Consider the following 113,081-nt stretch of genomic DNA (forward strand, 5'->3'; position numbering starts at 1 on the left):
TGCTGGTTGACCACACTTTGGGCACATGTTAGAATGTGTAATACTGATTCTGAAAGGCAGGAAATGCGGGTAGCCGCTGCCGCAATCGTTTCGGCGATTGGCGGTAGAGGAAAGTCCAGGCTCGCCCAAGCTGAGATGCTTGGAGTGTTCGTACCTGGCGCAAGCCAGGGCAGTGAGGCTTTAAGCCTCGCTGACGGCGTGGAAAGGGCTCTCCCTGAGGCCCGAGTACGCTGAAAGTGCCACAGAAACGTAGCTTTTCTGGCGACAGAAAAGATGGAACGCGGTAAACCCTGCGAGCGAGAAACCCAAATTTGGTAGGGGAACCGTCCTGAAGGAATCAAACGGAAGGGACGGATGGTATCTTCGGATGCCATAGATAGATGGCTACCGCTCTTGGTGCGAGGGATGCGTCCCGCTTGCAGCACGGGAGAGACAGAACCTGGCTTATAGCATTTCCTGCTGGATCGAATACACGAAAGACAAACATCCCGTCCTGCTTTTGACAGCGGAACGGGATGTTTTTTCGTAAATTTGCGGGATTCAGTTATTTGGGGTTTCCCCGTTCATGCTACAATACATAGAAAAAGAAGGTTATTCGATCTGGTTACGTGGAATTGCAGCGTGTGCCAGCCAGCAGCATACACCGAAAAAAGCAAAGACGAAAGAGGGACCTACCGTGACTTTTACACAAGAGGAAAATGGCGTATTTCCTGCCGTCTGCTCCCTGGATTGCCCGGATCAGTGCGGACTGCTGCTTCACAAGCAGGATGGCAAGCTGGTGAAAATCGAGGGCGATCCGAACCACCCGGTGACGAAGGGAAACATTTGCAACAAAGTGCGCAACATGGCGGCGCGTCTGTACGATCCAAAGCGGCTGACCCATCCGCTCAGGCGAGTCGGGAAAAAGGGCAGCGGCGAATTTGTCCGCATCACCTGGGAGGAAGCAATCGAGACGATAGCTTCGCGCTGGCGCACCCTGATTGACACGGACGGCCCCGAGTCCATCCTGCCGTACAGCTTTTACGGAAACATGGGCCGCATCAACGTGGAAGGGATGGATCGGCGCTTTTTCCACCGCATGGGCGCGAGCATTCTTGACCGCACGATCTGCAACAGCGCAGGAGCGGTTGGCTACAACTATACGATGGGCGGCGCTTTCGGCACGGACCCGGAGGACACCGTGCACGCCAAGCTGTTCATCATGTGGGGGATCAACGCGGTCAGCACGAACATGCACCAGGTCGTGCTTGCCGAGCAGGCGCGGAAAAACGGCGCGAAAATCGTCGTCATCGACGTCCATAAAAACCAGACGGGACGCTGGGCCGACTGGTTCATCCCGATTTTGCCCGGAACCGATACCGCTTTGGCACTCGGACTTATGCACGTCCTGTTCGCAGAAAACTTGGTCGATTCCGCCTTTTTGCAAACGTACACGGTCGGACACGAAGAACTGAGAGAGCACGTAAAAGCGTACGACCCGGCTACCGTGTCTGCGATCACCGGCGTCCCGGTTGACGATATTTACAAGCTGGCGCGTTTGTACGGCCAGACCTCGCCTTCCTTCATTCGCATTGGCAACGGCATTCAGCATCACGACAACGGCGGCATGTGCGTGCGGACGATCGCCTGTCTGCCCGCGCTCACCGGACAGTGGCTCGTGCGGGGCGGTGGCGCGATCAAGGGCAACAAAGGATTTTTGGAGCACAACAAACACGCGTTGCAGCGGCCGGACCTGCTCAAAAACAAAAACACCCGCGTCATCAACATGAACGAGCTGGGCAAGGCGCTCCTGGAAGCGAATCCGCCTGTGAAGTCGCTGTTTGTGTACACGTCTAATCCGGCCATTGTCGCCCCGGATGGCAACAAGGTCAGACAAGGGCTTGCGCGGGAAGACTTGTTCACTGTCGTCCACGATCTGTTTTTGACCGAGACGGCGCGCTATGCCGACATCGTGCTCCCCGCGACGTCCTCATATGAAAACATGGACTTTTACACAAGCTACTGGCACCACTACATTCAACTGCAAAAGCCAGTCCTTGCCCCGTATGGCGAGAGCAAGTCCAACACGGAAGTATTTCGCTTGCTCGCCCTTGCCATGGGCTACGATGAGCCTGCTTTCCGCGATTCCGACGAGCAGATGATTCGCCAGGCGCTTGCGGGTCACGGCAATCCGCATCTGGAAGGAATCGACTTCGACGCGCTCGCCAAACACAACTACATGAAAGCCAAGGTCGATTCGTACTTTGCAGGCCGCCTGGCAACCCCGAGCGGAAAAATCGAGCTGTATTCGCAGGCGATGGCAGACAGAGGCTATCCGGCCTTGCCGACGTATACTCCGCTGGTGGAGGACGGCGACTATCCGTATCAATTTGTTCCCGGCCCCAACCATAACTTTTTGAACTCGACGTTTTCCAATAACGACAGGCACGTCCAAATGGAAAAAGCTCCCCGCCTGCATATGAACAGCGCAGATGCCCGTGCCGCAGGGATTGCGGATGGGGATACGGTGCGCGTCTGGAATGATCGGGGAGAATGCGAACTGGTTGTCTCGGTCGGGGAAAATGTCCTGCCCGGTGTGGTCGCAAGCCAGGGCTTGTGGGCAGACGCCCCGCATGCCAAGCATTACGTGAACGCACTGACCCCTGATCGCCTTGCTGATATGGGCGGCGGCGCGACTTTTTTCTCCGGGCGGGTGGCCGTTGCCAAAATCGCCAGGTAAAAAGGGCGTACTAGCATAAGCCCTTCTCCATACGGTTTATGGAGGAGGTGAAATGATTGGATGAATCGCGCTTGTTCAAGCAGTTTATCAGCTCGGCCGAGCAAGTCTGGACACAGATCGCCGCGTCGCCGCGCGGAAAAGTCGTCTACACGGTAAATGGCGTCGATTACACGCCTTTGCCTGACAAGTACAATACGAAGCGGAAAATCTCCCGCATTTTTCGCAGGTATTGGGGAAAGCAGTTGACAGAGACAATGATTCGCAACCTCGGTCTGCGGGTGCTAAAAGGGAAGCTGTGTATTCCGTATAGGCCGATTCCGCCGCTTCCTTGCATCGTACAGTCCATTCAGGTTAAAGGCAACCGCCCCAACCAGCGATTGGTGGCAGCCATTCTCGTCGGTGGAGAAAAGAAGACGAGAGTGGATTACCGCTTGATCCGCGCGGGAGATACCGATTCGTTTACAATCATGAAGCGGTCCGGTCGTGAGGGTGACATCCGATACCGTCCGTCTGTGGAAGCTCCGAAGGCAGTGTCCATGCTGGCAACGAATTCCGCCGGGAAGCCCGTGCCGAAGCCGATGCTGCATCCTGCGGCGAAACCAGGGCCAAAGCAGGCCAGAAAACCCAAAAGAAAAGGAAAGAAACGGCTCCTCAAAACCCCATGAGACCATGGGGTTGAGGAGCTTTCGTTTTGGCAAGCAAGCAATCACCCTACGCCCTGATCGAGACGCGATAGGCGCGCAGCCAGTAGTCCATCTGGCCGAGATAGGCGAACAACTGCGGTGTGCTCATCAGTTGACCGAAAAACGGAATGCTCGACGCCTGGGCGTCCGACTCGGCAATTTTGCGGATGACGGGGACATCGACAAGCTGCAACAGCGGCGAGCCGGGGTCGTTCAAAATATCCAGCAGCCAGGTGCGGACGGCTTCGGTGTAGGACGGGTTATGCGTTTTCGGATACGGGCTTTTTTTGCGGTACAGCACTTCGTCCGGGAGAATGCCTTCCATCGCTTTGCGCAAAATTCCTTTTTCGCGGCCGCCGTAAGTTTTCATTTCCCAGGGGATATTCCAGACGTATTCGACAATCCGGTGATCGCAAAAAGGCACGCGGGCTTCCAGACTGGCCGCCATGCTCATCCGGTCCTTGCGATCAAGCAAGGTGTTCATGAACCACGTCATGTTGAGATAAAACATTTCCCGGCGGCGTGCTTCCAGCGGGTCCTCACCGGGCAAGTGCGGCACTTCGTCGAGTGATTCCGCATAGCGCATCGCGACGTATTCCTCCGGTTTGACCCAGGCACGCAGCTCGGGCGACAGCCACGAGGCCCGTTCCTTGACTGCCCGCGACCAAGGGAAGGTGCCCGCGTGCAGCAGTTCTTCCCGGTGAAACCACGGGTAGCCGCCAAACACTTCATCTGCGCATTCTCCCGAGAGGACAACGGTCATCTCTTTTTTGATTTCGCGGCAAAACAGGTAGAGCGAGGCGTCCACGTCCGCCATTCCCGGCAGGTCGCGGGCGAGTGTGGCGGTTTTCAAGGCGTCGACCAGGTCAGCCGTATCGAATTTGATCGTGTGGTGCTGCGTGCCAAGGTAGCTGGACACGAGCTGCACGTATGGCGCATCATCGTTTGGCTGGAAGGCGCTCGCTTTGAAATGTTTGTCATTGTCTACATAGTCGATGGAGTAGCTGTGGAGCGTCCCGCGTCCTTCTTTTTTGAAGTGCGCAGCAGCCACAGCGGTAATGATGCTTGAATCCAGTCCCCCGGACAGGAGGGTGGCGACAGGGACGTCTGCTACCAGCTGACGCTCGATGGCATCGACGACCAGTTCCCTGACGCGCGCTGTCGTCGTGTCCAGGTCGTCCGTATGCGGACGGCTTTCCAACTGCCAGTATCGTTCCTGTTTGACCCGGTCGCGCGTGACGGTGAGAAAGCAGCCCGGCCGCAGCTCGTGCACGTTATGGAACACGCCATGTCCCGGCGTGCGCGCCGGACTGATGCCAAACACCTCTGCGAGTCCTTCCCGCGACAGCTCCGGCCGCACCTCGGGGTGGGCGAGCAGCGCTTTTAATTCGGAGGCGAGCAAAAAGGAACTGCCTCTCTGCGCGTAAAAAAGCGGCTTGACACCCAGGCGGTCGCGTGCGACAAACAAATGCTGCGCCCGTTCGTCCCAGATCGCAAAAGCGAAAATACCGTTCAGCCTGGAGAGGCAGTCAGTGCCCCACTCCAGGTACGTATGCAGCAGAACCTCTGTATCGGAATGGGACTGAAAAGCATGACCGCAGGCGATAAGCTCCTGCCGCAAGTCCTCTGTGTTGTACAGTTCCCCGTTGTAAACAATCGTGCAGGCATGTTCGCTTTTGAGAGCCGTCATCGGCTGCTGCCCGCCAGCCGGGTCGACCACGACGAGCCGACGATGGCCGAGAGCAGCCCGCGGAGTGAGCCAAAAGCCTTCGGCGTCCGGCCCGCGATTGGTGAGGCACTGGGTCATTTTTTGCAGGATCGGACGCTCCTTGGAAACGTCTTTTTCCCAATCAATCCAACCTACGATTCCACACATCTTTTCCCTCCCCCTTCCGATGAGTTTTGCACACTCAGCGTATGCAAAACGCCCAGCCAGATTGTCTGTCCGGCAGGGAAATGAGGGTAAAATGCGGAATTTATAGAAGATTTCAACACAAGCAGGAGGAAGCCGTGGACAATCTCACGCTGCTGCTCATCGAACGGATGGGCATTCTCTTGACACTTGCGTTTATTCTGACGCGGATACCGCTGTTCCGGCAGCTTTTGGACAGGGAGCTGCACCTTGGAACTTCCATCGCCTTTTCCATGATGTTTGGCCTGTTTGGCATCGCGGGCACGTATGCGGGCGTGACGGTGCGCGAAGACGGATACATCCCGAGCTTTTGGATTTTTCCGCTTGCAGGAGAGGAGATCGTGGCGAATTCCACGCTGGTCGGCGTCGTGATCGGGGGGCTGTTGGGCGGTCCGATGGTCGGGCTCGGAGCGGGGATTATTGCCGGTTTGCACTTGTATCATCTGGGCGGCTTTGCTGCCGTTCCCATGGGCTTGTCTGTTCCGCTCACAGGGCTTCTGGCTGGCTATGTGGCGCGTTTTTTTTCGCAGGAGCGGGTAATTTCCCCCTCCAAGGCACTGTTTATCGGCATGTTCGCTCCTGTGATCCAGATGTCGTTTGTGCTGATTATGTCAGGACCGCCGGAGCTGGTTCGCACGATGGTCAATGTGATCGGCATCCCGATGGTGCTGACCAACAGCATCTCGATTGCCATTTTTACAACGATGATTCGCGTCGCCCTGCAGGAAGAGGAACGCTCTGCTGCGCTGGAGTCGGAGCGTGCGTTTACGATTGCCGAGCGCATCTTGCCGCAGCTGAAGATGGGGCTGACGCCGCAGACGGCGCAGGCGGCGGCACTCGTGTTGCAGCGCGAGGCAAAAGCGATTGCGGTCGCTGTGACGGACCGGGAGCGTTTGCTCGCCCACGTCGGAGCAGGAGCCGACCACCACTTCCCCGGAGAAAGGATTCAGAGCGACCTGGAGCAGCGTGTGCTGGCCAGCGGCTCCATCGACAAGGGCGTGGGCAGGGAGGTGCTCGGCTGCAAGCGCAAGCAATGCCAGCTGCAAGCCGCCATTCTCGTCCCGATCAAGGAAGGAGACAGCGTCGTCGGCTTAATCAAGCTATATTTTCGCCGTCCCCAGCAAATCGGGAAAGTCCAGGAGGCACTGGCAAAAGGGCTGGGCAACCTCATCTCCAACCAGTTGACGCTCTCGCTCGCCGAACAGATGAAAGGGCTGATGAAGGACGCGGAATTGCGGATGCTGCAAGCGCAAATTCACCCGCATTTTTTGTTCAATACGCTCAATTCAATCGTGACCTTGATCCGGATCGACCCGCAACTCGCCCGCCACATGACGATCCAGCTGGGGGTGTTTATGCGCTTCAACCTGAAGCTTACGTCGAGTACGCTGGTCACGGTTGGCCAGGAGCTGGAGCACCTGCACGCCTATTTGGAGATTATCCGCATCCGGTTTGCCGAGCAGTTTGCCGTCCATATGTCTGTCGATCCCGGGGTGGAAGACGCGCTCATGCCCCCCGGTACTTTGCAGCCGCTAATTGAAAACTGTATTCACCACGGCCTGCGCGACATGGGAGCAGGCGGGGAAATCCGTCTGCACATAAAGCGGCAAGGCGCTTCCATCGTTTTTACGATTGAGGACAACGGCCGAGGGTTTCCGGAAGAGCTGCTTCCGCTTTTGGGGAAAGTCCCGATGGAGCGCAAGGACGGAAACGGGATCGGCGTTCACAACGTCAACCAGCGGCTCATCAGCCTGCAAGGCCCGGATGCCCAACTGCATTTTGCCAACAGACCGGAAGGCGGCAGTTCGATTACATTTGCCATTCCCATCAAAAAAGAGGTGAGTGCCTGATGCCGATTCGCATCATGATTGCAGAAGACGAACGACTTGCACGGGAAGAGCTGAGCTATTTGCTGCAGCAGGAGGGGGATGTCGAGCTGCTTCCCTACGCGACCAACGGCCGGGAACTGCTGGAAATGGTCGACGAGCATGAGCCGGACGTCGTTTTTCTCGATATGAAAATGCCGGAAATGGAAGGAGCGCAGGCTGCGAGAATGCTGGCCGCCCGCAAGCCGCAGCCGCTCATCGTTTTTTGTACGGCGTATGAGACGTTCGCCGTAGATGCCTTCAAGCTGAACGCTGTCGATTATTTGCTGAAGCCGACGGAGCCAAAGCGGCTGGTGGAGACGATGCAGCGCATCCGCGAGCGGCTGGGCAAGCCGAAGCCGGAGCCTGCTGTCACCAGGCGCTCCAAGCTGATTGTGGAGGACAACAGCAGGCTGGTGGTGATCGACCCGGCTACGATTGTCTACGCGGTGCGCGAAGAACGGCTCGTTCGCATCATTACCCAGACCGATGCGTATTCCACGCGGATGACGCTGACACAGCTGATGGACAAGCTCGCCGGCTACGATTTTTTTCGCACGCACAAAAGCTACCTGGTCAATCTGCACTATGTAAGCGAACTGGAACCGTGGTTCAACGGCGCCTACAACCTGTTGCTGAAAGGCGAAGCGAAGACGCGCATTCCAGTGTCCCGTACATCCGCCAAAGATTTGCTGAGACGCCTCGAAGAATGAGCCTGTTGCAGATCGCGATGCAAAATCAGCCGTTGACGCACGCCCCCAGACATCTTGCGCGAAAAGCCACACGAACAAAAACGGATTCCTTACAATATAGGAAGCGCTTACATTTTTGTTTGAAGAGGGGGAGATTCCGATGAGCAAGCCGCTTTCGGTGCGAAAAGCACAGGGTCAGAAGCAGGATAGCAGTGATTACACAGCGATCATCCAGTCAGACACCTTCAAGGAATTGTTGCGCAGCAAACGGGCATTCATCCTGCCATCTTCCATTTTTTTCTTTGTGTTCTACTTTACTTTGCCGATCTTGACCTCCTATTTCACCGTGCTCAATCAGCCGGCGATTGGCGCGATTTCGTGGGCGTGGGTGTTCGCCTTTGCCCAATTCATCATGACCTGGGGCCTCTGTATTTTGTACACGAAGAAGGCCGCGCGCTTTGACGAGCTGGTGGAAAAAATCAAGCAAGAGACAGGGGGCAGAGGCGAATGAATGTAACGGCATTTCTCCTTTTTCTGGGAATCGTCCTGCTTACGCTGGTGATAACGTATTACGCTTCCAAGCGGACGAATACGACAAGCGAGTTTTACACGGCGGGCGGCGGGCTGACCGGGTGGCAAAACGGGCTTGCGATTGCCGGCGACTACATGTCTGCGGCTTCGTTCCTTGGGATCGCCGGAATGATTGCGTTGAGCGGGTTTGACGGCTTTTTTTACAGCATTGGCTTTCTCGTCGCCTATCTTGTCGTGCTGTATCTGGTAGCGGAGCCGTTGCGCAACCTCGGCAAGTACACGATGGCGGACATGATCGCTGCGCGTTTTGACAATAAGCAGGTACGTGGTGTGGCCGCGCTGAACTCCATCGCCATTTCGATTTTTTACATGATCGCCCAGCTCGTCGGGGCGGGGGCGTTGATTAAGCTGCTGCTCGGGCTGGAGTACACGACCTCTGTTTTGATTGTAGGGGCGCTGATGACGGTCTACGTCGTGTTTGGCGGCATGACGGCAACCTCGTGGGTGCAAATTGTCAAAGCCGTGCTGCTCATGGTCGGCACGTTCGTCATCTCGCTGATGGTCTTTGCCAAGTTTGACTTCAATCTGCTGACGATGTTTGAAAAGATGAAAACGGCGACACCGCTCGGGGAGCAGTTCCTCAATCCGGGCAACAAGTTCAAGGTCGGGCTGGACACGATCTCGCTCAACCTGGCACTGGTGCTGGGCACTGCCGGACTGCCGCACATTCTGATTCGCTTCTTTACGGTAAAAGACGCGACGACGGCCCGCAAGTCTGTCGTCTACGCCACCTGGATTATCGGTCTCTTCTACATCATGACGATCTTCCTTGGCTTTGGCGCAGCGGCGTTTGTGGGAGCGGAAAACATGGATGCGGCCGGAAACATGGGCGCTCCGCTGCTCGCACAGTCACTCGGCGGCAACTTCCTCTTTGCATTCGTGTCCGCCGTTGCCTTCGCGACGATTCTCGCCGTCGTGGCCGGACTGGTGCTGACCGCAGCCTCGGCGTTTGCGCACGACTTTTACGGACATGTCATCCGCCAGGGCAAAGCGACGGAAAAAGAGCAAATGAAGATGGCAAAATGGGCTTCCATCGGCGTTTCGGTTGTGTCCATCGTGCTCGCGCTGTTTGCGCAGAAGCTGAACGTGGCGTTTCTCGTCTCGCTTGCCTTCGCTGTTGCGGCCAGTGCCAACCTGCCCGTTATTTTGTTCACCATTTTCTGGAGAAGGTTTAACACGACAGGGGCAATCAGCGGCATGCTGGTTGGACTGTTCAGCTCGCTGATTCTCGTGGCTTTAAGCCCGAATGTCTGGAATCCGGTCGCCGGAAAAGCGATTCTGGTCGGAGAGGCGCTGTTCCCGCTGCCGAATCCGGGAATCGTCTCCATCCCGCTCGGGTTTTTGGCCGCCTGGATTGGTACGCTTCTGTCCAGTTCGCGCAATGATGCGAAGTACGATGAAATTTTGGTGCGGGCGAACACAGGAATAAAGGAGTCGGCGTAGAAGCAAATACGCAAGGAAGCTCCTGCCAGGCAAAAGCTCAGGGTGATTCCCTGGGCTTTTTCTTATGGCGCGGGGAAAGGAGAGCAGGTCCGTGACGACAATCATTTTCTTTCTGGCTGTCATAATCGGAACGATGGCGATTACGTATTCGGCTGCCAAACAGACGGGAACGACCAGAGATTTTTACGCGGCCGGCAACCGCCTGACAGGCTTGCAAAACGGCATCGCGATTGCCGGCGACTACATGAGCGCAGCTTCGTTTCTCGGCATCGCCGGGACCATTGCCATGTACGGCTTTGACGGCTTCGTGTACTCCATCGGTTTTTTTGTCTCCTATCTCATTATTTTGTTTCTGATCGCGGAGCCCTTGCACAATCTGGGGCGCTACACGCTCGCCGATGCGATTGCCGTACGCTTTGACTGTTTGTGGCTGCGCGGAGTGGTCGCCTGTACGACGCTGCTGATTACGATTTTTTACATGATCGCGCAGCTCGTCGGGGCGGGGGCGCTCATTCACTACTTGCTCGGCGTCCACTACGATACGGCGGTGATGATTGTCGGCAGCCTGATGACGTTTTACGTCGTCTTCGGCGGGATGGTTGCGACCTCGTGGGTGCAGATCGTGAAGGCGATTTTGCTGTTGACAGGGACGCTGATCCTCAGTCTGATCGTCTTTTCCCGATTTGGCTGGAGTCTGTCGGAGATGTTTTCCCGCGTCAGCACGATTACGCCGTTGCAGGAGCAATTTTTGCATCCGGGCAACCAGCTGAATGATCCGCTGGAGACGATCTCGCTGCATCTCGCCCTGATTCTTGGAACCGCCGGGCTGCCGCATATTATCTCCCGCCTGTTTACGGTCAAGGATGCGGTAACGACCCGTTCCTCGATCTACACGGCGACGTGGGTGATTGGCGCGTTTTATTTGCTGACGATTTTTCTCGGCTTTGGCGCGAGCGCGTTTGTCGGGTATGAGGCGCTGAAAAATGTCGGCTTCGGCGGCAATCTGACGGTGACGCTGCTCGCGGATGCGCTCGGCGGTGAATTTTTGATGGCTTACATCGCCGCTGTTGCCTTTGCCACGATTTTGGCCGTTGTGACCGGGCTGGTGCTGTCCGCCTCGTCCGCTTTTGCCCACGACGTCTACAGCCATCTGATCCGGCGCGGGCTGGCTTCGGAAAAAGAGCAGGTGGCGATGGCCAAATGCTCGTCGGTTGCCGTCGGCTTCGCTTCGATCTGGCTGGCAATCGGCGCGGAAAAAATGAACGTCGCCATACTCGTCGGACTGACCTTTGCCATCGCCGCCTCGGCCAATTTGCCGCTCTTGTTGTTCACGCTTTACTGGCGCCGCTTTACGGTGCGCGGGGCAATTTGCGGCGTATTGACAGGGCTGATCGCCTCTGTCGTGCTCGTCGTGGCCGGACCGACCGTGATGAATCCACAGACCGGATTCATTTTGGCTGAACCGATTTTTCCGTTGACCAATCCCGGCTTGATCTCGATTCCGCTGGGATTTCTTGGCGCTGTGCTCGGTACGCTGCTGGATCGCCGCAAGCCTGACGCAGAAGCGCATTACGATCGCGTGCTGCTCCAGGCGTTGACGGGCATTCGGGCTTCGCAGACGCGGGCAGCCCGTCATCCGGATTCTGCATAAAAATTTGTTCCTGCTCCACCCTATAGGGGAAGGGGGAGAGACAAATTGGGCCAGAAAAAGGAAGCAGATGCTGTTTCAACCGATCAGCCTGACGTTTACGAGCGAGCGCGGATCGCCTTGAACGATTTGATCGCAGAATTGTGCGATGCCTTGGACGAGGACGACACCGAATCTTTCAAGCGAAAAGGATACGAGATGATCGGGCACTATTTTCGCCAGCCCGTCAATACGGGCGATCTGACCTTGATCGTCGCCTCGGTGCTTTCCGACATTTTGTACAAGCTGGAGCTGACCCAGCAAGGCGATGACGTCTCCATGGTGCGCGACGAGTACAGCATCATGAAAAAAGAAGAGGAATAACGATGGATGCCTGGTCATTCGCCCACCATCAAACAATTTGTGCATGCAAATGCCCGGATTGTTTGATGGTGGGCTTTTCTTGCTGGATCGAAAAGGCAAGCAAACCGATGGCTCCCGTGGAACAGCGGCGGGGGATGGCAAGGGTGATCCGCAGGGAATTTTGGCTGCAAAAGTCCTTTTTTTGCCGGATCGTTCATCATAACCACTGCAAAACATGTTTTTCTCATGCGAAGATAGGGAAAAGCATCAGGGGGAGAAGGAATCAGGAGGATTGGCCTCATGAGATACGTTAGCGTAGAGCAAGTTGAGCCTGGGGATGTGCTGGCTCGCAGCATTTATACGAGCGAGGGCTTGACGCTTTTGCAGAGAGGCGTGCAGCTGACCGTCGGCATGATAAACAAACTGCGGCGCTTTGGGGTGACGATGCTCAGTATCAAAGACCCTTTTTTCGACGAAGTGAAGGAACAGGAGGTCGTGACGGAGACGACACGAAAAGATGCCATTCGCAATCTGTCAGGCGCCATTTCGTGCGTCCAGTCCGGCAAGGAGTTCGATGTTCGCGGCATTCAAAAGTCTGTGGGAAGCATCGTCGAAGAAACGTTGCGCAATCGCAAGGTGCTGCTCAATCTGGGGGAAATTCGCACCGCGGACAATGCCCTGTACATCCATTCGCTCAACGTCTGCATGATGGCGACGGTCATGGGCGTCGGGCTTGGCTATAGCACCACACAGCTGAAAGAGCTGGCAATCGGAGCGCTTTTGCACGACATCGGCAAGCTGTCGGCGGACAAGGAAGCGCCGGAGTACAAGAAAAACAGCATGAAGAATCATCACACTTGGAAAGGGTTTGACATCCTGCGCAAAAAGCACGAGATGAGCATCGTGTCAGCACACGTGCCGCTCCAGCACCACGAATGGGTCAACGGAACCGGAATCCCACGCGGACTGGGCGGCGACGAGATTCATGAGTTCGCCAAAATCGTGGCGATCTGCAATTTTTACGACAATCTGATCTCGCCGTTTTCCGAGGAAGAGGAGACGCTGCCTCCCTACGAGGCATGCGAGCGGATTATGGGCTTTGCGGAAAAACGCTTCGACCATAAAATGGTCATCCACTTCCTGCGCTCGATTGCGCTGTACCCGATCGGCACGTCGCTCAGGCTGAGCACAGGCGAGGTCGGAGTCGTCATCGATCAAAACCGCGGCCTGCCAGCCCGCCCGGTCGTGCGAATCATCCGGCGGGAGCAGCAGTCGAAGCGGCGGATCGCAGACGACCACGAGATTTGCGATATTGATCTGGGCGCGGAACCTACCATTTTTATTACAGGAGTAATGGAATAAAGAAGCTTAAGGGTTTTTTCGATGCCAAGATCAGGGAATTCCCCTACATACATCACCAGCGTGCCAAGTCTACAATAAAATTAGGCAAAAAGTTTCAGAAATCGACTTTTTGCGACGATGAAAGAAGGAAGGACGTGTTCTTATGTCCCGTATTCTGGTACCAGTAGATTTTTCTGCACAGTCTGTTCAGGCGGTTCGCTTTGCACTAGCGTACGCCAAAGATAAGCATGAGCTGACACTGCTTCATGCCATTCCTCCTTTTCCATCCCGCAACGTCGTCCGCAAGCTCGGACAAAAAAGCGTGGAAGATTTCCAATTGGATGAAGCGCGAGAAGACTTGAAAAAGTTTCTCACGATTGTCGAAGAGGCGGAAGTTCCTTACGAACTGGAAATCGAGTTCGGAGAGCCGCATGAAGTGATTGCGAAGCACGCGACAAAAGGGGAGTATGCCGCGATTGTCATGGGGACACACGGATACGGCCGGATCACCGGATTTCTTTTGCAAAGCGTCAGCTACCCGACGATTCACGATGCACAGCTCCCGGTGTTCCTCATTTCCGAAGAGACCGATGCCAGCCGCTTCCCATGGCAAAAAGTGCTGATTGCCGTGGACGGCTCCGAGCAGGCAAAAAACGCTGCACAAAAGGCGATTGCTTTGAGCGAGGGCATTCCGGGTGTTTCCTACCTGCTTCTAAGCGTCGTGACACCACCTGCCGCTTATGCCGGCGTGTACGGCGTAGGCTGGGAAAATACAGCGACACTGGAGAACTGGGGAAAAGAAACCATCCGCACTTGCGAAGAAGTGCTGGAAGCGGCGCAAATCCCATATGAAAGCAAGGTTGTAATCGGCGATCCGGCGACCGTGATTCGCCAGACCGCCCAGGAGGAACAAACTGGCCTGATCGTGCTCGGACACCACGGGCTCGGCGGCATCGCAGGCACGCTGCTCGGCAGTGTTACCTTCAAAATGATCCACCGCACCAAAACACCGCTTTTGATCGTCAAATCGTAAGTTCACTTGTGAACAGACAAGCTGTCCGTACACCGGGCAGCTTTTTTGCGCCCGCCAGCACAGACAGAGCCGGACTTCCGAATGATGCGGGAGCTTCCCCCGTGGACACCGACTATGACAGCGCGTCTTCCAGCCTCAGCGTCAGCCCCTCTGCATCGGTTAGCGGTAAAGTTTTCGCACGACGATTGAGGATGAGCGGTCAGGGGCAAAATGGGAAAAGCGAGCGAGGGGGCGAGGAACGCATGAAAATCGGGTGTCACGTCAGCATCCGCCACGGCTATGCGGAGGCGGCGCGAACCGCCCTGCGGCAAGGAGCAGCGTCGTACCAGTTTTTCCCGAAAAACCCGCGCAGCCTGGGGGTCAAGCAGTTTGATCCGGCTGATGCGGCGGCTTGCCGCGCTTTTTGCCAGGAACATGACTTGCTGTCGATTGCCCATACGGCCTATCCGGTCAATCTGTGCGCAGAGGACGACGAGCTGGCAGAGGTGACTGTGCAGTCGGTTCGCAACGATCTGGAAATTGCCGAGGCGTGTGGAGCGCTAGGCGTAGTCGTCCACTTCGGGCAGTACAAAGGAACGGATGTGCTTGCCGGCTACAGGCGGATGATTCAACTGGCGAATCAAATCCTGGACGGCTGGAGTGGACAGGCCAAGCTGCTGATCGAAAACAACGCGGGGCAGGGCAGCCGGATGGGTACGACGCTGGAGGAGCTGGCGCAGGTCCGGCAGCTGCTTGCCGAGCCGCAGAAGGTCGGTTTTTGTTTCGATACGTGCCACGCGTTTGCCAGCGGGCTGTGGGACGGAAAAAACTGGAGCGCGGTCATACAGCGCATGGAGGAACTGGACTATTTGCCATATTTGTCCGCTGTGCATCTGAATGATTCGGTTTACCCGACTGGATCGTTTCGGGACCGGCATGCGCGCATCGGACAAGGGATGATCGGGAACGAGGCTTTTTATGAGCTGTTGCACACGCCGCAGCTTCAAGGCTTGCCGATTGTGCTGGAAACAGCGCGAGAGTCAGGCGGAGGGCATCGCGACGAAATCAGGCACGTTCGTCATCTGGCGACCAATTGGCAGGCTTGACCAGATTGTGGTACAGTGTGTAAGGATGTTGTCAACAAGGGAGGGGTACCGATGGCAAAACGGGTCAAAGTGACGATTCACGATTTTGCTTCGCTGAAAGAGAATTTGAACAACCCGGAAGAGCTGGCTCTCTACGAAGCAGCCAACGGGAACATATACGATGCCACAATCGAGCACGACGGCTACGCTGTCATTGATGTGACAGAGGACGACTACATTGAGCTTGCACCGGGCGAGTACCAGCTTATGATCGAGGAATGGACCAATGCCGGGCAAATCGGTGAGTTGACCTTGCAAACGAAGTCAGATCCGGCAGACGACACAGCGCTGTTGTATCGCAGCGTCGACGCGTCAGGGCAAGAAGTGCAGCCGCCGCAATCGCTGCCGAAGCAAGTGGTGGAGCTGGTGGCGAAGACCTGGTTTGGCAAGGCGCCAAAAAAGGTCGAGGAGTAAGGCAATCATACAAGTACGGAGAAGGAGCGCTAGAGTGACAGCGCTCCTTTTTTCTCGCCGATTTCTCTTTTCCCGCAACAGACGGTTATGGAAGCACCGTTGATGTCGAAAAAAGCAGACAGATAAAAATCGAAGCAGGAAGAGTCGCAGTCGTTGCAGAAGGTATTTTTGTCAGAAAAAACAGACGTCTATCCGCAGGAAGTGTGGACGCGCGAATTTTAACCGGGTCCTGTAACGCGGCAAATGAAAAGGGAGTGTAACGATGAGAGAAGTAGTCATTGTCGCCGGCGTGCGCAGTGCAGTCGGCGCATTCGGCAAAAGCTTGCGAGACGTGCCGGCAACAGAGCTGGGACGGCAGGTGCTGTTGGGCTTGATGGAAAAGGCCGCTTTTCCGAAGCAGGAAGTGGGAGAAGTGATTTTTGGAAACGGTTACGTGCACGGAGGGGGGCTGAATGCAGCACGCATCAGTTCGCAGTTGGCCGGATTTCCCCGCCATGTGTACGGACACATCATCATCAAGGCGTGCGGCTCAGGCCTGAAAGCGATTAGCAGCGGTGCTTTGGCGATTATGGCCGGGCAGGAGGACGTGGTGATCGCAGGCGGCGTGGAGAGCATGAGCAACGTGCCGTACCTGGTGAAAAATCGCTGGGGCAGCAAATTCGGCAACCTGACGATGGAAGATGCGCTTCTGTCTGACGGCTTGATCTGTTCGTTGGAAGGCGAGCATATGGGCAATACGGCTGAGCGGCTCGCCGTACAGTACGGCATCTCCCGCGAGGAACAGGACCGCTTCGCCTACGAGAGCCACAAAAAGGCAGCCGCCGCCATTGCCGCAGGCAAGTTCGCTGGCGAGATCGTGCCGATTACCATTCAGGAGCGCAAAGGAACGCGTGTCTTTGACCAGGACGAGTCTGTCCGGCACGACATTAACCTTGAAGACCTGGCGAAGCTGAAAAGCGTCTTCCAACAGGACGGGACAATCACGGCAGGCAACGCCTGTCCGATGAATGACGGTGCAGCCGCTGTACTGATGATGTCCCGCGAAAAAGCTGAGGAAGCGGGCCTGACCCCGTTGGTCAAAATCAAGGCGTTTGCCAGCGCGGGAGTCGAGCCGGGGATCATGGGGATTGGCCCCGTACCTGCCACACAAAAAGCGTTGCAGAAGGCTGGGCTTACGCTCGACGACATCGGGCTGATCGAGTTGAACGAAGCGTTTGCCGCACAAGCCTTGGCTGTCATAAAAGGACTGGAGCTGGACCCGGCGAAGGTGAATGTCAACGGCGGCGCAATCGCGCTTGGACATCCGGTAGGGGCCACAGGTGCGAAGCTGACCGTCACCCTGATGAACGAAATGATACGAAGCCGCGTCAAGTACGGCATGGTAACGCTCTGCATGGCAGGCGGAATGGGTCTGTCCGTCATTTATGAAAACATGACGCTGCCATCGTAAGTTTTTTGGTAAAAAAAGGGAAAGTCCCGGCGAAGGGCCATTCCGAACTTGGGAAAGCAAAAAAGCCGGAGCCGCCTTTGACAAGGCAGGCTTTCCGGCTTTTGAGTTTTTACATTTCCTCTGGCGCAGCCAGTCCGAGCAGGCGCAGGCCTTCTTTCAGCACGGCCACCACAGCTGCCACGAGCTGGAGGCGGGACGCTTTCACGTCTTCTTCTTCGGCGAGAATGCGGACGTTGGCGTAGAACTTGTTGAACGACTGCGCGAGGTCGATGACGTACTTGCCGATTTGCGAAGGGTCGAAGTTGTCGCTGGCCCGTTCGATGACCTCAGGGAAGGCGTTCAGCAAGGTAATGACCGCCCATGCTTCCTTGCTGTCCAAGGCGCCTGGTACGAGGCTCGCTACCGTTTGCGGCTGGTAGCCTCCCTTGCGCAGAAGCGAGCAGGCGCGGGCGTGGGTGTACTGCACGTACGGTCCGGTTTCGCCCTCGAAGGTGAGCATTTCTTCCCAGGAAAAGTTGATGTCGTTCAGGCGGTAGTTTTTCAGGTCGTGGAAAATGACAGCGCCGACCCCAACCTGGCGGGCAACTTCTTCCTTGTTCGCGAGCGTCGGGTTCTTTTCCTCGATCACTTTTTGCACGTCGGCAATCGCCTGTGCCAATACTTCCTCCAGCAAAACGACTTTTCCTTTGCGGGTGGACATTTTCTTGCCGTCCTTGAGCATCATGCCGAACGGAATGTGGTGCATGTCAGCGGACCAAGGATAGCCCATTTTTTCCAGAACTTTATACAGTTGCTGGAAGTGCAGGCGCTGCTCGTTTCCGACGACGTAGAGCGCTTTGGCGAAGTCGTACGTCTCGTGGCGGTACAGGGCGGCAGCCAGATCGCGCGTCGCGTACAGCGTCGCACCGTCCGATTTTTTAATCAGGCACGGCGGCATGTTGTACTCGTCGAGGTTGACGACCAGCGCGCCGTCCGATTCGGTCAGCAGTCCTTTTTCTTCCAGCAGGGTGACGACGCGATCCATCTTGTCGTTGTAGAAAGCTTCGCCGTGTGTGGAGTCGAAGGAGACGTTCATCAGCTCGTAAATTTTCATGAACTCCTTGAGCGATTCGTCACGGAACCATTTCCACAGATGCTGTGCTTCTGCGTCGCCGTCCTCCAGCTTTTTGAACCATTCGCGGCCTTGTTCTTCCAGCGACGGGTCTTTTTCCGCCTCTTCGTGGAAGCGCACGTACAGGTTGAGCAGCTCCTTGATCGGCTCGGCTTTTACTTTTTCCTCGTCTCCCCACAAGCGGTAGGCGACGATCAGTTTGCCGAACTGCGTGCCCCAGTCGCCCAGATGATTGATGCGCACAGGCTGGTAGCCGCGTTTTTCCATGATGTTCGCAATCGCGTTGCCGATTACGGTAGAGCGCAGATGGCCCATGGAAAACGGCTTGGCGATGTTCGGCGAGGACAGGTCAATCGGCACTTTGCGGCCTTGTCCAACCTGGCTGCTGCCGTAGGCGCTGCCTTGTTCAAGGATCGTTCCGATTACTTGTGCCGCCACCTTTTCCTGGTCGAGAAACAGGTTGACGTAAGGGCCGACTGCTTGCACAGAGCGCAGAGGCGCTCCCGCGATTTTTTCGGCAAGCTCTGTGGCGATCATCGGCGGCGCTTTGCGGAGCGCTTTCGCCAGTTGGAAGCAAGGGAAGGCGATGTCTCCCATTGCAGGGTTTGGCGGCGTTTCCAGCATGCCGTAAACCGTTTCTGCTGGAAAGGTGTCCACACCGAGAGAGGTGAGGGCAGCGGCGATTTTTTCCGCCACTTGGTGCTTGTAGCTCATTGTCATTCTCCTTTCAAAATGAAAAAAAAGCATAAGGGACGCAAAAGAAAATAAAAAAACCTCCACGTCTCCTGGATAGAAGAGACGAGAGGTTGTGCTCCCGCGGTGCCACTCTTGTTGTTTTCGCCTGCATGCGTACGTCAGGCAAAAACCGCTTTGTGCTGCTGTAACGGGCAGACCCGGCAAAACCCTACGCAATCCGGGCATCAATTGCTTCGCCGGATGTTCAGGCCGCATCTCCGAGGGGCGCTTCCTCGCATGGTTTGGCATCGGGCTTCCACCGTCCCCGACTCGCTAAAGCCTCATTCCAGGAGTACTTTCCTCATCAACGATTTGCTTGTTTCTCTAGCATTATAGCCGTTTTGGGTGGCAGGATGCAACTTACTCTTCGGCTTTTTTCAAAATCTTGTCGAGCTCGGCGAAATATTGTCTCGTCAGCTCTTCCTTTTCTTCCGCACTCAAGTTTTCGGCGTTCATCCACTGCTGCTTGTAAAGCTCCAGCCGTTCCACCATCGCCAGCTCGGCAGCCGCTTCCTTCTCCAGATCGTAGTTTTCCGATGGATCAAACGGGATGAGCCGGTTGTCGTTGCCGCTGCGCAGATAGGGAGAGCGCCAGTTGTCCGGGAAATGGTACGGCTGCTCGCCGAACATCAGCGCCAGAACGTCATCGGAGTCAAGCGGCAGGAAATGATCGTAGTCGTCCCTGCGGCCCCCTTCTGACAGGTTGATGTGAGACAAAAAGTAGCGCAAATAATGTTCCCCTGTTTCCGTATGCTTAACGATGGAGTAGGTTTCAAAGTCGGAGCTTTCCAGCTCTTTTACCGTCTCTATACAGGACAGAAATTCGTCCTTTTCACGCGCGAACAGAGCGTCCATTGTCAATCGTTCCTTTCATCGGTGTGGGTAAGCCTCATGATAGCAAAAGCGTTTCGCCCTGACAATGAACGCTGGAAGAACACATGAAAAAGAGGCCATCCCTGCAAGCCGCAAGCAAGGCAGGGGATAGCCTCTTTCTGTCCTCTCATTCGAATGATTAGCAGTCGTCACACGAGCACCCGACAATGACCAGCAGGATAAACAGTACGAGCACCAGTGCGAAACTGTCTCCAAAAATGCTATTTCCGCAGTAAGATGTACTCACGTTTGTTCCCCCTCCTTTCCGTTATGCTACAGTCTATACACGAACGCACAGAATGGCGTGGGCGAATGCCCGGTAGGAGCAAAAATGGGCGCGTGAAGAGTGGGAAGTGCGAAAAGAATAGACAAATTCTCAATTGACGAAGAGTTTTTGCGGTGTTAAGATACTTTCAAACCTCAAAGCTGAGTGGCAAAAATGAATAGCATGGTACAACTCTTATCAAGAGAGGCGGAGGGACTGGCCTGATGAAGCCTCGGCAACCGGTTAAAATCCGGTGCCAATTCCAGCAAAGCTGCGGCTTTGAAAGATGAGAGGATGGTTCAGGCGCAAGTGTATTCGCGGACAAATCCTCTTCTTTCAAGGAAGAGGATTTTTTGTTGCAAAAAAAAAACGGCTGAGAATAAACCGATGCAAGGGAGAAAAGGAGCACGTCAATGAAACCCACTTTTCGTGAACAGCTTTCCCGGAAAATTCTGATACTGGACGGTGCGATGGGCACCATGCTGCAGCAGGCGAACCTGACCGCTGATGATTTTGGCGGCGAAGCCTACGATGGCTGCAACGAGCTGCTGAACTTGACCAGACCCGATCTGATTCGCTCTATCCATGAAAAATATTTGGAGGCCGGGGCGGACATCGTGGAGACGAACACGTTCGGGGCGACCACGGTCGTGCTGGCCGAGTACGACGTGGCGGAAAAAGACATGGAAGTGAATATCGCTGCTGCCCGCTTGGCGAGGGAAGCAGTCGATGCATACACCACAGCAGAATGGCCGCGCTACGTGGCGGGGTCGATGGGGCCGACGACGAAAACGCTCGCGCTGACAGGCGGCGTCACCTTCGAGGAACTGGTCGAGGCTTACTACCGCCAGGCAAAAGGGCTGATTATCGGCGGAGTGGACGTCCTTTTGCTGGAGACATCGCAGGATACGCTGAACGTCAAGGCAGGCGGCATCGGCATTCGCAAGGCGTTTGATGAGCTTGAGGTCGAGCTGCCGGTGATGCTGTCCGGAACCATCGAGCCGATGGGCACGACCTTGGCGGGGCAAAACATCGAAGCGTTCTACGTCTCGCTTGCGCACCTTAAGCCTGTGACAATCGGTTTGAACTGTGCGACGGGGCCGGAATTCATGCGCGACCATCTGCGCACCTTGTCCGGCTTGGCACAATGCGGCGTAAGCTGTTATCCCAACGCCGGGCTTCCGGATGAAAACGGACATTACCACGAGACGCCGCAGGGGCTTGCTGCGAAAATGCGCGCGTTTGCAGAGCAGGGCTGGCTGAACGTGGCGGGCGGCTGCTGCGGAACGACACCCGAACATATCCGGGCCATGGCCGAAGCGCTCAAAGACTGCAAGCCGCGGCAGGCTACCGTGCAGCCTGTCAGTGCCATCTCCGGGATTGATGTGGTCTACGTCGAGGACGACAATCGCCCGCTTCTGGTCGGAGAGCGCACAAACGTCATCGGCTCGAAAAAATTCCGCGACCTGATCGCGGCAGGGCAATACGAAGAAGCCTCCGATATTGCGCGCGCGCAGGTGAAGCGCGGGGCGCAGATCATCGACATCTGCCTGGCCGACCCGGATCGCGACGAATACGCGGACATGGAAAAGTTTTTGCAATTCGTCGTGAAAAAAGTCAAGGCGCCGCTCATGATCGACTCGACAGATGCGAAAGTGATGGAGCTGGGCCTGCGTTATTCCCAGGGAAAAGCGATTTTGAACTCGATCAACCTGGAGGACGGACTGGCGCGTTTTGAGGAAGTGGCCCCGCTGATCCGCAAGTACGGCGCGGCTGTCGTCGTCGGGACGATCGAGGAAGCCGGGATGGCGCTGACCCGCGAGAAAAAGCTGGAAGTTGCGAAGCGCTCGTACGACATTTTGGTCAACCAGTACGGCATCCCGCCGCAGGATATTATTTTTGACCCGCTCGTCTTCCCGGTAGGGACCGGAGATGAACAATATATCGGCTCCGCGCGGGAGACGGTGGAAGGGATTCGCCTTATTAAAGAAGCAATGCCGGAGTGCAAGACGATCCTTGGCATCAGCAACGTTTCTTTCGGCTTGCCGCCAGCGGGACGGGAAGTGCTGAACGCGGTGTTTTTGTACCATACGACGCTCGCCGGGCTTGATTTTGCCATCGTCAATACGGAGAAGCTGGAGCGTTACGCTTCCATTCCGGAGGAGGAGCGAAAGCTGGCGGAAGCGCTGCTGTTTGAAACCAATGACGAGACGCTTGCAGCCTTCACCGAGTTTTACCGCCAGAAGAAAAAAGAAGTGCGCGTGGAAGCTTCCACGCTGACGCTGGAAGAGCGGCTGGCCCGCTATGTGGTGGAAGGCTCGAAGGACGGCCTGGTGGACGATTTGAAGCTGGCTCTGGAAAAGTACACGCCGCTTGAGATCATCAACGGACCGCTGATGGCCGGGATGGAAGAGGTTGGCCGCCTGTTCAACGGAAACCAGTTGATCGTTGCGGAAGTGCTGCAAAGTGCGGAAGTCATGAAAGCGTCCGTCTCGTTTTTGGAGCCGTTCATGGAAAAAAGCGATTCGGCATCCAAAGGCAAAGTGTTGCTGGCGACCGTCAAAGGCGACGTGCACGACATCGGAAAAAATCTCGTGGAGATCATTTTGGCCAACAACGGCTACGAAGTCGTGAACCTGGGCATCAAGGTGCCGCCCGAGCAGTTGATTGCTGCCTGCCGGGAAGAGAAGCCGGATGCAATCGGCCTGTCCGGGCTGCTGGTGAAGTCGGCCCAGCAGATGGTCATTACCGCACAGGACTTGCGGGCTGCGGGCATTGACGTGCCGCTGATGGTCGGGGGAGCAGCGTTGACCCGCAAGTTTACCTCCAACCGGATCGCCCCGGAATACCGCGGAATTGTGCTGTACGCCAAAGACGCGATGGACGGCCTCGATCTCGTCAACCGTCTGCAAAACCCGGAGGAGCGTGCGCGGCTGATTGCAGAACAGCAGGATTTGGCGGAAGCGGCTTCGGCCGCACAGCCTGTCGTGCAGGAGAAAAAAGCGCCGCTCCCGGCGCGCTCTGCCATCAGCAGAACCGTTCCGATCCACCTGCCGCCGGATTGCGACCGCCATGTGCTGCGCCAATATCCGATCAGCCACTTGCAGCCGTACTTGAACCTGCGCATGCTGCTCGGCAAGCATCTGGGCGTGCGCGGCAATGTCGAAAAGCTGCTCGAAGCGGGCGACGAAAAAGTGCTGGAGCTGTACGGTATCGTCGAGGAGCTGTTAAATGAAGCAAAGCAGCACGGGACGATTACCGCACACGGTATGTACCAGTTTTTTCCGGCACAAGCGGACGGCAACGACATTCTCGTCTACGATCCAGCCGATCACAGCAAGGTGCTGGAACGATTCTCGTTCCCGCGTCAGCCGGAAGATCCGCATTTGTGTCTGTCCGATTTCTTGCGTCCGGTCGAGAGCAAGGAAATGGATTACGTCGGCTTTTTGACCGTGACGACAGGGGGCGGCATCCGAGAGCGGTCGACGGAACTGAAAGATCGCGGCGACTACTTGCGCTCGCACGTCCTGCAGGCGCTGGCTCTGGAGCTGGCTGAGGCGTTCGCAGAGCGGATTCACCACATGATGCGCGACGCTTGGGGGATTCCGGACCCGGCGGAAATGACCATGCTGGAGCGCTTCGGTGCCCGCTACCAAGGCATTCGCGTGTCGTTCGGCTATCCGGCTTGCCCGAACCTGGAGGATCAGGCGCAGCTGTTCCGCCTGCTGCGGCCGGAAGACATCGGTGTTCAGCTGACAGAAGGCTTCATGATGGAGCCGGAAGCTTCTGTATCCGCAATGGTGTTTGCCCACCCGGAAGCGCGTTACTTCAACGCGGGTCCGTCGGTGTTTGAAGCATAGAACGTCTAATGAAAATGAGAGAGAAGGGATTGAGTTGACGACGAGCAAGAAAGACCTACGGGAATACTTGCAAGATCATCTGCTGGTCGGAGACGGAGCCATGGCCACCCAGCTTCATGCGCTGGGTGCCCCGGTTGGCGTCAGCTTTGAAGAATTGTGTTTATCGAACCCGCGCGTGGTGCATGAAGTCCATGCGTCGTACTATCAGGCGGGGGCGCGTCTGTTGGAGACAAATACGTTTGCGGCAAACCGCGACGCGCTCAGCCGCTACGGCCTGGAGCACAAGGTGGCGCGGATCAACCGTCTCGCCGTGGCAATCGCCCGCGAGGCGGCACAGAATGATGCGTATGTAGCGGGCAGCATCGGCTCGATTTTGGCTGGACGGGTCAAGAAAAAGGTGCTGGATGAATACCGCGACCAGTACGAGGAACAGGCAATCGCGCTGTTGCACGCAGGCGTAGACGCGCTCATTTTGGAGACGTTCCTCGATCTGGAGGAGCTGCTGCTTGCGATTGAGGTCATTCGCCCGTTGACGGAAGTGCCGATCATCGCCCAGCTTGCGACGTTGGAAGTCGGACGGACGCGCGACGGCTACGCGCTGACGGACGCTTTTCCGCAGTTGAAAAAAGCAGGGGCGGACATTATCGGGTTGAACTGTCGTTTGGGCCCGGCTGAAATTTTGCGCTCTTTTGAAAGTACGATTTTCCCGGACGATTCGCTGCTGTCCGCGTTTCCAAACGCAGGGCGGCTGGGCATGACGGACGGGGAGTACGCCTTCAAGTCGTCTCCCGAATATTTTGCCGAAAGCGCCTTGCGCCTGAGGGACCAAGGGGTTCGCCTGATCGGGGGGTGCTGCGGCACGACTCCTGCGCACGTAAAGGCGATGGCGGACGCACTCGCCGCGCAAAAGCCGAAAGCCCGCGTGAATCCGCCCGTTCCCCAGGGAGAGCGCCCGCACATTTCCGTGCAAAGCTTGCGTGAGCGGGAAAAGCCGAGCATTGTGGACCGCGTCAAAACAGGCACGACGATCATCGTCGAATTTGACCCGCCGCGCGATCTCGACGCCGAACAGTTTTTGGAAGGATGCTGTGAGCTGCACAAGGCGGGGGCAGATGCGATCACGCTGGCAGACAATTCGCTCGCGACTGTGCGGATGAGCAACATGGCACTTGGTGCGCTGATGAAAAACAGACACGGAATTGATCCGCTGCTGCACCTCGCCTGCCGCGACCGCAATCTGATCGGACAGCAATCCCACCTGATGGGACTGCACGCGCTCGGCATTGACCAGATTCTCGTCATTACGGGCGATCCGTCGCGCTTCGGCGACTTGCCGGGGGCAAGCTCGGTGTTTGACGTCACCTCGTTTGATCTGATTCGCATGGTGAAGCAATTGAATGAAGGCATTTCGTTCTCGGGACGTCCGCTGAAGCAAAAAGCCCAGTTTATCGTCGGCGCAGCCTTCAACCCGAACGTCCGCAATCTGGCGGCAGCCGTCGCCCGGCTGGAAAAGAAAGTCGAAGCCGGGGCCGATTACATCATGACGCAGCCCGTGTACGACGTCGAATCGATCCGACAGGTGTACGAGGCGACCAAGCATATCGGGATTCCTGTCTTTATCGGCATCATGCCGTTGACCAGTTCCCGCAACGCCGAGTTTTTGCACAACGAGGTGCCGGGCATCAAGCTGTCGGCGGAAGCGCTGGAGCGGATGAAACGGGTGCAGGGACCAGCGGCCAGACAGGAAGGGATTGCCATTGCAAAAGAGCTGCTCGATGAGGCCATTCGCTATTTCAACGGGATTTACCTGATTACACCATTCAACTACTACGAAATGACAGTGGAGCTGATCGCCTACGTGCGCCAGCAGAGCGCCCTGGTCAAAATGGCGCAGCCGTAGCGGTTTTGCGGTCACGAAGCCCACTTTCCATCCATATGCCAACAAGCCCTCGCTACAGACAGGCAAAAGCCTCTGTCTTTTACGCGAGGGCTTGTAGTTCGTCGAGCATGTATGCCGTCTTTAATGCTTCGCGTCTGCAAAATTGCTGGATGTTCGCCAAATCCATTTGCTCGTATTGCTTCATGCGCAAAAAGCGTTCGAAAATATGCGGGAAGGCGAGATCGACAAACAGCAGATGGAGCTGGTCGGCTGACAGCGGGTTTTCTTGCAAATAGCTTCGAAGCAGGTAGACAAACAACTGCTCGTTCCAGCTTCCGTGCTTGCGCATGGCAAGCGAAAGCACGCGGCTGATGTCTTTGGAAGGGAAGTCGTAGCGGACATCTTCCCAGTCGATGATCGCGATCTGTTTGTTGCGCGTAAGCAAATTGCCGTTGTTGAAGTCGCCGTGGCAGAGGAAGTGGCGTTTGAGCGGCGCTTTTTTCCATTTGGCAAAATAGGCGGACGACTTGAGATGCTCGTGCGCTGTCTGTGCTGCCTGGCGAAAATAGGGCAGGTACTCGAAGATGGCGGAGAAATTCGGCTGCTTTTTGTCGCGGTTCCGCAGCTCCCATTTTTCCAGGCTGGTCAGGTCTGCCTTGTATTCCTCCGTCCATTTTTTGGCGCCGTTGTAAAGTTCGCCGTGCCGGGAGGTAAAGCCGAGCGAGCGTTTGTGGAACTGTCCGAGCAAAGCGCCGATCTGCGCCAGCCGCACTGGCGAGCTGTAGGCGACTTTCCGCCAGGACAGCCACTGATGCAGGACGAACGGATTGTCCTTCCACATGATGTATCGCTTGCTGCTTTTCGTCCGTTGAATGTTGGGGATGAGGATGCCTTTTTTGCGCAGATACGCTTCTGCGTTCAGGATGAAATGATGGCGCTCTTTTGGCAAATACGATACTTTGCCGATGAACCTGCCGATGGAGGTTTCGAAAAAAACGACAAGCGACTTGGGCGTTTCGCGAAGCTTTTCGTGCCGGATGACAGTCAAGCCATAACTTTTCTCGATCTTGCGGATGAGGTCGTCCATCCGGGTTGCGCCTCCCTTGCGTGTTGAGCGTACCATTATCGTACGCCTGGCGAAGAGCGGAGGTGACACAAATTCACGTTAGCCGGGAGGCAAAGACAGCGGGTGCCAGTTTTTTTCCCGCAAAAAAGCGCTGAGCTCGGCGAATTTGGCGATTCTTTCCGCGCGCGTGTACGACGCGTTGGCCCCGCTGGTGGACGGGATCACGAACAGGTAACTGCCAGGCCAATCAGCGGTGCCAAACGCTTTTTCCGGCTGCAAGCCGAGAGAGACAGCCGCTTTTTTCTGGCCGATGGCATGGCGAAAGGCGGTAATGCCGTTGAAGCAGATGACGCGCGGGCGATAAGTTTGGACCATCTGGACGAACTGTTCGGCCCCTGTTGCGAAGTCGTCGCGAGTCAGGTCCTGTGACGAGCGGGTCGGGCGAGAGACGAGATCGGTAATGCCGTAATTGTATTCCAGCAGCAGAGCCGTTTCCTCAGGCCGCAGCTGTCGGGGTGTAAGCCCGCCTTCGAACAGACCGCGCCAAAACAGATTCGCCGGGTTCGCGTAGTGGAAGCCTGCCGTTGCCGAGACGCGCCCAGGATTGATGCCGCAAAACAAAACCGCCAGATCGCGGCGGATATAGGTAGAAAGCCATTTTTCCATAAAATCGACCAATGCGTTTTCCCTCCGCTACAGTTGTTTTCCACATTGTAGCACATGCGAGAACGCTTACAGAAACACGCAAAAAAAGCCGCCAAATGGCTGGCAGCGTATCGGTAAAAGAAGTTCGGATTCGCCGTGAAAATTACAGTTGAGCGTACGGCAGCAGTTGCTCCGGCTCGTTGATGATGAATTGTTCCATTTCATTGCGGACGTATTTTTTCGTCTCGAACGGAACGACTTCGTATTCTTCCTTGCCCCACAACCAGCGTGACAATGATTGAATCATAAGATTATCCCTCACTTGGTGGAAATGTTTTACATCTCCATCATACTCCTGTTTTCGCGGTTTATTGCTGGGAAACTGTGACGAAGGCGTGAAGAAATGGTGGCCGGAACGTGAACAAAAAGGAAGCGATTTCAAGTGAGAAAGGAAAAAAGCGCTCCCGGACGGGGAACGCTGTGGGTACAACCTGTTACAGTTTGTAGATGTCGGTATACTTTTTCTCCAGATAATCCATCAGGTACGTGGCGTTGGTGCCTTCTCCGGTGATCGCTTGCACGAGTTCGCCAGGGCTTTTCATTTTGCCGTACTGATGAATCTTCTCTTTCAGCCAGGCGCGGATTGGCGCGAAATCGCCGTTTGCCACGAGCTCCTCGAAGCCGCCGAGCTCTTTTTTCATTACATGGGCGAACTGGGCAGCGTACACGTTTCCGAGCGAGTAGGTAGGGAAGTAGCCGAAGCTGCCGCCGGACCAGTGAACATCCTGGAGAACGCCCAACGCATCGGTAGGCGGCTCGATGCCGAGATATTCCTTCATTTTTTCGTTCCAGATTTGCGGCAGATCGGCCACCTGGATCGTCTGGTTGATGAGCCCTTTTTCGATCTCGTAGCGAATCATGACGTGCAGGTTGTACGTCAGCTCGTCAGCTTCGGTGCGGATGAAGGACGGGGTCACGGAGTTGACGGCACGGTACAGGTCTTCGGCAGTCACGCCCGCAAACTGCGCCGGGAACGCCTTTTGCAAATCCGCGAAAAAGTGGTTCCAGAACGGCAGGCTGCGTCCGATCATGTTTTCCCAGAAGCGGGACTGCGACTCGTGAATGCCCATCGAGGTGCCGTCGCACAGCGGGGTGAACAGCAACTCCGGATTGATGTTTTGCTCGTACATCGCGTGGCCCGCCTCGTGAATGCAACTGAACAAGGCGGAGTTGAAATCATTTTCATCGTAGCGGGTTGTGATGCGGACATCTCCTGGATTGAAGGTCGTGCAGAACGGATGCGCGCTCTTGTCCATACGGCCTGCTTTGAAGTCGTAGCCGATCTTCTCCAGGATGTAGCGGCTGAACGCTTCCTGCTCGGCAATCGGGAAGTTTTTGTGCAAAAACGACGTGTCCGGCTTGTTCGGGGAATCGGCAATCGCTTTGACCAGCTTGACGGTTTTTTCGCGCAAGGTGGCAAAAATCGGGTCGAGCTGATCGACGGTCATGCCAGGCTCGTACAGGTCGAGCAAGGTGTTGTACTTGTGTTTGCCGTCGTGTCCCCAATATTCAATAAACTCAAGCTGGAAGTTGACGATTTTCTCCAGGTACGGCTGGAACATGGAAAAGTCGTTGTTCGCCCGCGCTTCTTCCCATACGGTTTCTGCCTGGGAGGTGAGAATGACGTATTCCTGGTACCTGTCAGCCGGAATTTTCTTGTTTCGTTCAAACTCTTTTTTGCATTCGAGAACGCTGTGACGAGTGATTTCATCGAGTGCTTCCACGGCGGACGGTTCGCCCAGCTCGGCGAGAAACGCTTCCATTTCCTTGGACGTTGCGAGTTTGAACTGCTCGCCGGCCAGCACACCGATGATCTCGGAACGGGCGTCCATGCCTTCGCGTGGAGCTTTTGTCGCTTTGTCCCAGTGCAGGACGGCGAGTGCCTGGTTGTAGCTGGTCATTTTTTTCACATAGGCCCGAAAATCGGCCGCGCGTGTTTCGAGATTGGTTGTCATGAAGTCCCTCCTGTGCGTTTGTGCTTCATTATGCCTTAGATGATGTATGTCATGCAGTCAAAAAATTTTTACTACTTGCTATTATACTGGTTTCAAGAAAAATTACTAGGTGGATGCAGGACGCATTTGTCGGTATAATCGAATAGGAAAACAATCTGGCACCTTATTTGCGATGACAGGAGAATGAAGATGAGTCAAACCAATCCCCAATGGGAAAATGAGATAGCAAAACGCCGCACCTTTGCCATCATCTCCCACCCGGATGCGGGTAAAACCACGATGACGGAAAAGCTGCTTTACTACGGCGGAGCCATTCGTGAGGCAGGGATGGTCAAAGGCCGGAAAAACTCCAAGCATGCCACATCCGACTGGATGGAGATCGAGAAAAAGCGCGGAATCTCCGTGACGTCCAGTGCGATGGACTTTGAATACAAAGGGCACCATATCAATATTTTGGACACTCCTGGTCACCAGGACTTCAGTGAAGACACGTACCGCACGCTGACCGCCGCCGATGCCGCCGTCATGATTATCGACGTGGCAAAAGGGGTGGAGGCGCAGACGATCAAGCTGTTCAAAGTCTGTCGGATGCGGGGCATTCCGATTTTTACCTTCATCAACAAGCTCGACCGCCACGGGAAGGACCCGTTTGAGCTGTTGGAAGAAATCGAGCGCGTGCTGGGCATCCGCTCGTACCCGATGAACTGGCCGATCGGCATGGGCAGCTACTTCAGCGGTGTCTACGATCGGATGAAATCCCGCGTCGAGCTGTACCAGAGCGACACGCAGCACGAGGAAATCTCGTTTTTCCCGGTCGAGGGAGCAGATGATCCGATGATCGGCGAACGCGTCGGTCAGGAGCTGTGGCAGCAGTTGCAGGAGGAAATCGCCCTGCTCGACGTCGCCGGGGACGAATACGATCCCGAGCTGATCGCAAAAGGGCAGCTCACGCCTGTCTTTTTCGGCAGTGCCATCAACAACTTCGGCGTGCAGACCTTCCTGGACAACTTCCTGCAAATGGCGCCAGCGCCTTCTGCGAAAAAGAGCAACATCGGCCTGATCGATCCGTACACGAATCCGTTTTCCGGCTTCATTTTCAAAATCCAGGCCAACATGAACCCGGCCCACCGGGACCGTATCGCCTTTTTGCGCATTTGCTCCGGCAAGTTCGAGCGGGGCATGACCGTGAAGCACGTGCGTCTCGGCAAAGACATCAAGCTGGCCCAGCCTGTGCAGTTCATGGCGCAGGACCGCGAAATCGTCGAGGAATCGTATGCTGGTGACGTCATCGGCTTGTTCGATCCGGGCATTTTCCAGATTGGCGACACACTCTGTGTCGGCCGGCAGTTCGAATACGAGGAAATGCCGCACTTCTCGCCGGAGTTTTTCTCCAAGGTGATGGTGAAAGACGCGTTGAAGCACAAGCAGTTCCAAAAAGGCATCATGCAGCTGACAGAGGAAGGAACAGTGCAGTTGTTCCGCACCTATCCGATGGAAGAGTTGATTTTGGGCGTGGTCGGCGTCCTGCAGTTCGAGGTGCTGGAATACCGCCTGAAGGCCGAGTACGGAGTCGAGATCATGCTGACGAGAATGCCGTACCAGATTGCGCGTTGGCTGGAAGGCGACAAGGCCGCGCTCGACGCCGTGAAAAACAAGACGGTTACGGACCGTTATGGCCGTCCGGTGATGCTGTTTGAAAGCGAGTATCAACTGCGGGTTGCCATGGAAAAGTATTCGTCGATCAAGTTCCACGAAAGCTCGCTCGGCTTGAAGGCGACGCAGTCATAACCGATAAAAAGAACAAGAACAGGACCTCATCGCTGTGGCGGGGTCCTGTTTTGCTTTTCCTATCCTACCTGGACGACTCCCTTCATATACTGGGACAAAGACAGGCGGGATGAGAGGAAGGGAATGCGTTGCGGATATTGCTGTTGGTCGTGCTGTTTCTCGTTGCCTTTGACATGCACGCGCAGACGCCGCTTCTGGCGCCGTATTTGAATCTGTTAGGTGTGTCGGCTGCCTTGATCGGCTTTGTGCTGGGCGGCTATGCGGTGAGCAATCTGGCCGGGAACCTCATCGCGGGACCTTTTCTCGATCGGTTTCCGAAAAAGTGGTTTATCGCCGGAGGCTTGATTTTCGCCGGGTTCATGCTGATTGGGCAAGGTGTCGTGACGCATACGGGCAGTTTTTTTGCATTTCGACTGATGCTCGGCTTTGTCATGGCTTTCGTTTCTCCGGCTTGTTCGGCGATGCTGGGCGAAACAGGCAGGACAGCGCTCGAACAAGGCGAGATCATGGGCAAAAAAGGACTGGTGCTCACGACAGCGGGGATTGTGTCGCCTGCGGTCGGCAGCTTTTTTGCTGTTCAGTTCGGCTACGGGCAGTCGTTTGTCATTCTCGGCTACATCATGATCGTGGCAGGCGTTTTTTCCTGGCTCGCGCTTCCTTCCAAAGTGGCTGGCGGCATGCCATCCGAGCCAATTCCAAAGGCGGAAGGGCGGAGGAGCCTCCTGACGATTATGGAGAATCGCATGCTGTATCCGGCTTTTTTGGGCGGGTTTGCGATCATGTACGCGCAAGGGACGATCATCTACGAAGTGCCATTGCTCGTGCAAAAGCAAGGAATGTCGCCAGCCGTGACCGGAATTTTGTTCAGTTTGAAAGGCTTGGGGGCGCTCGCGATTCTCTTCCAGTTTTGGCTGCACAAGGTTCCGGTAGAGACGCGAAGTTTCGCAGGACTCGGCGTGCTCAGCGTGCTTTTGTACATTCTGGCGCTCGGTGCGGCGATCCCGATGCAGCTCATGATGTTTTTGTTCGGCGCCTGCTTCGGCCTGCTGTTCCCGACGTTTGCCACCATCCTGACGGTGCACTCGCCGCGCGAGCTGTACGGCAGCGTGTTCAGTATCTACTCGGCGGTGCTGTCCGTCGGGGCGGTGCTGAGCCCGGTCATCGCGGGCTTGTTGGGGAATTGGCATCACTCGTACTTTATTTCGTTTTTTGTGACGGCAGGGGCGTGTTTGATCGGCGGATTGCATCGGTTGTTGCTGAGCGGGGTTACGCGGTAGGGAGGGAGAGTTTTTTGCAGTTCCCATGGTGTGATAGATGAGAAACTGGATGTCGTTTTTTATGAATATAGGAAAAAAAGAGGAAATTCGAAAAGGAAAGGACAGCCGAATTGTAAAGACTTGCTGTTAAAGAATGGGTTTTTCTCGTTGTTGTAAAGAAAATCAAAAAAATGTGATTAAAATTATTATTTATGAAAAGGAAGGAATAATAAAAGAGAGAATTAGTTTATAAGTGAAATATCACTTTGGCTGTATAGTGGAAAAAATTGTTTTTTTACAACAATCCGGGGAGGAGTTGAAATTGGAAAAAGGACTAGAAATGAGCTTGAAAAGATAGTTAGGAGGGAAAGTGTGTCAGATCAACGACATAAATGGGAGCATCTGATGGAGCGGTTCATACTCGCTCGGGACAGTGCTTCTTATCAATTGAAAGAAATGCTATCCCGACTGGAATCTGGCGAGATGCTGTCAGAGGAAGCGTATGAATCCATAAAGAATTCGTTAATTTCTGTGCTTCAAATCCAGAACGAGACATTCAATGCCATCCCATCAACTTATGACAGACCGTCTAGCGTAGATGAATTAAAAGAAATCGTGGACGATCTGGAACGCTCATCCCTTCTTTTGGCGAGGGTAGAGCGGGCGCAGCGATCTATCGAGGCGTTCGTTCGACTCCAATGCCTGGATGATGCAGTTGCCCAAGAATTCGTGCAACAACAAGCCAAAGCAGAAAGCTTGCTGCAACAGTTGTCTGAAGAGGAACTGGCAAAAGCCGGAGAAGTCTATGCCAAGGTTGTACAGTTTATCCGTAATCCTGCGGAGTCTGACGACCATGCAGACATGTACAAGCAGATTACAAAATCAATCGGGGTAGCCACCAGGTACGCACTGGAGCAGAACTGGCTTTTTTGGCCGGATGATGATTTTTCAGACGACAGAAAAGAGGCCGCAGGTATTGTTATAGCAGGGCATACTGCTGAAGCAGAGGAAGAGTCAAAAGGTTTCGAAGACCGTTCAGCCGTCTCAAACGCCTTCGCCGAGACAACGATAGCTGATGAAACCAAAGAGATTCTCCCTGGTATTTCCACCGATCGCGTGGATTGTCCCACGCCAGATACTTCAAAAGTATTTGACGGAGCTTCTTCTATTCCTGAAAGGGAGCCATTGGCGTCCTGCCTCATGAGTTCGCTTGAACAAGCGACAACTGCCCCACCGTTCAATGACGCATTTGCCAAAGCCCAAGAAAGTTTGTTTGACTTCACGACAGTCAAGTATGACTGCATTTACAAAAAGAAAAATATCAACAATTTTTCGTCTAATAAATTTGAGGGAGACTTGAAGCAGGCATCGGTCATACCGCGTTTGCCAGCTTTGATTATGTGCTGTTTGTACAACGATAGGGTTGTTGCCGATAGTCAGCTTGAAACCATATGGGCAAACCCCATGCGTGAAAGTGGCCGTACATCTGGTAATCCAGATGAAATCGTGCGGAACACGATCAAAAAGCTTGTGCAAAAAGGGTATGTGACTGAGCATGTCGTAGAGCTGGCGGAAAAATCCGAAGTTTTTTACACGCTTAGCATGTATGGAGCAGTGGCATTTCAAAAAGACTCCAGCAGACGGCTGTTGCAAACTCTCTCCCAAAAGAAACTTTTTGCCGAAACGGAAGAAGCCCGACAGATGTTTGGCAGCGACAGAGGCGTTGCGGTCGCAGATTTCTTTCGCGTGCAACATATCAATGTAGCGCTGCAAGCGCTGAGTAAACATGTACCAGAGCAATTGACGGCGACGCAGGTAATCATGCAGCCTTTTCCACATCGGGAAGTGGCCGATAAGAAAACAAGGAGCCGTTATCTGCTCATTCCCGGTATTCTGGATGCTAAAGATCCACAAACAGATCTTGCACTCGTCATCGAGATGGCAAATAACAAAAATAACTGCATTCCTCTCGTCGTAGTTGATTCGATGAGGGGGGGCACTTACTGGGTTGAATGGCTGTCTTCCACTGAGCGGCAAGCCTATTATTTGTGTATCGAAAATTTGCTTCCTATCATCGGAGGCAAGGAAGGCTCGGATCAGTTGTCCGTATTGTTCCAACTGTCCGAAACGAATACCGGCAGCAGTTGTGCCAAACAGCCACTGACAGAGCCGGCTGCGACTCAAGAGGTCTCGGCCCCGCAGGATCAATTGGAAATTCGGACAATTGATCCTGTTTTTCAAGATGAAGTAGTTGAAACTGGGCCAACTCAACGAAGCGATCAGCAGAAGTCTGAATCATCTGCCCTGGTAAGCGCCGATGACCTGAATGAGGTTGTCGAAAGCGCGCTGAGTAGACTCGCGGAAGGAAACTGGGCAGAAGGCATGTTGTTGTTGCATACGGTAGCCGGGTTTTCAAAAGACGTTGAGGTGTTGCGTGACAAAATATCATTCATTCTCAATGATCCACTTTGTCGTGAAGAGGACTGGCATACGCTTGCCGACATGCCGATTACCCTTCCGTACGGAGAGTTCGAGATGCTGGATGACTCCGTCAAAGCCGCCATGTGGCTGAAAATCTTTTTTGATCCCAAAGATCCAAATGATTATCGTTTGAAAAATCGCTGGAAGCAAATTAGCAACGACATATCGAGCGACGTACTCGAAACTTTCCCTAGCATAAAGAAGCTGATTGGTCATTTCTGGACGTTTATTGACCGGAATAATATTGGCATCAAGTATTGCGTTTCATCTGATGTTCGCGACCAGCTCGACGTTCAATTGGCAATAAAACAGGTAGAGAAGCACATCGAAGAGACAATCGAAACGGTTTTCCCTCGCAATACGATGTCTAAAATCAACCATCCGAAGATCAAGGAGATGGTTGTTGAACTGTATGGTAATAGCGGCCTCATGACTCGCTATCTGCAAAATGCACCCGGAATGCGGTTAGCCGAATTGCGCGAAGTATGCCAACTGTTCACAGAGACCGATTTGTCCGTCGATTCAGTCGGTCCTGATCTTCAGCCAACCGATGCAAAACTGGAGCAATTCCTTGATAAGTATTGGGTCGGGATGAGCAACTGGGTGAGCAATGACAAAAGCACAATGCTTACCGGGGCTTTTCGTAACCGGATGAGAAATTGGTTGCGTGAAGCGACAGATCCGCTATTGCGGTACTATGCATGTCGATGCGCTGAAACTTCCATGAGTGGGTCAACATATATTTCGCCTGAGATGGCTAGCAAAGCGCGTCAAGAATCACAACAGCTCGTTTTTGAAGCGATGAAGCAACTGGAGGAGCAATCAATTTTACTGGACAAGGTAAGCCATGGTCTGCTTCATTCCACAATTCGCGATTTGCAAGCTGCCTTTGAAGAATCAGACGATGAACGCGAGCAGCACTTTTATGAGTCATTGCTGCTTTCTGGAGAAATCGAACTGGATTCTGACTATTTGCCGATCATGGATGAAGAGTGGCTCCCATCCATTCAACCTGTTGCCGGCTATACTCTTAGGGAACGCTTGTTGCGTCATCACAGCAAGAAGTTTCAAACGTGGGAAGAGGCTGCTGACCACGCGTTACGTAACTACGACATGGGCATGTACGATTTGATTGCCAAGCGTTCTGGTGAGCGGCTGTCTGACACGACAGTGAGTGAGACACGGCGCAAGGCACCACAGCAACTCATGAAATATAATGATGATTTCAGGGCAGAAGTGGAGCTCGCACAAAATTATGGCCAAATGGCGAGCAATGACGAAATGTATGGCTATATCAAGCTCGCGGAAGCTGCTAAAAAGCATGCGGAGAAAACGCTCAATGTCGGGTTTTTCAAGCGCTTGCTTGTACACTGCCGCGCACAAATTGTGAGAGGCTCTGACACGCGAATGGAAGCGACTCGCAGCCGTTTGGATGCGTTGAAAGAGGACACCCTGCTCAGTGCGGATCGCGACGATCTGGCAAGCGATGAAGAAGTGCTGCGACAGTGGCCGATTCTCGATAAAATTGAACGCGCGCTTGAGAGACGCAATATGACAGTTGCTGAGGATTACATACAGCTTGCTGCCAGTGGCCGAAAAGACACTCCGTCGCTTCAAATGTTTGACAGTGATTTGTACAAAGTGTTTCTTGAGCGATACCAAGGACTTTTCCAAGCGTGCAACGCGCATAAACGCGATGATCTTTACCGTGTATACAACCAATCTGTCCGTAGCCAGTTGTTTCCGAATCAGAACAACCGGAACACGGCTAGTGCGGAAAAGTTGATCCGGCAATGGTACAAGTTGCAGCCTCAGCAAATAAGCGAGTTCATGGAACAACTGTTGTTTCACAAGGTAGAGAAAGTGGTGAAAGAACGAGAAAATGAATTTTATGTTTTCCCGGCGGCACGTGATGCCCAATTAGGTCAGTATCCTCATCCATTCAAGGAGTTTGGGACTGAGGCTGTGCGAAAAGGAGTTCGTGTGCTGGCTATGGCTGGCGTACGGACTGCCGATAACTTGCTGGATGAAGTAACACAGCGTGGTTCGGGAAATGGGGCAGCGACAATCGTTGTACTTGATTATGCGCTCCCGCTGGCTGACAGAAAACTGCTGGCCAAGTCCATCAAGTTGCGATCCATTCCGGAAATAATCGTTGTCATTGACCGAGTTATGGCTCTGTTTCTGGCCGGATACAGTCAAACGGATCGGGCCGATGCCTTCCTTAGAATTGCCTTGCCATCAAGCAAAATTCAACCATATATCCCTGTCGGCGGGATTCCGCCAGAAATGTTCATTGGTCGAACCGATGAACTGGAGAAAATCAGGAGCATGAACGGCCCGGTATTTGTATACGGTGGACGGCAGCTTGGTAAAACGGCATTGCTGCGGGAAGCAAAGAACAGGGAACATGATCCCGAAAAAGGTCGATATGCAGTCTTTGTTGATTTGCGGGAGAAAAATACGGATACAACGCTTCGGATTATGAGCGAAGAACTGGTTATTGAGAAGGTATTAACGCAGCCTTGCAACACGTGGGACGAGCTGCGAATTGCACTGCGTACAAGACTTTTGGACAAGGATCGTCCCATCCACAAACTAATGCTGTTGCTTGACGAAGCCGATGCGTTTCTCGCAAGCTGCGAGAGTTGCCAAAACAAGCCGCTTGAAATCCTGAAAGAACTGAAAGATACGTTCAATGGACAATTCAAATTTGTTCTTGCGGGACTTCGCGACGTTGTCCGATTCAACAAGCGACTGCTTGGTGGCAACAGCGTACTTGCCCATCTGGGTCATATCACCATTCGGCCATTGGAATACTTGGATGCTCGCGACTTGCTGCTTCGCCCATTGCATTATCTCGGATTTCGGATTGAAGAAAATGGAGAGGATATCATCAGTCTTATTCTTGCGAAGACGAACTATTATCCTGGCCTGATTCATTTTTATTGCCAAAAGTTGATCGAAGCGATCACGGACAGTTATCGCAACGGCAATTATAATGAAAACGCCAATCCGCCCTATTTGCTTGACGAGAAGCATATCAAGACTTTGCTTGGACAAAGGGAACTTCTTACCGAAATTGAGAACAAGTTCCGCATTACATTGCAACTTGATACTGATAATTTGTATGATATTTTGGCCAAAGCGATCGCGTACCGCTATTACGTGGTCGGAATTGGTCAAAGCTCTTCCGCACAGGACATAATCGAGGTTTGCAAAGAGTTCAACATCAACAAGATAGTGAACTTGTCGGAAGATAGCGTCAAGGCCTTGCTGGAGGAAATGGATGAGCTTAACATCATCCGGCGGGAGACCCGTGGTTCGGATCACTATGTATTTAATCGATACAGTTTCTTCCAAATGCTCGGCAGCAGCGAAGACGAGCTGTTTTATCAGCTTTACGAACTGGGAGAGAATTAGCATGGAAAAACCTTCGCTCTGGTGGAACTATATGTCTGGTGCTGCACGGTATCTCCAGGATACCGTGGCAGCCACCAGTGACTATCGGGTCCTGTTGATTGAGGAGCCGCCTTACAAGGAGGACTTTTTTCATCTGCTCAAAGAAAGACTGCTGCAAAGAGACAGTAGCCAGCAAATCGAACAAATGCAGGCGGATGAATGGGCGCGTGATCTGGATGTAGGTGAGGCGTTAATGAATGATTACGCCCATCAAGTTGAGTATCATCCTATGGATGGCACCCGGCCTGAATATATGGCAAAAAACAATCTGCTTTCAGGTCGGGTACTTATTGTACGAGAAACGAATCGCCGAACAGAATGGATTGATTGCGCAATTGAGTATGCCAAGTTCAGTTCGCAGCAAAATGGTCTGCTTATTCTGACGTACAGTGCCGCTCGTCCGCTGGCTACCGCCCGTAAAGGGATGAAGCTGTTGCAGTGGGGCGAATATGTAGCACATTATGATATGCAACTGTTTGCCTCGTATTGCATTGCGGAAAAACCTGGGCTTACCTTAGGGATACGTAACTATATCACGCAGCTTGCCTCAAGAATGGCTGACACCGATCCGGAACTTTGCAGCATGTTGGCGGTTGAGGAGACGGTGGATGATGCCTTTGGTTTACTGCGGAAACTCGCCGACCGTTATGGGACAGCGAGAAATCTTGTGGAGAATCCGCAAAAAGTGACTTCTATTATTTGGGAGGCGCAGATTCATCTTGTGTTTCCAATCATAGAAGAAATGCGGCGCCGCTTCATTGAACGCTACCGTAGCGCGTTGCAGGGCGTGTTGCCGCAACGGGACAATTTTGAAAAGTTACTCCAGTCACCGGAAGACATGGAGCTGCGCCACATGTGGTATTTTTACTTTAAAGCGAATGGCTTTTTGAGTTCAGATGATGAGCGTTGCTTTCACATGCTATATGAGGCTCGTAACCAATTAGCGCATTTGGATACGTTAGACAGAGAGATGATCGGGGAGATCGTCTCCTTGCAAGTATGACGAAGGTAAAATAATTCCACCCCCCCTTTTTTTACCGAAAACTAATGCTGGGCATGCAATTCGAAGAAAAGGGGGGCTTTTCTCGTGTTTTTACGTAGACATGAGAACTTCAGCTATGAGCAGTATCTACCAGATGGCAATGTCCATAGAGAGCTTTGAGAAAATACATACCGGATTTAAGGCTGATCTTTAACACGCTCCCCCCAAACAGGAGTTTTCCGCAGGTTGATCTGTTCCCCAAATTCTCTTATAATACCGATATATTTTTGCTGAAAATCATTCTCAAATAACGAAAACCAATTAACGCTTCTCAGGCAAAAACAGGCAGGTGTGCTCGGGTGAAGGAAAAAGAAAAAAAGAACATCGATGACTTGTTGGCACAGTGGACGAACGCGGCTGTACAGGTGATCGACGTTCGGCACTTTGTGTTGCAGTCGCAAGCGTCGTGGAACAGCTACCGGCTTCCGGCCTCCAGCTTTTTTTACGCGTGCAAAGGACGGGCCACGGTGCGGCTGAATGGGCGCGAATATGCGGCAGACCGCTTCTTGCTCCTTCACGGTGGCAAAGGCATGGTGCTCGACGTGAAGCTGACCGATGAGCGATTTGTGTTTTATTTGATCTTGTACAAGGCAAAAACAATGCTGCCGAGCCCCGCGGACCGCACCTTGCAAAACGGGGGGAGCCAGGCGTTGTTTCAGCTTCCTTATGCGCTTGTGCCGCTTGAGCCGACCGGATTGTACGATCTGGTCGTAGCAATGGCCCGCGAATGGGAGGCACAGGAACGGTTGCGGGCAAAGGGCACGTTTTTGCAATTTGTCCACGAAGTCATGCAGCAGCTCATGCGGCACGGGTTCCAGCAGGAACAGGAGCCGCTCGCCAGGCGGGTCGTCCGGTTCCTTGAGGAGCATTACCGAACGAGGATTTCTCTGGAGAGCCTCGCCGAGCATTTTTGCTACAGTGCCCGCTACTTGACCCGACTGGTCAAGGAAGAAACCGGCCACAGCCCGATTGATTACGTCATCTCGCTGCGAATGGAAAAAGCGAAAGAACTGCTTGCCGGGACAGATGCGACGATGCAGGAAATAGCGGCCTTTGTCGGGTACCAGGATGTGCTTTACTTCAGTCGGCTGTTCAAAAAGCATACGGGCATGACGCCGAGCGCCTTTTCCGGGCAGGCCCTGACGACTCCTGCAGTTCCGGATCGTCCATATGGAAAGCCTGGATTGTCTATTGTGGACGAGAAACGTGGAAGCTATAGTGTTAACGATAATCGTTATCAACGAAGCTTTGGGGGGATCGTTCGCATGAACAAAAAATCAACGCGCCACATGGCAACTCTCTTCATGGTCAGTCTCGCATTGCTCGTGAGCGCGTGTTCTGGCACGGCAAGTCCGACACCACAAGCCGGAGAGAGCGTACAGGAGCAGACCGGAACTGCCCAGCGCGAACTGACAGACGGGTTGGGCAACAAAGTCACGGTACCCGCTCAGCCACAGCGCATTATCGCTTCCTATCTGGAAGACCATCTGGTGGCGTTGGGCGTGAAGCCGGTCGCACAGTGGTCGATCGGAGATGGCGACGTCCAGGACTATCTGCAAAAAGATCTGGCAGGAATCCCGGCGATTCCGTACGACTTGCCGCCCGAAGTCGTAATGAGCTACAATCCCGACTTGATTATCATGGACAATGCGGAAATGGTAGCGGGGGACAAATACAGCCAGTACGCCAAAATATCGCCGACGTATACGATTGGCAAAGAAAAGAACAGCGACTGGCGCAAAGAGCTTCTGATCGTGGGGGAAGTCCTGAACAAGAGCGAGGAAGCGAAAAAGGTACTGGCTGATTACGATGCGTACGTGGCCGAGAGCAAAGAAAAGCTGAAACAGGGCATTGGCGAAAAATCGGCAGCGGCCCTGTGGGTAACAGCGAAAGCCGTCTACATGGCGCGGAAGGATTTGTCCAGCGGAGACGTTCTGTACAAAGACCTTGGGTTCAAGGTGCCTGGCGTCGTTGAAGAAATTTCCAAGTCGGGCGAAGCCAACTGGAACGCCGTGTCTCTGGAAAAGCTGGCGGAGCTCGACGCCGACTACCTGTTTGTCGTCAACAGCAAAGGCGTGTCCAAGGACGAGCTGTTAAAAGAGCCAGTCTGGGCGAATATTCCTGCGGTGAAAAACGGACAAGTCTTCGATTTTACGACCGATTCCAGTTGGCTGTACACAGGCGTGATCGCCAACCGCCAGATGATCGAGGATGTGCTGGACAATGTGTTGAAATAATGCAGCATGCGGGCGACGGTTTTTTACGGTCTGGAAGCAGCAAAAAGGCAACGAAGCTATCGTTGCCTTTTTGACTTGTATATACCTGTACACGCGTTTAATTTGGTTCAACCGGCTTGCCGCCTGTCCGTCTTGCTTTCACATGCTTCAACTCCGCAACGATGATGAAGCTGACGATGACGAGCAAAAACCACGAGCTGATTTTGCCGAAGTGCACCAGTTCCCACCCGGAGCGCTGGTTCGGATAGGCCCAGGCCCCGAAAAAGGTGGCGATATTTTCCGCAATCCAGATAAAAAAGCCGATCAAAAAGTAACAAAGCGGGATCGGCATGGAAAAGCGCTCGTGGGTGACGCGAAAGTACACTTTTGAGCGCCAGAACACAACGAACATGAGCACCATCAGCACCCAGCGCAGGTCCCAGATGAAGTGATGGGTGAAAAAATTGAGATAGATCGCCGCACCGAGGGAAGTCACCCAGATTGGCTTCGGCCAGCCAGCCAGACTGACATCCAGACGGCGCCACGCCTGGCACAAATAGCTGGCGACACTCGCGTACATAAAGCCGCTGTAGAGCGGGACGCCAAACACCTTGCTGTACCCGTCCTCGGGGTAGCCCCAGGAGCCCATGTGCACCTTGAATATTTCCAGACACAGCCCGATCAGGTGAAAGACGGTGATTACCTTCAACTCGTCCCGCGACTCCAGTCCGCTTTTCACCATGAACACCTGAAAAGCCAAACAGAGCAATAGCAACAGGTCGTATCTGGGCAGGCCAGGGATCGCGACGAATTTGGATACGGCGAGCGAAGCGAAAATGAAAACGGGAAACAGGCAAGACATGGCCTCTTGATACCCGAAGTGCAGCAAGAGACGAATGAAGCGGATCATTGTTCGATTTTGTCGGAAGGATTCGGGCCTTTGGCAACAGGCAGATCGTAGGAGCACCAGTCGCTCCAGCTTCCTGCGTACAGCTTGGCGTCAGCCCGTCCAGCCTGGTGCAAGGCGATCAAGTTGGTGCAGGCCGTGACTCCCGAGCCGCAATAGACGATAATTTCCCGGTCCGCGAAGTCGGCGATGCGGGCTTTGAGCTGCTCTGGCGGAAGCATGGTCATGTCCGCAGCCAGGTTGTCTTTATAAAAGAAGTGACGGGCCCCAGGAATGTGTCCGGCTTTCGGATCGAGCGGCTCCTGCTCGCCGCGATAGCGCTCGCCTGCCCGCGAATCGAGCAGCACGGTATCGGGCTTGCGTTTTTGCACGTCCTCGATGCTGACCAGCATCTCCGGGCGCGGGCGTGGGACAAACGTGCGCGCCTGCGGTGTCGGCACGTCAGCAGTCACCTCGTAGCCCGCCTTTTTCCAGGCGGCGTATCCGCCATCCAGTACGGCTACGCGGTCGTGTCCAAGGTAGCGCAATAGCCACCAGAGACGTCCAGCCATGGACATTTCCTGGTCGTCGTAGGCGATTACCGTCGTGTGCTCGTCGATTCCCGCCCGTGAAAAAAGCGCTGCGAGCGTGTCAACATCCGGGAGGGGATGGCGTCCGCCATGCTCGCCCTTCGGACCGGACAGGTCGCGATTCAGATGAAAGTAGAGCGCACCCGGAATATGATCGGCTTCGTATTCTTGCGCTCCTTGTTCAGAAGCGGACAGTGCAAAGCGGCAATCGGCGATGACGATCCGCTCGTCGTGCAAATGATCGTGGAGCCATTGTGGTGTGACAAGTGCTTGCATCGTTCCCCCTGCTTTCTGATTTTTCTTCATCATAGCAGATGATGAACGGATGAGGTACACTATTTCTAAAAAGTGGCGAAAGAGAGGAGCAACAGGATGAAGCGCGTAATTCGATACTTTTTGGAAGGCTTGCTGTACGTGATTCCATTGGCGGTGACGATTTATATCCTATATACGATTTTTACGACGGTGGACAACTGGTTTTACAATCTGGCCAGCAACCGGTTCCATCTCCATTTTCCCGGGGTTGGCGTGCTGATTACGATTGTGGGGATTACCGTTGTCGGGTTTTTGGCCTCCAACGTGCTGACGCGCGGTTTGCTGGCGATTGTGGACAGCATTTTTGAAAAAGTGCCGTTCATCAAGCTGATCTATACTTCGATCAAAGACTTGATCGGGGCGTTTGTCGGGGACAAAAAAAGCTTCGACAAGCCTGTTCTGGTGACGCTGTCCAAGGACTCAGGCGCCAAAGTCATCGGCTTCATTACAAAAGAAAGCATGGATACATACGGGCTAGCCGACCACGTCGCTGTTTACTTGCCGCAGTCGTACAACTTTGCAGGTAATCTGCTGCTTTTTCCAAGCGAGCAGGTGCAGCCGCTCGACATGGACAGTGCCGAGGTGATGACGTTTCTCGTTTCGGGCGGGGTATCGGGCAAAAAAGCGGCCGCCAAAGCGGAAACCGAATCGGGCATCCAGGCATGAGACAGCTTTTTCTCCAATCTTGTGTCCAAGAGACAAAAAGCAGGGCAGCTTCCGGCTGTACAACCGGGAAGCTGCCCTGCTGCTTTTTGACAGGTTAACTGCTGAAAAAACCGCTGTGGCTGGAATGCTTGTGACGATAGTAGTGATGGCCATGTGTTTTGTGACCATGACTCCACAGCGAGCCGCGATGGCGATAATCGCTGCTGCTGTACTTGCGGTAGCCGTGCCCGCCCATTTTCCGGAAAAAACGCGCACCTTTTTTCAGTAAAGCGACGACAAGGATGACTGCGAGAATAAACAGCACAAACCCGATCCCCAAAATCGTCAGAATGACGGACATCTGCATCTACTCCTTTTGTCCAGCTTGTTTGTCGTGAAAGCGAGTTTTGTCCGGCAACGCGCTTTTTGTGCATGTGCAGGCCGGCGATCCGGACAAGTATTGTTACGGACAGCCAGACGGGAAGTTTCAGGCAGAAAAGCCGTTGGGCGAGAGTGCAGTGCTCTGCATTTTTACGCGTTCAAATATTTTTCGTAAGGGGTATAGTCAATTTGCTTGGACTGCAAATGGGCGATGAGCCATTTGTGGTCGCGCTTGGGAGTGGCGACGATGTATCCTTTGACAATCAGTTCGGTCGTAATCGAATCCGCTTTCTCTTCGAGGGCAAGCTGGCCGATTTTCGCTGCAATCGAGCGTCTTGCCACATCGCGAAACAGCTGCGGCACAGGCTCCACCAGCTCGTTGAGCAAGGTCAGACCTTCTTCTGTCCACAGTGCCCGTGTCTGCTCGATGTAGTAGTCCTGCCAGTCGAGTTCGGACTTCCCGTCCTGTTTCGGCATGGACTTGAGGAATTTGCGAAACATGAAGTATCCGCCGATTCCCATCACCCCGACAAGCACAAACGACCATCCGACGATAAACAGGGAAAACCCTGTAGACATTTCATTCATGTGCGTACACCTCATAACCGTAATCCATAAAAATGCCCATACAGGTAAAGTGTACCTTATTTTCAGCCGGGCAACAAACTTTTTGTGCTTTTGCCTATCCTGTTGGTTTTCTCTTCCCAAGTACATATACAATTTAGTATGATTAGAATTAATCTTGATTGGGAGTGGACGCTCATGTTCAAACTTGGACAACGCGTCGTCATTGTTGCCGACTCCTTCGAGCAAGGCTTGCCGATAGGCGAATACGGGTATTTGATCGCACGCGACCGCAACCCGGACAGTGCGTTTGCATGGGTCATTCGCATACCCAAAATAGATAAGCACATTCCAGTGGTAGAAGCAGACATCGCCTTGGAAGAAAAACTGCTGGAGGAGGAAGCACAGCGTGTCTCGCAGGAAGCGATGCTTGATTACGCCTTGGCGACGCGCAACGAGGCTCTCTTCAGGCAACTGATGGGCATGTCAGATGCAGAAGAGGCAAATGACGAACCAGCGAAGGAATCAGTGGAAGAATTTATCCGTAAAGTAAATTTGAAAGCCTGGATATAACCATCTGCGGTTTTCCTGTCGGGAAAATCGTTCTTCTTTGCAGGAGGGGCTTGTCCCTTGATACTATTGTGAAGGAAATGAAAGCGAGGCTATTTCATGTCTGAATTTGTGACATTTACCAATGAATTTGGTCAAACCATCGAGATGCCCCGGGAGGATTACCAGAAAAAAGTGATTCCGCACACGCTGGATCTGTATTGGGACCAAAAAGAAAAGCTTCGTGACTTTGCGATGGGATTGGTGAAGGATCAATTTCATGAGCAGGCGGCCATTGCGGCGGACAGGCTGCTTGAGCTGTACGGGCCCATTGAGTCTGCCCTTATTTTTCGCGCGGTCGTACACATGCAGGCGAGAGAATTTGAGCAGGCGAAAAAGATCCTGACCGATTGTCTGGAGCGCTTCCCTTCATCGGGGACGGCCTGCACGAATCTGGCCAAGATTTACGCGTACGAAGGTGAACAGGACAAAGCGTTCGAAATCTTGACGACCGGCCTGCACAAAGACCCGAATCAGGAAAACGGCCTGAACATGTTCGTCGAGACCTTTTTGCAAAGCGGCAAGCGCGAAGAGCTGCGGTCCCGTCTGGAAGCGCTCAGTGTCAAGGAAGGAGCCTGGAGACCGCAGCTTCATCTGGCCCGCCTCGCCTTGACCGAGAACGATCTTTTGAACGCCATGAAATGGTACACGGTTGCCATCGAGGGAGCCAAAGACCGTTTTGAAGTGGTTATGACGGTAACGGGCGAACTGGGACAGGCAGGCTATGTGTATCAGCTGATTCAGATTTGTGAGAAGTATTGGACGCCGGAGTTCCAATACCCGTATGCCGGCTTCAACTACGCCAATGCGTTGCTTGCTACCGACCAGAAGGAAAAGGCGATTGCCATCCTGCGCACCATGCAGGAGCATCTGCCGGACAACTACAAGCCGATGGTCGATCACTTCCTTGCCCGGGTGCCCGGTGCGCAGGAAGTGGAAGCTGCGGCGCAGCAAAAAGTGGAAACGGAAAACCAGCCTGGCGATCAGGCGGCGAAAAAGAGCTGGTGGAAGTTTTGGAAGTAGCCGAAAATGCGTCAATAGCGTCCGACACGTGGCTGTCGGGCGCTTTTCTATTTCCGTTGGGAAAACGGCAGGCGGCAGTTGCGCGGGCTTGGCGGGACATGTGCCGCAGCCAAACAGCGCGACCATCCCCGGATGATGATCGCGCTGTTTGGTACAACCATCTATTTAAACTGGCTGGTGAGCCGCCGCTCCAATAATGCGACGCCCTGGTACATCAGCGTGGCGACGACCGCGATGATGGCGAGGCTCATCATGACCATGGTAAAATTAAACACTTGGAATCCGTAAATAATCAGGTAGCCCAACCCTTGCTGGGAAACGAGAAACTCGCCGACGATAACGCCTACCCAGGAAAGGCCGACATTTACCTTCAACGTGGCAAGCAAGGTCGGAATTGTCGCCGGGAGAATGACGAGGCGGAAAATTTGCCGTTTGTTGCCGCCGAGCGTCTGGACGACCTTGACGTAGTTTTGGTTGACCTCGCGAAAGCCGGAGTAGACGTTGATCGTGGTGATGATAACCGAGATCGCGCAGCCCATGGCGATGACGGACATCAGCCCTGGCCCGAAGCCGACGATGAAGACCGGGCCAAGCGCGACCTTGGGCATGCTGTTGGCAATGACGAGATAAGGTTCCAGCACGCGGGAGAGAAACGGCGACCACCAGATCACGGTCGCGATGACTGCTCCGAGCAGCGTGCCCAACAGAAAGCCGACAATCGTTTCCCACACCGTCATGCCTACGTGGGGAAGCAGGCTGCCGTCCACGAGTTGCGACCAGAATTGCGCCCAGATTTTGGAGGGGTAGCTGAAAATGAGCGCATTGATCGTGTTCGTGCGGGCAAGCAGCTCCCACAAGCCAAGGAAGACGAGAAACAACAGGCATTGTGTGGAAAACACCCAGCAGCGGCTTTTCGCCTCCTGCTTCAAGTAGTCGCGGTGAATGGCTTCAATTTCCTTTGGCTGCACCAGATACCACCTCCATCTCTTTCCAGACACGGTGGAACAAATCCTGGAAGCCCTCCTGGTTGCGGGCGTGAAATGGCAGGGATTCGCGAATGGCGGCAGGAACGGCCAGTTCGCAGCTGACACGTCCCGGATTGCGGGAAAAGATGTAAATGCGATCGCCCATGGCAATCGATTCGGACAGGTCGTGTGTGACCAGGATGGCGGTTTTTTTGTGCTTGCGCAGCGTGGAAAAGACGAGGTCTTCCAGCTTCAGCTTCGTCTGATAGTCCAGGGCGGAAAACGGTTCATCGAGCAGCAGCACTTCCGGTTGACAGGCAAGGGTGCGGACGAGGGCGACCCGCTGTCTCATGCCGCCGGACAACTGCTGCGGAGAAGCTTTGCGCACGTCGGCCAGCTCCATTTCATCGAGCAGATGCAAGGCGTATTGCTCCGTCTCCCTGGTGCGGATTCCCTGGATGTCGAGGCCGAGAAAAACGTTGTCTTCAATCGAGCGCCAGTTGAACAAATAGTCCTGCTGGAGCATGTAGCCAACCTGCCGGGACGTTCCGCGGACAGGTTTTCCGTCAATGAGCACTTTTCCCGCGGTGGGCGTCTCCAGTCCTGCGATGAGGGAGAGCAGTGTCGTCTTGCCACAACCACTAGGGCCGACCAGACAGATGAACTCGCCTTCCTCCACGCGCAGGTTGATGTCCCGGACCGCCATGAACGCCCTGGTCGTGGATAAGTAGAGATGGGTTACGTGGGAAAGTTCAATCTTGGCCTGCGTAGAAGGAATCTGGTTCATGGCGATTATTTCCCTTCCTTGGCTTGTTTGGCAAAGGTGGTATTGACCAGCCTGGTGTAATCCGCCCGTTGCTTCAACTCACCTGCCGCATCCATGATTTCCTGCAGCCGGTTCCATTCCTCTTCATCCAACACCGGATCGGTGGCGTAGGAGCCTTGCTCCAGATAGCGCTGGATCGCGTTCTCCAAAATTTGCGGGTCGATCTGCTCGAAGTATTTGCCGATGACTTCAGCCGTTTCCCTGGCGCTGTGGCTGGCAACCCACTGTTGCCCTTTGTAGACCGCATTGGTAAACTTTTGGATAGTCGAAGCATTGCTGTCGATATAGCTTTGCTTCGTCATGTAGACCGTGTAAGGGACGGTGCCGCTTTCCTTGCCGAAGGAGGCGACGACATGGCCGATCCCTTCCTGTTCAAAGCGGGACGCTTCCGGCTCGAACAGCTGTACATATTCTCCGGTTCCGGAAGCAAAGGAAGAGGCAATGTTTTTAAACTCGATATTCTGGATCAGTTCCAGATCGCTTTGCGGATTGATATGGTGCTTTTTCAGCACGTATTCGCCGACCATTTGCGGCATGCCGCCCTTGCGCTGGCCAAGGAAGACACTGCCTTTTAGCTGGTCAAAAGAAAAATGGTCTGTTTGGTTGCGCGCGACGAGGAAAGTACCGTCTGTCTGCGTCAGCTGCGCGAAGTTGACGACGACGTCTGCCGCCCCTTGCTGGGAGACGTAAATGCTCGTTTCCGAACCGACCAGAGCGACTTCGATCCCGCCGGACAAGAGAGCGGACATCACCTTGTCACCGCCTGGAATGGTGGACAGTTCCACGTCCAGGCCTTCTTCCTTGAAAAATCCCTTTTCCAGCGCAACGTATTGGGGAGCGTAAAAAAGGGAGCGGGTTACTTCGCCAATTCTTATTTTTTCAGAAGTGCTGGAGCAGCCGGTCAGAGCGGCGAACAGAACGAGACACGCAGCCAGCCCCAGCGCTACATATCGTTTCATTATCGGGTGTCCCTCCTTGCTAGGCTGTTGTTTGTTGTAAGTTATGCGCCCGGACAAAAAAGGGTGAATGCCTACAGACCTTGACAGGCACGCTTGCGGGATACTCCGTCAAAGGAGAGGTGCAATCGTCGTGATCGTGACATTTTTAGGTACGGGTTCAGGAGCGCCCACTACCCGCCGCAATGTGAGCGGAATTGGGCTTCGTTTTTTGCAGGCAGGAAAATGGTGGCTGTTTGACTGCGGGGAAGGCACACAGCATCAGCTGCTGCGCTCTCCGATGAAAATCAGCCAGCTGGAAAAAATTTTCATTACACATTTGCACGGCGATCACCTGTACGGTCTGATCGGCTTGCTTGCCTCCCGATCGCTGCGCAACGGGGAAGCATCTCCGCTTGCCTTGTACGGTCCGCCGGGGCTGGATCGGTATTTTCGCGCGATCATGGATGTCAGCCCGGTGCATTTGCAATACCCGCTGGAGTTGCACATTGTCAGCGAAGGCGTTGTGTACGAAGACGAGGAAGTGATCGTCACATGTCGCAAGGCGAAGCATCGGGTGCCATCGTTCGCCTACAGCGTCGTGGAAAAAGACAAGCCGGGAGCGTTTCTGGTCGAGCGGGCGAAAGAAGCGGGGGTGCCGGCGGGGCCGCTGTTTGGCGCGTTGAAACGGGGAGAGCAAGTCACGCTGCCTGACGGTCGCGTGCTGGATGGCAAACAGTTTGTCGGCGCGCCGCAGCCAGGCCGCAAAATCGTTTTCAGCGGGGATACGGAGCCGTGCCACAGTGTCGAGGAACTTGCGGCAGGAGCCGATCTTTTGGTGCATGAGGCGACATACGCCGATCACGACAAGGAGCTTGCTGCGCGCAGCGGGCATTCTACGGCGAAAGAGGCTGCCGAACTGGCCAGGCGGGCAGGGGTGAAAGCACTTTGTCTGACGCACTTCAGCCCGCGCTATGAAGATGAGGATGGCGATTTTTCCATGGCCGATCTGCTGGCCGAAGCGCAGGCAATATTTCCGGCGACGCAGCTCGCGGAGGATTTGGGGAGTGTCGAGGTAAAACGAGTGCGAAAAACGGTGGGAGAAACCGGGTAATCCTGTTATCATGTAAAAATGATGACTTCCGGCTCGTGCAGCCATCGGATGCGTTCGGGCCGGAACGACATATTCATCGGGAAAAAGAGAGCGCAACGGGAGAGGAAAGGTGAAAGGCAGTGTCCGGTAGTCGGATCAGCAGGTCGATTGTCATTCGCTACGCCATGTTTGTCCTGGGGCTGTTTATCGGGGCGTTGGGCTGTGTGCTCGCCATCAAGGCAAACCTTGGCGTGGCGCCGTGGGATACGTTCCACATCGGCTTGCAAAAAACGTTTGGATTAACCATTGGTATTTGGTCGCAGATCGTCGGTTTGGCTGTCATTTTCTCCTCCTACCTGATCGCCAAAATCAAGCCGACTTTTGGCATGTTTTTGAACATGGTCTGTTTTGGGAGCTTTCTCGATTTCATTCTGTGGCTCGATGTCGTGCCGGAACTGACATCCCTCTGGTCGCAACTGGCGATGTTTTTGCTGGGCCTTGTGGTAATGAACATCGGAATCGGGATGTATTTGTCGCCACGCCTGGGGGCCGGACCGCGCGACAGCTTCATGCTGGCGATGAATGAGCGGCTCGGCTGGAGCATTCAGAAGGTTCGGCTGATTATTGAAGTGACGGTCTTGATTGCAGGTGCAGCTTTGGGCGGACCCGTCTCCATCGGGACAGTGCTGATCGCCTTGCTGACTGGGCCGATGATCCAGAGGACAATTCCATTTTGGCAATCTGTTATGAAAAAGCAGTACGGCTTGCTGGAGCCAATCGAGCGTCGGGCGAGTTGAAGCGGATGCCGCTTTTCCTCACAGCAACTACACGTGCAGCAAGAAATGGGCACGGTATGGGCGGACGTCCAATCACGTTTGGCTATTCGCACATACATTATGATTAGTTGCTGACAAAGGAGGGAAAGCGTATGAGTCTGTTCAACGGAGGATTCGACGATTTTGCTTTGATTTTGGTGTTGTTCGTATTGCTGACAATCGTTGGTTGCGCTTGCGACTAATAGGGTAACAAGTCGCCTGTACAGGTTGGCAATAGCAAGAGGGAGAGCGTAGCGGCTCTCCCTTTTTGCTGTAGATGATGGATCGGCTGTGTCAGCCGAGCTTTTCATGAACCTGCTTTTTGACGCTTGAAATCTGCTTGTCGGACAGTTTGACCCCTACAGCCTTGCTGATCTTTTTAATCAGGTCGCCAAGCTTTTTGTCATCCTTCAAATCTTTTTTCGTAATCCCCTTAGCCAGTGACTTAATATCGTCCATTTTCCACTTTTTCTTGCTCTTTTTGTTGATTTTTTTCAGAAGGTCGCTTGGCTTCTTGCCTTTTGCTGCCATACAGCATTCACTCCTCTAACGAATATCATTTGCGTCTGCCCTTTGCAAATATATGGGAGAAGCCTCCTGTTCGGTTGGACAGATCGACCGGGCCACTCGCCTATTTTGCCGGACACTGTACAAATGCCCACGCAGACACAGGCGGATGTGACATAGGATGTGGCAACGCCATGCATGACAGGAGGCTAATGGGTTGAAAATCATCAGCTTTCAACGGGGGATGCCGATTCGTGAAATCCTGAGCGATTTGCAGAAAAAAGTGACGACCAAAACGGAAAGACTGCCTTGGCGATGCTACGATGAATGGTCATGCCTGTGCATCAAGGACAACATATATGAGCAGTTCTGCGAGCATTTTCGCAGGTATCAGGCGATGGTCGAGGAGAATGTGACGGTAAGCGTACACGCAAAGACAGAGGCAATGCCAGAGGGCGAAGAGGAAATCCCGTGGGGCGTTCGTTATGTCGGAGCCGAGCGGCTGTGGCGAAAAGGCAAGGGAGAGGGTGTGAAGGTCGCTGTCATTGACACGGGAATCTCCCGCGATCATTTTGACTTGAAGGGCCGCATCAAAGGGGGCGTCCATTTTGTGCGCGGCAAGCAAAACGGGCACGGCACGCATGTGGCCGGGATCATTGTGGCGGAGATGAACCAGCGCGGGATTGTCGGTGTGTCTCCTGAGGCCGATTTGTATGACGTTCGCGCCTTTGACCACGAAGGCAAAGCATCGCTGTCAACGATCTTGCAGGCTTTGCAATGGTCAATCGCCAATCAAATGGATGTTATCAACATGAGCTTTGGCATGCCAGCGTACAGCGAGGCGTTGGCGCGCGCGGTGGAAAAGGCGCACGAGCGCGGCATCGTCATGGTCGCTTCGGCAGGAAACAGCGGGGGAGCGGTCGAGTATCCGGCCAGGTATAAAAACGTCATGGGGGTAAGCGCCATCGATCAGTCTGGCAGACTGGCGTCTTTTAGCGCACGCGGCAAAGGGGCAGACATGAAGGCGCCTGGCGTGGAAATTTTATCGACCTGGCCCGGGAATCAGTTTAAAAAGCTGAACGGCACCTCTATGGCTGCTCCGCACGTCTCCGGTCTGATGGCGCTGGAAATCGGGCGCAAGCGGAACAAAAAGAAATAGTCAGCGCGTACGAAGAAAGCTCCGTGGCAGCCGCGGAGCTTTCTTCGTACGCGCTTCATCGCAACGATTATTGGTGTGCTTTGGTGTCATGGTCTTGCTGGACGCGAAACCATATATTAAGATCATTAATGATGCTCGCCAGTTCATGAATCTCGCTGTTCAGTTCACAAGAACGCGCGAAATTTTCCTCTTCGGCCATCTGTTTTGTCTTTTCGATGATGACGGCTTCCACCCGTTGGATCTGATCGGGGATGGTCGCGCGAATTTCTTCCCATTCCATCAAAATGTCGGCTCGTTCCGTATGTGAATATGCCTCCCACGGCATATCCAATGCAGGAAGGCGAATGCCTAATCGTTCATCGTAAACAAAGTAATTGCGCAAAGGTGAACTCACTCCTCTCCTGTTCCATCATACCAAAAATGGAGCAGTGCGGGGAGAGAAAAGCGCATGAAAGGAAGTGGCAAATGCAAAAAGGACGTGTCCTCATTGATGCCGATGCCTGCCCGCGCCAGGCGCTGGCCATCGCGCAGGAGCTGTGCAAGGAATACGGGTGGCTCTGCCAGACCTTTGCCAGCTACAATCATCAGATCGGCTCTGAACATCACGTAACGGTAGATGCCGGGCCGCAGGCGGTCGATATGAAGCTCGCCAACGAAACCCGTCCGGGCGATGTGGTCGTAACGCAGGATATTGGGCTGGCCGCGCTCATATTAGGCAAAAAGGCACAGCCGCTGACGCCGCACGGTTTCGTCTTTGAGCCGGAGCGGATTGCCTTTCATCTGGAAGAGCGAAACGAAAAAGCCCGCTATCGCCGCGGCGGAGGAAGAACGCGCGGACCTGCGGCGCGTACGCGCGAAGATGACCAACGCTTTGCGGCTGCGCTGCGCTCGCTGTTGGAGAGAGGAGAAACGCATGAGGGATAAAAACAGGGGGTTGCTTGTTTTCAGCATCGTCTTTGCGGTGCTTGGCGCCTGGATGATGCGCCGGTACATAGCAGGTCAGGCAGCGGGGATGGATCAGGCGGCATTTGCGCTGGTCGCAGAACTCCGTTCGGATGCCGCTACGGGCTTTTTTTCGCTACTCACGACTTTGGGCAACGCAACGTTTCTCGCACCGCTTGGTATCGTTGTAATCGCAGCCTTGTTCATCAAAGGGCACAAACTGGAAGCGGTCGTCATCCTGCTGGCATTGGGCGTGAGCGAGGTCGCGAACGAGCTGTTGAAGCTAATGTTTGCCCGTCCGCGGCCTGCTGGCATCAATCTGGTGGAGCTGCCGGGGTCGTTTTCGTTCCCAAGCGGCCACGCCATGATCGCTCCGTGCTTTTACCTCATGCTCGCCCTCGTGATCGCTCGCTGGTATCAGGAGAGAAGCTGGGCGGCGTATGTGCAGCCTGTTGCGCTCATCGTCTGCCTATTGCTTGCAGCAAGCCGCGTCTATCTAGGGGTGCATTTTTTGAGCGACGTGCTCACGGGATTTTGCCTGTCGATGTGCTGGTATTTTCTCGTTCGCTGGGGCTATGAAAGAAGGCTGGGGAGACGAGAGACAATCGTCGACCCCATACCGCAAACGCGCCAGATTTCCTAGCTGGTCGAATAACCGAGTTCACTCATCAGACTCAGCCATTTTTCCACGCTGGGTTTATTTTTTTTGTCTTTCGGCAGGACGATATAGGCCGATCGTTTGGGAGGCTTGTTGCCTGTAATCGGCAGTTCCTTGAGCGTTCCGGCTGCCAGCTCCGCCTTGACTGTGGAGCGGGTCAGCAGGCTGACGCCCAGCCCCTCCTTAATCAGATCGATCGCCAGTTCCGCTTTGTCGACGGTCAGCTTGGGCACGTAGTTGCGCGGCAGCGTCTGTCTGATCCATTCGTTGAAGGGCGATCCCCAGTTCATGTAGATCAGCGGCAGGTTGCGAAGCTCGCGCGAGTCTACGTGAGTCGCCTGGGCGATGCTGCTCTGTGGACAGCAGACCAGGACGATTTCATCATCCCAGGTGGGAATGACTTCGAAGTTCGGCAAAGAAGGCGGTACATACACAATCCCGATCTGAATGACGTTGTCGAGCAAATATTGGATAACGGCAGAGGAATGCCCGGTTTTGGTGCTGATGGCAATTTGCGGGTAACGGTAATGATACTCTTTCAAGATCGGTTCGAGGGTTGAGGTCCAGATGGCGTTCAGACTGCCGATGGACAGGTAATCTTCATATGGCTGCAAAGAAGCGACTTCGTTGAGTGCCTCCTGGGACAGCTTGAGGATTCTTTCGGCATACGGCAGAAGCGTCAAACCCGCCTGGGTAATTTCCACACTTCGCTTGTCACGGATGAAAAGCGGCTTTCCTACTTTTTCTTCCAGTTGCTTAATTCGCATCGTCACCGTAGACTGGACAAGATGGAGCATTTCCGCAGCCTTGGTGAAGTTTTTTGTCTGTGCCAACGTGTAGAAGGCGCGCAGTTGTTCAAAGTCCATAGCGTGTGTTTCCCTCTTATCTAAATATTTGATAACTATATACAAAAACGTTCGTTTCCCAAATTATACCTTGCTCTTTAAGCTGGGGGTATCCCCAAAATTGTGAGAGATAGCGGGAGAGCGAGGGGAATTAAATGAAGAGGGAAATGTGGAAAGAGACACCGTTTTCCGTCAAGCTGCTCTTGGCGACATCATTTATGATGAACCTTGGTTTTTATGCCCTGATTCCGTATCTGACCCTGTACTTGACGGGCAGTATTGGCTGGACGCTGGCGATGGCGGGACTCGTGCTCAGCGTGCGGCAGTTTTCCCAGCAAGGCTTTGCGTTTCTGGGCGGAGTCATGGCCGATGCCTTTGGCTACAAGGGGGCGATGGTTCTCGGCATGGCCGTACGGGCTGTCGGGTTCGCGATGTTCGCCTTCTGTACAGAGACGTGGCATTTTTTCATCGCAGCGATTTTGTCCGGCCTGGGCGGGGCATTGTTTGACCCGGCTGGCTCGGCAGCGTTTGCGATTTTGACGCCGGATTCGATCCGGAAAGAAGTGTTTGCCTTTCGCAATGTGCTCGGCAATATTGCGGTAGTCGGCTCGCAAATCGTCGGCACCGCACTTTCGGCCGTTGATTTTACCTACTTGTCGCTGTTTGCCGGAGCGATCTTTGGCTTGAACGCGCTCGTCTCCTTCTTTTTTCTGTCCCCGATTCGTGCCACGAATACCAGGCACAATATTTGGGAGAGCATGTTCACTGTGATGCGGGACAGGCGCTTTGTCCGCTTTACGATCATCCTGATGGGCTATTACTACTTGAATATGCAAGTATTTTTGACCATACCATTGCTCGTGGAGCATGTGACACACAGCAAAGCTTCTGTGGGGATTGTCCTGTCGGCGATGTCCTTGTTCGTCATTTTGTTCCAGATGAAGGTGACGCAATGGCTGGAAGGATACCCGCATCGCCTGACCTTGATCGGCATTGGCACGCTGGTCATGGGCGTGGGGCTGTTTTTGTTTACCTTTGCCGGTTCGCTGTGGATGCTGCTCATCGACGTCTTCCTGTTTGCGCTGGGCACGATGATCGCGGTGCCGAACCTGGTAGATGTCGTTCCGCGTTTTGCGCCAAAAGATTTGGTAGGAGCGTATTACGGCTTCAATGGATACTCGATTGCCATCGGCGGTTCGCTCGGCCAGATCGCAGGCGGCTGGGTGTACGACATCGGATTGCAGCTGCAGGCGGCATGGTTGCCGTGGACGATCTGCCTGGCTGTAGGCGTGCTGGTGGCCTGGATGCTCCATCTGATGGAGCAAGATACGTTCAAGCTCGGCAACGATTTGACAAAAATCGCACAGTCGTGAGCTTTTTGACGAGAAAAGGCGAAATGTTATTGGGCGCAAATTGAAACATTTTCCATGGGTGGTGCGTATATAACGGTAGAAACGATAATCATGGGCGCTATGAAAGTGAGGGAATCTGAAATGGAAGATATGAAGAAGCTGAAACGGATGTTGCTGGTGACGAGTTCCCTTGGATTTGCCGTCTTTGCCATGGTAGTCATTACGGAAATTGTACAAATCTCCTTGTAGCATTCTCGAAAAATCACGATCATAAGGAGAAAAGCTTGCCTTCCTTCATCAGGAGAGCAAGCTTTTCTTTTTTTCTTACATGTTGTTTGCTTTCGGGTACGTGCCCAAATTGTTTTCCGCCTGCGGCTCCCGATTGTTTTTGAAGCGCAGATGGTAGATCAGGATTGCACCCAGCATGAACGGAATGCCGCAGTACAGAGCGATTCGCTGCTCCGGATCAAAAGCGAGACTCACAAGCACAGTCAGGTTCAAAATCAGGGAAACCAGCGGAAGCACCGGATAAAGCGGCGTACGGAACTTCAAGTCTTCCAGCTTGCCGCCATTTTTCAGATAGTGACGACGGAAAGCGAGCTGGGAAGCGGAGATGGAGATCCAGCCAATTTGCGCGCCCAGGCCGGCGATGGACAGAAGCACCATGAACACGGTATCTTCGGCGAAAATGCCGGACAAAAGCGACAGCAGAGAGATGGCAAACGTAATAATCAGCGCATTCATCGGAATTCCTTTGCGATTGACGACTGCAAGCTTGCGGGATGCCATGTTCTCGTTAGACAGGGAATAGAGCATCCGTGTTGCGGCGTACAAGCCGGAGTTTGCCACAGACAAAAGCGCAGTCAATACGACGAAGTTCATGATGTCTGCTGCAAAAGGGATACCGATGCTGTCAAATACGACGACAAACGGACTTTCGATCACGCCAGCCTGTTGGTAAGGGATCATCCCTGCGACGACGGTAATGGCCAAAATGAAGAAGACAAGTGTGCGCCAAACGGTAGTGCGAATGGACTTCGGAATCGTTTTTTCCGGTTCCTTGCTCTCACCGGCAGCGATCCCGATCAGCTCCGTACCCTGGAAGGAGAAGTTCACTGTAATCATTGTCATCAACAGGCCGGTAATCCCAAATGGGAGCAGCGGACTGTTGGTGAAGTTGGAAAACATCGGAGCAGGTTGTCCATCTTTCATTTCAATCAGGCCAAACATAGCTGCTCCACCCAAAATGATAAACAGGATGATGGCGCTTACCTTGATGCTGGAGAACCAAAATTCGGATTCACCGAACGCACGGGCAGAAAGCGCATTCAACAGGAACAGAAGAACACCGAAGACGGCGCACCACATCCAGACCGGAGAGTCCGGGAACCAGCGCTGCATCAACAGACCGGAAGACAAAAGCTCCAGGGCAACAGTTACTGCCCAGCCCAGCCAATACAGCCAGCCGACTCCAAAGCCAAGGGCAGGACTAACGAAACGGGTCATGTAGGTTTGGAACGAACCGGCCACAGGCATCGCTACTGTCAGCTCACCCAGGCAAAGCATCGTCAGGTACATGATAAAGCCGCCGACCAGAAAGGAAAGAATCGTACCGACTGGGCCAGCCTGGCTTAACGTATACCCGGAGCCGAGAAACAGTCCGGTCCCGATCACGCCTCCAAGAGAAATCATGAAGAGGTGCCTACTGCTCATACTGCGTTTTAGTTGATTGTTCTGTTCATTGCTGCTAGGTGTCATAAATCCCTCTCCTTCACGCGAGAAATATTGATTTGATGAATGCGTTTTCAGGCGTGCAATATGCTTTGCAAGAATGATACCAATATTGTCAGCGCCAGCAAAACTTCTATGACAGGTAGTAGATAGGGAAGGAGTGCAAAGAAATTGGGCGTAAGTGTGCAAAAATTTTTAAAAAATGCCAAGAATTTTGGCGTTGGCTAAAAAGAACAAGCTGCTCAGCCCCTGATTCCCAATTTGCGCAGGCGATACTGCAAGCTTTGCCGACTGATTTGCAGCTCCTTGGCGGCGCGCGAGATATTGCCGTTGTAGCGGTCTACGACGTGATGAATGTAAGCCGTCTCAAACTCCTGCATCGTTTCCTTCAACGATTTGCCTTCCTCAATAAACGGGAGAGAGCGGGAAGGTGCTTGCTCGATCCTTTCGACGTTGGCAGGGGAGCGGCGCAAAAAGTGCAGCGGCAAGTGCTCGTAGCGGATCGTTGTCTCGTCCACCATCAAATTCATCGCCCCTTCGATCAGATGCTGCAACTCCCTGACGTTGCCCGGCCAGTCGTGCTCCTGGAAAAATTGCATGACGTCGCTCGCGACACCTGTCACTTCCATTTGAAACAGCTCATTGTATTTTTCAATAAAATGTGAGACGAGCAGCGGGATGTCTTCCTTGCGCTCGCGTAGCGGAGGCAGGAAAAGGGTGACGACGCCAAGGCGGTAGTACAAGTCTTTTCTCAGGTGAGAATTGGCGATGGCTTCGACTGGGTCTTCGTTGATGGCCGCGATGATACGCACATCAATCGCCCGATCCTTCGTATCCCCGATGCGCCTGATCGACTTCTCCTGCAGGGCACGCAACAATTTTGCCTGGAGAGGCATACTAAGCGAGTTGATTTCATCGAGAAAAAGCGTACCGCCCTCTGCCTGCTCAAACAAGCCCGGTCTTTCCACCGCTCCGGTAAAAGCGCCGCGCGCTGTGCCAAACAGCAAGCCTTCAATCAGGCTGTCAGGAAGCGCCGCGCAGTTTTGCGAGATGAGCGGACCGGATGAGCGCAGACTGGCATTGTGAATGCTTTGCACGAACAGTTCCTTGCCAGCCCCCGTCTCGCCGACGACAAGGACAGAGGACGAGGTGCGCGCCGCCCGTTTGGCGTTTTCGATCACATCGAGGATCGGTGCGCTTTTTCCGATGATCTGGTCAAAGGTATAGCGGGACCCGTTTTTTGTCAGCAGATTTTCCCGGATGAGTCGCTCCATTTTGGTCACGTCGTTGGCAATCTCCATTGCGCCGATGATCTGGCCGTTCTCGATGATCGGGTACGTATTGTTGATGGTCGTGATTTCTTTTTGCTTGTCGTTGAAATACGTTTGTCGCGTATTCCGTATGCTGTTTCCTGTCCTGAGGCAGGTGAGCAGCGTGCTCTCCTGTCCGCTGTGGAACTGGAACACCTCTGACAGCGGCTTGTGCAGGACGTCCTGTCTTGCCATCGACTCCAGCTCGGTCATCTTCTGGTTGTACACGATCGTCGTTCCGGTAGCGTCAATCACGTGGACGCCCTCGTTCATTCTGTCCAGGATATGCTCGTAGATGCGAAGCAGCGTGTCGAGCGGGTATTTTTGCCTTGAAGACGACATCTATAGAGTCACCAGCCTTTCTTCGTGAAGTATCATATCATACAATGAATGGTGTGCAAAATACTTATGCACCTGCAAAATATTTTTGGAAGCATCTGCAAAATATTTTTGCTCAAGATCGACCGTTCCCTGACATTTCCCTTGTTTTTTACATTGGCATCATTCTTGCTAGGTATAATTGGCAAGTGAACTCGAAGGAGGCTATCAGCATGACGAAAACAAAAGTTGTCATTGAACAAACCGAAAAATACGGCGCACACAACTACCATCCACTACCAATCGTCATCTCCAAGGCAGAAGGCGTATGGGTAGAAGACCCGGAAGGCAACAAATATTTGGATATGCTGAGCGCGTACTCCGCTCTGAACCAGGGACACCGCCATCCGCGTATTATTCAGGCGCTGAAAGATCAGGCAGACAAAGTAACGCTGACCTCCCGCGCTTTTTACAACGATCAGCTTGGTGAATTTTACGAAAAGTTGTCCGCACTTACAGGCAAAGAGATGATCTTGCCGATGAATACGGGCGCGGAAGCAGTGGAAACCGCTATCAAAGCTGTTCGCCGCTGGGCTTACGACGTGAAAAAAGTACCGGAAAACCAGGCGGAAATCATCGTATGTGAAGGCAACTTCCACGGCCGCACCGTAACCGTTACTTCCTTCTCTTCCGCAGAGGAGTACAGACGCGGATTCGGACCGTTCACGCCTGGCTTCAAAATCATTCCTTACGGCGACATCGAGGCGCTGAAGCAAGCGATCACGCCAAATACTGCAGCGTTCATGCTCGAACCGATTCAGGGCGAAGCGGGCATCATTATTCCGCAAGAGGGCTTCCTGAAGCAAGCACAGGAAGTATGTAAAGCAAACAACGTTCTGCTCGTGTGCGACGAAATCCAGACCGGATTCGGACGTACAGGCAAACTGTTCGCCAGCGACTGGGAAGATGTCAAGCCAGACATGTACATCATGGGGAAAGCGCTCGGCGGCGGGGTGTTCCCGATCTCCGCAGTAGCTGCGGACAGAGAAATCCTTGGCGTGTTTGAACCAGGCTCCCACGGCTCTACCTTCGGCGGAAACCCGCTCGGCTGCGCAGTAGCCGTAGCGGCGATGGACGTTCTCATCGACGAAGGTCTTGTACAGCGCTCCCAGGAACTGGGCACGTATTTTATCAATAAACTGAAAGAAATCAAAAACCCGATCATCAAGGAAATTCGCGGCCGCGGCCTGTTCATCGGGCTGGAGCTGACGACTGCTGCACGTCCTTACTGCGAGAAACTGAAAGAGCTGGGGCTTCTGTGCAAGGAAACGCATGAAACGACCATCCGTTTTGCACCTCCGCTCGTCATCAGCAAAGAGGATCTCGATTGGGCGATTGAGCGCGTCAAGCAAGTGCTGCACGTTACCGAAACAGCAAACGCCTAATGAAGACAAAGCAGCCTTCCATCCCGGAGGGCTGTTTTTGCATGTCTGCGAAGCGGTGAAAAGGGTGTGACAATCGTTCGACAAAATTCGACCAGTTGTGGATAAAAGTGGAAGAAATATCCACATACGTACAGCAGTGTTTTTCTTTGTTACGCACAAACTACACACAGGTTACTCACAGCATTTCCACAGCGTTTGTGGATAATCAGAACGGTTGTTCGGCATTCTCTCATCTGCTACAATGAACGCATACAAGAGGATGGGGGTGACCAAGGGTGAAATACTTGAGTGACCAGATGCTGATAGAAGTATATCATCGTGCTGTCGACCTTCAACTAGATCCCGCTTTTATTGAATTGCTTCGCGCAGAGATACAGACGCGCAACATCGGCATCACACTGGTCAGTGCCTAAGAACATAAGAACAACACACAAAAGAACCAAATGATAAAAAGCCATCCTTTGGCAATGAACAGCATCCGCGATTGTCTGATTCTCCTGACAAGGCGAAGGGGCTGTTCTGTTGGAGGATGGCTTTTTCTGTCGCAATCAGGCCGTGAAAAACTCCAGCGCAGTGATTCCGGTAATCGGCGCTTCTTTTTTCAGCAAGGCTTCCGGCAAGTAAAAGTACACCGGGCCGTCTTCCTTGATCGGCTTGCCGGCTTTGGCAAACTGCAGGATCGCCCGTCTCGCCTCGGAAATCGGCAGGACGATCGGGTCCGCGTTTTCCCGATGCAGCCGGACGTGTGTCGCTTCTGGCAGTGGTGCCGCGTTCGTGATAAACGGATCAAGCCGCATCCCGTAGTCCCCGTCCAGCACTTGGCGCTCTTCTGCCAGGCTTTTGCGCTCGGATGGCAGTTGGGCGCCTTCTTTCAGTTCCTTGTCCCATTGCATCCCTGTTCCTTGCAAATATTGCATCTGCTTGGACGAGGACGGGTCCTCTTCGCCCGTATACGTGTTCAAATCAAACTTGCGCTCGTCGAACACCCAGACAGTCGGGTCCAAAGTGATCGGGTACGTGACTGCCCCTTTGAACACGATAACATCAGACATGAAGCATACCTCCGTAATCTTTCAGCATCATCTAGCACTAGCATTTTACTATACCAGCTCGTGATCGGGCAAACGATGCAAAGGAACGAAATGTTCGAGTCGTTGACTTCGACGCGGCTTTTTTGGGAAAAAAGCAGGCAAATTCTTGGACAATCACGATAGAAGGGGGTATGCTGGACATAGAAAGAACCGCTTGGCATGACATGGAACCGGACAGCAGAAACAAGCGGAAACGGGACGAACTGTTTGGCGGCAGCTTACGAGATTGCGGGAGGGAAACCATGTACGACTTTGAGACGAGAATCGAGCGCAAAGGAACGGACTGCGTGAAGTGGGACATTGACAATCCGAAGGTGAACGGAGAAGGGATGCTGCCCATGTGGGTAGCCGACATGGATTTTGCCTGCCCTCCGGAAGTGACGGAAGCGATCGTGAAGCGGGCGGCGCACCCGATCTACGGCTACCCGCTGAAAAGTGCCGCTTTTTTTGAGAGCTTGCAGGAGTGGATTCGCAAACGGTTTGGCGTCGAGGTGGAGACAAGCTGGATGGCAGGCATCCCCGGGGTCATTCCTGGCATCCATGTAGCGATTGAGGCATATACATCTCCAGGGGAGCGTGTCCTGGTTCAGACACCGGTGTATTATCCGTTTTTTCATGCCGTGGAAAACCGGGGGCGGCAAGTGGTGCGCAGTTCGTTGCGCGAGCGGGACGGCCACTACGAGATGGACTGGGACGACTTGGCGGAAAAATTGAGCGACCCTGCGGTGAAGCTGATGCTTTTGTGCAGCCCGCACAATCCGGTCGGCAGAGTGTGGACGAGACAGGAGCTGGAGCGGCTCGGAGCCTTGTGCGTCGAACATGGAGTCATTGTCGTTTCCGACGAAATTCACGCCGATCTCGTCTACGAAAAAGGCAGCCACACGCCTTATTACTCGCTTGCACCGGAGCTGGCCAGACAGAGCGTGACGTTTTTGGCAGCATCGAAAACGTTCAACCTGGCCGGGCTGTTTACGTCATACATCCTGACGGAGAACAGGCAGTTGCTGCGTGATTTTACTGTGACCGCTTCCAAAATGGGCTGCGAAAACCTGAATCTGTTCGGGATGGAAGCGACAATCGCAGCCTATCGGCACGGGGAACCGTGGCTCAACGAATTGCTTGCGTACTTGCAGCAAAATGCGGCGTATATCCACCGCTATCTGGCTGAGCACGTACCGGACGTCAAAATGCCTGTGCCGCAAGCTACCTACCTTGGCTGGATCGATTTTCGGCGTTTGGGCCTGAAGCAGCCGGAGCTGAACCGTCTGCTTCGCGAAAAGGCAAAGCTTGGCTTTCATGACGGCGTCACCTTCGGACAGGAAGGGGAAGGGTTTCAGCGGATCAATTTTGCCTGCCCGCACTCTGTCGTCGAAGAGGCGATGGAACGGCTGAAACGGGCCATTACGGAGTAGGCCGCTTGGCTAAGGGAGCGATCCCCACAATTTGACAGGCACCGGATTCAAATCTACAATTTATTCATATACATCGTGAATATGGACAGAGGGGATAGCAGATGAACATCGGGCGAGCATCGATTCAACTGGCCCAGGCAGTGAGAGCGGCCAGCGATTTTACAGGAGAGGGCCAGGTGGCGGGGTATATTCCCGAACTGGCAAAAGTAGATCCGCACTTGCTGGGGGCTGCCGTGTGCCTGCCCGACGGGACGATTTTGTCGGCGGGAGACGCCGATGTTCCCTTTACGTTGCAAAGCATCTCCAAAATTTGCTCGCTGATCGTGGCGTTGTGCCAGAACGGACAGAAGCATGTATTTGAGCGGGTAGGCAAGGAGCCGACAGGGGACCCCTTCAATTCGATTATCAAGCTGGAGACGATCAAGCCGCACAAGCCGCTCAATCCGATGATTAATGCCGGAGCGATTGCCGTTGCCGGAATGATTCAGGGCAACAGTGTAGAGCAGCGTCTGAATGCGGTGCTCGACCTGCTGCGCCAGATGACGGGAAATCCCGGTCTGTCCATCAACGAAGCGGTGTACGGCTCGGAAAAACGAACGGCTGCCCGCAACCGGGCGCTCGCCTGGTTTTTGAAGGACAGCGGGGTTCTTAAGACAGATGTGGAAGAGACGCTTGACTTGTACTTCCGGCATTGCGCGATTGAGGTCACGGCCAAAGAGGTAGCAAGAGTAGGCATGGTGCTTGCTGCCGACGGCGTGATTCCGCAGACGGGTGAGCGAGTAATTCCGCAAGAGGTTGCGCGCATCTGCAAAACGTTTATGGTGACTTGCGGCATGTACAACGCCTCCGGAGAATTTGCCATTGATGTCGGAATTCCTGCAAAAAGCGGAGTAGCCGGAGGGATCTTGGCTGCAGTTCCGCAGCGGATGGGAATCGGTGTCTTTGGTCCTGCTCTGGATGAGAAAGGAAACTCGGTTGCGGGAGTCAAGCTGCTTGCGTTACTCGCAAAGGAATGGAATCTTGGTATCTTTTAGCTTCTTGCAGTTGATAAAGCTTCTCCCCTTTTCAAATAGCCCAGAATCGCGTACTATGTATGTTAAGGATGGAGGCAAACGGAGGGATAGGTTTTGACAGAAATGAAAGTTCCAGATTTGGAACAGAAAGCGCTAGCACTGCTAAAAGCGGACGCAGACAAGATTTACAAGCTCATCGATGTACAGATGGAAAACCTGACCATGCCGCAGTGCCCGCTGTATGAAGAAGTGCTTGATACACAAATGTTCGGGCTTTCTCGGGAAGTAGAGTATGCGGTTCGCCTCGGACTGATCGGAGAAGAAATTGGTCGTGAAATCATGGGTTCATTGGAACGCAAGCTGGCGACCCTCCATGAACTGTTTAATCAAAAGTAAGGCGAGGAGAGCGGCGAATATCCTCGCTTTTCGTTTTTTTGCAGAAAAGTCTTGCCTATTTGTACCGTATATATTAAATTAATAGTCAAGTATTCCATATAAGCAAAATGCGATGACGGAGACCAGTACGCGGAACACGCCGCTTGACAGGGAGAAGCTGCCCCGGACTGCAAGCAGCTTTGAAGCGCAAACCGTGGAATTCCCTCCGGAGCAGCCCTTTGAACGGCAGAGCCAAGTAGGAGGAAACGGGTCATTTCCGTTAACGATGAGCAAGTGAAGTGCCGGGAGCATGATGGCTTCTGGTGCTTAATCAGGGTGGTACCGCGAACAGACTCGTCCCTTTTTTGGACGGGTTTTTTTATGTTCGACTACCACATTTCCATACGAAAATAGCTGCGATAGAGACCAGTATACGAAATATGCTGCCTGACAGGGAAGTGCTGCCATAGACTGAGAGCAGCCGCAGGTGAGCCTTCGTAGAATTCCCTCTGGAGCTGACCTCTGAACGCAAGGCGCCGCAAGTAGGAGAGTCCGGGTCATACCCGTTACCAATGACGAGGAGAGACATGTCTTTGCAAAAAAGGCGATGTCTAACTAGGGTGGTACCGCGAGAAACAAACAACTCGTCCCTTTTGGGGGGCGAGTTTTTCTTGTTTAAAGCACAATATGTAACGTTAGGAGTGAATGTGGATGAAAAATCAAGCAGAACAGTGGACGAGCCGACTGGGCTTTATTTTGGCTGCAGCAGGCTCCGCCATTGGCTTGGGAGCGATCTGGAAATTTCCGTATATGGTAGGGACGAGCGGGGGCGGCGCGTTTTTTTGCCTGTTCCTGATCTTTACGCTCGTCATCGGGTTGCCGCTGTTGCTTGGCGAGTTTACGATAGGCCGCAGCACGCAAAAGGAAGCGATCAGCGCCTATCGCGCGATTGCACCGGGGACGATGTGGCATTGGGTCGGCCGGCTTGGCGTCGTGACCTGCTTTTTGCTCCTGTCCTTTTACAGTGTAGTAGGAGGCTGGATTCTCACCTACCTGGTGCATGGCTTGTCAGGGCAACTGTTGGGGGGCCAGTATGAGCAGCTTTTCGGCGAGATCATCTCGGCTCCGGTGGGCGCCGTTGCTGCGCAGTTTGTGTTCATGCTGATTACGGCCTGGGTGGTAGCCCGCGGTGTGCAGAGCGGGATCGAGTCGGCCAACAAATATATGATGCCGGCCTTGTTTATTTTGTTCCTCGTCCTGATGGTTCGCTCTCTGACATTGCCGGGGGCGATGGAAGGCGTTTCGTTTTTCCTCCGTCCTGACTTTTCCAAGCTGAGTGCCGAAGCGATCCTGTACGCGCTGGGCCAGTCGTTTTTCTCGCTCAGTGTCGGCGTATCGGTGATGGTGACGTACAGCTCGTATTTGGCGAAAAACGAAAGCCTGGTGCGTTCCGCAGGCTCGATTGTCAGCCTGAACCTGCTCGTTTCCCTGTTCGCCGGACTGGCGATTTTCCCGGCCGTCTTCTCGTTCGGCCTGGAGCCTACGGCTGGCCCTGGCCTGCTGTTTATCGTGCTGCCTTCTGTCTTTGAAAAGATTGCGCTGGGCGGGTTTTTCCTGTTCATTTTCCTGGCCTTGTTCCTGTTTGCCACGTTGACTTCCGCTTTTTCCATGCTGGAGATCATCGTCGCTTCCCTGGCAAAAGGGGAGGAAGACAAAAGAAAGCGTCTGTCCTGGATGATCGGTTTCTTCATTTTCCTGGTCGGCGTGCCGTCTGCTCTCTCGTTTGGCGTCTTAAGCGATGTGACGGTGTTTGGGAAGTCGATCTTCGACGCATTCGATTTCCTCGTCAGCAACATTCTGTTGCCGCTCGGCGCTTTGCTGATTGCCATTTTTGTGCCGCTGAAAATGAAAAGAGAGGTGCTGATGGAAGAGCTGCGCGCCAACCAGTCGCCGCTCGGCAAGCGTCTGTTCGTCATCTGGCTCTTGCTGCTCAAATACGTGTCGCCTCTGGCGATTGTGCTTGTCTTCATGCAGATGCTCGGCATCTGGTAGCAACAAAAAAGGAGTGCCACGGCAACGGCTGCCGCAGCACTCCTTTTCCCTTTTTCCCAAAACACCTTCTCTCAGGCGAAGAAGAAGGCGGTTCCGAGAATGATGTAGACGGTCAGCAAAAGAACGCCTTCAAACCAGTTGGTGGCACCGTCCTTGGTAATGGAAATCGTAATGAAGGTCGCAACGCCGATCGCAGCCAATTCAAATGGCGTGAACACGATGTCCATCGGATTGCCGAGCAGCAGGCTGACCAGGACGAGTGTGGGCGCAACGAACAGGGCAATCTGCAAGCTAGAGCCGATGGCGATCTCGACGGCAGCTCCGATGCGTCCTTTCATGGCGAGCAGGAGCGCAGCACTGTGTTCCGCGGCGTTCCCGATGATGGCGATGACGAACGCACCGACGAACAGCTCCGACCAGCCGAGCGAGTGCGACACATGCTGAACGCCGTGGACGAGCCATTCCGATACGACCGCCACAAACACGGTGGAGACAGCGAGCATCACAATCGATACGCCTTTGGACCAGACTGCTTCGCTTTCATGCGGCTCGATGTCGGACAAAAAGTCGCTGTGCGTAATCATGGAGAAAATCAGCCAAAGGATGTAGGCGACGATCAGCAATATCGCGATGACGATGCTCAGCGTCTCAATTTTGACGGGCGCAAGCTCCCGCATGAAAACAGCAGGAATAAACAGCGCGACAATCGCCAGCGTCATCAGCGAGGCATTGTGACCAGCGAGCCTGCTGTTGAAGTTTTGCTCCTTGTACTTCAGTCCGCCCAACAGCACGCTTAACCCGAGCACCAGCAGCATGTTGCCGATAATCGCTCCGGTGATCGACGCCTTGACCATGTCGAACAACCCTTCCTTGACGAGGAAAAAGGCGATAATCAGCTCGGCGGCGTTGCCAAAGGTGGCATTTAAAAAGCCGCCAATCCGGTCTCCGGCATAGTGGGCCACGCTTTCCGTCGATTTGCCGAGCCAGGCTGCGAGAAAGATGATCGCCAGGGCCGATGTGGCAAATTGGAAGAATTCGTTATCGGTAAAGTAGTGCGCAAAAGCCGCCAGGAGCACAGACGCCCCGACGAGAGAAAAAAAGAGTCGTAAATTCATCCGATCACCTCAAATGGCAAATAATCATTCCTTACCTACCTATTGAATCATACCAACAAACCCTTCCTTTTTGTACCAAAAAGTTGGCGCTCGCCGCGAAACCAGGACGCAGGTATAGAGTTCCTCCCCAGGCAAAAACTAAACGGTGAAAGAAGACAGGGAGGTGCTTTTATGACCAAGCCTTTGTTGTGTCCCACCTGCAAGTCCAACCGGATGCGTTTTACCGTCATTGAGCAAGTTCCGCGCTACATACGGCTTGACCCGCAAACGGGAGAAGTCGTCCAGCAGCTGCAAAGCGACGAACTGGATGTGTTTCACCAGCCGTACAAGGGCGAATCGTACATGATTCAATGCGGGGTATGCGGCACGACGGAATCGGAAGAACGGTTCGTCAAAATGGCGCAGCTTATGCAATCCCAGCGTCCTATCTGACAGGAAAACGGAAACAGGCACGCAGTCCGCTCGACTGTTGTGCCTGTTCTTTTTTGCCCAGCTTATCGGCAGAAAATATGTCGGCCGATCTTTTTGATTTGCGGACGACTCCAGATCCAGCCGGATGTAGCCGTATCCGGGTTGAAGTAGTAGATCGCCCCTCCGGTCGGGTCCCAGCCTTTCAAGGCGTCGTTGACCGCCTTTTTGGACTGCTCGTTTGGCTCCAGCCAAATTTGCCCGTCTGCAACAGCGGTAAAAGCACGTGGTTCGAAGATCACCCCTGCGGGCGTGTTCGGGAAGGCAGGGTTTTTCGTCCGGTTCAAAATGACCGCGGCAACCGCTACTTGCCCGATGTACGGTTCGCCACGGGCTTCCCCGTATACCGCGTTTGCCATCAACTTGATGTCGTTAGCCGACACGTTGGCGGTGTGGTACGTTTGTTTGTTCGCTTTGTCCGGCGCGGGTGTGCTGGGAGCGGATGGCGACACGCCGAGGTCTGCGGCAGTCGGCTTGTAGTTTTTCGTGGCATTGTAGAGCTTCACTTTCGTTTTTGCTCCGAGCACGCCGTCTACAGGCAGCCCGAACTCGTACTGAAAGTTGCGCAGCGCCCAGTACGAACGCCAGCCGAAGATCCCGTCAACGGGTCCGGTATAAAATCCAAGATGTTTCAGGCGGTACTGCATTTCACGGACGTCGCTCCCCTCTGCGCCCACCTTGACGATCTGTTGACTGAAAGCATCGGAGCGCATGGGAGAAATCACGATCGCGGTAACAAGCGCGATTGCTGTCAGTGCGATCAGCCATTTCACAGGCTGTTTCATTTTTTCCCCTCCTTAGAAGAAGTGCTAATCAGCTGCTGGTAATGGTTAGGTTCTCCAACTTTCCACACAACGTCCTAGTAAAATGTTGGAGATTGCGCACACTACCATTGACTTTTTCATGTCTACAGACAAAAAAAGGGAGGACGACAAGATGATCGTGGCGCAATATTTGACGAAGCAACTGGCTGCGTGGGGGGTCAAACGCATCTATGGCGTGGCAGGGGATGGCATTTTTGCCTGGTTGGACGCATTGGGGAAACAGACGGAGATTCAGTACATATCATGCCGACACGAAGCAGCGGCAGCCATGATGGCAAGCGCAGAAGCGAAGCTGACGGGCAAGCCGGGCGTGTGCACAGCGACGATGGGACCCGGCTTCGTCAACTTGCTGAACGGGCTGGCGGATGCGCATACAGACCGCGCTCCCGTCATCGCCATTACGGGACAGGTCGAGACGCGCAAGCTGGGCGGCACCTACAAGCAGTTTGTCGCCCAGGAAGACATGATCCGTCCGATCAGCGTCTACCAGGCGACGGTTAGCCACCCGGATGCCGTGGGAGAGGTTTTGCATCGCGCTTTTGTGTCGGCTGCCCAGCAAAAAGGAGTGGCGCATCTGGCGATTTGCAAGGATGTGTTTGCCCAAAAAACAAAAGCGGGGGTGCTTCCGCAGATGCCGCGCATCCCGCGCGTTCTCGGCGACCGGATGGAAATCGAATCCGCTGCCGAGCAAATCATGCGTGCCAAAGCGCCGCTGATCCTGATGGGCACGGGAGCGCGTCCCGCAGCAGCTATGTGTTTGCGGCTCGCGGAGCAGTTGGGCGCGGGAATTTTGCTGTCGCTGGGGGCAAAAGGGGCCATCGACGAGTCGCATCGGCTGGTGCTCGGCGGCCTGGGCGAAGGCGGCAGCGAAGCAGCCCTGCAAGCGCTGGAGAAGGCCGACTTGCTCGTCATTTTGGGCGCAAGCTGGTTTCCGCAGGAGTTCATTCCGAAGCAGTTGCCGATCATTCAGGTCGATCATGCTGCCGCGTCCATGCATGCCCATGCGCGGCTTTTGCCTGTCACGGCCGATCTGCTGGATGTATTGCCGTTGTGGAGTCAGCGTTTAAAGGCGCAGACGCCAGGCGATGCCTGGGAGAAGAGCGTAGAGAGCTGGCATGCCCGGTTTTTGGCGGAACCTGCGAAGAGCAGTCAGTCCCAGTCGCTTGAAGAAGCAGTGAGGCCGGAAGTGTTGATGCACACATTAGGTCAGGCAGTGGCCGACGATGCCATCGTGGTTCTCGATACGGGCGAGCACACGATCTGGTTCAATCGCGTGTTTCGCGCAAGCAGGCAATGGCCGCTCTTTTCCGGGAAGTGGCGCACGATGGGCTTCGCCCTGCCAGCCGCGATTAGTGCCAAGCTCGCTTTTCCTGACAGGCAAGTGGTCTGCGTAACAGGTGACGGCGGCCTGCAAATGAGTCTCGCAGAACTGATGACAGCAGCCGAACATCAGGCAGCGATTACGATTGTGGTCGTAAACAACCGGACGCTGGGGCTGGAAGAGCTGAAAATGAAGCAGGAAGGGTTTCAGCCGTTTGGCGTGCATCTGCACAACCCGGATTTTGCGCTGTGGGCCAAGGCGTGCGGGGCAGATTCCCACGTGGTGCGTGCGGAATCGGCTTTGGAGCCTGTCTTGCGGCAAGCACTCACGGGCAATCGTTTGACATTGCTAGACATCCATTGTACCGCTCCGACATTAATCGAGAGAAAAAAACAAATTCCCTTCCAAGCCCAAGCATGAGTTGTTTATAATGAAAGAAAACTCAGATAAAAGGGGGACAGACAGGATACGGTCGAAGAGGAGGGAACCCTGATGGCGGAAAGACTTGGTGAGATCAGAGTAGCCGATCAAGTGATTGCGGTCATTGCAGCTGTCGCCGTGGAGGAAGTGCCGGAGGTTGCCGTGCGCTCGGGTGGGCTGTATCAGGACTTGGCGAAAAAGCTGAACGGCGGGGCAAAGGGCATCACGGTAGCGATCACAGAGGGCAGAGTCGTCGTCGACATGCGTGTATCCGTGCGCTACGGAACGCCAATTCATCGCGTGTGCCACCTGCTTCAGGAAAAGGTGAAGGAAGCCGTCGAAAACATGACCGGACTGTATGTAGAAGCGGTCAACGTGCGAGTAGAGACAATTGATCTTGGCAAATGAAAACGACCTGCGCAAACGGCAGGCCGTTTTTTTGTCCGGTGAGTGCAAAGCGATCCATTACATGGAGTACGGCTGCTTTTTGAGCTGCTCCTCCAGCTTTTGACGGCTGACCTCGCGCGATACACTGAGTAAAAAGCCTGTGGAGATCAGACAGACAAGCAGGGAAGAACCGCCGTAGCTGATGAACGGAAGGGGTACGCCCGTCAGCGGAATCAGTCCTGTAACGCCGCCGATGTTCAAGATTGCTTGCAGGCCAATCATGCTGACGACCCCGATTCCCGCCAGACTGGCAAACGTGTCCTTGACGCGCAGACAGATATGGATGCCGCGCAACAGGAACAGCAGGTAGACCAGCAGGAACAGGCTTGCCCCGATAAATCCGAGTTCCTCCGTAATGATGGAGAAAATAAAGTCGGTATGCATCTCGGGCAAGTACAAATACTTTTGAATACTTTTCCCGAAGCCCGTCCCGGAAAATCCTCCGTGGGCGATGGCAATCCACGACTGAATGATGTTGTATCCGCTTCCGCTCGGATCATTCCACGGATTGAGGTAGGAGTCGATGCGGCTCAAGGCATGCGGCTTCAATGCGATATAGCCGAGGAAAGCGATGGTCACGACCGGACCGCCAAGGCCAATCAGGTGACGGAGTTTCGCACCGCCGCAGATCATCACGATCAAGGCGCTCCCGAGCAGAATGGCAGCAGACCCAAGGTCGGGCTGCACCACAATCAGGAGAAAGAACAAACCGGTAACCATGAGCGGGGGAAGCAAGCCTGACTTTAGCTTGCGCACTCCCTCTCCTTTTTTCGCCATGATCGCTGCCAGGTACAAAATCAGGCCAAGCTTGGCAAACTCTGCGGGCTGCAGACTGGCTGAGCCGATTTTGAACCACGAACGCGCTCCTTTCGTGTAATCGCCGATTCCCGGAATCAACACGAGCACAAGCATGATGAAGCTTCCTAACGCAATCAGCAAAAAATTGCGCTTGTAAAAGGAGAAGGGAATATTCATGGCGACCAGCATGCAGACGATTCCGATCAGCAGGAAGCGGATTTGCCGCTTCACGAAATAGAGCTCGTCCCCGTTGCAATAGGAGCAACCATTGCTGGTGAAGCTGGTCAGGGCGAAAATGGAGCTTGCGCTAAGCACCATGGTAATACCAAACCCGACAATCAGGGCGGTCAAAAACAGGAGCAGGAAGTCAGGTACGCCCCTAGTCTTCACGGTAATACCCCCTTCTACGTGAAACAGAGAGGGGATGCCTCTCTGTAACGCAGTACGTTCTCATTTGGAATTAGTGCGAGGACAGCTTTTCTCCGAGCATCTGCAGCTTGAGCTTTGCTGTTTTCACAACGGATTCCGGCATTGGATAGTCGTAATCCAGTCCGTGCGGGAAAAGGTGTTTGCCCATGTACGGATCTTCCAGCTTCAGGACAGCATGGGAGTCTTCCAGCTTGCCTTCGATCACGTTCGCTTGAATGCGAAGGTAGAAAACGTTTCCTTTATCTTGGATTTTATAATCGTATGTAGCGTGATTGTAATCCCAGGCGCCACGATCAAAGCCAAGCTCGCTCATGTAATGCTCCAGATCGGCGAAAAAGACCTCTTTCGTGCTAAGCCCAGTGTCCTTGATAACCATTGTTTTTCCTCCTACAACTGGTGAGATTTTCACTTATTAATGATAGTCTGTTTTTGGTAGAAGCGCAATGCATAACTCCATTTCGCTTGCGATCTTATCATGCCCTTTCCTCACGAATGAAAACATGGCAGACCGGACACACTACAATCGTTCATCAGGAAAAGGAGGAAAAGAAAATGGCCAAAGTGGAAAACCGCACCCTGCGCGAGATTATGACCAAAGATGTCGCAACGGTGACGCTTAAGGATAACGTCTACGAAGTCGCTTGCAAAATGCGTGACTGGAACGTCGGAGTCATTCCGGTCGTCAATGAAAAGAACGATGTGATCGGGATCATCACCGACCGGGATATTGTCATTCGCGGACTTGCGGAAAAACATGAAGGTTCTACGGCAACCGAAGTGGTCATGACAAAAGACATCATTCTCGGTCGACCGGACATGACTGTCGATGAAGCGGCGAAGATCATGGCCCAGCACCAGATCCGTCGCCTGCCTGTTGTGGAAAATGGCAAACTGGTCGGGATTGTCGCCCTCGCTGACATGGCGATCCGCCAGGTGCACCACGACGAGGCGAGCGATGCGCTCCAGGAGATTTCCGAGCCAGCCCGCCACTAACGCTTGCCCAACTGAAAAGTACGCAGGAAAAGCTGCCCAAAAGCGCGACGGGCAGCTTTTTCCTTTTTTCTCTGTACATTGACGCAACGGGAAGGTATATGATACCGATAAGAAGTTGACAGGGAGAGACACGCATGCTGATTAAGGATATGGCGCAAAGACTGCAAATTACGCCGAGAGCCATTCGCTATTATGAAGAAAAGGGGCTGATAAAGCCGGAGAAGGCAGATGAATCCGGGTATCGCCAGTTTACGGAAGAAGATGTCTGGCGGCTGCAGACGATCATTACGCTGCGCGAGGTCGGTATGTCGATTGACGATATTCGTGAGTTGCTCGCGCAGATGCAGGAGCACGAAGACACCTTGCTGCATTACCTGGAGTTGCAGCGCTCCTTCATGTACACGAGATGGGTGGAGATGGCCAAGGTCATCCAGACGACGGAGGCGATGATCGAGCGCATCGGCAACAGCCAGACGATCGACCCTGGTGAGCTGTACGAGCTGGCAGAAGCGAACAAACGGCTGCGGCAAACCCGCGACAACTGGGTGGATCGCTGGAATTTCAACCAGATTGCAGACGACTACGACGAGTGGGTGCAGCGGCAGTCAGAATGCCCGAATGCCGCGCATCAATCGTATGGGCAGGTGCTGGATGAAGTCGTCGCCGCGCTTGGCCCCGTAAAAGGCGAAAGCGGGCTGGACGCCGGCACTGGCACGGGCAACCTCGCGAGCCGTCTCGTCTCTCAGGGGGCAATCATGAGCGGCTTCGACCAGTCGCCGCAAATGCTGAAACGCTGCCGGAGCAAACTGCCGGGGATGGAGACGAAGCTGGGCACCTTTTTTGCCTTTCCCTTTCTGGAGGATCGCTTTGATTTTGTAGCGACGAGCTATGCGCTGCACCATCTCGACGACGACCAGAAGCTGCTCGCTCTGGCTGAATGCCGCCGGGTGCTGAAGCCCGGAGGACGTCTGGTGATTGCGGATTTGATGTTCGAGGACGAAGTCGCAAGACAGGCGCATATCGCCGCGCTTGTCCGGGATGGCAAGGAAGAGACAATCAGGCAAATCGACGACCGTTTTTACGCCGATCGTTCGAGGCTTTTGCGAGAGCTGGTTGCGCTCGGGTTCGCCGTGAAGGCGCGACAGCTTACGACGTACACGCATCTGATTGTCGCCAGGCTGAATTAAAGAACATTCCTGTACTTTGGGCTCTTCCGATGATGGACCTATGCCTAGCCTTTTGCATAGGCTGTAGCGAGAAGGAAAGGAGGACTCCACTATGGGTCTGTTCGATGGCTTTTTTGATCGCGATAACGAGGAGCTGCTGTGGATCATCATCGTCGTGGTCATTTTGCTGTTCTTGTTTAGCGCCGATCGTGACTAAGTCTGGACGTATAGACAAAACGACCTCGTGGAAGGTCGTTTTTTTCGGCTTTGGCGAAACGCCCCAAGGAACTTACTGTCGGCCTATTGACCTTCCCTCTTTCTTTTACTAATCTGATAACCTGAAAGTCAATGCAACGAAGAAGAGGAGAAGAAACCATGAAACGAATCGCACTCGCACCGTACTTGCTCGCTCTGGCGCTTTTGCTGGTCGCCTGCACCGCTTCGGGACAGCCCCAGGCAAACGGGGAAATGACTGCTACGGTCAAACGGGTGGTGGACGGCGATACGTTTGAGCTTGCAAGCGGCGAAAAGGTGAGAATGATTGGAGTCGATACGCCGGAGACGGTCAAGCCTAACCATCCGGTTGAGCCATACGGCAAGGAAGCGAGCAACTACAGCAAAGAGCTTTTGACAGGAAAACAAGTGACACTCAAGTTTGACGTGGAGCCGTACGACAAATACAAGCGGCTGCTCGCTTATGTGTATCTGGAAGACGGGACGTTTGTCAATGAAAAGCTGGTGCGGGATGGCTACGCGCGCATCATGACGATCCCGCCGAATGTCGCCATGGCTGACGTGTTCCTGGCAGCCGAGCGCGAAGCACGTGAAGCCAATCGCGGTCTGTGGGGCCTGGATGCAAACAGCAAGGACACGGGCAAAAAGCAATCTGACAAGGAAGCGGACAAGACAAAAGCAAAGCCCGCCAAATCTGCGGGCAGTGAAACGCCGCCGGAAGGCAAAGCGATCAAAGGCAATATCAACTCCAAAGGTGAAAAAATTTATCACGTCCCCGGCTCGGCCAGCTATGAGCAGACAAAGGCTGAGATGTGGTTCGCAACGGAGGAAGAGGCGCAAGCAGCCGGATTTCGCGCTCCGAAGCGATAAGAGGGTGTCTGGCGGGAAGTCGCGTCCAGACGTGCGCCAGGCATCTAATGGGCCTCTTTTCATCTGCATGTTGGATGAAAAGAGGCTTTCTTTTTTTTTCATGCGGACACTTATCACGCTTGCTGGGTGGGCGGCATATGGTATCCATGACGAACGAGAAATATGAACATGGAGGAGGCTTTCTGTTTGAACGCGCAAACACGTACCTGGTTTCCTTATGTCAGCCCATTCGATCCTTGTCCGCCGATCCGGGTAAAAACATACGTGGTTCCTCCGAACTTGTTTATCACCTTCCAGCGTCCCGACCTGCCTCAGTATTCCCCGGCCGAGGCATTGCGGGCAGGCACATTGTGGCCGTCCCTGTACGGTCCGTACAATCCGCAGCAAGATTACACAGGAAGAGAGGGTTCCCATGGCATCTGAACATCAGCGAGGCAAAGAGTATTACGCACTGTTAGAGCAATTGCAGGCGATTGATTTTGCCCTGGTTGAGCTCAATCTGTATCTGGATACGCATCCAACCGATAGCAACGCCATTGAGCAATTCAACGATCTGACAGAAAAGCGCTGGGCCTTGGCAAATGAGTACGAAAAGCATTACGGCCCCTTGCAAAATCTCGGGCGGAGTTATTCCGGATACCCGTGGCAGTGGAACGACGAGCCTTGGCCATGGCAAGTGTGAGGGGGAAGTAGACGATGTGGATATATGAGAAAAAGCTGCAATACCCGGTCCGTGTAAGCAAGTGCGATGTGAAAATGGCCAAATACTTGATTGAGCAATACGGCGGTGCCGATGGCGAGCTGTCAGCGGCCCTCCGCTACATGAACCAGCGTTACACGATTCCGAACAAAGTCATTGGGCTTTTGACAGACATTGCGACCGAAGAGTTTGCCCATCTGGAAATGATCGCGACGATGGTTTACAAACTGACAAAGGACGCGACGGTCGAAGAGTTGGAGGAAGCAGGGCTTGGCGGGCATTACGCCAACCATGACCGGGCGCTTTTTTACCACAATGCGGAAGGGGTGCCGTGGACAGCAGCCTATATTGCCGCCAAGGGCGATCCGATTGCAGATTTGTATGAGGATATTGCCGCAGAGGAAAAAGCGCGGGCCACGTACCAATGGCTGATTGACATGACGGACGACGTCGACCTGCAGGACAGCCTGAAGTTTTTGCGCGAGCGGGAAATCGTCCACTCGTTGCGCTTCCGGGAAGCGGTGGAAATTTTGAAGGAAGATCAGGGCCGCAAGACGATTTTTTAACGGGCCGCCCATCCTTTCAAGCAAAAAGAGAGCCTTGGCGCTCTCTTTTTGTGTTACACCTCCATAATGATCGGCAAAATCATCGGCCTGCGCTTTGTTTTCGCGTACAAAAACCGCCCGATTGACTCGCGCAGCGCTTGCTTCAAGCGATTCCACTGGGTGATTCTCTCGCCCTGCAAACCTTCAAGTGCGGCTGCTGCGATCTGTGTCGCCTCGTCAATCAGCCCTTCCGAATCAGGGCCGTAAACAAACCCGCGTGAGATGAGGTCAGGACCGGAAATGATTTTGCCGTCTGTTTTGTCGCGCGTAACGACCACGACGAGAATGCCGTCCTCAGACAGATGCTTGCGGTCGCGCAAAATGACTGTGCCGACGTCGCCGATGCCAAAGCCGTCAACCAGCGTATTTCCGGCCTGAATGGTTCGTTCCTGTACGGCGGCGCCATCCTTGAAGTCCACCACGTCGCCGTTATTGATGAGAAAAATCGCGTCCGGCTCCATGCCGAGTTGTTCGGCAAGCAGACGGTGCTGGTGCAGCATCCGGTACTCGCCGTGTATCGGGATGAAAAATTTCGGCTTCATCAACGTCAGCATCAGCTTCAGTTCTTCCTGGCTGCCGTGGCCGGAGACGTGCATGCCCGTGCCCGAGCCATAGATTACGTGTGCCCCGAGAATGAACAAATTGTCGACGATCCGCGCTACATTTCGCTCATTGCCGGGAATCGGCGAGGCGCTGAGGATAACCGTGTCGCCCGCCTCTACCTTGATGCTGCGAAATCCTCCTGTCGATAACCGGGCCAAAGCGGCCATCGGCTCCCCCTGGCTTCCCGTGCACAAAATGGCGACGCGTTCCGGCGGAAGTTCGTTTGCTTCTTCTGTATCGACCAGCATGCCTTCCGGAATGTGCAGATAGCCTTGCTCCTGGGCGATCCGGACGACGTTGACCATGCTGCGTCCAAGCAGCACCAGGACGCGGTTGTTCAGATGGGCAGCATCAATGACCTGTTGCAGCCGATACACATTGGAGGCGAAGGTGGAGACGAAAATTTTCCGTTTGGCCCGGGCAAACGCCTCGCGCAGATGGTCGCCGACCAGCTTTTCCGAAGGAGTGAAGCCAGGGCGCTCGGCATTCGTGCTTTCCGACAGCAGGACGAGCACGCCGCTTTGCCCGATCGCGGCCATTTTGTGCAAATCGGGCGTCTGTTTGTGAACGGGGGTCAAATCAAACTTGAAATCCCCGGTATGTACCACTTTGCCTTCCGGTGTATCGAAAACGACGCCAAGGCAATCAGGAATGCTGTGGTTCGTCTGAAAAAAGCTGGCCGTCATCGCGCCGAGGGCGATCCTGGAGTTGCGGTCGATTTGCACAAGCTCTGCCTGCTGCAGCAAGCCGTGCTCTTTCAGCTTGATTTCAATCAGCCCGAGTGTCAGGCGCGTGCCGTAGACGGGGACGTTCAGTTGCTTGAGAAAATACGGGATGCCCCCGATGTGGTCCTCGTGCCCGTGTGTGACGATCAGGGCGCGTACTTTGTCGCGGTTTTCCAGCAAATAGGTAATGTCGGGTATGATTAAGTCAATACCCAAAAAGCTCTCATCGGGAAACTTGGAGCCGCAGTCGATCAGGACAATGTCGTCGCCATACTGAATGCCGTACATGTTTTTGCCGATTTCATAGACGCCTCCCAGCGCAAAGATGGAAAGCGTGCCGTTTTGTGTGCTCATCACGAACCGATGACCTCCCGCAAACCATGTGGTATATGGGTTACTTTTTGCGCGGGAAGGAAGGATTATGTATGGACACCAGGCGGGGAGCCTTGCAGCAGCGTGAATGAGAACGGGAGCAATCGGGCACAATGTGGGATGACTGAATTTGGAAAGGAGCCGTCCCGGTGAAAACCAAACGATTGCTATTCCGTTTGTTCCTGCTGATCGCGATTGCTGCGGTTGTCGAGTGGTTCGTCTACTCCAAGGACGATGCGCAGACGAACGTAGCTGTCGAACAGGCAGAGGCGCATCAGGAAGCGCCTACACTCAAAGTCACGTACTTGCTTGAGCAGGATGACCTGCAGCTCAAGCTGGCCGTGACGAACTTCCAGTTTTCCCTGGAAAACATGGGGAAGGAAAACAAGCACGGCGAAGGTCACGTTCACCTGTACCTGGATGGGAAAAAGATCGCAAAAGTGTTTGAACCAACCTATGTCGTAAAAGACATACCGAGTGGCAAGCACGAGATCACGGTTGAGCTGGCTCACAATAACCATGAATCATACGGGGTATCCGAGCGCTTCAGCATCGAGGTCAATCCTTGATTGTTGTCAAATTCGATTGGATTCCATAGAAAAAGCCGACAGGGAAGCGCCATTGGCTGGCACTCGCCATGTCGGCTTTTATCGTGTACAAAAACGGCTAGCGTATCTGCACGCTCACTTTTGCCTGCTGGTCTGGCAAGGCGATGACGAGCGTCGGGTACGAAATTGCTTGTGTTTTCAATGCGCCCGGAGCAGGCGGCTGCACATGGACGCGAACGGTAAAGGCGTGCGGGCCTGTCCGTTTGACCTGATCGGTGACAATGCGATAACCGCCGGTCGGTTTTTGTCCGGCGCCAATCACCACATACGCTTTGCCGTTGGCGCGCACGACGGTATGTCCGCCGCTTTTTCGCACTTTTTTCAGCGCTTCTGTGACCGCAGGCGGATACGGAGCGGCGACAGCCTCGTATGGAACAGCCTCCACAGCGGACGGGGCCACCTCTTTTCCTGCGGGCGCAGATGCGGTAGGATGTGGTAGAGACATGGACGAAGCGCCAGTGACACAGAGCGAAGCAGCGAGCAACAAGCCAGGGAATATATTCATCATCATTCTCCCTCCATTTGGCAAAAGTAATCGTGATGAGATCATAAAAACTGAGGTGACAGGAGTGCGTGTGAAGGATTCGCTGGAATACCTGTCCGATGCAACGCGACAAGCGATTCTGAACGAACAACAAAAGCGGTTTTGCATGGAACAAGAAGAGCAGGATCTGGCGTCCAGGCTGGCGGATTCCCGCTTTTTGCAGCAGGTGTGGGCACAGGCGGATGAGCTGGAACGAACGGTCATCAAGCTGTTCATTACCAAGGCGGCGAGAGGTTTTTTCAGCAAGCGTTCCTGGGAACGCGAAACGGCAAAAGAGCACAGGCACTTGTCCGTCGGGCTGACGAAGCTACGCCGACTGGGACTGATTTTGACTGTACGCAAAATGTGGAGTGAAATCGGCTATGTGATGCCGCAGGAAGTTCGTGAGCAGTTGACGCTGCAACTGCTGCCGGACGTATCCAGGGCGTATGTTTCCTTGCCCAAAACGCTCCCTTATTATATATCAGCCGGCAGGGGGATACATCTGGATCTTTTTGGGCTTCTGTTGTACATCCGGGACAATCAGGTGCCTGTGACGCAAAAAGGAAGCATTCACCGCCGCGTCATGCAAAAAATGGTTCCCTTGCTGTCGATCACAGATGAACATGTGCAGGGCGTTACCCTTTCCCCGCTGGACAAAGAGCCAAGGGAAGGGCTTGCGCTGACAATCGTTCTCGACCTCGCGTTTCGGCTCGGGCTTGTGGTGCGCGAGGAAAAGAGCATGGTGACGGATTCCTTGCAGATCAAGCGCTGGCTGAACAAGTCGGCGCCGGAGCGGTGGGAGGAGCTGTATCAGCTCGTTTGTGAGCAGCTTTTGCCGCACGGAGATTGGTGGGATGCGTTTGCCCAGATGATGAGACAGGTTCCACTCGATCAATGGTGTTGTGTTGACAGCCAATTGCGCATGCTAGAGACAGCGGGCTTTGCCTTGCCGCAAGAGGCGGACAGGCTGCTTGTGGAGCAGTGGCTTCACGTGCTGCTCGGGCTTGGGTGGGTGCAACTGGGAGCAGATGAGCAAAAGCGCCTTTTCTGGCGGTGGAACAGCTTGCCGCACCTGACTCAGGAGGAAGGCTGGTTTGTGGATCCGACGGGAGCGCTTACGATTCCGCCGCTCGTCCCGTTGCGGGATGTGTGGGAGATCAGCGAGTTTTGCCAGCTGCGTTTTGACGGCGAGCTCATTCGCGGCGAACTGCAGGCGAGGCTGCTGCAACAGTATTTGGCTTCCGGCGGCAGCGAAGAGCTGGTCGTAGAAAAGCTGCGCGTCGGCTGCGCCCATCCATTGCCGGAGAGCCTTATGGAAATCATCGGGCATTGGGCCAAGACGGCGACGCAAATACAGTTGGAGCCGTTTTTCCGCGTCAGGACCGCACATGCCGGATTTGTTGAGGAATGGCGGCAAATTCCCGACTTTCAGCCCTTTTTGCAGCATGTGCTTTCGCCGACGGAGTTTTTCATCCCGCTCGCGCAAAAAAGGCAGCTGGTCGAGCTGCTCCGGCATTACGGCTACGAGCCGCATGTGCTCATGCACACGGAGTCTGCAAAAGTGCAGGAAACGAACGAGGACGAGCGCCAGTCCGGCAGAGGGCTGCTTGTCATTGAGCGTCCGTGGGACGGGTACGCGATCGAAAATACGTTTCCTGCACAGAGCGAGGCCATGCCGCAATTGGCGACGCTTCCGAAGATGTGGACGCAGCACTTCCAATCGTATCATCCGCAGTCGCTGCGCGATTTGCTGAAACGGGCGGCCGAACTTCAACTGGAGGTGGATGTTCAGCTCACAAACCAGGACAAGCTGCGCGGCCTGCCCGTCGACGTCAAGCTGGAAATGGGCTACTGGCTCGTCACCATCAGCGGGCCGCATGGAAAGCGCCCCTACAGGCTTGACGAGATCAGCCGAGTGCGCATTGTCGTGCCTGACTATCTGTACTAAGGGTGTGGATCGTGGTACAATCAGGGAGGACTAAAAGCTTTATGCCTTTAGTGTGAAAGGGGGTCTCGCTCTATGGAAGCAGTAGAGACTGTAGACATGGCACAGCTGATTATGGAGTCGCACGAGCTGTCCACGATGATTAACCAGTCGCGCGAGGTCTTGGAATACCTGGAGGCCAAGCGGCGAATGGAGGCAGATGAGGAAGTGCAGCGCCTCCTGTTGCTGTTCGAAAAGAAAAAAGAACAGTACGAGGATGTCCAACGGTTCGGGAAGTACCATCCCGATTACAACCATATATCAAAAGAAGTTCGCGAACTGAAGCGGACGATCGAGCTGCGGGATTCCGTGCAAGCCTTCAAGCGGGCAGAGGACGCGCTCGATGAGCTGCTCTACCAGGTCAGCAAAACGATCGCCCATTCTGTCTCCGACACGATCAAGGTGCCGAGCAACAATCCGTTTCTCGAAGTGCAAGGAAGCGGCTGCGGCACGGGCGGAAGCTGCGGGTGCAGTGTGAAAAAGTCGTCCTGATCCGCAAGCGAGCCCTAGCTTTGCGGCGGCGATTTTTCCCGCAAGAGAAAACAGTCTTCGCACAGGTTGCCGCAGCAAAACTGCTTTTCACTGGGGACCAGAAAGCGAAAGCGGTACACGTGCTGGTCGTCGGCGGAGCGAACGTAAATGCATTCGGGTTTTAGCCTGGTATGGGTGGTCAGCCGCTCTCCCGTTTCCACGAGCCGTTCGGTCAGGATGGAAGCGGGGAGCGTGCTGCTTACATAAAAGAAGCGTTGGCCGGCGTGGGTGCGCCAACCGCTTTTTGTCACGATGCCTTCCTGGTGCAAAGCATTCTCGAAGCGTCGGTAAAATGTAGCCAGCATGAATGACCACAGTTCCTTTCTGTAACAGGCTTATACAGGTGATTATACCATGATGGGAAAGGAGACAAACGGCTTACAATGAGAGAACGACGTTTGGGAGTTGCCGTATGGGTAAAAAACACGCGCGCGGCCAAAAATTTACGCAAATTTGGCACCATTCATTACATCTCCAAACGGTTAAATTACGTGTCGATGTACGTTGATGCGAACGCTTTCGATGAAACGATCCGCATCATGGAGAAGCTGCATTTCGTGACCAAAATCGAGCGTTCCCATCGTCACGAAATTCCGGTGGAGTACAACAACGCAAGACCGGACAAGGCGAAAGAGTACGACTACAAGCAGGAAAAAAATCAAGTGATGGCGCTGGCAGAAACACTGATGGCAGAAGAGAGCAGTCCAGCGACTGTAGGTTCGACGTAATTTGTTCACCAAGCTGCCAGTTTTCGGCAGCTTTTTTCCTTTTGCTCAGTCACCGTACATGGTATGCTAGAGAAAGGAAAACATCAGAAACAATGCCAATGATTGCGTTTTCAGCAAGCGTACATAGATGCATGAGAGGAAAGGTGGGGGAATACATACATGATTCATCTGGACATTAACTGCGACATGGCCGAGGGCTACAGCAGGGGACGACAATCAGAGGACTTGGGGATTATGAAATGGATCACCTCCGTCAACATTGCTTGCGGCATGCACGCAGGTGATCCGCATCTCATCTGCAGAACGATTGAAGCGGCACTCAAGCACGACGTAAAAATCGGAGCGCACCCCGGTTATCCGGATGTGCAAGGCTTCGGGCGGCGCTCGATGAACTTGTCCGTCAACGAGGTGTATGAGCTGGTGCTGTATCAGGTGGCGGCGCTGTCCGGCATGACGCGGGCGCTCGGCGGCGAACTGCACCATGTCAAGTTGCACGGAGCGCTGTACAACGAAGCGGCGGAGCGGCCGGAGCTTGCCGAGGCGGTGGTACAGGCGGTAGCCGACATCGACGAAGAGCTGATCCTGTACGCTCTGTCCGGCAGCAAGCTGGTCGAGGCGGGACTGGAGCACGGGCTGCAGGTGGCCGAGGAAGTGTTTGCCGATCGGGCGTACTTGCCGAATGGGCGTCTGGCACCCCGGGAGCTGGAGGGCAGTGTGCTCATCAGCAAGGAAGAACAGATGGAGCAGACGCGCCAGCTCGTCCTGAAGCAACGGGTCAAGACCGTGAACGGCCAACACATCGAGCTTGCGGCCGATACGCTTTGCGTTCATCACGAAAGTCACGATATTTTGCAGTTTTTGGGTGAACTGCACAAGTGGGCGAAGCAAAACGACGTGAAGATCGAGCCGATCAGCGCGCGCTAAGCTTGCCGCAGAACAGGGAATCCGCATGAAAAAGCCATACGGCAACGTCAAAATCCGAGTTAGTCAGGATGAGGACGTCGTTGTATGGCTTTTTGGTTTGTCGCCGTCGACAAGATTGCCGTTTTCCAGAAGCAGAATCGTATCTCCCAGCCTTTCCGCTTCTTCCCGGTCGTGGGTGACAAGCAGAAACGGAATGCGCCACATGTCATGGAGCCGGAGCAGCTCATCCTGGCACTGTCTGCGCGTATCCGCGTCCAGCGCGGAGAGCGGTTCGTCCAGAAGCAAAAGATCCGGCTCGGTGGCCAGGGCGCGGACGAGGGCGACCCGCTGCTTTTGTCCGCCGGATAGCTGATGCGGGTACTTTTCCAGCAGGTGAACGATTCCGACTGTGGACAACAGCGGCTCCAGATGCAGCGCGTTGCCCGTCTTCAAACCGTAGCGGATGTTTTGGCCGACCGTCATGTGCGGAAACAGCGCGTACTCCTGAAACAGGTAGCCGACATTGCGCTTTTGCACGGGGAGCGGTTTTTGCCCCTGCCTGTAAAACGTTCTGCCATTCAGTACAATTTCCCCCTCGTCAGGATGGACGAGTCCGGCTATACAGTTCAGGATGGTCGTTTTCCCCGAGCCGGATGGACCGAAGAGGACGACAATCTCCTGCCCGGTGGAAAAGGAGACGTCGAGCAAAAAATCGGGCAAACGTTTTTGAATCGTAACCGAGAGCATGCTGACTTCCCCTCCCTTACTTTTGATTGGCGTAGCTGCGTACATTGCGGCGAGTCCACCAGTTGAGCCAGAGCGTGGTGCCCATCCCGAGCGACACGATGATGACGACCCAAAACAGCGCTTTTTCCATTTGCCCGGCCTCTACGGCAAAGTAGATGGCGACAGGGATGGTGTCGGTTTTTCCGGGTATGTAGCCGGCGAGCATCAGCGTGGCGCCAAACTCACCCAAACCGCGGGCAAAGGACAGGACAAGCCCTGCCAACAGCCCCGGCCAGGCAAGCGGAAAAGCAACCGTCCAGAACACCCGCCATTCGGAAGCCCCCATCGTCCGTGCGGCATTTTCCAGGCGGCGATCCACTCCGCTGAAAGCGGCGACGGCGCTCTGGTACATCAGCGGAAACGAGACGACGATGGAAGCGATGACAGCGCCCGTCAGCGTGAAAATGACCTGGATGTCAAACCATTGGGCGAGCAGTTGGCCCAAAAAGCCGTTTTTTCCGAACAAGAGCAGCAAGCCGAAGCCAACGACAGTCGGCGGCAGGACGAGCGGGAGCAGGAAAAACGACTCCAGCACGTTTTTGCCCCAAAACTCCTTTTGCGTCATCCAGCGCGCGCCGAGCATGCCGAGTACAAACACAAAGGAGGTGGATAGCGCAGCCACCTTCAAGGAGAGCATCAACGGTGTCAAACTGGTTTCCATCACGCTAGCCACCTCCCCATTCTTATTGGAATCCGTACTTCTGTAAGATCGCTTTTCCTTTGTCGGTTGTCAAGTAGGCAAGGAAAGCTTTTGCCGCATCCGGATGCTTCGAGTTGCTGACGACCGCACCCGGATAAACGATCGGCTTGTGCCACTCCGGGCTGGCTGTCGCGAGCACCTTCACTTCTTTGGAGATCGCGGCATCGCTGGAATAGACGATACCGACATCGGCGTTGCCTGACTCGACGAAGGTCAGCACCTGGCGAACGTCACTGGCAAAAACCATCCGGCCAGACAAGGTATCCCACAGCTTGAGCGTATCGAGCGTTTCTTTTGCATAGCGGCCAGCGGGCACGGTTTTTGGCTCACCGACTGCGATGTACTTGATTTCCGGTTTGTCCAGGTCTGCAAAGGAAGGGATGGCGAGCGTACTGTCTTTGCCCGCGATGAGCACGAGCGCGTTTCCAGTAAAATCCTGGCGCGTCTCTTTGACGATCAACTGCTTCTCTTCCAGCCCGTCCATGTCCTTTTGGCTGGCAGACAGGAAGACGTCGGAAGGGGCGCCTTGCGCAATCTGGGTAGCCAGTTTTCCCGAGCTGCCGAAGATGAAAGTGAGGGTCGTTTCGGGATATTCTGCCTCAAAAGACGCTTTCAGCTCGTTCAAGGCGTCAGTCAAGCTTGCCGCTGCGGAAACCATCAGCTTGGTCTTTTCTGTCCGGGCAGATTCAGTTGCCTGCGGAGTTGTCTGTGCCGTCGAGCATGCTCCGAGCAACAGGGTGAATGCTGCGCATAAGGCCAGCCATCGTTTTTTCATCAGATTGCCCTCCACTCGTTATATTTAATTATAATTAGTTATATCTGGATATAATGAATTATAGTATTTTATTGCGAATTATCAATTGCGATTTTCCGATAATTAAAAGAAAATGAAAAGAAAGAAACGAGCGGAGGCCAGACATGACCCACGAAAAATCGTATACAACAGAAGAGATTGCGAAGATTTTGCGCATCTCGAAGCTGACCGTCTACGATCTGATTAAAAAAGGCGAGCTGCCTGCGTATCGTGTCGGCAGGCAGATGCGTGTGGACGAAAGCGATCTGGAGGCGTACAAGGCACGGGCAAAAGGCGGGTATCGTCAGGCGCAGGGTGAAGCTTCCGCTCATTCCATGCAAGGACAAGCCTTGCCGACAACAGGGCAGACGATGCCTTCCGCGCTGCGCCACGTCATTATCAGCGGGCAGGATGTCAGTCTTGACTTGCTCGCCAGCCATCTGGAAAAGCGCGAACTGCCGCTTAGGCCGTTGCGCTCCTGCAGCGGCTCGCTGAACAGCCTGGTGGCCATGTACGCAGGCAAGGCTGATATTGTCAGTACCCACTTGTTTGACGGAGAGACGATGGAGTACAACGTGCCATACGTTCGCCGCATCCTGACCGGGCATCGCTTCCTCGTCGTCAACATGCTGGCGCGTTGGGCCGGCTTTTACGTGCAGGCAGGCAATCCCAAACAGATTTTGTCCTGGGCGGACCTGGCCAAGCCGGGGGTGCGGATCGTCAACCGCGAGAAAGGCTCGGGAGCACGCACGCTGCTTGAGGAGCAGCTTCGGCTGGCGAATATTGCAGGGCTTGACGTGAACGGCTACGAGCACGAGGAGACGAGTCATCTTGCGCTGGCGGGAGTGGTTGCCCGCAAGGAAGCAGATGTCGGCGTCGGAATCGAAAAGGCAGCCCGCCTGGTCGGTGTAGAATTCGTTCCGATGGTCAAGGAGAGGTACGATCTCGTGATGCTCAAAACAAAGGAAAATGAGACATTGCTCACTGCTGTCCTCGACATCCTGCGATCCGCTGCTTTTCAAAAAGAACTGGAAGCAGTGGGCGGCTACGATTTGAGCCAGACAGGAACGATCATCTATGAAACATGGTAGGAAATGCGCCGTTCGCCCAGGCTGCAGGCAGTGGGCGGCTTTTTCTTTGCGGCGAACATGGCGGACAGATTGACAAAAAAGGCAATTTCTCTACATAATCTCCTGATTTTCTACTCACAACTGGTTGTTATTTGCTACAATGGAACAAAAATGACGCTTGCAGCCGAGCGATTTCTGGGGGCTGTCATGAAGACATTGCAAAAAACGAGTTTACTGGTATGTGCAACCATTCTGGTCCTGTTTGGCTCCATCGGCATCATCAGCTACTGGCCAGAGATTATCAAATTCGTGCAGACAGGCCAAACGACGGTGGCCGGGCAAACCGGAGCCGATCCTTTTTCATACGATCCGCCGCTGCCATCCTATGTGAAGGATCTCCATCCTGTTTACAGGATCCAGGCCGAATTACATACATCCGAGGCAAAAATCAAGGGAAAGATGACGATTGAATTTGACAATCCGCAGACGCCGGATTTGCGCCTGTACGTCTATGATTACCTGTGGAACAAAATGACGGTCAAATCGATCCGCTACAAGGACAAGCCGCTCGCGTTTGAACGCGGACTGTCCATGGTCAAGCTGGCAAATCCGCTGGGCGCGGAAATGCGCGGGGCGCTCGCGATCGAGTTTGAAAATCCGGTGCCGCGAAGAGGAACGCGCTTTGGGGTCAAGGACGACATCTGGACGCTGACAACGTGGTATCCGATGCTCGGCGCGCAAAACCAGCAAGGAAAATGGTACGACCCGCCGCAGCGTGTAGATTTTGGCGATCCGTTTGTTTACCACTACGCGGATTACGATGTCTCCTTTGTCTCCCCGAAGGGCTACAACTGGGTCAGTTCGTGGGGCAAAGGCAGCGCAAAGGCAATCGAGGGCAGCAAGCAGCTCATCCACTATCAAGGCAAAAAGCTGCTGAATTTCGCCCTGGTCGGCAGCCCGTTGTACCATGTGGAAACCATCCAGATCGGGCCGAACCTGACTGTCGACATCGCCTCTGTGGACAAAGGCAACATCCAGCGGATCAAGACGATTGCCGAAGCGGTGTTTCCTACATACAACGACTGGTACGGGCCGCTTCCGTACCCGCACGTTGCGATTGCCGAGACAGCACCCGGCACGACATATGCGATGGAGTACGCCAATCTCGCCATTTTCAAGCGCGACATGTACCAGCGCAATCTGATCGATCACTGGCTGCCGCATGAAATCGCCCATTTGTGGTGGTACAACAGCGTGGCGACGCTGGAAGCCGCCCACGGCTGGCTCGACGAAGGGCTTGTAGAGGTGAGCGTGTACCATTACTTGCAAAATCGGTACGGGGCACAGTCGGCGTCTACGCTGCTCGACGAGTACAAACGCGACGTCCGCCGGCTGCAGGAGCGCTACCCCAACGGCTGGCTGGACAAGCCGTTGCAAAAATTTGCGACCGAAGAAGAATTCCATTGGACGTGGTATTCCAAGGGAGCCTTGCTGTTTGACCATCTGCGCAGGCAGATCGGCGATGAAGCGTACAAGCGTTTTCTTCATCGCGTACAGCAAAATTACCACGGCAGTGTGATCGGGGCCGAGCATCTCGACCAGGCGCTGGGACAAACGCTGCGCGGCGAAGCGAAATACTTCGTGAACGCGACGAAAAGACCGCATCGCGACGGTCTGAGCAAGGTGCAGCTAGAGCCTTATATTACGACGATCATCAACAACATGAGCTTTTATCCGTCTATCCCGGCCAGAGCCACGGGCGGTACGGTGTATTTGCCGCTGCGCGAACTCGGGGAAAAAATGGGGCTTGTCATCAGTTGGGACGAGAAAGAGCAGATGATTCGCGTAAAAGGCTATGGCCGGGAAGTGTTGGTGAAGGAGCGGGAGCGCTTCGCCATCCGCGACGGGCAAAAGCTCGACCTTGGTCATCCGCTGAGGGAAATCAAGGAGCGCACCATGGTGCCGCTATCGTTTTTCGCAGACGTATTCGAATTGGCAACTGACTACGATCCAGCCGAAAAAACCGTAAAAATTCAAACGCGAAAAGCGAGTGGAAAGGGGGCGGAAACAAAATGAAAAACCTGATTCTCGTCGGCTTTATGGGAACCGGAAAGACAACGGTCGGAGTTGCGCTTGCTGATTCCCTGGGCATTGCCCACAACGACCTGGACCATGCCATCATCGAAGAAGCGGGCTGCTCCATCCCGGAGCTGTTCGCCCGGCACGGGGAGGCGTATTTTCGCGATCTGGAGTCCCGCCTGCTGTCACAGCTTCTGGACAATGGCCCGCAAGTGTTGACGACAGGCGGAGGAGCTGTCCTGCGCAGGCAAAACGTCGAGGTCATGCTGGCAAAAGGAACAGTGATTGCGCTTCATGCCAGCGAGGAAGAATTAATCAGACGACTGGAAAACGACACCTCGCGCCCGTTGCTGGCCGGAGGGGTGGCAGAACGTGTGAGAACGCTCTTGGCGGAACGCGCAGGCGCGTACGATTTTGCCCCGATCCAGGTGGATACAACCGGAAAAAGTCTGCGGGCAGTCGTGGACGAAATTCGGGCGCAGGTGGTTGAAAGCGCAGAAGACGGGCAACAATAAAAAGGACAGCGCCATTGCCGGAAGGAAAAGACGGCGTGTATCTGCGAGTACGAAGGAGGTCACGTGCGATGTCCTTTCAAGAGTATTTGAAGTACCTGACGAAATTGTTTGTCCAGTACATGGAGACACCAAAAGATGAACGGCGTCAGCGGAAGGCTCCGCGTGAGCCTTGGTCGACACGCTGGTTCGGGGCAATCCCTATGTCGCTTCGGCTGTTGTGGCGCAAGTAATCCTACCATGATAAGCGGACGGAGGGTGCGGTGCGTATGGCAAGAGTAGCGGTAGAAAAATCCCTTTCCCAGATTCGCAAAATGCTGAGTGACAACGGCTATGATGTGGTTGATTTGGGAAACTGGCAACAGGTCGTCGATGCGATTGTGATTACGGGGCAGGATATAAACGTTTTGGGCGATCAGAACAAGACGATTACAGGTGCACCAATTATCAATGCAGAGGGAATGACGGCCGATGAGGTTTTTCATGCCGTGCACGAGCGCCTTTCCCCGACCGATCATCGTTGATCGAAAAAGCCAAGGCTGCGTTCTCGCGTGGACATGCGAACGCAGCCCAGCAAAAAAACAGGCTCTCCGCCATCGACAGGCAGGAGAGCTTGTTTTTTGCGGAAAACGATGGTTCAGCTTTGCGGCTGACGCGCTACGTGAAAGGTACCGACCTTGTACGCATACGTGTAGGGGACAAAGCGAAGACCTTCGTCCCATACCCCCACGTAAGCGTATTGATCGTTCCATAAATGGAGCGAGCCGACGACGAACGGTGCAAGCACTTGGGAGTGGTACAAGGGAACGGTCAGCGTTACCGAAGCATCGTTTTCCTGCTGCCACAACTGCGGCCACGTAATCGCGTTGTCCCTGTGCAACTGGCTGACCCAGCCAATCTGGTCAAACGGATCTTTTTGCGTCCGCTGCAGGATGCGCGTCCCTGTCAGCCGCTGTCCGGTCGGGACGAGACTTTGCGCGGACAGGCTGTGAAAATCCGGCTCGCTTGCGGTAAAGGAAGCCGGGTACACTTCACCAGTCTTGGCGTTTACCAGTTGAGCCGAGGACTGCCGAGTGACCAGCCAGTGGGAAGCAAATCCGTCGTAGACGGGTTCTGCGGCAATTTCCCGCGGGGCAAAAGCGTCGTCGAACAAGATGTATTCTCCGACCCCGTATTCCAATAGCACGAATTTTGGTTGGGCAAACGTTTCGGCTTCTTCTCCTACGACCAGGTACCCGACCTGTTTGTCTGCTTTTTTGATGCTGACCAGCCACTGGCGTTGATTGGGGCCAAGTGTTTGCACGTCTGTATCGGCTTGTTGCCACTCCTTGAATTGCGGATCACGGGTGGCAAGCTCGTTCATCCACGTCTGGATTTGGGCGTGAAACTTTTGGTTCCAGCCCGTCTCTTCTTCTGCCTGGACTGGCCAGGCGAGCAACGCAAAAGACATAAGTACCCCGAGCAGGGGGAGGAATCGTCTGGTCACAAACATGCACCACCTTTTGTACAGGCTAAGCTTATTCCTATTGTAACCAGCTGTGACAAAAAGATTTGTTGCAACTTGTCACTGTCCCGGCACTTCTTCTCGCTGATCTTTTACATCATTCGCCTGGATGCGGGGAGATGGCGCATCGTTTTTGCCGGATGCGCTTTTCCGGCAGGCGGAGTGGAGTGCAAGTAAAACAGTCCGCCGTTGATAAAATGCACCTCAATCCGCGGCTCGTACTGCCAGCGCAGTTCGTCCATCCGGCGCTGTTTTTCTTCTTCCGGCGTGCTTTTTTTCCATTCCTCCTGATTGATTTCCTCACGGGGTGTCTCCTGAATGCTATTGGCACGCAAAAAGTCGAGGATTCGCCCGCCGGACGAGCGGTATTCGTCAAGTGATTGCTTCACTTCGACAACCGGCTCGCGGGCTTGGACTGTCGCGCGTACAGGCAACGGGATGGGGGCTTTCTCTGCGGGGGTATCTGCCGCCTCCACAGATTCGCTTTTGTCCTGCTCTGCGGGGGGCTCGCGCCGGGCAAGCTCTTCGTAGTAGGCAGCCAGTATGTCCAGTTCCTCCGTCAAACGTGCCCGCGCTTCCATGGCCCACTGCTGATCTTCCTGCGCGATGACAGCATCGACCTCCTGCTTTGCCAGCTCCACTGCCTCTTCCACAGACAGCTTCCGGTCGAGGGTGTAAAAGTAATCCGGGATCGTTGGGGAGAGCGGCAGCTGAAACAAGAATGAGGCAAAATCGTGCACAAGGCGCGGCTGGTGCAGGTTGATCCCGAGATAGAGCATGATGTCGCGACGCTTGTCGCAGATGAGCGATACTTTCAGGTTGAGCCCGAGCCAGGGAACGAGCGGCGTGGAGCGGCGCTTGCCTGTGCCCGGCAGGGAAGCGGTATTTTTCTCGTACATGCATAAAAAGCGCCCGTGCTTTTTCGCGGAGGCAAAAATTTGCTGCATGCGCATTGCGCCCAGATGCAGATGCTCGACCCTCAGTCCGTCCGGCATCCGGTCCGGATGAAACGCAAAGGTGAGCACGAGCGGCTGGTAAGCCAGATTCATTTTTTCGACCCAACTCCAGTAAAACGGACGGTTGCCAATATCCTTGTCCACCTCAACCGGAAGTTTGACTGTCAAGTAATCCGGATGGGTTTCGACGATGTGTGCGGAAAAAGCCGCGAGGTAGCGTTCTACAAATTGCCTGACCTGGTTGGCTTGCATCAGGGGAAACCTCTTTTCTTTTGGGCGTTTTGGCTATTGCTCTGCTGCTTCCGACAGGGAAGGGGAGACGTGCAGTTGTCGGCTGGCGCGGATCGCCTGGCCCATGTTGTCGAGCTTGATGGCCATTTCGCGGGTCGATTTGGAGTCCATGATGATCTGGGTCAAATTTTCTTCCAGCGACGAGCTCAAGTTGAGCCGCTCCACGATGTCGTCCAGCTCGCCGATCACCATCTCGAACAGGTCGATTTTTTCATACAGGAGTTTCAATATGTGCTCCTCGATTGTGCCGACGGTGGACAAATTGTAAATGTGCACGTCGCGCTTCTGGCCGAGACGGTGGACGCGGCCGATCCGCTGCTCGACGCGCATCGGGTTCCACGGCATGTCGTAGTTGATGACCTGATTGCAAAACTGCAGGTTGATGCCTTCTCCACCCGCTTCCGTGGCGATGAGCACCTGCGCGCGATTTTGAAACAAATCGGTCATCCAGTCCTTTTTGCTGCGCTTGAATCCGCCGCGAAACGGCACAGAGGTAATGCCGTGGTCATGCAAATATTTTTGCAGGTAGTTTTGCGTCGCCCGGTACTCGGTGAAAATGATGACTTTGTCGTTGATCTCCTGGAGCAGCTCGACCGTTTTTGCCGCCTTGGAATGCGTTTCGATCCGCTTAATCATCTCCACCAGCTGCAAAATTTGGCCGCGCAGGGGAGAATCTTCGCTGGTGCGCTGGTGCATGTTGTACAGCGTCATGAAGGCGGCTTCCTTGCTGGAGCAAACCTCGCGCTGGAGCGTAATCAACGCGAGCGAGTTGAACAGCCCTGACTCCGCCTGGTACTGGTCGCGCACAAAGCGGGTGACGCCCTCGTACAGCTCCATTTCCTCCTGCGACAACTCGATGGGAATCGACTGGACGCGGCGGCTGGTGAACTGGATGCCGCCGTCGCTTCGCTTGTTGCGAATCATTACTTTTTCAATTTCTTCGCGCAATTTGTCGCTGTTTTTCGACTGGCGCTTCCCTTCGACGTAATTGGAGGCAAACGACGTGGAGTGCCCGAGGTGCCCCGGCTTCAACAAATTAATCAGGTTGTACAGCTCGTCCATCTCGTTCTGGATCGGGGTGGCCGTGAGCAGCAGGCAATATTTTTTGCGAATTTCCTTCACGAACTGATAGTTTCGCGTCCGCTTGTTCTTGAGCTTGTGCGCCTCGTCGATAATCAGCATGTCGTAGTCGATGTCGAGCACGTGGCGGCGATGCGGGTCTCTTTTTGCTGTGTCGATGGAAGCGACGACGACTTCGTGCTGTCTCCACATGTACTCCTTTTTTTGCGCCACGGCAGGAATGCCGAATTTTTGCTGCAATTCCTTCGTCCACTGGATGACGAGGGAGGCGGGAACGAGCACGAGAATTTTTTTCGCCAGCCCCCTGACCATGTACTCCTTCATAATCAGTCCGGCTTCAATCGTCTTGCCGAGTCCGACCTCGTCGGCGAGGATGGCGCGTCCGCGCATTTCGTTTAGCACCCGTTCCGCCGTCTGCAACTGGTGGGGAAACGGGGAGAGAAGCGGCAAGTATTTCAGGCATTGCAACTGGTCGAACTCGCGGACAGCCATGGCCTCTTCCGCTTCCAGCGCCAGCTTGAACAGCTCCCATTTGTCCCAGGGGCCGTCTTCGTGCAGGCGCTCCGTCAGCGGGGCTATCCAGCTCGTGTCGAATGAAACGGGAATATTCGGCATATAGGTTACTCCTTTACAAAGCTCTGCCATAACTTTCATACGCCTTATCAAAAAACTTAACAATCGTTACCGTATCTATCATTTTGTTAAGCATTTCTTGATCTGACTGTTAATTTGCATATTTTCAACAGCGGACACTCATGGTAGGATAAAGAGGAAGTTCTTTTATTAGTATGGAAATCGCAGCAAAAACTTATGTATGACCATCTACCCAAAGCGAATGATAGTAGCAGGGAGAGACTGCGCGAACCACTGCAGCGCCGAAGGAGCAAGCCGGAACCGGTGAATCTCTCAGGCAAAAGAACCTCTACTGGACGCAACTCTGGAGAGAGCTCGATCATGGAGCCACCAAAGGGGAAACTTGCAGGTGCGGTGATCCCCGCCGCGCTTGATTGGCAAGGTAACTCTCAGGTACCAAGGACAGAGGAGGAAAAATGGGCACCATTCTTTTTGGTGTACCCGTTTTTTCGCCTCTGTTTTTTCATGGGGAGCAATGCCGACTAACAGCCTTTAGGAGGTGCCACACATGTCCAATCTGAAAAGAACGCCACTATTTGATTCCTACGCGAAATACGGCGCCAAAACGATTGACTTCGGTGGTTGGGAGCTGCCTGTACAGTTCTCCAGCATTGGCCAGGAGCACGAAGCCGTTCGCACGAAAGCAGGTTTGTTTGACGTATCCCACATGGGCGAGGTAGACGTAAAAGGCGAGAGTGCGCTCGAATATTTGCAGCGCGTCACCACCAACGACGTGTCCAAGCTGGCTGTCGGGCAAGCGCAGTACAGTGTGCTCTGCTACCCGGACGGCGGTACGGTTGACGATCTGCTCGTTTACAAATACGCAGACGACCATTACCTGCTCGTCATTAACGCCGGAAACATTGACAAAGACTATGAATGGCTGAAAGAGCACCTGATTCCAGGTGTGACCATTGAAAACATCTCGCCGCAAACGGCGCAGCTCGCCATTCAGGGACCATTGGCCGAATCGATCTTGCAAAAGCTGACCGCGACAGACCTGTCGAAAATCGGTTTCTTTCGCTTCGAGCGTGACGTAGAGATCGCTGGCATTCCGGCACTTGTCTCTCGCACGGGCTATACAGGCGAGGATGGCTTCGAAATTTACCTGGCGGCCGATCGCGCAGCAGAGCTGTGGGACGCGCTGCTTGCAGCCGGCAAGGAAGACGGACTTTTGCCTTGCGGACTTGGCGCGCGCGATACGCTGCGTTTCGAAGCCAAGCTGCCGCTGTACGGTCAGGAACTGAGCAAGGACATCACGCCGATTGAGGCGGGGATCGGCTTCGCAGTGAAGGTGGACAAAGAAGTGCCGTTCATCGGCCAGGAAGTGCTCAAGGCGCAAAAGGAAAACGGTGCGCCTCGCAAGCTCGTCGGTATCGAGATGATTGATCGCGGCATTCCGCGCACGCACTACCCGGTCTATGCCGGAGAAGAACTGGTGGGCGAAGTGACGACAGGTACACAATCCCCAACCTTGAAGAAAAATGTCGGCTTGGCACTCGTCAAAAGCGAGCATGCGGCGCTTGGCACGCAGCTGGAAGTGGAGATTCGCGGAAAGCGCCTCAAAGCCGAGGTCGTAGCCACTCCTTTTTACAAACGTCCGAAAAACTAGGCAATCGCTCACTATACATTTATTTTGAGGAGGACAACGTTCGTGAAATATCGCTACCTGCCCCAAACCGATCAGGACAAGCGCGAAATGCTCGATACCCTGGGCGTTTCCAGTGTAGAAGACCTGTTTGCAGACATTCCGGAAGAAGTGCGCTTCAAAGGTGCGCTGAACATTCCGGAAGCTCTGTCCGAGCCGGAACTGGTGAAATACTTCTCGCGTCTGGCCAATAAAAACGTCAACTTCAACACGCACGTAAACTTTTTGGGCGCTGGTGTTTACCAGCACTACATGCCGAGCACAGTCAACCACATGCTGTTGCGCGGAGAATTTTTTACAGCGTACACGCCGTATCAGCCTGAGATCAGTCAGGGTGAGCTGCAAGCGATTTTTGAATTCCAGACGATGGTATGTGAACTGACCGGGATGGAAGTAGCGAACTCCTCCATGTACGATGGGGCGACTTCGCTGGCGGAAGCGGCGATGATGGCGGCTGGTCACACTGGCAAAAAACGCGTTGTCGTCTCCCGTGCTGTTCATCCGGAAGCGCGCGGCGTTCTGAAAACATATGCCTACGGACAAAGCGTGGAGCTGGTCGAGGTTGGGCTGGACAGCAACGGGGTGACGGATCTCGCAGCGCTGGAAGCGGCTGTGGACGAAAATACGGCGGCTGTCATCGTCCAATACCCGAACTTCTTCGGAAACGTCGAGGACCTGGCAGCAATCGAGCCGATTGCCCATGGCAAAGGCGCACTGTTTATCACGTCCGCCAACCCGCTTGCCCTTGGCGTACTGGAAGCACCGGGCAAACTGGGCGCAGACATCGTGGTCGGCGACATGCAGCCATTCGGCATCCCGGCATCGTTTGGCGGACCGCACTGCGGATATTTCGCGACGACAACCAAGCTGATGCGCAAAATGCCAGGCCGGATCGTCGGTCAGACAAAAGACGATAACGGCAAGCGTGGCTTCGTTCTCACGCTGCAAGCGCGCGAACAACACATTCGCCGTGAAAAAGCGACGTCCAACATCTGCTCCAACCAGGCACTGCTGGCACTGGCTGCATCGATCACCATGTCGGCGCTCGGAAAACAGGGCGTGCAGGAAATCGCGATGTTGAACCTGCAAAAAGCGCACTACGCCAAACAAGCGCTGCAGGCAAAAGGACTGGAAGTCGTCTTTACCTCTCCGTTCTTTAACGAATTCGTAGTCAAGCTGTCCAAACCGGTTGCCGAAGTAAACAAAAAGCTGCTTGACGCAGGCATCATCGGCGGCTACGACCTGGGACTGGATTATCCGGAATTTGCGGGCCATACGCTGCTTGCGGTAACCGAGCTGCGGACCAAGGAAGAAATCGACACATTGGCGGCTGAATTGGAGGCGATCACACGTGCGTAAAGACCAGGAAAAAGCACTGATTTTTGAATTGAGCAAACCGGGCCGTGTGGGCTACAATCTGCCGGCGTTGGATGTACCAGAGGTAGAGGTGGCAAGCCTGCTGCCGAAGCACCTCATCCGCGAAACACCTGCTGAATTGCCGGAAGTATCCGAGCTGCAACTGGTTCGTCACTACACCGAACTGTCCCGTCGCAACCACGGGGTAGACAACGGTTTCTACCCGCTCGGTTCCTGCACGATGAAATACAATCCAAAAGTCAACGAGGACGTGGCGCGCTACGATGGCTTCGCCCTGACTCACCCGTACCAGCCGGAAGAAACGGTGCAGGGTGCATTGGAGCTTTTGTACAACTTGCAGGAAGAACTGGCTGAGATCACCGGAATGGACGCGGTCACACTGCAACCGGCTGCCGGGGCGGCAGGCGAGTGGACTGGTCTGATGATGATTCGTGCCTACCACGAGAGCCGCGGCGAAGGCCACCGTACAAAAGTGATCGTGCCAAACTCCGCGCACGGTACGAACCCGGCTTCTGCTGCAGTAGCAGGTCTGGAAACTATTACCATTGCCTCTGATGAGCGCGGCCTGGTAGACATTCAGGCGCTGCGCGATGCCGTAGGCCCTGATACAGCGGCACTCATGCTGACCAACCCGAACACGCTCGGTCTGTTCGAAGAGGACATCGTGGAAATGGCGAAAATCGTCCACGAAGCAGGCGGCCTCTTGTATTACGATGGTGCGAACGCGAATGCGATTCTCGGCATCGCCCGCCCAGGCGACATGGGCTTCGACGTGGTGCATCTCAACTTGCACAAAACGTTCACCGGACCTCACGGCGGGGGCGGACCAGGTGCTGGCCCTGTCGGCGTGAAAAAGATTCTCGAACCGTTCTTGCCAACGCCGATCGTGGCGAAAAAAGAAGACGGCACCTTCTACTGGGACAGCAACCGTCCGGCTTCCATCGGCCGCGTAAAAGGCTACAACGGCAACTTCGGCATTCTCGTACGTGCACACAGCTACATCCGCAGCATGGGTCCGGAAGGCTTGCTGCAAGTTTCGCAAAATGCCGTGCTCAGCGCCAACTACATGATGCGCCGCCTGGCTGCGGCTTACCACCTGCCGTATGACCGTGTCTGCAAGCATGAGTTTGTCCTGTCCGGCGTGCTCCAGAAAAAGCTGGGCGTTCGCACCCTCGACATCGCAAAACGTTTGCTCGACTTCGGCTACCATCCGCCGACAATCTACTTCCCGCTGATTGTCGATGAGTGCCTGATGATTGAGCCGACCGAAACCGAAACAAAAGAAACGCTCGACGAGTTCATCGACGTCATGCTGCAAATTGCCCGCGAGTGCGAGGAAACGCCTGAGCTTGTACAGGAAGCGCCGCACACAACCGTGGTCAAACGTCTGGATGAAGCGACAGCGGCACGCAAGCCGATCCTGCGCTATCAACCGCAAGCCTAATAGTTCTCTTTTGGAAAAGTCGCCTTGTTACAGGGCGGCTTTTCTTTACCGATTGAGGCAGCCGATCCAAGCCTTGCCCCTATTTGGGGAGAAGCGTACAATGAATGTGTTGTGAATCAGGGAGGTACATACGATGGAACAGTGGCGCTATATTGTGACGGATGCGATGTCTCCGGCGATGAACATGGCTGTGGACGAAGCGATTTTGCAGATGCACAGCGAGGGCAAGGTGCCCCCGACCGTTCGTTTTTACACGTGGGACCCGGCTACGTTGTCGATTGGCTATTTTCAAAAGGCGATGAAAGAAATCAATCTGGAAGAAGTGAAAAGGCAAGGGCTGGGCTTTGTCCGCCGTGCGACAGGAGGACGTGCCGTTCTGCACGATCAGGAGTTGACGTACAGCGTGATCGTTTCGGAGGAGCATCCGCGGATGCCGTCCGGTGTGACGGAAGCGTACAAAATCATCAGTCTCGGCCTTTTGCACGGCTTTCAAAACCTTGGCCTGGAAGCAGAGATGGTGTCGCTTGCGAGCGAGGAGGAAAAAGAGAAGTATTCCTCTCCCGGGTCATCCGCTTGCTTCGATTCGCCATCGTGGTATGAGCTGGTCGTGGAAGGGAAAAAGGTCGCAGGCAGCGCACAGACGCGGCAAAAGGGCGTGATTCTCCAGCACGGCTCCATTTTGCTCGACATGGACGTCGAACTTTTGTTCTCGCTGCTGCACTTCCCGTCTGATCGTGTCAAGCAGCGGATGATGGACAGCTTCCGCCAAAAAGCGGTGACGGTCAACGAAGTAAGCCCGCGGCCTGTGAGTTTGCAGGAAGCGATCGAGGCGTTTTCCAAAGGCTTCGCTACCGGGCTGGAAGTGGAGCTGGTGCCGTCCACGCTCACAGACGAAGAAATGGCGTTGGCGGAGGAACTGGCCAAAACGCGATATGGGACGGACGAGTGGAATTTGCGCCGCTAGGCCGTTATCGTTTTAAAACAGAATCATTTACTGAAAAAAGCTCTCCTGGGACACCGTTTGCACTGGCCAGGAGAGCTTTCCATTTTGCAAGAATCGCTTTAAACGAGTACACTGTCGTGAATGTGCTGCTCAAACAATGCTTGCAGCCTGACGGTGACAGGTCCGGGCTGTCCATTGCCGACAGCTTCGCCATCCACGGAAACGAGCGGCATGACTTCTGCTGTCGTGCTGGTGAGGAACAGCTCGTCGGCTTGCTTCAGGAAGGCAATGTCAAAAGCTTCCTCGTGAACGCCGATGCCGTTTGCCTTCGCCAGATCAATCACGACCTGACGGGTAATGCCGTGCAGGATCAGGTTGTCTGCCGGATGCGTGTACAGTTCGCCGTTTTTCACCGCAAACAGATTGGAAGAACTGCACTCCGTAATGATGCCGTTGCGGTGCAAAATCGAATCTTGCGCCCCCGCGTCCTTGGCGTACTGCTTGACCAGGACGGCTCCAAGCAGGTTCAACGTCTTGATGTCACAGCGCAACCAGCGAATGTCTTCTACGAGCTGGGCTGTCCAGCCTTTTTTCATATCCTCCACTGGCCGGGCCTTGGGGCGGACAAACGCCATGATGACAGGCTTGATGCCGCCAGGAATATCGTGAACACGCGGAGCTGTGCCGCGAGAGATTTGCAAATAAAGGGTTGCATCGTCTTGCGCGGTAATATTGTTTTTCGCCAGCAGTTCTTTGGCCAAATGGGTCAGCTCTTCGGCGCTCCATGGCAACGCAAGCTTGATCTCGCGGGCACTGCGGAACAGTCGCGTCAGGTGAGCGTCCCATTGATACAGGCGCCCTCTGTAGATTCGTACGACTTCGTAAATACCGTCGCCAAAGTTGTAACCGCGGTCTTCCGGATGAACTGCCGCTTGCCCCTCTTCCACCCAGTTGCCATCCACATATAGCATGGTACGTCCTCCTCCAGTGATTCCAGCCGCTTTTTTCCAACGATTTGTGGCTTGATTCAACATTAGCAAATCACAGCGCGCAGGGTCAATTTGAAATCGGAAAATCCACGAACAATGATGGGTATTTGGCGCAAACAAGCGCTCTCCCATTACCTTTTCATAGAGGTGCAGGCATCTCGACAAATCGACGTCTTCCGTCCAGGCAGTCTGTGGGGCGGGCAGATTTGGGCAGAAGGAAAACGAAAGCTGTCCGCCGCTGACGGGGCGTGCTGGTATTTGACTAACTATTCTGACTAGACGCTGCTTGGCAGAGCGGACCATAATAAAGGCAAACTGCACAGGAAGAAGGGAGAAAAGCCATGCGATCCGTCGGTCATTACGCATTGGGAGCTTTGCTTGTTTGGGGAAGCTTGCTGCCGCTGCCTCTCGCGCTGCCGCAGGCTTATGCGAATCAGACTCACGCAGGGATGGATGCCGAGCTGCTGTACAGCCATGTGGAGCATTTGGCGCAATCAGCGCGGCCAGCGGCGACCGAGACGGAATTTGCAGCAGCGGTATATGTGGAGAATGCTTTGCGTTCATACGGCTATGAGACGGCCTTGCAGCCCTTTTATTACGATACGTACAAAAAGCCTGCGAGCGTGTCTCTTGCCATCGAAGGCTGGGAGCGGAGCTGGGCTGTCCATTCATTGACGTTTGGACAAAATGGAGTGCAGACAGCAGAGATTGTCGATGCCGGCTATGGCCGGGCCGTTGATTTTGCCAGCGGCGAGGCCAGGGGGAAAATTGCGCTGGTCAAGCGAGGGGAAATTCCGCTTGGCGAAAAGGTCAGACAGGCCGCAGCCGCCGGAGCCGTTGCCGTCATCGTCTGGAACGACCGCGACGGTGAATGGCGGCCGTCGTTGGGCGAGCCGCTCGACATGTCGGTTCCGGTCATCAGCCTGTTGCGGGAGGAAGGACAGCTTATCCGGCAGCGGTTGCTGAAACAGCCGCTGAAAGCGACAGTGAAGGTAGCGGGTGCCGTTACCAGCCGACATACATCCTACAACCTGATTGCCACGAAAAGACCGTCAGGGGCGGGAGCAAACAAGCGCGTGCTCCTTCTCGCGCACCACGACTCAGCCGCTTCGTCGCCAGGGGCCAATGACAACGCTTCCGGCGTTGCCGTCCTACTGGAGGTTGCCCGCCAACTGGCAGAAAGCAGACTGGATACTGAGGTGCAGCTGGTCAGCCTTGGCGCCGTGACAGCCGACCAGCGGGGGCAACGGGTGTTCAGTGAATCGTTGACAGAAAAAGACAGGCAAAAAATCGTCGCTACCTACTACCTCGATGCGGTGGGACGGACGGGCAAAGTAAAAGCCATCACCGAACGCGGAGAAACCACTTTGGCCGCAGGTTTGCTGGTTGAAGCGGGAGCGAAGCTATCCGCGTGGGAAAACGCGCGCACAGAGCCGCGGAGGGTCTTGGAGTCATTGGCGGAGGCAGGCATTGACGCCGTGCTCGTCACAAGCCAATCAGCGACGGATGGGACAGATAAAGCAGAGGATGCACTCGCCACTATTGAAAAAGAGCAACTCGCGCAAACGGCGCAAATGATTTTTTTAGCGATCGGAAAAATTACAGACGGGTCAACCTCCGCCTATCCGACCCCGGCAGTGAAGACGAACGGACAACATGAGCCAGAAGAGGATTTACAGTAAGGATTTTTCGTACTACGAAAAACGGAGCAATCGAGAGCAAGGCGGAGATCGGCTTTCCAGGTGTTTTCATGTTTTTTGTCTGTGGCAGATGGACATTTTGTACTTGGGCAAAAGTAGCTAATCTCCGAAAACGGCGAAAAACGCCCGAATCTAAACTTTCGGGCGTTTGTTTACATAATGCTTATTATCGGGACCCAGATAAAAGAAATGACCGCCTCAGCTTTCCAAAGCTCGAGAGCGGTCACGGGACTATTTAAATTTAGTCTTTTAATTGGATTTCATTGGTAAAAATCTTCACTTTTTTAGAGTGGCTTGCGTACAGATCTTCTTTGTAATTTTGATATGCCTTGTCAAAGGAATCGGGATCTTCAGCGGCATTCGGAAGTATTCCGTCTTGGACAAGTTTTTCAATCAAGTTTTGGACGCTGAGCTGGTTTCTGTAAGCGCTTGGAGCATGTTTCTCCCAATACTCCTCTTCACTTAAACCAGTGACTTCGATGACGTTCTTCTGGAAGTCTTTGGCTTTTTCGTCGGTTGTACTCTCCAATATTTTTCGCATCTCTTGGGAATGTACCTCTGCCTCTTTTAAACTAACAGCTACACCTTGTTTTTCGGCCTCTTGCACAAGCAGCTTATCTATTACTAAATCCTTCAACAACTCATTATCTGACAAATTCATTTGAATGTTATTGAGTTTTTGATTAGCATTCATGTACGCTTTGTAGATCTGAAATTCTTTATTCGTGATATCTTCATTTTCAACTTGTGCAAAGCTAATTTCTTTGGTGGAGTTTATATCCGCGAGTTCAGCTTTAAGTGAACGAAATATGTCGGTCTGCTCATCTGTTGCGAAAGAAGAAAATGCTAATGCTGTACCCACCAAAACCGCTACAGAAAGGGAAATGGCTAGTTTTTTCATACCGGATTTTACCTCCCTCATCCATTACCAGCGGAAGTTTACTTCGCCAGTGCTATTTGTTTGATAACCTTTGCTTCCAGATACAATATACGAACTTGTACCGTAACAATCACCTTCAGATCCAGTATATCCTTTTGAACCTGTCCAATTTCGCCCTCTTATAACCGTATTAGGATCAGTAACGTAGGAGCTAATGTTCGGCAAGGAGACAGAGGAACCTCTAATATTTAAGGTGCCTACACTCAAACTTCCTTCGAAGATACCCGCGATTCCCGAGCTTATGCTTGCACTCAGATCCCATCTTTTCGCTGTTTTTGTCTTAGATGTGTAATCAAGCGAAAAGTCTGAGACAACTTTAGTGGTTAAAGCGATAGGTGTATAAATATATCCATTGTTACTAACTCTCCATGCATTCAACAAGTCAGTATCGTCATAATTAGCAACAGTTGCATGGCCTGGTGTTGTAAAAGTTAGTACCCCTAAAAGCATTACTGCGGTAGCCAGTGCATTTCTACGCATCATTCAAACTTCTCTCCTTTTTCCTTTCACTTTTCTTTACTTATTAAGACGACAAACTTTCGTAAAGGTTTCTCAAATTAATATATTTTTTCAAAAAAGGGTTAAATTTAGAAAAATGTTCACACTGACAAGGGAAGGTTTCTTGCTCACGGAATGGTCGTGATTGTTGGCAGTGTTATGTTTATAAAGGTCAGCAGCCAGATACGGGCCGATGGCCACGGAGGAAGTGCGTCGATCGACAGCTATGGTCTTTGAAACCACGTCGTACCGAAGAAAAAGGGGGAAGCATCGTTGGTGTTCTGACAAAAGGAAAAGACCGCCCTTGAGCTTGGCGAGCCAGGCGGTCGTTTTGTCCGTTTGCAATTAAGCTGAGCCGATCCCCTTGCAGGGAACGTCTATAGTACTTACCAACATTGTGTTGGCAGCACCATGTCGGTTTTTTCATTTTGGCCAGTAATTGTTTGCAAAATGTTTACTACTAGTTACCCAGGAATCTTTTCCACCAGGGCCTGTTCTCTTTCTCCCGGATCGTCGCGATCTCCTTCCGCACTTCCAGAATGGCTGTCATCGCTTCATCCAGTCTTTTGCTTCGCGCCAGTTGGCGGGCCTGTTCGTTTTCCATGTCCGAAATACGTTTCCGCAGCTCCGCGATCTCCTGCTTTTCTGCAAGAGAAAGGGAGAGGACAAACATGGCAAAAGAATTTCTCAAAGACGATTTGTGAGTATTTGTGGTTCCCGTAGACATTATGGACCGTCCCCGATCTGGATATGTACGAACAGATGGTCGACATCGTGCTCCGTTCGTTCGCAAGCGCACGGGAAGCCACTGCGTTCCCTTCCTATGCGATGATCGCCAAACTGGGACGCATGAGTTGTCGAAAAGCCATCGACGCGGTACAGAGACTTGTAGAGAAGGGTTTGCTACGTAAAGAAATGCGCTTTGACGTAAGCAAGAATCGAAAAATCTGCAATGCATCCAACCTTTACACGCTTGATCTGCGGTAGTGCACAGGATGCACCATCGTTTTGCAGCCTTTTTGCGTGCAAAGGACACGTCATGTCTGGCGCCTCCAGACAAACCAGCCGATCAGAACCAAACCGCAGTAGGTAGCCCCGCTCGCCACGACAGAGACGCTCCACGGGAGCCATATCGCCAGGAAGGCAAACAGGCTGACTGCGAGCAGCATGACCAGCAGCAGCGGTGTCCATTGCAACTGGTGGCGCTCTGTGACAGGGTGAGCAAGTGAATAGAGGAGCAAGGCCGACAGCACCCCTCCCTGGATCAGAGCGAGCAGCGCGAAGACGGCTCCGCCCGTTGGCAGCAGCTGCACGGAAATCAGTCTCATCGGCAAGGGCGAGGCGTGAATATCATGCCAGTGGGAGAGCAGAACAGCTTGACCGAGCAGCAAAAAGAACAAGACGAGAGCCGTACCGACGCCAAGCCCCAATCGTAGCGAATGAGCCTTGCTTGCGCGTCCGGAAACAGGCAGCAGCACAGCGAGTATGAGCAAAAAGTGCAGAGCAAGGAACGAGACAGCGTGAATGAGCCAGTTGCCATTCATTTGATAGCCGAGATCGGGAATGGGGACATGCGGTTGGAGCAAAAACAGCAAGCCGAAAAACAACAACCCTGTCACCAGGCAAAAACCTGTGCCTGCAGCGATCCAATTCCAGCGTTTGTACAGAAAACTGGTCGTGACGATGAGGGACAATAACAGGACCCAGATCGGCGACAGTCCTGCGATCAGATGAGCGGACTGCTGACCGAGCATGACGCCCACATACGCAAGCAAAAACAGATGGGTGATGACCGACAGGCTGGAAGCAAACGCTTCGCCGAACAGGTGCAGGTAAAGCTCATAGAGCGAGCTGATTTGCTGGCGGTGGCAAAAACCGAGCAGCTGAAAGCTTAGCCACGCGATCCCAAGACTGACGAGTACGATGCCGATTGTGCCCCAGGAGCCGAAATAGGTAAAGAAACGGAGCCACTCATAACCGCCCAGATAGGGCCCTCCAAGTGCGGCTCCCGCAAAAAGAATGGCGATTTGCCAAGCGACTTTGTCCATAGGCATCATCCTTATTCCCAACTTGCTACATGTGTATGTCCAGGCAAGGCTTGTTCAGAACTGAGAATATTAAACATACTTTTTTGTTTACAATGTATAGTGAATGGATTATAATGAAATACATACCAGTCAAGCTAATCCTAATGAGGTGAATACAGGATGAAAATTGTAGGAATTGCAGGAAGCATGAACACGAACTCCACGACAAAGCAAGCGGTTGCGATTGTACTCGACGCAGCGAAGGCTGCCGGCGCTGATATTGAAATGATTCATTTGGCAGAGTGGAAGCTGCCGATTTACGATGCGCGGGAAGACGCGTCGACTTATCCGGAAGTGGTCCACCGCTTCGTGCAAAAAATTACCGAAGCGGATGGGATTGTGATCGGTTCGCCTGAATATCACGGGACCATGACGGGGGCATTGAAAAATGCGCTCGACTTTTTGGAGGCCCGCCATCTGCGCGACAAGCAGGTAGCGCTGGTCGGTGTCGCCGGAGGAAGCATGGGCGCGACAAATACAGTCAACACGCTGCAGCTGATTATGCGCAATCTGCACGCATGGCCGCTGCCAGCCAGTCCAAGTGTTCCGAGCGCATACAACGCCTTTACGCCGGAAGGCAAGCTGAAAGATGAGCGCTTGCAGGCACGGATGGAGACGCTTGGCCAACAATTGGTTGAATTTGTCAAATTAATGAACCCGAAACCAGAAAAACAGCTGCAATAGGCAGGTTTCTCTTGCTAATCGTTCTCATTTAACGGTATTATATTTCTACGTGCCTTTTTTGGACGGAAGAAATATGGGTTGAAATGAGGGGTTCACATGCCGACGCCGAGTATGGAAGACTATTTGGAACGAATTTACAGCTTAATTGAAGAAAAGGGCTATGCTCGTGTCTCCGATATTGCTGAAGCGTTGGAAGTACATCCCTCATCGGTCACGAAAATGGTTCAAAAGCTGGATAAAGACAAATATCTCGTGTATGAAAAATACCGTGGCCTGGTCTTGACGCCGAAAGGGAAAAAGATTGGCAAACGTTTGGTGGATCGTCACAGCCTGCTCGAAGAGTTCATGCGCGTCATCGGCGTTGACGAAGAACATATTTACCAGGATGTCGAAGGAATCGAACACCACTTGAGCTGGGAGTCGATTACATGCCTGGAATATCTCGTGCAATACTTCCAGCAAGACCCGAGCCGGATGGAAGAGCTCCGGCGAATTCGACTGGAAGATGAGCAAAAAGAAGAATAGGCATCTACGCTGCGCAAGCTGACTGGCTTGCGCTTTTTTTTTTTTTTGCCCAAATAACCGAATGCGACGGAAAGACTTCGCTGAAAAAAGCGCGGCGAAACCCCGTTTTTCAATCCTAACGAATAAGCTGTCGCCTTATATTGGTAGTAGAGCGTTTTGCGGAAGGAGGCGGCAGGGTGAAAGCGGACGCAGTGTTTGAAGGCGGAGGGGTAAAAGGAATCGCTTTTCTCGGCGCCTTGCGCGTTATGGAGGAAAACGGGTATACGTGGGAAAAGCTGGCTGGAACGTCAGCAGGCTCGATTGTAGCCGCCTTGCTCAGTGCGGGATACAACAGCCAGGAGCTCAAGCCGATTTTTGACGAACTGGATTATTTGCACTTTTTGCAGCGGTCGGGGATTGGCAGACTTCCGTTCATCGGGCCGATCTACGAGCTGATGGTGCGGGAAGGCGTGTTTCGCGCCGACCGCATCGAGCTGTTCATCGAAGAGCTGCTGCGGCGAAAAGGGGTGCGCACCTTTGGCGACTTGCCGCCCGGAAAGCTGAAAATCGTCGCTTCCGATGTGACGGCAGGAAAAATGGCGGTGCTGCCTGACGATCTTCCGCGCTACGGCATTGACCCGGACAGCTTTTCCGTAGCGAAAGCCGTCCGGATGTCATCCTCGATTCCGTTTTTCTTTCAGCCGGCCCAGCTAAAAAGCGGCAACGTCACGCATTATATCGTCGATGGAGCGCTCTTGAGCAATTATCCGGTCTGGCTGTTCGATGTGCCGGGAATACCCAACTGGCCGACGATCGGATTTCGGCTCTCGGACGACCCGGACAAACGGGAGCAAAACAAGATCGCAGGCCTGTTTTCTTTCTCCCGCAGCTTGCTGGCTACGATGCTCGACGCCCACGACAGGCTGTACGTTGACAAGGCGCAGGCGGTCCGGACGGTGTTCATTCATACACTCGGCGTGAGAACCACGCAATTCCAACTGTCCAAAGAAATGCGGAATCGCCTGTATGCGTCTGGAGAAGCAGCTGCCAGGCAGTTTTTACAACGCTGGGATTTCGACGAATACGTAAAAGTGTTTCGTCAATCGTCGCCGAAATATTTGGTCTAGCCAACATGTACAAAAAAACAGGTCGCCGCTTTTGGCAACCTGTTTTTGCTTTCAGTGAGAGATGTTGTTTTGCGATTTCTCGCCCTGTTTTTCTTTTGATTTTCCTTTGTTGCCGTCGATCACACGAAACGGATACTCTTTCCTGGAGCCCGTCGACTGCTTTTTGTGTGCTTGTCGCATCACGGGAGGCTTCGGCTTTGCCTTTTGTTGTTTCGGAGTGCCAGATCCTGCACTTTTCGGGAAAAAAGAGCCTGTTCGCAAATAGTTGCGTACGAGCAAAAACAGGGCCACTGACAAACCAAGGATAATCAGCGTATTGATGGGATCACTGATGAAGGTCAACAAAAATCCGTAAATGGCGAGCAGCACAATAACCAAAATCAGGGGTGGAATGCGACGTAACATAGGCTCACCTCAATCGGAATAAAATGCCTCACGTTATCCGGTCGTAGCCATTTTTTCCTGGACGTGCTGAAGGTCCAGTTCCCGCATCTTCTGGAAAGAGGCGATGGCTACTTCGACCTGACTGTCATCGGGCTCACGTGTCGTGATTTTTTGCAGCCAGAGACCCGGATAGCCAAGGTAGCGCAAAACAGGCGTGTCACGGAGCTTGTTTGTCCACTGTAACACCTCGTAGGAGACTCCGATGACGAGCGGCAAGAGCACGATTCGCTGCACGACCCGCTCTGTCAGGGAGTCGTAGCTGAACAGCGAGTAGATTACGACTCCGACGAACACGCTGAAAATAAGAAAACTGCTGCCGCAACGGTAATGTAGGGTGGAAAATTTTTGTACGTTCTCTACTGTTAATTCTACCCCGGCTTCAAAGGCGTTAATCACTTTATGCTCCGCCCCGTGATATTGAAAAAGTCGTTTGATAAGCGGGGCTTGCGCGATGGCGGTGATGTAGCCAAGCAGCAGCAGGATTTTGAAGCCGCCTTCTGCCAGTGTTTGGGGAACCCCATCCGGCACCCATTTTCCCAACAGAAAATCAGCGAGGAAAACGGGAACGAGGGTAAAGACGAATTTACCGAACAAAAAGGAGAGTACACCGACAAGTGCAACCCCCAGAATCATCGTCAGTTTCGAAGGGCCTGCGCTCACTTCTTCGCCAGACTCCATGCTGTAGCGTTCAGAGGCGAAGTTCAGATGCTTGGCCCCGTTGGCGCTGGCTTCGATCAGTCCGACCAGACCGCGAATAAACGGAATTTTTTTCAGGGGGGTAATCCATTTATATTCCGTGCGCGGGGCCTCGAAATACTCAATTTCATGATTTTTTTTGCGAACAGCTGTGACAGTCATCGTCTTGCCACCGAACATCACACCTTCGATGACGGCCTGACCGCCGTAGCTGGGTACTTTTTGCTGAGCCAACACAATCACCTTCCTTACCTTCCATTTTAACGGAAAGCGGGGCTTGAAGCTACAGGGAGTTCAAGCATCGCCAAGAAATGTAAACAATTAGTGAAAAACATGGAAACAGCACATACTACGTGTGAGGTGATAGGATATGGTAGCAGGCAGAGCTGCACGAAGACAAAAGGAGCTGTGGGGCAAGCCAAAGGAGCGCGGCAAAGCGGGGAATAAACGGGTATCTGCCGCCAAAATTGTGGAGCTTGCGTTTTGGGGAACGATCATCTGGGGGATCGTCCGGTTGCTTGCGCACTTCCTGAATCTGACGCCGTACGGGTTGGGGGCTTTTGCCAGACCGCTGCTCACCGGGTACGAAGAGGACAGCCTGACAGGTATTTCGCTGGGGGCGATCGTGCTGTTTGTGGAGACTGTGCTGGCAAGCTTCCTGTTTTCCTTCTTGTTCGGGAATATGCGCGCATGGTGGACCGGGCTTCTGTACGGCGCCGTCTTGCTTGCGATTGCAGGATTCTTCTTCCGCATCGGGAATTGGGAAATAGGTACCTTGAGCACGGAGGGCGCCTGGTACTTGTCTTTCGGGTTATTTATCGGCATGACAATTGTGCTGGAGCACTCGCACGAGGAGCAGTGGAACGGCGAAAAGCAATAGGGGATCGGCTCATCCCCTCTCTTTGCTGATTGGGAAAATTCGCAATGTTGGCTGATTTTTGCATTCGACTGTGAAATCGGGAATGGCTTGTGGTAAAATGTTTCATTAGTAAAAAAACTTTTTCCGAAAATCATATGGGGAGGGATGACAATGACTTCCGTTCTGCTGTTGAACGGTCCCAATCTCAATTTGCTGGGGACGCGGGAGCCGGAAGTATATGGAAGAGAGACACTGGAGGATCTGGTGGCAAAGCTGTCTTCCGTCATGGACGAGCTGGGCGGTAAACTTGCGCATTGCCAGTCCAATCACGAGGGAGTCCTGATTGATGCGATTCACCAGGCCAGAGGTGTTCACGACGGCATTTTGATTAACCCTGGCGCATTTACACATTACAGCTATGCCATCCGCGATGCACTCGCTGGTGTGGCGCTCCCGACAATTGAAATACATATTTCCAATATTCACGCGCGCGAGGAATTCCGCCACCGCTCGGTCATTGCCCCTGTCACGATTGGTCAGGTTGTCGGCTTGGGCATGGACGGCTATGAATGGGCGCTGCGGGCGCTCGTCCGCAAAATCGAGAAAAAATAACAGCTTCGTCAGGATGAAAGGGGAAACGGGTCGCCATGAAACAACGTCTGAACAAATTGCGTGAAGCGCTGACACAGGTTGGAGCGAATGCGTTCATTACGGAAAAGCAAGAAAATCGCTTCTATCTGAGTGGCTTTACCGGCTCCACCGGCTGGGTCATTGTCACGGAAAAAGAAGCCTTCCTCGTTACAGATTTCCGCTATGTGGAGCAGGCGCAAGAGCAGGCGCCAGATTTTACGGTCGTCAACAACGAGCGCAAAGCAGTCGAAGCGATCGCCAGACTGCTGCAGGAAAAAGGCATCAAGCGGCTGGCTTTTGAAAGCAGCATTTCCTTCGGCACGTATCAGGAGTGGAGCAAAGCGTTCGACGGCGTAGAGCTTGTTCCAACCAGCGGTGTGCTGGAAAAAATCCGCATGTTCAAGGACGAGTCGGAAATGGTTATCATCCGCGAGGCGGTAGGAATTGCCGAGGCGGCGTTTGCGCATATTCAAGGATACATCCGTCCAGGCGTGCGCGAGGTGGATGTCGCGCTGGAACTGGAGTATTTCATGCGCAAGCAGGGCGCGACCGGTTCAGGCTTTGACATTATCGTGGCGTCCGGTGTGCGCGGTGCCCTGCCGCACGGACGAGCCAGCGAGAAAGTGATCCAGGCGGGTGAAATGGTCACGCTCGATTTCGGAGCCGCCTACAAAGGCTACAACTCCGACATTACCCGTACAGTCGCCGTCGGGGAGCCGAGCGCGAAAATGAAAGAGATTTACGACATCGTGCTGCGTGCGCAGCTGGCTGGCCTGGAAGCTTTGAAGCCAGGTGTCACGGCAAAAGCAGCGGACGCCGCAACGCGAGATGTCATCGCGGCGGCAGGCTACGGTGAAGCGTACGGACACAGTGCGGGTCACGGTCTCGGAATCGAAGTGCATGAACTCCCTGGTCTTTCGACAGTAAGC

General features: G+C 53.9%; 109 protein-coding genes, 1 other RNA gene, 3 riboswitches and 3 other annotated features (1 of these 116 only partly in view). Of the genes, 69 read left to right on the forward strand and 41 right to left on the reverse strand.

The window, feature by feature from the left end:
• Positions 1-61: 61 nt before the first annotated feature.
• From rnpB to EDM57_RS06735, 3 genes are all read left to right on the forward strand, one after another.
• Positions 62-452, forward strand: an RNA gene (gene rnpB / locus EDM57_RS06725) — RNase P RNA component class B.
• A gap of 224 nt (positions 453-676) precedes the next feature.
• A complete protein-coding gene (locus EDM57_RS06730) occupies positions 677-2,719 on the forward strand; it encodes a molybdopterin-containing oxidoreductase family protein (protein ID WP_122904325.1) in 2,043 nt (680 codons plus the stop codon).
• Between the two features lie 56 nt (positions 2,720-2,775).
• Positions 2,776-3,384: a hypothetical protein gene (locus EDM57_RS06735; RefSeq protein ID WP_122903995.1), complete on the forward strand. Its 609-nt coding sequence runs from the start codon at positions 2,776-2,778 to the stop codon at positions 3,382-3,384.
• Between the two features lie 46 nt (positions 3,385-3,430).
• On the opposite strand, the gene asnB is transcribed toward EDM57_RS06735, so the two are convergent.
• Complete coding sequence (asnB, locus tag EDM57_RS06740) at positions 3,431-5,278, reverse strand: asparagine synthase (glutamine-hydrolyzing) (protein WP_122903996.1); 1,848 nt, start codon at positions 5,276-5,278, stop codon at positions 3,431-3,433.
• 134 nt (positions 5,279-5,412) lie between these two features.
• Between asnB and EDM57_RS06745 the strand changes: the two genes are divergently transcribed.
• The 12 genes from EDM57_RS06745 to EDM57_RS06795 all read left to right on the forward strand — a co-directional run bounded on the left by EDM57_RS06745 (position 5,413) and on the right by EDM57_RS06795 (position 17,257).
• Complete coding sequence (locus EDM57_RS06745; RefSeq protein WP_122903997.1) at positions 5,413-7,164, forward strand: LytS/YhcK type 5TM receptor domain-containing protein; 1,752 nt, start codon at positions 5,413-5,415, stop codon at positions 7,162-7,164.
• On the forward strand, positions 7,164-7,892 hold the full coding sequence (locus tag EDM57_RS06750; RefSeq protein ID WP_122903998.1) for a LytR/AlgR family response regulator transcription factor: 729 nt from the start codon (positions 7,164-7,166) through the stop codon (positions 7,890-7,892). Before EDM57_RS06745 ends, EDM57_RS06750 begins: the two co-directional genes overlap by 1 nt.
• Positions 7,893-8,031: 139 nt before the next feature.
• Complete coding sequence (locus EDM57_RS06755; protein ID WP_122904326.1) at positions 8,032-8,382, forward strand: DUF485 domain-containing protein; 351 nt, start codon at positions 8,032-8,034, stop codon at positions 8,380-8,382.
• Positions 8,379-9,905, forward strand: coding sequence for a solute symporter family protein (locus EDM57_RS06760; RefSeq protein WP_122903999.1), 1,527 nt, complete (start codon positions 8,379-8,381; stop codon positions 9,903-9,905). The genes EDM57_RS06755 and EDM57_RS06760 overlap by 4 nt, the downstream gene beginning before the upstream one ends.
• Before the next feature lie 64 nt (positions 9,906-9,969).
• On the forward strand, positions 9,970-11,556 hold the full coding sequence (locus EDM57_RS06765; RefSeq protein WP_425455778.1) for a solute symporter family protein: 1,587 nt from the start codon (positions 9,970-9,972) through the stop codon (positions 11,554-11,556).
• A gap of 45 nt (positions 11,557-11,601) precedes the next feature.
• Positions 11,602-11,916 carry a hypothetical protein gene (locus EDM57_RS06770; RefSeq protein ID WP_122904001.1) on the forward strand — a complete coding sequence of 105 codons (315 nt, stop codon included), beginning with the start codon at positions 11,602-11,604 and terminating at the stop codon, positions 11,914-11,916.
• A gap of 79 nt (positions 11,917-11,995) precedes the next feature.
• A complete protein-coding gene (locus EDM57_RS23890; protein ID WP_281274225.1) occupies positions 11,996-12,118 on the forward strand; it encodes a hypothetical protein in 123 nt (40 codons plus the stop codon).
• Between the two features lie 77 nt (positions 12,119-12,195).
• Positions 12,196-13,257 (forward strand): HD-GYP domain-containing protein, encoded by a 1,062-nt coding sequence (locus tag EDM57_RS06775; protein ID WP_122904002.1) that lies wholly within the window; start codon positions 12,196-12,198, stop codon positions 13,255-13,257.
• A gap of 142 nt (positions 13,258-13,399) precedes the next feature.
• On the forward strand, positions 13,400-14,269 hold the full coding sequence (locus tag EDM57_RS06780) for a universal stress protein (protein WP_122904003.1): 870 nt from the start codon (positions 13,400-13,402) through the stop codon (positions 14,267-14,269).
• Positions 14,270-14,511: 242 nt separating this feature from the next.
• Positions 14,512-15,354 carry a deoxyribonuclease IV gene (locus EDM57_RS06785; protein ID WP_122904004.1) on the forward strand — a complete coding sequence of 281 codons (843 nt, stop codon included), beginning with the start codon at positions 14,512-14,514 and terminating at the stop codon, positions 15,352-15,354.
• A 51-nt stretch (positions 15,355-15,405) separates the two neighbouring features.
• Positions 15,406-15,807 carry a hypothetical protein gene (locus tag EDM57_RS06790; RefSeq protein ID WP_122904005.1) on the forward strand — a complete coding sequence of 134 codons (402 nt, stop codon included), beginning with the start codon at positions 15,406-15,408 and terminating at the stop codon, positions 15,805-15,807.
• A 262-nt stretch (positions 15,808-16,069) separates the two neighbouring features.
• Positions 16,070-17,257: a thiolase family protein gene (locus EDM57_RS06795; protein ID WP_122904006.1), complete on the forward strand. Its 1,188-nt coding sequence runs from the start codon at positions 16,070-16,072 to the stop codon at positions 17,255-17,257.
• 109 nt (positions 17,258-17,366) lie between these two features.
• Here EDM57_RS06795 and argS read toward each other — a convergent pair whose 3' ends face one another.
• From argS to EDM57_RS06810, 3 genes are all read right to left on the reverse strand, one after another.
• Positions 17,367-19,082, reverse strand: a complete 1,716-nt coding sequence (argS, locus tag EDM57_RS06800; RefSeq protein WP_122904007.1) for an arginine--tRNA ligase — start codon at positions 19,080-19,082, stop codon at positions 17,367-17,369.
• Between the two features lie 77 nt (positions 19,083-19,159).
• Positions 19,160-19,420 (reverse strand) — a binding site (T-box leader).
• 43 nt (positions 19,421-19,463) lie between these two features.
• Positions 19,464-19,958, reverse strand: coding sequence for a hypothetical protein (locus EDM57_RS06805; RefSeq protein ID WP_122904008.1), 495 nt, complete (start codon positions 19,956-19,958; stop codon positions 19,464-19,466).
• Positions 19,959-20,115: 157 nt separating this feature from the next.
• The gene (locus tag EDM57_RS06810; protein ID WP_122904009.1) at positions 20,116-20,223 is read right to left on the reverse strand and encodes a YjcZ family sporulation protein; all 108 of its coding nucleotides are present in this window, start codon (positions 20,221-20,223) and stop codon (positions 20,116-20,118) included.
• Positions 20,224-20,433: 210 nt separating this feature from the next.
• Positions 20,434-20,534, forward strand: a riboswitch (SAM riboswitch).
• Between the two features lie 120 nt (positions 20,535-20,654).
• On the opposite strand from EDM57_RS06810, the gene metH reads away from it, so the two are divergent.
• Both metH and EDM57_RS06820 read left to right on the forward strand, forming a co-directional pair.
• A complete protein-coding gene (gene metH, locus EDM57_RS06815) occupies positions 20,655-24,101 on the forward strand; it encodes a methionine synthase (RefSeq protein WP_122904010.1) in 3,447 nt (1,148 codons plus the stop codon).
• A 34-nt stretch (positions 24,102-24,135) separates the two neighbouring features.
• Positions 24,136-26,001 carry a bifunctional homocysteine S-methyltransferase/methylenetetrahydrofolate reductase gene (locus EDM57_RS06820; protein WP_122904011.1) on the forward strand — a complete coding sequence of 622 codons (1,866 nt, stop codon included), beginning with the start codon at positions 24,136-24,138 and terminating at the stop codon, positions 25,999-26,001.
• Positions 26,002-26,080: 79 nt separating this feature from the next.
• Here EDM57_RS06820 and EDM57_RS06825 read toward each other — a convergent pair whose 3' ends face one another.
• The 4 genes from EDM57_RS06825 to EDM57_RS06835 all read right to left on the reverse strand — a co-directional run bounded on the left by EDM57_RS06825 (position 26,081) and on the right by EDM57_RS06835 (position 29,706).
• Complete coding sequence (locus EDM57_RS06825) at positions 26,081-27,067, reverse strand: CotS family spore coat protein (RefSeq protein WP_122904012.1); 987 nt, start codon at positions 27,065-27,067, stop codon at positions 26,081-26,083.
• A gap of 78 nt (positions 27,068-27,145) precedes the next feature.
• Entirely contained in the window at positions 27,146-27,724 is a 579-nt protein-coding gene (locus EDM57_RS06830) for a mismatch-specific DNA-glycosylase (protein ID WP_122904013.1), read from the reverse strand.
• Between the two features lie 130 nt (positions 27,725-27,854).
• Positions 27,855-27,998 carry a hypothetical protein gene (locus EDM57_RS23235; RefSeq protein WP_170163407.1) on the reverse strand — a complete coding sequence of 48 codons (144 nt, stop codon included), beginning with the start codon at positions 27,996-27,998 and terminating at the stop codon, positions 27,855-27,857.
• A gap of 187 nt (positions 27,999-28,185) precedes the next feature.
• Complete coding sequence (locus EDM57_RS06835) at positions 28,186-29,706, reverse strand: carboxypeptidase M32 (protein ID WP_122904014.1); 1,521 nt, start codon at positions 29,704-29,706, stop codon at positions 28,186-28,188.
• 189 nt (positions 29,707-29,895) lie between these two features.
• Here EDM57_RS06835 and EDM57_RS06840 point away from each other — a divergent pair, with 189 nt between their 5' ends.
• The 5 genes from EDM57_RS06840 to EDM57_RS06860 all read left to right on the forward strand — a co-directional run bounded on the left by EDM57_RS06840 (position 29,896) and on the right by EDM57_RS06860 (position 41,972).
• Positions 29,896-31,494 (forward strand): peptide chain release factor 3, encoded by a 1,599-nt coding sequence (locus EDM57_RS06840; protein ID WP_122904015.1) that lies wholly within the window; start codon positions 29,896-29,898, stop codon positions 31,492-31,494.
• A 128-nt stretch (positions 31,495-31,622) separates the two neighbouring features.
• Positions 31,623-32,771 carry an MFS transporter gene (locus tag EDM57_RS06845; protein WP_122904016.1) on the forward strand — a complete coding sequence of 383 codons (1,149 nt, stop codon included), beginning with the start codon at positions 31,623-31,625 and terminating at the stop codon, positions 32,769-32,771.
• A gap of 351 nt (positions 32,772-33,122) precedes the next feature.
• On the forward strand, positions 33,123-38,654 hold the full coding sequence (locus EDM57_RS06850; RefSeq protein ID WP_246005760.1) for an AAA family ATPase: 5,532 nt from the start codon (positions 33,123-33,125) through the stop codon (positions 38,652-38,654).
• A 1-nt stretch (position 38,655) separates the two neighbouring features.
• The gene (locus tag EDM57_RS06855; RefSeq protein WP_122904017.1) at positions 38,656-39,696 is read left to right on the forward strand and encodes a hypothetical protein; all 1,041 of its coding nucleotides are present in this window, start codon (positions 38,656-38,658) and stop codon (positions 39,694-39,696) included.
• A gap of 338 nt (positions 39,697-40,034) precedes the next feature.
• Positions 40,035-41,972 carry an AraC family transcriptional regulator gene (locus EDM57_RS06860; RefSeq protein ID WP_122904018.1) on the forward strand — a complete coding sequence of 646 codons (1,938 nt, stop codon included), beginning with the start codon at positions 40,035-40,037 and terminating at the stop codon, positions 41,970-41,972.
• Between the two features lie 97 nt (positions 41,973-42,069).
• Here EDM57_RS06860 and EDM57_RS06865 read toward each other — a convergent pair whose 3' ends face one another.
• Positions 42,070-42,861 (reverse strand): DUF817 domain-containing protein, encoded by a 792-nt coding sequence (locus EDM57_RS06865; RefSeq protein ID WP_122904019.1) that lies wholly within the window; start codon positions 42,859-42,861, stop codon positions 42,070-42,072.
• Positions 42,858-43,703, reverse strand: a complete 846-nt coding sequence (locus EDM57_RS06870; RefSeq protein WP_122904020.1) for a sulfurtransferase — start codon at positions 43,701-43,703, stop codon at positions 42,858-42,860. The genes EDM57_RS06865 and EDM57_RS06870 overlap by 4 nt, the downstream gene beginning before the upstream one ends.
• Positions 43,704-43,799: 96 nt before the next feature.
• Here EDM57_RS06870 and EDM57_RS06875 point away from each other — a divergent pair, with 96 nt between their 5' ends.
• The gene (locus EDM57_RS06875; RefSeq protein WP_122904021.1) at positions 43,800-44,408 is read left to right on the forward strand and encodes a DUF502 domain-containing protein; all 609 of its coding nucleotides are present in this window, start codon (positions 43,800-43,802) and stop codon (positions 44,406-44,408) included.
• 94 nt (positions 44,409-44,502) lie between these two features.
• Here the strand turns inward: EDM57_RS06875 and EDM57_RS06880 are convergent, their stop codons facing one another.
• Positions 44,503-44,748, reverse strand: a complete 246-nt coding sequence (locus EDM57_RS06880; RefSeq protein WP_122904022.1) for an OadG family protein — start codon at positions 44,746-44,748, stop codon at positions 44,503-44,505.
• Positions 44,749-44,918: 170 nt separating this feature from the next.
• The gene (locus EDM57_RS06885) at positions 44,919-45,356 is read right to left on the reverse strand and encodes a DUF2621 domain-containing protein (RefSeq protein WP_122904023.1); all 438 of its coding nucleotides are present in this window, start codon (positions 45,354-45,356) and stop codon (positions 44,919-44,921) included.
• 174 nt (positions 45,357-45,530) lie between these two features.
• On the opposite strand from EDM57_RS06885, the gene EDM57_RS06890 reads away from it, so the two are divergent.
• Both EDM57_RS06890 and EDM57_RS06895 read left to right on the forward strand, forming a co-directional pair.
• Positions 45,531-45,905: an ATPase gene (locus tag EDM57_RS06890; protein WP_122904024.1), complete on the forward strand. Its 375-nt coding sequence runs from the start codon at positions 45,531-45,533 to the stop codon at positions 45,903-45,905.
• 96 nt (positions 45,906-46,001) lie between these two features.
• Positions 46,002-46,964 carry a tetratricopeptide repeat protein gene (locus tag EDM57_RS06895; protein WP_122904025.1) on the forward strand — a complete coding sequence of 321 codons (963 nt, stop codon included), beginning with the start codon at positions 46,002-46,004 and terminating at the stop codon, positions 46,962-46,964.
• Positions 46,965-47,125: 161 nt separating this feature from the next.
• Here the strand turns inward: EDM57_RS06895 and EDM57_RS06900 are convergent, their stop codons facing one another.
• Genes EDM57_RS06900 through EDM57_RS06910 form a run of 3 tightly spaced genes read right to left on the reverse strand, consistent with a single transcriptional unit; the run spans position 47,126 to position 49,714 of the window.
• Complete coding sequence (locus EDM57_RS06900) at positions 47,126-47,932, reverse strand: ABC transporter permease (RefSeq protein WP_122904026.1); 807 nt, start codon at positions 47,930-47,932, stop codon at positions 47,126-47,128.
• Positions 47,913-48,716, reverse strand: coding sequence for an ABC transporter ATP-binding protein (locus EDM57_RS06905; protein ID WP_122904027.1), 804 nt, complete (start codon positions 48,714-48,716; stop codon positions 47,913-47,915). The genes EDM57_RS06900 and EDM57_RS06905 overlap by 20 nt, the downstream gene beginning before the upstream one ends.
• Before the next feature lie 5 nt (positions 48,717-48,721).
• Positions 48,722-49,714: an ABC transporter substrate-binding protein gene (locus EDM57_RS06910; RefSeq protein ID WP_122904028.1), complete on the reverse strand. Its 993-nt coding sequence runs from the start codon at positions 49,712-49,714 to the stop codon at positions 48,722-48,724.
• A 130-nt stretch (positions 49,715-49,844) separates the two neighbouring features.
• On the opposite strand from EDM57_RS06910, the gene rnz reads away from it, so the two are divergent.
• From rnz to EDM57_RS06925, 3 genes are all read left to right on the forward strand, one after another.
• Positions 49,845-50,804 (forward strand): ribonuclease Z, encoded by a 960-nt coding sequence (gene rnz / locus EDM57_RS06915; protein ID WP_122904029.1) that lies wholly within the window; start codon positions 49,845-49,847, stop codon positions 50,802-50,804.
• Between the two features lie 164 nt (positions 50,805-50,968).
• Positions 50,969-51,580 carry a YczE/YyaS/YitT family protein gene (locus tag EDM57_RS06920; protein WP_425455788.1) on the forward strand — a complete coding sequence of 204 codons (612 nt, stop codon included), beginning with the start codon at positions 50,969-50,971 and terminating at the stop codon, positions 51,578-51,580.
• Between the two features lie 131 nt (positions 51,581-51,711).
• Positions 51,712-51,801, forward strand: a complete 90-nt coding sequence (locus EDM57_RS06925; protein WP_122904030.1) for a YjcZ family sporulation protein — start codon at positions 51,712-51,714, stop codon at positions 51,799-51,801.
• A 91-nt stretch (positions 51,802-51,892) separates the two neighbouring features.
• Here EDM57_RS06925 and EDM57_RS06930 read toward each other — a convergent pair whose 3' ends face one another.
• On the reverse strand, positions 51,893-52,129 hold the full coding sequence (locus EDM57_RS06930; RefSeq protein ID WP_122904031.1) for a stage VI sporulation protein F: 237 nt from the start codon (positions 52,127-52,129) through the stop codon (positions 51,893-51,895).
• 193 nt (positions 52,130-52,322) lie between these two features.
• Here EDM57_RS06930 and EDM57_RS06935 point away from each other — a divergent pair, with 193 nt between their 5' ends.
• Positions 52,323-53,264, forward strand: coding sequence for a S8 family peptidase (locus EDM57_RS06935; protein ID WP_122904032.1), 942 nt, complete (start codon positions 52,323-52,325; stop codon positions 53,262-53,264).
• 67 nt (positions 53,265-53,331) lie between these two features.
• Here EDM57_RS06935 and EDM57_RS06940 read toward each other — a convergent pair whose 3' ends face one another.
• A complete protein-coding gene (locus EDM57_RS06940; RefSeq protein WP_122904033.1) occupies positions 53,332-53,646 on the reverse strand; it encodes a hypothetical protein in 315 nt (104 codons plus the stop codon).
• Positions 53,647-53,729: 83 nt separating this feature from the next.
• On the opposite strand from EDM57_RS06940, the gene EDM57_RS06945 reads away from it, so the two are divergent.
• Both EDM57_RS06945 and EDM57_RS06950 read left to right on the forward strand, forming a co-directional pair.
• Complete coding sequence (locus EDM57_RS06945) at positions 53,730-54,188, forward strand: YaiI/YqxD family protein (RefSeq protein ID WP_122904034.1); 459 nt, start codon at positions 53,730-53,732, stop codon at positions 54,186-54,188.
• The gene (locus tag EDM57_RS06950; RefSeq protein WP_122904035.1) at positions 54,178-54,849 is read left to right on the forward strand and encodes a phosphatase PAP2 family protein; all 672 of its coding nucleotides are present in this window, start codon (positions 54,178-54,180) and stop codon (positions 54,847-54,849) included. The genes EDM57_RS06945 and EDM57_RS06950 overlap by 11 nt, the downstream gene beginning before the upstream one ends.
• On the opposite strand, the gene EDM57_RS06955 is transcribed toward EDM57_RS06950, so the two are convergent.
• Positions 54,846-55,730, reverse strand: a complete 885-nt coding sequence (locus EDM57_RS06955) for a LysR family transcriptional regulator (RefSeq protein WP_122904036.1) — start codon at positions 55,728-55,730, stop codon at positions 54,846-54,848. The genes EDM57_RS06950 and EDM57_RS06955 overlap by 4 nt on opposite strands.
• A 134-nt stretch (positions 55,731-55,864) precedes the next feature.
• Between EDM57_RS06955 and EDM57_RS06960 the strand changes: the two genes are divergently transcribed.
• Positions 55,865-57,082, forward strand: coding sequence for an MDR family MFS transporter (locus EDM57_RS06960; protein WP_122904037.1), 1,218 nt, complete (start codon positions 55,865-55,867; stop codon positions 57,080-57,082).
• A 303-nt stretch (positions 57,083-57,385) separates the two neighbouring features.
• Here the strand turns inward: EDM57_RS06960 and EDM57_RS06965 are convergent, their stop codons facing one another.
• On the reverse strand, positions 57,386-58,819 hold the full coding sequence (locus EDM57_RS06965; RefSeq protein WP_122904038.1) for an amino acid permease: 1,434 nt from the start codon (positions 58,817-58,819) through the stop codon (positions 57,386-57,388).
• Between the two features lie 215 nt (positions 58,820-59,034).
• On the reverse strand, positions 59,035-60,444 hold the full coding sequence (locus EDM57_RS06970; protein ID WP_122904039.1) for a sigma-54 interaction domain-containing protein: 1,410 nt from the start codon (positions 60,442-60,444) through the stop codon (positions 59,035-59,037).
• Positions 60,445-60,653: 209 nt separating this feature from the next.
• On the opposite strand from EDM57_RS06970, the gene EDM57_RS06975 reads away from it, so the two are divergent.
• Together EDM57_RS06975 and sda are read left to right on the forward strand one after the other, a co-directional pair.
• The gene (locus tag EDM57_RS06975; RefSeq protein WP_122904040.1) at positions 60,654-61,865 is read left to right on the forward strand and encodes an ornithine--oxo-acid transaminase; all 1,212 of its coding nucleotides are present in this window, start codon (positions 60,654-60,656) and stop codon (positions 61,863-61,865) included.
• Positions 61,866-62,140: 275 nt separating this feature from the next.
• Positions 62,141-62,278, forward strand: a complete 138-nt coding sequence (sda, locus tag EDM57_RS06980) for a sporulation histidine kinase inhibitor Sda (protein ID WP_122904041.1) — start codon at positions 62,141-62,143, stop codon at positions 62,276-62,278.
• Positions 62,279-62,413: 135 nt separating this feature from the next.
• Here sda and EDM57_RS06985 read toward each other — a convergent pair whose 3' ends face one another.
• The gene (locus EDM57_RS06985) at positions 62,414-62,917 is read right to left on the reverse strand and encodes a hypothetical protein (RefSeq protein WP_122904042.1); all 504 of its coding nucleotides are present in this window, start codon (positions 62,915-62,917) and stop codon (positions 62,414-62,416) included.
• A gap of 281 nt (positions 62,918-63,198) precedes the next feature.
• Between EDM57_RS06985 and EDM57_RS06990 the strand changes: the two genes are divergently transcribed.
• The 4 genes from EDM57_RS06990 to EDM57_RS07005 all read left to right on the forward strand — a co-directional run bounded on the left by EDM57_RS06990 (position 63,199) and on the right by EDM57_RS07005 (position 67,808).
• Positions 63,199-64,368, forward strand: coding sequence for a MalY/PatB family protein (locus EDM57_RS06990; RefSeq protein ID WP_122904043.1), 1,170 nt, complete (start codon positions 63,199-63,201; stop codon positions 64,366-64,368).
• Between the two features lie 101 nt (positions 64,369-64,469).
• Complete coding sequence (gene glsA, locus EDM57_RS06995; RefSeq protein WP_122904044.1) at positions 64,470-65,402, forward strand: glutaminase A; 933 nt, start codon at positions 64,470-64,472, stop codon at positions 65,400-65,402.
• A 102-nt stretch (positions 65,403-65,504) separates the two neighbouring features.
• Complete coding sequence (locus tag EDM57_RS07000; protein ID WP_170163412.1) at positions 65,505-65,777, forward strand: Fpa/YlaN family protein; 273 nt, start codon at positions 65,505-65,507, stop codon at positions 65,775-65,777.
• Between the two features lie 103 nt (positions 65,778-65,880).
• Positions 65,881-66,121 (forward strand) — a binding site (T-box leader).
• 42 nt (positions 66,122-66,163) lie between these two features.
• Positions 66,164-66,411, forward strand: a binding site (T-box leader).
• 56 nt (positions 66,412-66,467) lie between these two features.
• Entirely contained in the window at positions 66,468-67,808 is a 1,341-nt protein-coding gene (locus EDM57_RS07005; RefSeq protein WP_122904046.1) for a sodium-dependent transporter, read from the forward strand.
• A 71-nt stretch (positions 67,809-67,879) separates the two neighbouring features.
• Here EDM57_RS07005 and cax read toward each other — a convergent pair whose 3' ends face one another.
• Positions 67,880-68,923 carry a calcium/proton exchanger gene (cax, locus tag EDM57_RS07010; RefSeq protein WP_122904047.1) on the reverse strand — a complete coding sequence of 348 codons (1,044 nt, stop codon included), beginning with the start codon at positions 68,921-68,923 and terminating at the stop codon, positions 67,880-67,882.
• 171 nt (positions 68,924-69,094) lie between these two features.
• Here cax and EDM57_RS07015 point away from each other — a divergent pair, with 171 nt between their 5' ends.
• Entirely contained in the window at positions 69,095-69,355 is a 261-nt protein-coding gene (locus tag EDM57_RS07015; protein WP_122904048.1) for a hypothetical protein, read from the forward strand.
• A gap of 62 nt (positions 69,356-69,417) precedes the next feature.
• On the opposite strand, the gene sleB is transcribed toward EDM57_RS07015, so the two are convergent.
• The gene (gene sleB, locus EDM57_RS07020) at positions 69,418-70,176 is read right to left on the reverse strand and encodes a spore cortex-lytic enzyme (RefSeq protein WP_122904049.1); all 759 of its coding nucleotides are present in this window, start codon (positions 70,174-70,176) and stop codon (positions 69,418-69,420) included.
• Positions 70,177-70,327: 151 nt separating this feature from the next.
• On the opposite strand from sleB, the gene EDM57_RS07025 reads away from it, so the two are divergent.
• Positions 70,328-71,956, forward strand: coding sequence for a thiamine pyrophosphate-binding protein (locus EDM57_RS07025; protein WP_122904050.1), 1,629 nt, complete (start codon positions 70,328-70,330; stop codon positions 71,954-71,956).
• 72 nt (positions 71,957-72,028) lie between these two features.
• Positions 72,029-72,364: an Asp23/Gls24 family envelope stress response protein gene (locus EDM57_RS07030; RefSeq protein WP_122904051.1), complete on the forward strand. Its 336-nt coding sequence runs from the start codon at positions 72,029-72,031 to the stop codon at positions 72,362-72,364.
• A gap of 57 nt (positions 72,365-72,421) precedes the next feature.
• Here EDM57_RS07030 and ftsW read toward each other — a convergent pair whose 3' ends face one another.
• Positions 72,422-73,591: a putative lipid II flippase FtsW gene (ftsW, locus tag EDM57_RS07035; RefSeq protein ID WP_122904052.1), complete on the reverse strand. Its 1,170-nt coding sequence runs from the start codon at positions 73,589-73,591 to the stop codon at positions 72,422-72,424.
• A 70-nt stretch (positions 73,592-73,661) separates the two neighbouring features.
• The gene (locus EDM57_RS07040; RefSeq protein ID WP_122904053.1) at positions 73,662-74,006 is read right to left on the reverse strand and encodes a YugN family protein; all 345 of its coding nucleotides are present in this window, start codon (positions 74,004-74,006) and stop codon (positions 73,662-73,664) included.
• 176 nt (positions 74,007-74,182) lie between these two features.
• Between EDM57_RS07040 and EDM57_RS07045 the strand changes: the two genes are divergently transcribed.
• The 6 genes from EDM57_RS07045 (at position 74,183) to EDM57_RS07070 (ending at position 78,159) form a co-directional block, all read left to right on the forward strand.
• Positions 74,183-74,623 (forward strand): CBS domain-containing protein, encoded by a 441-nt coding sequence (locus EDM57_RS07045; RefSeq protein ID WP_122904054.1) that lies wholly within the window; start codon positions 74,183-74,185, stop codon positions 74,621-74,623.
• 134 nt (positions 74,624-74,757) lie between these two features.
• A complete protein-coding gene (locus EDM57_RS07050) occupies positions 74,758-75,810 on the forward strand; it encodes a MerR family transcriptional regulator (RefSeq protein ID WP_122904055.1) in 1,053 nt (350 codons plus the stop codon).
• Positions 75,811-76,164: 354 nt separating this feature from the next.
• The gene (locus EDM57_RS07055; protein ID WP_122904056.1) at positions 76,165-76,893 is read left to right on the forward strand and encodes a thermonuclease family protein; all 729 of its coding nucleotides are present in this window, start codon (positions 76,165-76,167) and stop codon (positions 76,891-76,893) included.
• A 186-nt stretch (positions 76,894-77,079) separates the two neighbouring features.
• A complete protein-coding gene (locus EDM57_RS07060) occupies positions 77,080-77,316 on the forward strand; it encodes a spore coat associated protein CotJA (RefSeq protein WP_122904057.1) in 237 nt (78 codons plus the stop codon).
• Positions 77,306-77,575 carry a spore coat protein CotJB gene (locus EDM57_RS07065; RefSeq protein ID WP_122904058.1) on the forward strand — a complete coding sequence of 90 codons (270 nt, stop codon included), beginning with the start codon at positions 77,306-77,308 and terminating at the stop codon, positions 77,573-77,575. The genes EDM57_RS07060 and EDM57_RS07065 overlap by 11 nt, the downstream gene beginning before the upstream one ends.
• 14 nt (positions 77,576-77,589) lie before the next feature.
• Complete coding sequence (locus EDM57_RS07070; protein WP_122904059.1) at positions 77,590-78,159, forward strand: manganese catalase family protein; 570 nt, start codon at positions 77,590-77,592, stop codon at positions 78,157-78,159.
• Positions 78,160-78,212: 53 nt separating this feature from the next.
• Here the strand turns inward: EDM57_RS07070 and EDM57_RS07075 are convergent, their stop codons facing one another.
• Complete coding sequence (locus EDM57_RS07075) at positions 78,213-79,880, reverse strand: ribonuclease J (protein ID WP_122904060.1); 1,668 nt, start codon at positions 79,878-79,880, stop codon at positions 78,213-78,215.
• Positions 79,881-80,047: 167 nt separating this feature from the next.
• On the opposite strand from EDM57_RS07075, the gene EDM57_RS07080 reads away from it, so the two are divergent.
• Positions 80,048-80,467, forward strand: coding sequence for a hypothetical protein (locus tag EDM57_RS07080; protein ID WP_122904061.1), 420 nt, complete (start codon positions 80,048-80,050; stop codon positions 80,465-80,467).
• A 97-nt stretch (positions 80,468-80,564) separates the two neighbouring features.
• On the opposite strand, the gene EDM57_RS07085 is transcribed toward EDM57_RS07080, so the two are convergent.
• Complete coding sequence (locus EDM57_RS07085) at positions 80,565-80,891, reverse strand: protease complex subunit PrcB family protein (RefSeq protein WP_246005761.1); 327 nt, start codon at positions 80,889-80,891, stop codon at positions 80,565-80,567.
• A gap of 58 nt (positions 80,892-80,949) precedes the next feature.
• Here EDM57_RS07085 and EDM57_RS07090 point away from each other — a divergent pair, with 58 nt between their 5' ends.
• Both EDM57_RS07090 and EDM57_RS07095 read left to right on the forward strand, forming a co-directional pair.
• Complete coding sequence (locus tag EDM57_RS07090; protein ID WP_246005762.1) at positions 80,950-82,980, forward strand: hypothetical protein; 2,031 nt, start codon at positions 80,950-80,952, stop codon at positions 82,978-82,980.
• Positions 82,981-83,052: 72 nt separating this feature from the next.
• Positions 83,053-83,508: a YlbF/YmcA family competence regulator gene (locus EDM57_RS07095; RefSeq protein WP_122904064.1), complete on the forward strand. Its 456-nt coding sequence runs from the start codon at positions 83,053-83,055 to the stop codon at positions 83,506-83,508.
• A gap of 14 nt (positions 83,509-83,522) precedes the next feature.
• On the opposite strand, the gene EDM57_RS07100 is transcribed toward EDM57_RS07095, so the two are convergent.
• A complete protein-coding gene (locus tag EDM57_RS07100) occupies positions 83,523-83,852 on the reverse strand; it encodes a hypothetical protein (RefSeq protein ID WP_122904065.1) in 330 nt (109 codons plus the stop codon).
• Positions 83,853-83,930: 78 nt separating this feature from the next.
• Here EDM57_RS07100 and EDM57_RS07105 point away from each other — a divergent pair, with 78 nt between their 5' ends.
• Positions 83,931-84,275 (forward strand): YlbG family protein, encoded by a 345-nt coding sequence (locus EDM57_RS07105; protein ID WP_122904066.1) that lies wholly within the window; start codon positions 83,931-83,933, stop codon positions 84,273-84,275.
• 159 nt (positions 84,276-84,434) lie between these two features.
• Positions 84,435-85,199, forward strand: a complete 765-nt coding sequence (locus EDM57_RS07110) for a LamB/YcsF family protein (RefSeq protein ID WP_122904067.1) — start codon at positions 84,435-84,437, stop codon at positions 85,197-85,199.
• A 63-nt stretch (positions 85,200-85,262) separates the two neighbouring features.
• Here the strand turns inward: EDM57_RS07110 and EDM57_RS07115 are convergent, their stop codons facing one another.
• From EDM57_RS07115 to modA, 3 genes are read right to left on the reverse strand one after another with little or no spacing between them, the layout of a single operon-like run.
• Positions 85,263-85,925, reverse strand: coding sequence for an ATP-binding cassette domain-containing protein (locus EDM57_RS07115; RefSeq protein ID WP_122904068.1), 663 nt, complete (start codon positions 85,923-85,925; stop codon positions 85,263-85,265).
• 16 nt (positions 85,926-85,941) lie between these two features.
• Positions 85,942-86,625 carry a molybdate ABC transporter permease subunit gene (modB, locus tag EDM57_RS07120; protein WP_122904069.1) on the reverse strand — a complete coding sequence of 228 codons (684 nt, stop codon included), beginning with the start codon at positions 86,623-86,625 and terminating at the stop codon, positions 85,942-85,944.
• A 22-nt stretch (positions 86,626-86,647) separates the two neighbouring features.
• Complete coding sequence (gene modA, locus EDM57_RS07125) at positions 86,648-87,439, reverse strand: molybdate ABC transporter substrate-binding protein (RefSeq protein ID WP_122904070.1); 792 nt, start codon at positions 87,437-87,439, stop codon at positions 86,648-86,650.
• A 143-nt stretch (positions 87,440-87,582) separates the two neighbouring features.
• On the opposite strand from modA, the gene EDM57_RS07130 reads away from it, so the two are divergent.
• The 5 genes from EDM57_RS07130 to EDM57_RS07150 all read left to right on the forward strand — a co-directional run bounded on the left by EDM57_RS07130 (position 87,583) and on the right by EDM57_RS07150 (position 91,642).
• A complete protein-coding gene (locus EDM57_RS07130) occupies positions 87,583-88,548 on the forward strand; it encodes a helix-turn-helix transcriptional regulator (protein ID WP_122904071.1) in 966 nt (321 codons plus the stop codon).
• A gap of 186 nt (positions 88,549-88,734) precedes the next feature.
• Entirely contained in the window at positions 88,735-90,603 is a 1,869-nt protein-coding gene (locus tag EDM57_RS07135; protein ID WP_122904329.1) for a stalk domain-containing protein, read from the forward strand.
• Complete coding sequence (locus EDM57_RS07140) at positions 90,600-91,121, forward strand: shikimate kinase (RefSeq protein WP_122904072.1); 522 nt, start codon at positions 90,600-90,602, stop codon at positions 91,119-91,121. The genes EDM57_RS07135 and EDM57_RS07140 overlap by 4 nt, the downstream gene beginning before the upstream one ends.
• A 68-nt stretch (positions 91,122-91,189) precedes the next feature.
• Positions 91,190-91,351 (forward strand): YqzE family protein, encoded by a 162-nt coding sequence (locus EDM57_RS07145; protein WP_122904073.1) that lies wholly within the window; start codon positions 91,190-91,192, stop codon positions 91,349-91,351.
• A gap of 36 nt (positions 91,352-91,387) precedes the next feature.
• The gene (locus tag EDM57_RS07150; RefSeq protein ID WP_122904074.1) at positions 91,388-91,642 is read left to right on the forward strand and encodes a YkuS family protein; all 255 of its coding nucleotides are present in this window, start codon (positions 91,388-91,390) and stop codon (positions 91,640-91,642) included.
• Positions 91,643-91,755: 113 nt separating this feature from the next.
• On the opposite strand, the gene EDM57_RS07155 is transcribed toward EDM57_RS07150, so the two are convergent.
• The 3 genes from EDM57_RS07155 to EDM57_RS07165 all read right to left on the reverse strand — a co-directional run bounded on the left by EDM57_RS07155 (position 91,756) and on the right by EDM57_RS07165 (position 95,564).
• Positions 91,756-92,604, reverse strand: coding sequence for a hypothetical protein (locus EDM57_RS07155; RefSeq protein WP_122904330.1), 849 nt, complete (start codon positions 92,602-92,604; stop codon positions 91,756-91,758).
• Between the two features lie 110 nt (positions 92,605-92,714).
• Entirely contained in the window at positions 92,715-93,830 is a 1,116-nt protein-coding gene (locus EDM57_RS07160; protein WP_122904075.1) for a YqhG family protein, read from the reverse strand.
• Positions 93,831-93,863: 33 nt separating this feature from the next.
• Positions 93,864-95,564, reverse strand: a complete 1,701-nt coding sequence (locus EDM57_RS07165) for a DEAD/DEAH box helicase (RefSeq protein ID WP_122904076.1) — start codon at positions 95,562-95,564, stop codon at positions 93,864-93,866.
• Positions 95,565-95,784: 220 nt separating this feature from the next.
• Positions 95,785-95,881, forward strand: a riboswitch (glycine riboswitch).
• A riboswitch (glycine riboswitch) is annotated at positions 95,882-95,998 on the forward strand. It abuts the riboswitch before it with no gap.
• A gap of 92 nt (positions 95,999-96,090) precedes the next feature.
• On the opposite strand from EDM57_RS07165, the gene gcvT reads away from it, so the two are divergent.
• The 4 genes from gcvT to EDM57_RS07185 all read left to right on the forward strand — a co-directional run bounded on the left by gcvT (position 96,091) and on the right by EDM57_RS07185 (position 101,015).
• Positions 96,091-97,194, forward strand: a complete 1,104-nt coding sequence (gene gcvT / locus EDM57_RS07170) for a glycine cleavage system aminomethyltransferase GcvT (protein ID WP_122904077.1) — start codon at positions 96,091-96,093, stop codon at positions 97,192-97,194.
• A gap of 42 nt (positions 97,195-97,236) precedes the next feature.
• Positions 97,237-98,589: an aminomethyl-transferring glycine dehydrogenase subunit GcvPA gene (gcvPA, locus tag EDM57_RS07175; protein WP_122904078.1), complete on the forward strand. Its 1,353-nt coding sequence runs from the start codon at positions 97,237-97,239 to the stop codon at positions 98,587-98,589.
• Positions 98,582-100,051 (forward strand): aminomethyl-transferring glycine dehydrogenase subunit GcvPB, encoded by a 1,470-nt coding sequence (gene gcvPB, locus EDM57_RS07180; RefSeq protein WP_122904079.1) that lies wholly within the window; start codon positions 98,582-98,584, stop codon positions 100,049-100,051. Before gcvPA ends, gcvPB begins: the two co-directional genes overlap by 8 nt.
• A gap of 133 nt (positions 100,052-100,184) precedes the next feature.
• Positions 100,185-101,015 (forward strand): lipoate--protein ligase family protein, encoded by an 831-nt coding sequence (locus EDM57_RS07185; RefSeq protein ID WP_122904080.1) that lies wholly within the window; start codon positions 100,185-100,187, stop codon positions 101,013-101,015.
• 98 nt (positions 101,016-101,113) lie between these two features.
• On the opposite strand, the gene dat is transcribed toward EDM57_RS07185, so the two are convergent.
• Entirely contained in the window at positions 101,114-101,965 is an 852-nt protein-coding gene (dat, locus tag EDM57_RS07190; RefSeq protein ID WP_122904081.1) for a D-amino-acid transaminase, read from the reverse strand.
• 359 nt (positions 101,966-102,324) lie between these two features.
• Between dat and EDM57_RS07195 the strand changes: the two genes are divergently transcribed.
• On the forward strand, positions 102,325-103,665 hold the full coding sequence (locus EDM57_RS07195) for a M28 family peptidase (protein WP_122904082.1): 1,341 nt from the start codon (positions 102,325-102,327) through the stop codon (positions 103,663-103,665).
• Between the two features lie 259 nt (positions 103,666-103,924).
• On the opposite strand, the gene EDM57_RS07200 is transcribed toward EDM57_RS07195, so the two are convergent.
• The 3 genes from EDM57_RS07200 to EDM57_RS07210 all read right to left on the reverse strand — a co-directional run bounded on the left by EDM57_RS07200 (position 103,925) and on the right by EDM57_RS07210 (position 105,848).
• Positions 103,925-104,584, reverse strand: a complete 660-nt coding sequence (locus EDM57_RS07200) for a SurA N-terminal domain-containing protein (protein ID WP_122904083.1) — start codon at positions 104,582-104,584, stop codon at positions 103,925-103,927.
• Positions 104,585-104,608: 24 nt separating this feature from the next.
• On the reverse strand, positions 104,609-105,106 hold the full coding sequence (locus EDM57_RS22970; RefSeq protein ID WP_148039098.1) for a hypothetical protein: 498 nt from the start codon (positions 105,104-105,106) through the stop codon (positions 104,609-104,611).
• Positions 105,107-105,581: 475 nt separating this feature from the next.
• Positions 105,582-105,848, reverse strand: a complete 267-nt coding sequence (locus tag EDM57_RS07210; protein ID WP_148039099.1) for a hypothetical protein — start codon at positions 105,846-105,848, stop codon at positions 105,582-105,584.
• A gap of 35 nt (positions 105,849-105,883) precedes the next feature.
• Here EDM57_RS07210 and EDM57_RS24150 point away from each other — a divergent pair, with 35 nt between their 5' ends.
• The gene (locus EDM57_RS24150; RefSeq protein ID WP_483995143.1) at positions 105,884-106,108 is read left to right on the forward strand and encodes a hypothetical protein; all 225 of its coding nucleotides are present in this window, start codon (positions 105,884-105,886) and stop codon (positions 106,106-106,108) included.
• Between the two features lie 50 nt (positions 106,109-106,158).
• Here EDM57_RS24150 and EDM57_RS07215 read toward each other — a convergent pair whose 3' ends face one another.
• Positions 106,159-107,169, reverse strand: a complete 1,011-nt coding sequence (locus tag EDM57_RS07215; RefSeq protein ID WP_122904086.1) for a hypothetical protein — start codon at positions 107,167-107,169, stop codon at positions 106,159-106,161.
• 159 nt (positions 107,170-107,328) lie between these two features.
• Here EDM57_RS07215 and EDM57_RS07220 point away from each other — a divergent pair, with 159 nt between their 5' ends.
• The 3 genes from EDM57_RS07220 to EDM57_RS07230 all read left to right on the forward strand — a co-directional run bounded on the left by EDM57_RS07220 (position 107,329) and on the right by EDM57_RS07230 (position 109,523).
• Positions 107,329-107,892, forward strand: a complete 564-nt coding sequence (locus tag EDM57_RS07220) for an NADPH-dependent FMN reductase (RefSeq protein ID WP_122904087.1) — start codon at positions 107,329-107,331, stop codon at positions 107,890-107,892.
• Between the two features lie 96 nt (positions 107,893-107,988).
• Positions 107,989-108,417: a transcriptional regulator MntR gene (gene mntR, locus EDM57_RS07225; RefSeq protein ID WP_122904088.1), complete on the forward strand. Its 429-nt coding sequence runs from the start codon at positions 107,989-107,991 to the stop codon at positions 108,415-108,417.
• 176 nt (positions 108,418-108,593) lie between these two features.
• On the forward strand, positions 108,594-109,523 hold the full coding sequence (locus EDM57_RS07230) for a patatin-like phospholipase family protein (RefSeq protein ID WP_122904089.1): 930 nt from the start codon (positions 108,594-108,596) through the stop codon (positions 109,521-109,523).
• A 51-nt stretch (positions 109,524-109,574) separates the two neighbouring features.
• Here EDM57_RS07230 and EDM57_RS07235 read toward each other — a convergent pair whose 3' ends face one another.
• Both EDM57_RS07235 and EDM57_RS07240 read right to left on the reverse strand, forming a co-directional pair.
• On the reverse strand, positions 109,575-109,928 hold the full coding sequence (locus EDM57_RS07235) for a hypothetical protein (RefSeq protein WP_122904090.1): 354 nt from the start codon (positions 109,926-109,928) through the stop codon (positions 109,575-109,577).
• A 33-nt stretch (positions 109,929-109,961) separates the two neighbouring features.
• Positions 109,962-110,897: a DUF1385 domain-containing protein gene (locus EDM57_RS07240; protein WP_122904331.1), complete on the reverse strand. Its 936-nt coding sequence runs from the start codon at positions 110,895-110,897 to the stop codon at positions 109,962-109,964.
• Positions 110,898-111,033: 136 nt separating this feature from the next.
• On the opposite strand from EDM57_RS07240, the gene EDM57_RS07245 reads away from it, so the two are divergent.
• The 3 genes from EDM57_RS07245 to EDM57_RS07255 all read left to right on the forward strand — a co-directional run.
• Positions 111,034-111,543: a YqhR family membrane protein gene (locus EDM57_RS07245; RefSeq protein ID WP_122904091.1), complete on the forward strand. Its 510-nt coding sequence runs from the start codon at positions 111,034-111,036 to the stop codon at positions 111,541-111,543.
• Between the two features lie 150 nt (positions 111,544-111,693).
• Complete coding sequence (gene aroQ, locus EDM57_RS07250; RefSeq protein WP_122904092.1) at positions 111,694-112,134, forward strand: type II 3-dehydroquinate dehydratase; 441 nt, start codon at positions 111,694-111,696, stop codon at positions 112,132-112,134.
• A 35-nt stretch (positions 112,135-112,169) separates the two neighbouring features.
• Positions 112,170-113,081, forward strand: the 5' portion of a protein-coding gene (locus EDM57_RS07255) for a M24 family metallopeptidase (protein ID WP_122904093.1). Its footprint extends 159 nt past the window's final position; only the first 912 of its 1,071 coding nucleotides appear in the window; its start codon is at positions 112,170-112,172; the stop codon falls past the right edge of the window.

Origin of the sequence: Brevibacillus gelatini (assembly GCF_003710935.1) — a bacterium.
Lineage (GTDB): Bacteria > Bacillota > Bacilli > Brevibacillales > Brevibacillaceae > Brevibacillus > Brevibacillus gelatini.

What these genes read in the sequence shown, in the direction of transcription:
- EDM57_RS06880 (WP_122904022.1), bottom strand. Translation starts at nt 44,748, where the DNA reads ATGTCCGTCATTCTGACGATTTTGGGGATCGGGTTTGTGCTGTTTATT.
- EDM57_RS07015 (WP_122904048.1), top strand. Translation starts at nt 69,095, where the DNA reads ATGACCAAGCCTTTGTTGTGTCCCACCTGCAAGTCCAACCGGATGCGT.
- EDM57_RS07245 (WP_122904091.1), top strand. Translation starts at nt 111,034, where the DNA reads ATGGTAGCAGGCAGAGCTGCACGAAGACAAAAGGAGCTGTGGGGCAAG.
- mntR (WP_122904088.1), top strand. Translation starts at nt 107,989, where the DNA reads ATGCCGACGCCGAGTATGGAAGACTATTTGGAACGAATTTACAGCTTA.
- EDM57_RS06885 (WP_122904023.1), bottom strand. Translation starts at nt 45,356, where the DNA reads ATGAATGAAATGTCTACAGGGTTTTCCCTGTTTATCGTCGGATGGTCG.
- EDM57_RS06950 (WP_122904035.1), top strand. Translation starts at nt 54,178, where the DNA reads ATGAGGGATAAAAACAGGGGGTTGCTTGTTTTCAGCATCGTCTTTGCG.
- EDM57_RS07130 (WP_122904071.1), top strand. Translation starts at nt 87,583, where the DNA reads ATGACCCACGAAAAATCGTATACAACAGAAGAGATTGCGAAGATTTTG.
- EDM57_RS07110 (WP_122904067.1), top strand. Translation starts at nt 84,435, where the DNA reads ATGATTCATCTGGACATTAACTGCGACATGGCCGAGGGCTACAGCAGG.
- EDM57_RS07050 (WP_122904055.1), top strand. Translation starts at nt 74,758, where the DNA reads ATGCTGATTAAGGATATGGCGCAAAGACTGCAAATTACGCCGAGAGCC.
- cax (WP_122904047.1), bottom strand. Translation starts at nt 68,923, where the DNA reads ATGAATTTACGACTCTTTTTTTCTCTCGTCGGGGCGTCTGTGCTCCTG.
- EDM57_RS07040 (WP_122904053.1), bottom strand. Translation starts at nt 74,006, where the DNA reads ATGGTTATCAAGGACACTGGGCTTAGCACGAAAGAGGTCTTTTTCGCC.
- EDM57_RS06780 (WP_122904003.1), top strand. Translation starts at nt 13,400, where the DNA reads ATGTCCCGTATTCTGGTACCAGTAGATTTTTCTGCACAGTCTGTTCAG.
- EDM57_RS06990 (WP_122904043.1), top strand. Translation starts at nt 63,199, where the DNA reads ATGTACGACTTTGAGACGAGAATCGAGCGCAAAGGAACGGACTGCGTG.
- EDM57_RS07200 (WP_122904083.1), bottom strand. Translation starts at nt 104,584, where the DNA reads ATGAAAAAACTAGCCATTTCCCTTTCTGTAGCGGTTTTGGTGGGTACA.
- EDM57_RS06865 (WP_122904019.1), bottom strand. Translation starts at nt 42,861, where the DNA reads ATGATCCGCTTCATTCGTCTCTTGCTGCACTTCGGGTATCAAGAGGCC.
- EDM57_RS06855 (WP_122904017.1), top strand. Translation starts at nt 38,656, where the DNA reads ATGGAAAAACCTTCGCTCTGGTGGAACTATATGTCTGGTGCTGCACGG.
- EDM57_RS06945 (WP_122904034.1), top strand. Translation starts at nt 53,730, where the DNA reads ATGCAAAAAGGACGTGTCCTCATTGATGCCGATGCCTGCCCGCGCCAG.
- EDM57_RS07150 (WP_122904074.1), top strand. Translation starts at nt 91,388, where the DNA reads ATGGCAAGAGTAGCGGTAGAAAAATCCCTTTCCCAGATTCGCAAAATG.
- metH (WP_122904010.1), top strand. Translation starts at nt 20,655, where the DNA reads ATGAAACCCACTTTTCGTGAACAGCTTTCCCGGAAAATTCTGATACTG.
- EDM57_RS07065 (WP_122904058.1), top strand. Translation starts at nt 77,306, where the DNA reads ATGGCATCTGAACATCAGCGAGGCAAAGAGTATTACGCACTGTTAGAG.
- EDM57_RS22970 (WP_148039098.1), bottom strand. Translation starts at nt 105,106, where the DNA reads ATGATGCGTAGAAATGCACTGGCTACCGCAGTAATGCTTTTAGGGGTA.
- asnB (WP_122903996.1), bottom strand. Translation starts at nt 5,278, where the DNA reads ATGTGTGGAATCGTAGGTTGGATTGATTGGGAAAAAGACGTTTCCAAG.
- EDM57_RS07005 (WP_122904046.1), top strand. Translation starts at nt 66,468, where the DNA reads ATGAAAAATCAAGCAGAACAGTGGACGAGCCGACTGGGCTTTATTTTG.
- EDM57_RS06925 (WP_122904030.1), top strand. Translation starts at nt 51,712, where the DNA reads ATGAGTCTGTTCAACGGAGGATTCGACGATTTTGCTTTGATTTTGGTG.
- EDM57_RS23235 (WP_170163407.1), bottom strand. Translation starts at nt 27,998, where the DNA reads ATGATTCAATCATTGTCACGCTGGTTGTGGGGCAAGGAAGAATACGAA.
- EDM57_RS07145 (WP_122904073.1), top strand. Translation starts at nt 91,190, where the DNA reads ATGTCCTTTCAAGAGTATTTGAAGTACCTGACGAAATTGTTTGTCCAG.
- argS (WP_122904007.1), bottom strand. Translation starts at nt 19,082, where the DNA reads ATGAGCTACAAGCACCAAGTGGCGGAAAAAATCGCCGCTGCCCTCACC.
- glsA (WP_122904044.1), top strand. Translation starts at nt 64,470, where the DNA reads ATGAACATCGGGCGAGCATCGATTCAACTGGCCCAGGCAGTGAGAGCG.
- EDM57_RS06920 (WP_425455788.1), top strand. Translation starts at nt 50,969, where the DNA reads ATGTTTGTCCTGGGGCTGTTTATCGGGGCGTTGGGCTGTGTGCTCGCC.
- EDM57_RS06795 (WP_122904006.1), top strand. Translation starts at nt 16,070, where the DNA reads ATGAGAGAAGTAGTCATTGTCGCCGGCGTGCGCAGTGCAGTCGGCGCA.
- EDM57_RS06755 (WP_122904326.1), top strand. Translation starts at nt 8,032, where the DNA reads ATGAGCAAGCCGCTTTCGGTGCGAAAAGCACAGGGTCAGAAGCAGGAT.
- EDM57_RS06825 (WP_122904012.1), bottom strand. Translation starts at nt 27,067, where the DNA reads ATGGACGACCTCATCCGCAAGATCGAGAAAAGTTATGGCTTGACTGTC.
- EDM57_RS06870 (WP_122904020.1), bottom strand. Translation starts at nt 43,703, where the DNA reads ATGCAAGCACTTGTCACACCACAATGGCTCCACGATCATTTGCACGAC.
- EDM57_RS07220 (WP_122904087.1), top strand. Translation starts at nt 107,329, where the DNA reads ATGAAAATTGTAGGAATTGCAGGAAGCATGAACACGAACTCCACGACA.
- EDM57_RS07030 (WP_122904051.1), top strand. Translation starts at nt 72,029, where the DNA reads ATGGCGGAAAGACTTGGTGAGATCAGAGTAGCCGATCAAGTGATTGCG.
- EDM57_RS06910 (WP_122904028.1), bottom strand. Translation starts at nt 49,714, where the DNA reads ATGAAACGATATGTAGCGCTGGGGCTGGCTGCGTGTCTCGTTCTGTTC.
- EDM57_RS06875 (WP_122904021.1), top strand. Translation starts at nt 43,800, where the DNA reads ATGAAGCGCGTAATTCGATACTTTTTGGAAGGCTTGCTGTACGTGATT.
- EDM57_RS06765 (WP_425455778.1), top strand. Translation starts at nt 9,970, where the DNA reads ATGGCGCGGGGAAAGGAGAGCAGGTCCGTGACGACAATCATTTTCTTT.
- EDM57_RS07185 (WP_122904080.1), top strand. Translation starts at nt 100,185, where the DNA reads ATGGAACAGTGGCGCTATATTGTGACGGATGCGATGTCTCCGGCGATG.
- EDM57_RS06750 (WP_122903998.1), top strand. Translation starts at nt 7,164, where the DNA reads ATGCCGATTCGCATCATGATTGCAGAAGACGAACGACTTGCACGGGAA.
- EDM57_RS06835 (WP_122904014.1), bottom strand. Translation starts at nt 29,706, where the DNA reads ATGACAACCAATCTCGAAACACGCGCGGCCGATTTTCGGGCCTATGTG.
- EDM57_RS07115 (WP_122904068.1), bottom strand. Translation starts at nt 85,925, where the DNA reads ATGCTCTCGGTTACGATTCAAAAACGTTTGCCCGATTTTTTGCTCGAC.
- EDM57_RS07195 (WP_122904082.1), top strand. Translation starts at nt 102,325, where the DNA reads ATGCGATCCGTCGGTCATTACGCATTGGGAGCTTTGCTTGTTTGGGGA.
- EDM57_RS07090 (WP_246005762.1), top strand. Translation starts at nt 80,950, where the DNA reads ATGGACGAAGCGCCAGTGACACAGAGCGAAGCAGCGAGCAACAAGCCA.
- aroQ (WP_122904092.1), top strand. Translation starts at nt 111,694, where the DNA reads ATGACTTCCGTTCTGCTGTTGAACGGTCCCAATCTCAATTTGCTGGGG.
- EDM57_RS07210 (WP_148039099.1), bottom strand. Translation starts at nt 105,848, where the DNA reads ATGTCTACGGGAACCACAAATACTCACAAATCGTCTTTGAGAAATTCT.
- modB (WP_122904069.1), bottom strand. Translation starts at nt 86,625, where the DNA reads ATGGAAACCAGTTTGACACCGTTGATGCTCTCCTTGAAGGTGGCTGCG.
- EDM57_RS07095 (WP_122904064.1), top strand. Translation starts at nt 83,053, where the DNA reads ATGGAAGCAGTAGAGACTGTAGACATGGCACAGCTGATTATGGAGTCG.
- EDM57_RS07055 (WP_122904056.1), top strand. Translation starts at nt 76,165, where the DNA reads ATGAAACGAATCGCACTCGCACCGTACTTGCTCGCTCTGGCGCTTTTG.
- modA (WP_122904070.1), bottom strand. Translation starts at nt 87,439, where the DNA reads ATGAAAAAACGATGGCTGGCCTTATGCGCAGCATTCACCCTGTTGCTC.
- EDM57_RS07045 (WP_122904054.1), top strand. Translation starts at nt 74,183, where the DNA reads ATGGCCAAAGTGGAAAACCGCACCCTGCGCGAGATTATGACCAAAGAT.
- EDM57_RS06955 (WP_122904036.1), bottom strand. Translation starts at nt 55,730, where the DNA reads ATGGACTTTGAACAACTGCGCGCCTTCTACACGTTGGCACAGACAAAA.
- EDM57_RS07000 (WP_170163412.1), top strand. Translation starts at nt 65,505, where the DNA reads ATGAAAGTTCCAGATTTGGAACAGAAAGCGCTAGCACTGCTAAAAGCG.
- EDM57_RS06975 (WP_122904040.1), top strand. Translation starts at nt 60,654, where the DNA reads ATGACGAAAACAAAAGTTGTCATTGAACAAACCGAAAAATACGGCGCA.
- EDM57_RS07215 (WP_122904086.1), bottom strand. Translation starts at nt 107,169, where the DNA reads ATGGACAAAGTCGCTTGGCAAATCGCCATTCTTTTTGCGGGAGCCGCA.
- EDM57_RS07070 (WP_122904059.1), top strand. Translation starts at nt 77,590, where the DNA reads ATGTGGATATATGAGAAAAAGCTGCAATACCCGGTCCGTGTAAGCAAG.
- EDM57_RS06805 (WP_122904008.1), bottom strand. Translation starts at nt 19,958, where the DNA reads ATGGACGCTCTGTTCGCGCGTGAAAAGGACGAATTTCTGTCCTGTATA.
- gcvT (WP_122904077.1), top strand. Translation starts at nt 96,091, where the DNA reads ATGTCCAATCTGAAAAGAACGCCACTATTTGATTCCTACGCGAAATAC.
- EDM57_RS07140 (WP_122904072.1), top strand. Translation starts at nt 90,600, where the DNA reads ATGAAAAACCTGATTCTCGTCGGCTTTATGGGAACCGGAAAGACAACG.
- EDM57_RS06890 (WP_122904024.1), top strand. Translation starts at nt 45,531, where the DNA reads ATGTTCAAACTTGGACAACGCGTCGTCATTGTTGCCGACTCCTTCGAG.
- EDM57_RS07135 (WP_122904329.1), top strand. Translation starts at nt 88,735, where the DNA reads ATGAAGACATTGCAAAAAACGAGTTTACTGGTATGTGCAACCATTCTG.
- EDM57_RS06790 (WP_122904005.1), top strand. Translation starts at nt 15,406, where the DNA reads ATGGCAAAACGGGTCAAAGTGACGATTCACGATTTTGCTTCGCTGAAA.
- EDM57_RS06895 (WP_122904025.1), top strand. Translation starts at nt 46,002, where the DNA reads ATGTCTGAATTTGTGACATTTACCAATGAATTTGGTCAAACCATCGAG.
- EDM57_RS07165 (WP_122904076.1), bottom strand. Translation starts at nt 95,564, where the DNA reads ATGCCGAATATTCCCGTTTCATTCGACACGAGCTGGATAGCCCCGCTG.
- EDM57_RS06905 (WP_122904027.1), bottom strand. Translation starts at nt 48,716, where the DNA reads ATGAACCAGATTCCTTCTACGCAGGCCAAGATTGAACTTTCCCACGTA.
- EDM57_RS06760 (WP_122903999.1), top strand. Translation starts at nt 8,379, where the DNA reads ATGAATGTAACGGCATTTCTCCTTTTTCTGGGAATCGTCCTGCTTACG.
- EDM57_RS24150 (WP_483995143.1), top strand. Translation starts at nt 105,884, where the DNA reads ATGGTCGACATCGTGCTCCGTTCGTTCGCAAGCGCACGGGAAGCCACT.
- EDM57_RS06965 (WP_122904038.1), bottom strand. Translation starts at nt 58,819, where the DNA reads ATGACACCTAGCAGCAATGAACAGAACAATCAACTAAAACGCAGTATG.
- EDM57_RS07025 (WP_122904050.1), top strand. Translation starts at nt 70,328, where the DNA reads ATGATCGTGGCGCAATATTTGACGAAGCAACTGGCTGCGTGGGGGGTC.
- EDM57_RS06985 (WP_122904042.1), bottom strand. Translation starts at nt 62,917, where the DNA reads ATGTCTGATGTTATCGTGTTCAAAGGGGCAGTCACGTACCCGATCACT.
- EDM57_RS06970 (WP_122904039.1), bottom strand. Translation starts at nt 60,444, where the DNA reads ATGTCGTCTTCAAGGCAAAAATACCCGCTCGACACGCTGCTTCGCATC.
- EDM57_RS07100 (WP_122904065.1), bottom strand. Translation starts at nt 83,852, where the DNA reads ATGCTGGCTACATTTTACCGACGCTTCGAGAATGCTTTGCACCAGGAA.
- EDM57_RS06785 (WP_122904004.1), top strand. Translation starts at nt 14,512, where the DNA reads ATGAAAATCGGGTGTCACGTCAGCATCCGCCACGGCTATGCGGAGGCG.
- EDM57_RS07105 (WP_122904066.1), top strand. Translation starts at nt 83,931, where the DNA reads ATGAGAGAACGACGTTTGGGAGTTGCCGTATGGGTAAAAAACACGCGC.
- EDM57_RS07235 (WP_122904090.1), bottom strand. Translation starts at nt 109,928, where the DNA reads ATGTTACGTCGCATTCCACCCCTGATTTTGGTTATTGTGCTGCTCGCC.
- EDM57_RS07160 (WP_122904075.1), bottom strand. Translation starts at nt 93,830, where the DNA reads ATGCAAGCCAACCAGGTCAGGCAATTTGTAGAACGCTACCTCGCGGCT.
- dat (WP_122904081.1), bottom strand. Translation starts at nt 101,965, where the DNA reads ATGCTATATGTGGATGGCAACTGGGTGGAAGAGGGGCAAGCGGCAGTT.
- EDM57_RS07075 (WP_122904060.1), bottom strand. Translation starts at nt 79,880, where the DNA reads ATGAGCACACAAAACGGCACGCTTTCCATCTTTGCGCTGGGAGGCGTC.
- EDM57_RS06930 (WP_122904031.1), bottom strand. Translation starts at nt 52,129, where the DNA reads ATGGCAGCAAAAGGCAAGAAGCCAAGCGACCTTCTGAAAAAAATCAAC.
- EDM57_RS06775 (WP_122904002.1), top strand. Translation starts at nt 12,196, where the DNA reads ATGAGATACGTTAGCGTAGAGCAAGTTGAGCCTGGGGATGTGCTGGCT.
- sleB (WP_122904049.1), bottom strand. Translation starts at nt 70,176, where the DNA reads ATGAAACAGCCTGTGAAATGGCTGATCGCACTGACAGCAATCGCGCTT.
- EDM57_RS06840 (WP_122904015.1), top strand. Translation starts at nt 29,896, where the DNA reads ATGAGTCAAACCAATCCCCAATGGGAAAATGAGATAGCAAAACGCCGC.
- EDM57_RS06960 (WP_122904037.1), top strand. Translation starts at nt 55,865, where the DNA reads ATGAAGAGGGAAATGTGGAAAGAGACACCGTTTTCCGTCAAGCTGCTC.